Source organism: Terrabacter sp. Ter38 (genome assembly GCF_024519435.1).
Lineage (GTDB): Bacteria > Actinomycetota > Actinomycetes > Actinomycetales > Dermatophilaceae > Terrabacter.
The window spans coordinates 1-113256 of record NZ_JALJRZ010000011.1 but is presented as its reverse complement, the minus strand read 5'-3'; the positions used below and the strand labels follow the sequence as shown (position 1 = coordinate 113256).

The window sequence follows — 113256 nt, the reverse complement described above, 5'->3', positions numbered from 1 at the left end:
ACGAACGAACCGTCGCAGGCCGTGTGCCGCCGCCTCGGGCTCGACGACCTCGGGGTCATGGAGAAGTGGTACGCGGGGGAGTCGCGCGTCTACCGGACCACCCCGGAGCGCTGGGCCAACCGCGCCTAGGTATGCCGTGGGCCCGTTCAGCCGCCGACGTGCACCTGCGGGCGACGGTCGGCGTCGGGCTCGGCGCGGCGGATGATCTCGTGCGTCAGCGGCGGGATGTCGCCCTCGCCGGCGAGCAGGAAGCGCAGCACGTTCTGCCCCGGCGCCTTCTCGCTCCACTCGAAGTAGATGTGCGGCGGCTTGCTGACGCGGTCGCGGACGTCGAGCAGGACCGCAGCGAGGACGTTGGGCACCGAGGGGCCCGTCGCGCGCAGGATGTAGTGGCCGCCGACGACGGCCGACCCCACGTGCACGGTCGTCGCGAAGTCGCTCGCGTCGCTGATCGCCACCTCGAGGAAGATCGCGCCCTGCCGGGCGTTGAGGTGGTTGTGCATGCGCACGTCGAGGGACTTCGCGCGGTACTCGTCGCGATCGCCGGCGTTGATCTTGTTGGCGATGAACCGCAACGGCTGTGGACCGAGCGCGGCGTCGTCGAGGATCGCCCGCGCGCTGTCGTCGTAGACGACTCGCTGCACGCGCAGCTCGGTCGAGCGCACGATGCGCGACCAGACGCTGATGACGACGATGAGGGCGATGAAGATCAGGGCGATGACGAGGCCCTCGGGGCGCTCCGCGATCGTGATCGTGATCGTGTAGACGAAGATCGCGCTGACGACGGCGAAGAAGGCGGCCGCGGCGCGGTGGCCGCGCCGCAGCTCGGTGAGGAAGACGGCGATCGCGGCGGACGTCATGAGCGCGAGCACGCCGGTGGCATACGCCCCCGCCTGCTCGTCGACGTTGGCGCCGAAGGCGAGCGTCACGACGGCGGCGATGAACGACAGGACGAGCACGAGCGGCCGCGTCGACCGGGCCCAGTCCGGCGCCATGCCGTAGCGGGGCAGGTAGCGCGGGACGATGTTGAGCAGACCCGCCATGGCGGAGGCGCCGGCGAACCACAGGATGCCGATCGTCGAGATGTCGTAGATCGTGCCGAAGCCCTCTCCGAGCAGGTCGTGGGCGAGGTAGGCCAGGGCGCGACCGTTGGCGCCCCCTCCCGGCTGGAACGCGTCGGCCGGGATGAGGAGGGTGGTGACGAGCGAGGAGCCGATGAGCAGGACGCTCATGATGAGGGCGGCGGTCGTCAGCAGCTTGCGGGCGTTGCGGATGCGGCCCTCGGGCTTCTCCGGCGTGTCCGTCGGGTCGCCCTTGACGAGCGGCATGACGACGACCCCCGTCTCGAAGCCGGAGAGCCCGAGCGCCAGGGCCGGGAAGACGAGCAGGGATGCGCCGATGATCCCGAATGGCGCGGAGTGGGCCGAGGTCATCGCCGTGATCCAGTCGCTGAACGCCGTCGGGTGGTCGCCGATCTCGACGGCGCCGCGCACGAGGACGACGAAGCTCAGGCCGAGGTAGGCCACGACGAGGACGACGGCGATCCCGATGGCCTCCTTGAAGCCCTTGAGGAAGATGCCGGCGAGGAACACGAGCAGCGTCAGCGTCACCCCGACCTGGCGGCCGGTCAGGGTCGACTTGAGGTACGGGTTCTCGATGAGGTGCGCGCTCGCGTCGGCGGCGGAGAGGGTGATCGTGATGATGAATCCGGTCGCGACGAAGCCGAGGAGAGCGAGCACGAGGATCTTGCTCGGCCAGTAGGACAGGAGGCGCTCGAGCATCGAGAGGCTCCCGTCGCCGTGCGGGCTCTCCGCCGCGACACGGCGGTACATCGGGAGGGCTCCGAAGAGCGTGATGAGCACGAGGACGAGCGTCGCCACGGGAGACAGCGCGCCCGCGGCAAGGGCTGCGATGCCCGGCTGGTAGCCCAGCGTCGAGAAGTAGTCGACACCCGTCAGGCACATGACGCGCCACCACGGCTGCACGTGGTGCTGGGCCGTGGCCTCGTTCTCGCGTTCGTAGTAGCCGCCCGGGTCGGCCTCCTCGGCGTCGAGGAACCACCGCATGAGGGGTGTGCGCTCCGCGCGCTGTGTGATCACGGCGGCGAAGTCTAGGGGTCGGCGCTGGGAGCGCCCTACCGAGGCGACCGAGGCGACCGAGGCGACCGGTGCGACCGGTGCGACCGGGACCGACGCGCCCGACGCGACCGGGACCGACGCGACCGGGACTGGTAGGCGAGCGAGAGGACGACGAGCCCGAGCGCCCAAAGCGCGTGGACGCCGTTGACGACGAGCAGCACGACGACGGACGCGTGGGCGACGAGCGCGGTCCACCAGCCCCGGGTGCCGCGGGGCAGCAGGCGCAGGGCGGAGGCCGTGCCGAGCACGTAGACGAGCGTGAAGCAGCCCGTCGTGAGCAGCATGAGCGGGGTGAGGCCGAGGTCGAGCAGGACGGCGAGGACGAGCGAGAGCATCGAGCCGGCCGTGACGAGGGCGATGCTGCGGCGTGGAACCTCCCCGGTCTCGCCGCCCTGCGCCAGCCATCGCGGCAGCGCACCCTCGCGGGCCAGCGCCGCGCCCAGCCGCGAGGCGCCGGCGTAGTAGGCGTTCATCGCCCCGACCGTGAGCAGCACCGCCACGACGGCGGTCACGACGCGGGCCTGCTCGCCGAGGGCGATCGCCATGAGGTCCGAGAGCGGCGCCAGGCTGTGGCCCGTCGCAGGGCCCAGCACGAGGACGCTCGTCGTCGCGAGCCCGAGGTACAGCACCCCGACGACCGCGACGGCGATCCCCGTGGCACGCGGCACGTCGCGGCGCGGGTCGCGGTAGTCACCGGCCAGCGAGGCGACGGCCTCCCACCCGGCGAAGCCCCAGACGAGCACGGCTGCCGCCGTGCCGGTGGCGGCCCACCCGTTCGGCGCGAAGGGCGTCAGGGACGCCGTGCTCGCGTGCGGCAGGGCGACGGCCATCGTCGCGGTCATGAGCAGGGCGAGCACGGTCGCGAGGCCGAGCTGCACGCGGCCGGAGAAGCGCAGCCCGGCGAGGTTCATCAGGCCGGTGCCGAGGATCAGGGCGGCGGCCACGACGACGGTCGTCGTGCGTCCCCCGCCCACGACGTCTGCGACGTAGCCGCCGGCCATCATCGAGGCGGGCGGGGCCCCGACGGGGACGGCGAAGTAGAAGCACCACCCGACCGCGCCCGCCGCGCGATCCCCGAAAGCGCGACGGACGTACGTCGACACGCCACCGCCGTCCGGGTGCCGGGCGCCCAGCGCGGCGAACGTGCTCGCGAGCGGCACCGACAGGAGCACGAGTGCCGCCCACGCGAGCAGCGACGCCGGACCGGCCACCTCGGCGGCGAGGGCGGGCAGGGTGATGACGCCCGTGCCGAGCACGGCGCCCACCGAGAGGGCCGCGCCCTGCGCGACGGTGAGCGTGCTCCCGGTCGTGGTCGGGGTGGCCCGGGTCATGCGTGCGGTCGTCGCCATGGCTCCAGACTTCCGCCGAAGTGGACCGGTCAGAAGTGCCACTTCTTGCCAGATGGTTTGAGCCAATCCACACTGTCGAGATGGACCTGCACGTCTCCCTCGCCGGCTCGGGCGACCTCACCGCCCAGATCTACGCCCAGCTGCGCGCCGCCGTGCTCGACGGCCGCCTGGCCGGGGGTGACCGCGTGCCCGCCTCCCGCGACCTCGCGACGAGCCTCAGCGTCTCGCGAGGCACGGTCACGGCGGCCTACGACCGGCTCCTCGCCGAGGAGCTGCTCGAGACCCGTCGCGGTGCCGGGACCTTCGTCGCGAGCGGGTGCGTGCCTCCCGGGGGCGAGGCCGGGCGTCGCGCTCGCGCCGGGGCCGTCGTGCCGACGGCCCTGTGGGCGACCATCGCGGAGGCGGCGCCGGGCCCGGGTGGGGCGGTCCACGACTTCTCGGTCGGGGTGCCCGACGACTCGCTCTTCCCCCTCGCGACGTGGCGCCGGCTCGTCAGCGGCACACTGCGCCGGGGCCGCCTGGCCGCCGGCACCTACGACGACCCGGGCGCGAACCGCGGTGGGAGCCGTCTCGAGGGCGAGATCGCGAGGTATGCCGGGGTGTCCCGGTCCGTCGTGGCCTCCGGCGCCGACGTGGTGACCACGGCCGGCGCGCAGCAGGCGCTCGACCTCGTCGCGCGGGTGCTCGTCGAGCCCGGTGACACCGTCGCCGTCGAGGACCCCGGCTACACCGCCGCGGCACACCTCTTCGCGACGCACCGTGCCGTCGTCCGCGGGGTGCCCGTCGACGGCGAGGGGATCGTCGTGGACGCCCTGCCCGACGCGGCCCGCCTCGTCTACGTGACCCCGTCGCACCAGCACCCAACCGGCGTGGCCATGTCCCGGGCGCGCCGGGTCGCCCTGCTGGAGTGGGCGGTCCGGCACGAGGCGGTCATCGTGGAGGACGACTACGACAGCGAGTTCCGGTTCGCCGACCGTCCGCTCGAGCCGCTCCAGAGCCTCGACCGCGACGGGCGCGTGGTCTACGTCGGGTCGTTCTCCAAGTCGCTGCTGCCGGGTCTCCGGGTCGGCTACGCCATCGCCCCCGCCACGCTCACGCCGGCCCTGCGCGAGGCCAAGCGCGTCACCGTCTGGGACGGCGACGCCGTGACCCACGGCGCGCTCGCCGACTTCCTCTCCGAGGGGCACCACGCGGCCCACGTCAAACGCGCGACGAAGGTCTACCGCGCGCGACGGGATGCGCTGCTCGAGGCGCTCGACAGCACCGAGGGCCTCGGCGAGTGGCTCGAGGTCATCCCGTCGGCGGCGGGCCTGCACGTGTGTGCCCTGCTGCGCGACCCGGACCTCGACGACGTCGCGATCGCCGAGCAGGCGCTGGCCGCAGGCGTCTTCGTCGAACCCCTGTCGGTGCGACACCTGGAGCAGCGGGCGCGCCACGGGCTCGCCTTCGGCGTCGGCGGCATACCCCTGACGGGCATCGGCCCGGCACTCACCGTGCTGCGGGGCGTCCTCAGCTCGAGCCGGCCGGGACGCCCCGACGGCGGATGATCGCGAACTGCGTCGCGAGCGGGATGATCCCGAGGATCAGCACCATCGGCACGGCGAAGCCGAGGCGCAGGTTGTCCGACCCGACGGCGCCGGTCAGCACGGCGCCGAGCAGGGCGCCGACGTAGTTGAACTGGTTGAAGCGGGCGACGACCTGGTCGGTCTTGTCGATGCGTTCGCCGGCAGTGTCGGCATCGCCCCCTGCGATGGCGCCGGCGGCGGAGAAGCTGAGCGGCGCGATGGTCGCGACGGCGCCACCGAGGACCGTGAAGCCGACGACGGCCACGACCCAGGTCGGCGCGAAGACGATGACCGCGAGCGACAGGGAGGCGACGACGCCGCTGATGCGGAGCAGCCAGACCGCTCCATGGCGGTCGACGAGGCCGTCCCCGACAGTGCGGGCGAGGAGCGTCGCGACGAGGTAGGGGAGCGTGGCGAGCGCGGTGAGCCCCGTCGGCGCGTCGAGCGTGCCGTCGAGGTAGACCGGTCCCCACGTCGTGGCGGCGGTGTCGACCATGTAGAAGAGCACCATCGCGACCCCGAGGAGGGCGATCCGCCGCCACGGCACGTCGAGGGTCGCGTCGGTCTCGGCGGGGCGGTCGCGACGGACGTAGGGCGCGGCCAGGGCTGCGACGGGGAGGACGAGCAGCGGCAGCAGGGCCGGGCCGAGGTCGACGCCCGACGTCGCCAGGGTGACGAGGGTCCCGAGGATGCCGCCGGCGGTCCAGAAGGCGTGGAAGGAGGGCAGGATGGGGCGGCGGTAGAGGTGCTCGACGGTGACGGCCTGCATGTTCGACGACGCGTCGACGAGCCCGAGGGCGAGCCCGTAGGCCGCGAGGCCCGCGACGAAGACCCCGAAGGCCGGCGCGACGAGCAGCACCGCGAAGCCGACCGTCGCGACGACGAGCCCCACGCGAACGACCATGGCGCTCGACGAGCGGGCCGAGACGACCTCGGCGATGACCGAGCCGACGCCCGCGAGCAGCACGACCATGAGGAGGAGGCCGCTGACGGCGAGCTCGTCGAGCGACCACTTCTCCTGCACCTGCGGCAGGCGGGTCGTCAGCGAGATGAAGAGCAGGCCCTGGACGAAGAAGGCGGTGCCGGCGGCGAGGCGTGCCCGCAGCAGGGGGGAGGACTCGGCCCGAAGTGTCACGGTGGGTCACACTGTCGGTCGCCGGACCCGCCGTCAAGACGCATGCCGTGGTTCCGCGCGTCAGCAGCAGGCGTCGCCGCGCCAGTTCGAGCGTCCCTCGCGCACCGCGACAGCGGCGATGACGAGCGCGGCGACGGCATCGAGCCACCACCAGCCGAGGAGAGCATCGGCGAGCAGGCCGACGAGGAGCACGGCCGAGAGGTAGGTGCAGAGCAGCGTCTGGGTGCCGTCGGCGACGACCGCCCCCGACCCGAGCTCGCGGCCGGTGCGTCGCTGCCACCGCGAGAGCAGGGGCATGACGACGAGAGACAGGGCGGCGAGCGCGATGCCGACGACCGAGGTGTCGGGCTGCTCGCGGGTCACGACGGCGCGCACCGACTCGACGGTGACGTAGGCCGCCAGGGCGAAGAAGGAGACGGCGATGAGGCGACGGGCCAGGTGCTCGCGCTCCTCCGGCACGGGGTGGCCGAACTGCCAGAGGATGACGAGCCCGCTCATCACCTCGACCGTGGAGTCGAGCCCGAAGCCGACGAGCGCGGCGGAGCCGGCGATGCGACCGGAGCCGATCGCGACGACGGCCTCGACGACGTTGTACGCGACCGACGCGCCGGCCAGCAGCCGGGCCCGGCGCACGAGCGCCGCCCGCCGCGAGGGCGGAAGGAGTGAGAAGACGGGAAGGGGTGATGTGCTCACCAGTCGGCCCCACGGCACTCGGACCGGTCGGTCGTCTCGACCTGGAGGGTCGCGTGCGCGACGTGGAAGCGGTCGCGCAGCATGGCGCTCGCGGCCTCGAGCACCTCCGGCGCCGCGTCGGCACGGGTCGTCACGAGGTGCGCGGTCGCGACGTCCATGCCGGACGTCAGCGTCCAGACGTGGAGGTCGTGCACCTCGGTGACTCCCGGCACCTCGCCGAGGGCCGACAGCAGGTCGGTGGGCTCGAGCCCCGTGGGGGCGTGCTGGCCGAGGACCGCCACGACCTCGCGCCCGAGGCCGACGGCGCGCACGGCGACGAAGACGGCGATGGCGAGCGCGACGACGGTGTCCCACCACGCGCTCCCGGTCGCCCCGACGAGGATCGCGGCCGCGATGACGCCCACCGAGCCGACGGTGTCGGCGACGACCTCGAGGTAGGCGCCTCGGACGTTGAGGCTCTCCCCGGCGCCACCGCGCAGCAGGAGGAGGGCGACGACGTTGACGAGGAGACCGATCGCACCGACGACGAGCATGGTGCCCGAGGCGATCTCGGGGCTCGAGCCGATGCGCCTGAGCGCCTCGACGGCGATGTAGACGGAGACGCCGAGCATGAGCAGCACGGCGAGGCCGGACGCGAACACCTCGGCACGGTAGGAGCCGAACGTGCGTCGCCCGGTCGTGTCGGTGCGCGTCGCGATGCGCGTGGCGACGAGTGCGGCGCCCAGGGTCACGACGTCGGCGGCCATGTGGCCCGCGTCAGAGAGGAGGGCGAGGGAGCCGGACGCGAGGCCGGCCGCGAGCTCGACGCAGAAGAAGGCCGCGACGAGGCCGAAGGCGACGGCGAGCCGCCACCGGTGGCGTCCACCGGCGTGGACCGCAGCGGCGCCCTGCGGCGGCCCGTGTCCGTGCCCGTGGCTCACCGGTGGCGCTCGCCGTCGTGCAGGGCGTGCTCACGCGTGACGTCGAGGAGCAGGCGGACGTGGGCGTCGGAGAGCCGGTAGTAGATGTTGCGGCCCTCGCGCCGACCCGTGACGACCGCCGAGGCGCGCAGCAGCCTCAGGGCCTGCGAGACCGTGGTCTCGGCGGTGCCGGTCGCGGCCGCGAGGTCGCAGACGCAGAGCTCGCCGGCCTCGAGGAGTGCGTAGAGCAGCCGGGCCCTGGTCGGGTCGCCGAGCAGCTTGAAGACGCTCGTGACGCGCGTGAGCTCCTCGACGCCCGGCGCGTTGTCGGTGGCCAGGGCGACCTTCTCGGGGTGCACGCACGGTGCGGCGCAGCCGTCGAGGCCGGTGACGGTGCTCATGTCGTCCCTCTCATCTGTTCGGATGATCAGATGTCACTGTCGTGGCACGTGCCCTCCGCCGTCAACCTGGCGGCAGACTGTCCGACATGCTGAGACTGACGGTCACCGTCCCGAGCGAGCTGACCGAGCAGGTCACCGCGGTGCTTGCCGACTCGAGCGCCGTGAGCACGCTGTCCGTCCTGCGCGGCGCGGCCGTACGCCCGGCGGGCGACGTCGTGCACGCCGACGTCGCCCGGGAGGGGGCCAACGTCATCGTCGACCGGCTTCGGGATCTCGGGGTCCACCAGGGTGGGACCCTCCAGATCGAGCCGGTCACGACATGGGTCTCGCGCGCCGGCTTCGAGGCCGACGAGGAGACGCCCGGGAGCAGCGCCGACGCCGTCGTCTGGGCCCAGGTCGCCCAGCGTTCCTACGACGACAGCGAGCTGAACTGGACCTTCCTGTCCTTCATGTCGCTCGCCACCCTCATCGCCGGCATCGCGATCGTCCTCGACTCGCAGATCCTCGTCATCGGGGCGATGGTGCTCGGTCCCGAGTTCGGGGCGATCGCCGCCCTCGGCGTAGCGCTCGTGCGACGACGGCCGCTCCTGCTCGCGGTCGCCGCCCGCGCGCTCGTCGTCGGCTTCGTCGTGGCCATCGCCGTCACGTGCCTCGCCGGTCTCGCCGGTCGGGCCCTCGGCTGGATCACCCTCGACGACATCTCCGGCGACCGGCCGGCCACCGACTTCATCTACTCGCCCGACAAGTGGTCGTTCATCGTCGCCGTCCTCGCCGCTGCCGCCGGCGTGCTGTCCCTGACGTCGGCCAAGCTCGGCGGTCTCAGTGGCGTGTTCATCTCGGTGACGACAATCCCGGCGGCCGGCAACGTCGCGCTCGGGCTGGCCTTCGGGGCGTGGGACGAGGTGCGCGGCAGCGGCCTCCAGCTCGTCGTCAACATCGTCGGCATGGCGCTCGCCGGCTGGCTCACCCTCGCGCTCCAGGACGCCGTGTGGTCACGGGTGCCGGCACCGCGGTCGCACTCGAGGCTGAGCCGCCGGATCCATGCGGAGCCCCCACCGCCCCGCTAGCGTCGAGCCCGTGATGACGCCGTGATGACGCCGCCCGCGGACTTCTCCACCGACCTGATCGCCGCGGCCCTGCGCGAGATGTGGGCCCTGGATGTCCGTGAGATCACCTATGCGCCAGTCGGTTTCGGCAGCCACCACTGGAGGGTCGACGCGCTCGACAACAGCCGCTGGTTCGTCACGCTCGACGACTACGCCGGCGCCGGAGCCGACCTCGAGCGCGGCGCCGCCCTCACCTCGGCGTTCCGCACCGCCCGGGCCCTCGCCGACTCCGGGCTGGACTTCGTCGTCGCTCCCGTCCCGGCGCGCGACGGGGCGGTCCCCTTCGAGCTGAGCCGGCACCGCTGGGTGTCGATGACCCCGTGGCTCGACGCGCCGCGCCTGCCGTCGCCCTCCGAGCAGACGTCGGCCGACCGGCTCGCCGTGACCGAGGTGCTCGCGCGGCTGCACGCGGCCACCCCGCGTGCCGTCGGCGTCGCCGGTACCGACGACCTGGCGCTGCCCGAGCGGGCGCTCCTCGACCAGGCCCTGACGGCCGACCTGCCGCCCGGCGCCGGCCCCTACGGAGCCCCCGCCCGGGACGCCCTGGCCGAGCACGCGGAGGCAGTGCGGCACGCCCTCCTCGACTGGGACGAGCGGGCCGTCCGGGACCACGCCGAGCGCGACTCCTGGGTCATCACCCACGGAGAGCCGCACTGGCGCAACGTCCTGTCCGACGCCGACGGTCTCCACGTCGTCGACTGGGACACCGCCCTGCTCGCGCCCGCGGCCCGCGACCTCTGGCACGTCGCGGGCGCCGAGGGTGTCCTCGCCGACGAGGTGCTCACCGACTACGCCGCGCTGACCGGTCGAGCCCTCACGACCGACCATCTCCGCGCTCAGGCGCTGCGGTGGGACCTCACCGAGGTCGCGCTCTATGCCGCCTGGTTCGCTCGACCCCATCCGGACGACGCCGACGGCGAGATCGCCTGGCTCGGCTTCACGGAGTCGTTGTCGTCGGTCGCGGCGCGGCCGTCGGCAGCGTGAACGTCGTCGTCAGCGCGCCGTTGACGAGCGAGAGCAGGATGCCGGTCTCCTGACGGATGACCGCATATCTGCTCTGGGCCACCGGCGAGCCTGCCGTCGCCTCGCCGGAGGCGGCGCGGGCGAAGAGTCCGAGCGACGCCAGCCGGCCGTAGTAGCTGGGCGCGTCCAGCCCCGGCGGCGGTCCGTTCGCACCGAGCCGTTCGAGGTGCTGGGCCATGAGGTCGAGCTGGAGCGCCGCGGCGTTGCCGGACAACGGCATCCGGTCGAGCAGCCGCACGTCGACGACGAGGTTCGAGTAGTCAGCCAGCGCAGCGGGCCGGTTGAAGACGGTGCTCGTCGTCAGGCTCGGTCGCGGGAGCGCCGTGACGGTGACCGTCGGCGTGGCCACGACCGTCGCCGTCGTCACGACCGTCGTCGTCGCGGTGACGGTCCTCGTGTCGATCTCCGTCACCGTCACCGTCTCGGTCGGCACCGGCGTGCCCGTGGAGCCGGCCACCTGGCTGAGGTCGATCTCGGGCTTGCCGGACGAGCAGCCTGCGAGCACGAGCGCAGCCGACAGCGCCAGCGTTGCGGCGACCGTGCCTCGGCGCACCCTCGCCTCCCGTGCTCGACGTGGACCGTGGGTCGATTGTCTTCGCTGGGCCGCCGCCGTGGGACCGAATGCGCGAATCGTCCGGTCAGGTGCGCGCCGCCGCGAGCTGCGGGCGGGTGAGGAAGAGCGCGCCGTCGAGCCGGGCCCCGCGCAGGTCGGCGTCGCGCAGGTCGGCACCGAGCAGGTCGGCCCACCGCAGGTCGGCGTCGCGCAGGTCGGCCGCGATGAGCAGCGCGCCCCGGAGGTCGGCCGTGCGCAGGTCACGGCCGCGGAGGTCGGCGGCGACGAGGTCGGCCCCGGCCCGCAGCCGCCGGGGAGGAGTGCGTATGCCGTCACGCCGCCTCCGCCGCGCGCGTGCCGTCGCGCTGGCGGCACGTAGCAGGCCCCCGACCCGGGAGCGCACGGCGACGAGGTCAACGGCGAGCAGCCGGTCCGGAGATCCGGCCGTCGACGTCCTGACCTCCTCGGCGGACGCGACGAGTCCGGTCCGCGTCGTCTCGTCCGGCTCGAGCGCGAGGGCGTCACGCAGGTGGGCGAGCATCTCGTGCAGCTGGCGCATGACGGGCAGGACGGCATACATCGTCGCGGCGGTCTCCGGGGCCTCGCGCCACGAGACGCCGCCGAAGGTGACCTGCGAGACCTGCTGGCCGGCGCCGAAGCAGTCGAAGGTCACGCAGCCGCGCCACCCGCCCTCGAGGAGCCGGTCGTGGATGCCGCACCGGTGATCGGCGAGGAGGTTGCGGCAGGGCTCGCCGGCGGCCTTGTCGACGGGGAAGTCGGCCGACCGCGCGAAGGGGAGGGCGACGCAGCACAGGCCGAAGCACCGCGAGCAGTCGGCCTCGAGCGCCGGCGTCCCCGGGGAGGGGGTGCTCACGGCAGCTCCACCGTGTCGAGCGTGACCGTCACCGCGGACACGGGAAAGGAGGCGTGCCCCTGGAACTGGAGCCACGTCGTGCGCCAATGCTGGATCTCGTCGGCGGTGAACGGCGTCGGTGCGAAGCCCGGTGCGAGCACGTGCAGATCGCTCATCCCGCCAGTATCACGGGCCTCGGGCACCCCGTCACCGTCGAGGGGGAGGACGGTCGCGGACCGGTGGGACGCGCCGTCAGAGCAGCGAGCTGGGGTCGTCCGGGATGTCGGCGGCATACGACTGGAGCAGCTGGAGCGGCACGATCTCGAGCGCGCGCTCGTGCGTGGCGGCGAGGAAGACCGGCGCCGCGGCTCCGTCCTGGTGGGCCTCGAGCCAGCGGCTCGCGACGACGCACCACCGGTCGCCCGGCGTCAGGCCCGGGAAGCGCCACTCCGGACGAGGCGTCACGAGGTCGTTGCCGACGCTGCGCTGGTGCTCGAGGAACTCGGTCGTGACGACGACGCAGACGGTGTGGCTGCCCCGGTCCTCGGGGCCCGTCGTGCAGTAGCCGTCGCGGTAGAAGCCGGTCACCGGGTCGGTGCCGCACGCCTCGAGCTCGCCACCGAGCACGTTCCGTTCCCGCGCTGCCATGACCCAAACCTAGTGGCGCCCTGCTCGCTAGGCTGGCCCCATGCTGGGAGTGAAGGACTACGAGCAGGACTACATCGACGCCTGCCGGTCGCGGGTCGAGACCCAGGTCGTGATGTTCCACGAGGTGGCGCAGGCCGCGCGCGACCACGGTGACGCCGACGTCTCCCACCTCGAGGGCGCGCTCGAGTCGCTCGAGTACGAGTACTTCAACAACATGCTCATCGTCCTCGACGGCTACTTCGTCCACCGCCTGCGCGGCGTCGAGGGCGAGGACGGCAACGCGCTCAACGAGGTGCGGGTGCTCGTGCGCTCGCTCATGGAGAACGGCGGCACCCTGATGGCCGACCCGCAGATCCGGCTCGACCCGGCGCGCAGCGTCCTCGGCCTGCAGGTCGGTGCCCCCATCACGCTGACTCTCCAGAAGTACCGCCGGATCTCCGACGCCTTCCTCCGTGAGATCGAGAACAAGTTCTCGCGCGACGACTGACCGGGACCCACCGCCCGCCCGTCCGACATGCCCGCAGATCGAAGGAGATCCGCCGTGCCCCGCGCTCCGATGTCCGCCGAGGTGCGACGTGATGCCATGGGTGTCCCGCACCTGCGCGCCGGCGACGTGATGGAGCTGGCCCGCCTCCAGGGACGCATCACCGGCCTCGACCGCGCGTGGCAGATCGAGCACCACCGCTGGCGGATGGAAGGACGGACGGCCGAGTACGTCGGCGCCCACGGTCTCGCCTGGGACCGGTTCTCCCGGCAGGTGCTGCTCGAACCGACGGTGCGCCGCTGCTTCGAGCGGCTCGACCGCGAGACGCGGACGTGGCTGACGGCATACGTGGACGGCGTCAACGAGACCCTGGCCGAGGGACTCGCGGGCACGCCCGAGGTCGCGCTCCTCGGGCTCCAGTCGTATGCCGCCGCGCCGCGCCCGTGGGAGGCGTGGACGCCGCTCGGCATCTTCTGGGGCATCCACCTGCTCTTCGGGACCTTCCCGGCCAAGCTCTTCAACGCGCACGTCGCCGACCGGCTCGGCGCCGAGGCCCTCGCGCTGTTCAATGCCGAGGGGGTCGAGCGGGCCGAGGCCTCGGGGAGCAACGCGTGGGTGATCGGCGGAGCGCGAACGGCGAGCGGACTGCCCCTCGTCGCCGGTGACCCGCACCGCACGATCGAGCTGCCCGGCTGCTACCAGCAGGTCGGCCTCGCTTGTCCCGAGTTCGACGTCGTCGGCTTCACCTTCCCGGGGGTGCCCGGCGTGCAGCACTTCGCCCACACGGGCACCGTCGCGTGGGGCATCACGAACGCGATGGCCGACTACCAGGACCTGACGCTCGAGTCACTCGGTCACGTCGGTCACGGCCCCGACGGCTCGCCGCTGCTCAAGGCGCGCGGCATCGACGGGTGGGAGCCGGTGCGCGCCTCGAGCGAGACGCTGAGGGTGCGCGGCGAGGCCGCCGTGGAGGTCCCGGTCGTCGTCACGTCGCGCGGGCCGATCGTCACCGGCCTCGAGGCGGAGATCGAGCGGCTCGTCGGCGAGCCCGAGGCACCGCCGCAGTGGACCGACGAGAGCGTCCAGCCGCGCCGCGCCCACCCGGCTGCGCACAGCCTGCGCACGCCGGCCCACGTCGAGGAGGACCTCGGCTTCGGCGCCCTTCTGCCCCTGCTCCGGGCGCGGACGGTCGCCGACGTCGAGGAGGCCCTGTCGCGCTGGGTCGAGCCGGTCAACAGCGCGCTCGTCGCCGACGACACGGGTCGAGTCCGTCACCTCGTCGTGGGTCGCGTGCCCGAGCGCGACGAGATCGGGGCGGTGCTGCCCGTCCCGGCGTGGGACCCCCGGCACGTGTGGCACGGCTACCGGCGCGGGAGGGGCAGCGACGTCCCCGACGTCATGGTCAGCGCCAACGACCGGGCCAGTGGCGGCGGGCTCGGGGTGGAGTACGCCACCCCCTTCCGGGCCGGCCGGATCCGCGAGCTCGTCGAGTCGAGGGAGCGGTTGACCGTGGACGACTGCGCGGTGATCCACGTCGACACGCGCAACGGACAGGCCGATGTCATGCGCGAGCTCGTCAGGGCCGCCCAGGTCTCGGGGGCCGCCGGCGACGTGCGGGCCGAGCTGCTCGCCTGGGACGGCCGCAGCGACACCGGCAGCCGCGGTGCCGCGCTCTTCGCCGCCTGGCGCACGGCGCTCGTGCGGTGGTTCTCCGAGCACCCGGCCCTCTCGGCCCTGCACGAGCCGAGCGGCCACTCCCGCATCTTCGCGGCGTGGACCGACATCGTGACGCAGATCGGGGTGGGTTGGCACTCGATGGCACACCTCGGTCCGGCTCATGGCATCGACGTGGGCGAGGGTGTACGCGTGGCGCTCGAACACGTCGCGGCGCACCGTGACTCGCTGACGACGTGGGGCGAGCGGCACTGGCTCGACCCGGTCCACGCGCTCGACGCGACCGGGCGTGCGCCCCACGTCCCGCGCGACCCCGTCGGGGGCGACAAGGGCTGCGTCCTCGCGGCGGCGAGCGCGCCCGGGGTGACGGACCGCTGCTACGGCGGGCCGGTGGCGCGCTACGTCTGGGACCTCGCCGACCGTGACGCGAGCCGCTGGGTCGTGCCCTTCGGGGCGAGTGGAGACCCCCGCGACCCGCACTTCGCCGACCAGACGCCGGCGTGGCTGGCCGGCGGGCTGCACCCGGTTCGTCCGACGACGGGAACTGGGTAAAGGAGAACTTTGCCCGTCTTTTACTATTTGCGGTACAAATCGTGACTTTACGACGTACTGTTCTCGCGTAGCGCCCCGAACGGGCCCCGCACACTGCAGGAGTAGTGAGTCTGGTGACGACGAGCATGACGCCCACGCACGGGGATCCGTTGCGCCACGGCTCGCGGCCGCTCTCCGACGGTGACCACGAGCGCTGGCTGCCCGACCCGTCCTGGCCCGTGCCGCCGCGAGGGTGGCAGCTGTGGGCCGCCGCCGGCTCGACCGCCCGTCCGGGACGAGCAGGAAATGTCGACTCCGGCCCGATCGGGGACGGGTCTGACTCCCACTCGAGGCCCTTGATCGACGAGACTGTCGACGTGAAGTCCGAAATGCCCTCTGTGGCCGTGCTCGAGGACGCCTCGTTCACGCTGCCGGCCCGCCCGAGCGCCCGCGTCGACCACCAGCGCGTCGACCTGCTCGCCGACCGTCCGGAGCGACGGGTCCCCGAGGGCACGGTCGCGGGCTTCGCGGTCCTCGGTGCCCTCGTCCTCTTCAGCTGCCTCGTCGGCGGCCTGACCGGCGGCCTCATCGTCATCGGCGTCTCGACCCTGCTCGCGGCGAGCGCTGCCCTCGTGCGGGGGCACCTGTCGCTGTCGCGGGTCGGTGGACAGCGCGGCGCAGGGCTGCTCCTCGGGGCGGCCGTCACCGCCCTCATCCTCGGCTCGGTCGCGACGCACGACCGTCGTCCCGGTCTCGAGGTCCTGCCCAGCGCGCCCGTGCCGGTCAGCTCCGACCGCGTCACCGACACCCACACGGCGTATGCCGCCGCCCCCCCGGCACCGTCAGCGACGTCGGTCGCGACCACGACGCCGACCCCGCGAGCCATCCGCTCGACCGAGGCCGCCGCTGCGGCGGCCCGCCCGACGCCTACCGCGCCTGCCCTGCCCACCGAGGCGGCCGAGTCGGACGAGCCGGTCGTCCCGGTCGCCGACGTCACCCCCGCCGCTACGCCGCGGGCCGACGCCTCGGCGCCGGCGTCGGGCTCGACGACCGGTGGTCAGGCCCTGACCCTCAAGCCCGACGCGCTGAGCCCGTCGGCGGTCGCGCCCGTCGGTGGCCCGGGCCCGAAGGGCGCCACGGACGACAAGGGCGGCAAGGGCAGCAAGGGCGACAAGGGCAGCAACGGCGACAAGGGCAGCAAGGGCAGCAAGGGCGGCAAGGGCGGCAAGGGCGGCAAGGGCGGCAAGGCCCCGAAGGGCTCGAAGGATCTCAAGACGTCGAAGGCGCCCAAGGACGCGACGGCGAAGGCCGCGAAGAACGCGGGCGCGAAGAACAACGGCTCCAAGAGCAACGGCTCCAAGAGCAACGGCTCCAAGAGCAACGGCTCCAAGAGCAGCGGCTCCAAGAGCAACGGCACGAAGAGCAACGGCACGAAGAGCAACGGCGGCACGGACAAGAACCGCAAGGACCAGAGCGGCACGACGAAGGCCGGCTCGCGGCCCAAGCTCTCCCAGGCCGGCATCGGCGGGTCGGGGGCAGGGGCGACGTCGGTCACCGGCTTCTCCACGATCCCCGCGGCGCGTGCCGGCGCGGTCTCCCCCCGGGGCGCCGCGGCCCTTCCGGTCCGCTGACCCGTCGTCGTGGGGGCGTGCCCCAGGGGGTATGCCGTTGCGCCACGGTCCCTGGACCCGATCCAGGTGCTCTCGAGCGCCCCGGACGTGTGCGACAGTGACCTCGTGGGGAACTCAATGACCCGGGCCACGATCATCTGGTTCGTCGGCGCCGCGGTCGTGGGGGCGATCGCCGGCGGCCTGCACCTGCTCCGTTCCTCGATCGGTGGCGCGCACACCGGACTGCCACTCGCCGTGTCGGCCTTCGCCCTGACCGCCCTCGCGGCCGTCATGCTCTTCCATGGCGTCATGCTCGCCGCGCGTGAGCAGGACGCCGCTGCCGGACCCGCGCCCCGCTTCGTGGACGAGCCGCAGGACGAGCTCGCGAGCACGCACGGCGGGTCGGCCGGCGCCGTGCCCGACGCCCTCGACCCGGACCAGGCGTCGTCCGACGGGCCGGCGGTCTACACCTTCCGCGGTGGCAAGCCGGTGGGCGACCGCTCCCACCGTCCGGAGCGGCGCGACCGCTCGCCGCGCAGCTGACCGCGCCGTCACCCCCTCCGGGCACAATGGCGTGATGAGCGCAGGCCCCACCCACTGGGTGCTGCACGTCGACCTCGACCAGTTCATCGCAGCGGTCGAGGTGTTGCGCCGCCCCGAGCTCGCCGGGCGGCCGGTCATCGTCGGGGGTCGCGGCGACCCCACCGAGCGGGCCGTCGTGTCCACGGCGAGCTACGAGGCCCGTGAGTTCGGTGTCGGGTCCGGCATGCCGCTGCGCCTCGCCGCACGCAAGGTGCCCGATGCGGTGATCCTGCCCGTCGACGCCCCGGCCTACACCGAGGCGTCCGAGCACGTCATGGACACCCTGCGTGGCCTCGGAGCGGTCGTCGAGGTGCTCGGCTGGGACGAGGCCTTCATCGGCGTCGACACGGACGACCCCGAGGCCCTCGCCGAGCGGGTGCGCGCCGCGGTGCTCGACGCGACGCAGCTGCACTGCTCGGTCGGGATCGGCGACAACAAGGTGCGGGCCAAGATCGCCACGGGCTTCGGCAAGCCGCGCGGCGTCTTCCGCCTCACCCGCGACACGTGGTTCGAGGTCATGGGCGACCGGCCGACCATCGACCTCTGGGGTGTCGGGTCCAAGGTGTCCAAGCGCCTCGCCGGCCACGACATCCACACGGTGCGCGAGCTCGCCGACGCCGACGAGGCCGTTCTCGTCGGCGAGTTCGGTCCGCGGATGGGCGTCTGGTACTCCCAGCTCGGCCGCGGCATCGGGTCGGCTGTCGTCGACGACTCCCCGTGGATCGCCCGCGGTCACAGTCGTGAGACCACCTACCAGCGCAACCTCACGACCCCTGACGAGGTGCGCGACGCCGTGGGTGAGCTCGCCTCCCAGGTCTTCGACGACACCGTCAGGGAGGGGCGCCCGGTCTTCCGGGTCACCCTCAAGGTGCGCTACGCCCCCTTCTTCACCCAGACGAGAGCGCGCAAGCTGGCCGCCCCGACGAGCGAGCGCGCCGACGTCGTCGACGCGGCCGTCGCCCTCGCCGGGACGCTCGACCCCGACCGCGAGGTGCGGCTGCTCGGGGTCCGGGCCGAGATGGTGATGCCCGAGGGCGGCGACCCGGTCGAGCGCACGCCGGTGCGCGGTCGGCTCTGAGTCGGTCGCTCTCATCTTCGTCGCCTACGGTCGTCCGCATGCCTTCTCGAGATGACCGCGCGGTGGACGTCCGGCGGCGGTTCGGCGGCGAGCCGGCCACCGGAGTCCTGTCGACGGTCGCGGTCGTCGTGGTCGTCGTCGCACTGCTCTTCGTCGTGCGTGACGCCGCCTACCGTGCGACGGCCTCCGGTGCGGTGGCCCTGCCGTCGGTCGTGGGTGGCGTCTTCGAGGTGGTCGGCGAGCTCGGGCTCGTCGTCCTCGCCGGCGTCGCCGTGGCGCTGACGTGGCGGGCCCGCTCACGAGGGCTGGAGCACCTCGCGGTCGCGGTGGTGGCCGCGGTGTCGACGGTGGCGGCCTACGTCCTGAGCGAGGTCGTCAAGGGGTTCGTGCGCGAGGAGCGGCCGTGCCGTGCGCTCTCGGTGCGGACTGTCGCGTCCTGCCCAGCGGCCGGCGACTGGTCGTGGCCGAGCAACCACGCGACGATCGCCGGCGCCCTCGCCACCGCCGTGGTGGTCCTCGCCCCGGTGTGGTGGAGGTTCGTCGTCCTGCTCGCCCTGGCGGTCGGGGCCTCGCGCGTGCTCACCGGCGCCCACTACTGGCACGACGTCGTCGCCGGCCTCGCGGTCGGGGTGCTCGTCGTGTGGTTCGGCACCTGGGCCCTGGCGCCGGTGGCGCACCGTCTTCTCGTGCGATCGGTCGGGTCGGGGCCGTCGGGGTGGCGTCGCGTCCTCGGCCAGTCCTACGTCCCGAGGTATGCCGCCGGCGACCCGGCCGATGCTGGCGTCGAATCGACCGGCGGGTCGGATCGTCCCGCCGTGCAGGACCCCGACGAGGACTGAGTGCTCGGGCACCGCCCGGCGATGCGGAGCGATTCCTCGAGCACCGCGGCGTGCGTGGGGGAGCGGCCTCTCGGCTCTCTGGGTCAGAGCGCTGCGGCCACCGACCGGCCGGCGGTACGGCCGCTGAAGAGGCAGCCGCCGAGGAAGGTGCCCTCGAGGGAGTTGTAGCCGTGCATGCCCCCGCCGCCGAAGCCGCTCACCTCGCCCGCGGCATACACCCCTGCCAGCGGCTCTCCTCCGGCGCGGAGGACCCGGCCCGCGAGGTCGGTCTCGAGGCCGCCGAGCGTCTTGCGGGTCAGGATGTTGAGGCGCACCGCGATGAGCGGACCCGCCTTCGGGTCGAGCAGCTTGTGCGGAGTCGCGACGCGGATGAGCTTGTCCCCGCGGTAGTTCCGCGCCCCGCGGATCGCGGTGACCTGGGCGTCCTTGGTGAAGTCGTTGTCCATCTCGTTGTCACGCGCGACGATCGTGCGCCGGAGTGACTCGACGTCGATGAGGTCGTCGCCGGTGAGGGCGTTCATGCCGCGGACGAGCTCGTCGAGGGTGTCGGCCACGACGAAGTCCTCGCCGTGCCGCTTGAACGCCTCGACGGGGGCGGCCGCACCCTTGCGGGCTCGCCCCAGGACCTGCTTGACGTCCTTGCCCGTGAGATCGGGGTTCTGCTCCGATCCGGAGAGGGCGAACTCCTTCTCGATGATGCGCTGGGTCAGCACGAACCATGAGTAGTCGTGCCCGCTGCGCATGATGTGGCCCAGGGTCCCGAGGGTGTCGAAGCCGGGGAAGTAGGGGGCCGGGAAGCGTCGTCCGCGCGCGTCGAGCCAGAGGGACGAGGGCCCGGGCAGGATGCGGATGCCGTGGTTGTCCCACACGGGGTCCCAGTTGCGCAGGCCCTCGGTGTAGTGCCACATCCGATCGGGGTTGATGACGTGGCCGCCGGCCGTCTGCGTGATGCCGAGCATCCGGCCGTCGACGTGCGCGGGGACGCCCGCCACCATCCGGGCCGGCGGCGAGCCGAGCCGCTCGGGCCAGGCGCGGCGCACGAGGTCGTGGTCGCCGCCGATGCCGCCGCTCGTCACGATGACCGCCTGCGCCGTGATCTCGAAGTCGCCGACCTCCTCCCGGCTGCTCGGCCGCCCCCGGTCGACCCCGGCGGGCGCGAGGAGGCGACCGCGTACACCGGTGACCGTGCCCGCGGTCTCGACGAGCTCGTCGACGCGGTGCCGGAAGGCGAAGGTGACCCGGCCGCTCGCGACCGCCGCCCGGACCCGTCGCTCGAAGGGCTCGACGAGACCCGGGCCGGTGCCCCACGTGATGTGGAAGCGCGGCACCGAGTTGCCGTGGCCGTCGGCCCGGCCGTCACCGCGCTCGGCCCAGCCGACGACGGGGAAGAGTCGGTGGCCCTGCTCGTGGAGCCACGAGCGCTTCTCGCCGGCCGCGAAGTGGAGGTACGCCTCGGCCCACTTGCGCGGCCAGAAGTCCTCGTCACGGTCGAACTGGGCCGAGCCCATCCAGTCCTGGGTCGCGAGCTCGAGGCTGTCCTTGATCCCCATCCGCCGCTGCTCCGGGCTGTCGACGAGGAAGAGCCCGCCGAAGCTCCAGAAGGCCTGGCCGCCGAGCGACTGCTCGCCCTCCTGGTCGACGAGCACGACCCGCTTGCCGCGCTCCGCGAGCTCGGCGGTGGCGACGAGCCCGGCCAGGCCGGCTCCCACGACGACGACGTCGGCATCCATGGGTCAGATCATGTCATCACCCGCGTCACTGGCCGGTGGCGCCGTCGATGCACTCACGGAGCAGGTCCGCGTGACCGCAGTGGCGGGCGTACTCCTCGACGAGGTGGACGAGGACCTCGCGCAGGTTGATCGGGTTCGTCGGGTCGAGGCTGACGAGGTCGAGCGACTCCGCCGCGGCCACGAAGTCGTCACCGTTGGACGTCTCCTCGCGCCACCGAGCCCAGGCCTCCGCGACGACGGCGTCCTCGCCGACGGCACCGGTGAAGTCGGCGTCGCGGTCGTCGGCCCGGCGATAGAGGTGGGGCGTGTCCTCCCCGGCCATGACGCGCCGCCACCACGTCTGCTCGACCTGGGCGAGGTGGCGCACGAGTCCGAGCAGCGACATCGTCGACGGCGGCACCGAGCGTCTCGCGAGCTGCTCGGCCGTCAGGCCGGAGCACTTCAGCTCCAGCGTGAGGCGGTAGTTCGCGAGGTAGTCGAGCAGGGTCGTGCGCTCGTCCCCGAGGAGGGCCTCCTGCGTCCTCGGGTCGTCCTCGGGGTCGACCCACATGTCGGGATACGTCTGTCCGGCCATGCCGCCCATCGTGGTGCCCACGGACGGCGCGCGCCAACCGATATCGGGAGGGCGGCATACGCTGTCGGCGAATCTGCCCGCGGCAGAGCGGGACTCCGACAAGAGGGCGGGCGGGCCACGCTGGGAGCATGACCGAACCACTCACGCCCTCGCCGCTGGACGACCAGCTGTCGATGCAGCTGCTCCACCAGCGGATCATCGTCCTCGGGGCCGAGGTCGACGACCCGATCGCCAACCGGATCGCGGCCCAGCTGCTCCTGCTCTCGGCGCGGGACCCGCGCGCCGACATCAGCCTCTACGTCAACAGCCCCGGCGGGTCCGTCACCGCGGGGCTGGCCATCTACGACACGATGCGGCTCATCCCCAACGACGTCTCCACTCTCGCAGTCGGATTCGCGGCCTCGATGGGCCAGTTCATCCTCGGCGCGGGCACACCCGGCAAGCGCTTCGCACTGCCCAACTCGCGGATCATGATGCACCAGCCGTCCGCCGGCATCCAGGGGACGGCCGCCGACGTCGAGGTCCAGGCCGCGAACCTGCTGGCCGTCAAGCGCCGGGTCAACGAGCTGCAGGCCGAGCACACGGGCCAGACCGTCGAGCAGATCACCCGCGACAGCGAGCGCGACCGCTGGTTCAGCGCCGAGGAGGCGGCGGCGTACGGCATCGTCGACCACGTCGTCAGCTCCCTCGCGGACGTCCGCCCCGGCGGCACCGAGCGGAAGGTGGGACTCCGATGAGCAGCTACACGATCCCGTACGTCGTCGAGAGCACGCCGGCGGGGGAGCGCAGCTTCGACATCTACAGCCGGCTGCTCCAGGAGCGGATCATCTTCGTGGGCACCGAGATCGACGACGGTGTCGCCAACGTCGTCATGGCCCAGCTGCTCCACCTCTCCTACGTCGCTCCCGACAGGGAGGTGTCGCTCTACGTCAACAGCCCGGGCGGCTCGTTCACGGCACTCATGGCCGTCTACGACACGATGCAGCTCGTGCAGTCCCCGGTCGCCACGTACTGCCTCGGACAGGCAGCCTCCGCCGCCGCGGTGCTCCTCGCGGCGGGGGAGCCGGGGCGCCGCTTCGCCCTGCGTCACTCGAGGGTCCTGCTGCACCAGCCGTCTGCGGGCGGTCAGGGGACGGTGAGCGACCTCGCCCTGCAGGCCGACGAGCTCCTCCGGGTGCGCGCGCAGGTCGAGGAGGTGCTGAGCCACCACACCGGCCGGTCGGTCGACCAGCTCCGCCTCGACACCGACCGGGACAAGGTGCTGACGGCACAGCAGGCCGTGGAGTTCGGCATCGTCGACCACGTCATCGAGCGAGCCACCGAGGTGGTGCCCGTCGTGGGGTGAGGTGAACCGGGCGATTCCATGGACAGGCCACCGACCTAGTGCAAGAGTGCGAGGTGCACGGTCGAGCGACCCGGCGCCGAGGGCCCTCAGCAGATGCATCCATCTCGCCCGCCCCCGGCCCGACCCGACCCGACCCGCTCACAGAAGGGTCATGCCCCGGACGGGCTCCACTTCCTCGAAGGGGAGCTCATGGCTGGTTCACGAAAATCGCGCCTTCTCCGCATCAGTTCCGTCTCCGTCCCGGTCCTCGCCCTCGCCGCCTTCGGGCTGCCGGCGACCCAGGCCGAGGCCCAGTCCGACACGCGCTCCAGCGCCCACCTCGTCGGCACGTCCACCGCATCCACCGGCGCGTTCACGCCGTCGGGCGGCAACGACGTGACCGACGAGGAGTTCGTGGGCGAGCCCGACGACGCCGACGCGAGCGGTCCCCCGGCCTTCCACGGCCAGATCACCGACCGCACCCTGTCGAGCGGGCACGGCGGCGGTGCCAAGATCTCGACGGGGAACGGTCCCAAGGCGAAGTCGAACCCGCAGCTGGGTTCATCCTTCGAGGGCCTGAACCTCTTCCAGCAGAGGTACGCCCGCGGCGGCAACCAGTTCACCGTCGAGCCCCCCGACCAGGCCCTCTGCGTCGGCAACGGCTACGTCCTCGAGGCCGTCAACGACGTGCTCAACGTCTACGACAAGAAGGGCGCCTCGGCCCTGCCGGACAACACCGCCACCAACGTCGTGTCCGGCTTCCCGACCGACGTCGGCCACGCCGTCGACCTCAACTCCTTCTACGGCTACGGCCCGGCGATCAACCGGGCGACCGGCGTGCGCGCCCAGAGCATCACCGACCCGGTGTGCCTCTTCGACGCCACGACGCAGCGCTTCTTCGTCGCTGTGCTGACCCTCGAGAGCCAGCCGAACGGCGTACTGACGCAGGTGAACCACCTCGACATCGCCGTCAGCCAGACGGCCAACCCGACCGGGTCGTGGAACATCTACAAGATCGACGTCACCAACGACGGCACCAACACCGGTGGCGTGAACGCCGGGCCGTTCCTCGGCGACTATCCGCACATCGGGGCGGACGCCAACGGGCTCTACCTGACGACCAACGCCTACCCGTGGAACCACAACGGCTTCGCCGGGGCCCAGATCTACGCCCTGCCCAAGGCGCAGCTCGCCGCGGGGACCGCAGACGTGAACGTCGTGCACCTCGACACGTCGGGCACCGTCAACCTGCCGAGCGACGCCGGCAACACGCAGCCCGGCTTCACCGTCTGGCCGGCCCAGTCGCCCGGTACGGGCTCGTTCGAGACCGCGGCCAACGGCACGGAGTACTTCATGAGCTCCACCGCCGCCGACGAGGCGACCCACCCGGTCGCCGGCACGGGCGGCAACTACGTGTCGAGCACCGTCGTGGTGTGGGCGCTGACGAACACGGCGTCGCTCAACTCAGCGAGTCCGGCCGTGTTGCTCAGCAACCAGGTGGTGCCCACGGAGACGTACGCGCTACCGCCCAAGGCGAAGCAGCCGGGCGCCGGGACGACCCCGACGACCGCTACGCCGCAAGGCCACTGCATCAACGACACGTCGACCCCCACCGTCGCCGGTGTGGGCTGCTGGCGGCTCCTCCTAGGCGCCGAGCCGGCACACGACGAGGTCATCTCGCGGCCGGACTCCAACGACACCCGCATGCAACAGGTGTCGTACGCCAACGGCAAGCTCTGGGGCGCTCTCGACACCGCGCTCAACCCCGGTGGTGGCGCCCAGCAGGCCGGCATCGCGTGGTTCGTGGCCAAGCCGTCTGTCTCCAGCCGCGGCGTGTCGGCCAAGCTGGCGCTGCAGGGCTACCTCGGCAGGGCCGGGGCGGACCTGACCTACCCGGCCATCGGCGTGACGCCGAGCGGTCGTGGCGTCATGGCGTTCAGCTACACCGACTCCACGACGTTCCCCAGCGCTGCCTATGCCGGGATCGACGCCCTCGCGGGCACCGGACCGATCTCGATCGCCGCGCAGGGCAAGGCGACTGACGACGGCTTCACCAGCTACAAGGCGCAGGTGGGCAACCCGCCACGCACCCGTTGGGGCGACTACAGCGCAGCAGCCGTCGACGGTGGCTCGGTGTGGATCGCCAGCGAGTACGTCGCGAGCGCCTGCGACTACACCACGTGGGGTGGGCGCTTCTTCGGGGCCACCACCGGTGACAACAAGCTCGGCACGTGTGCACCCTCGCCGGGGGCGGCAGGGTCGCGGACCTCGCTGGGCAACTGGTCGACGAGGGTCAGCCAGGTCACGCCGTAGTGGCATGAGGGGGAAGGGTGGCGGCGGCGCCGGGAAGGCGTCGCCGCCACCTCCATGTCCGGGCAACGTCGACGGCGGCGGTAGTGGCCTGCGGTGGGGAGTGCTCCCCATGCAGTCGGCGCGCGCCGGCAGCGCGCCTCGTCCAGTCTCGAGATGCAGGAACAGGCAACTCACGAAAGGGACATCGCATGCGCAGGAACCGACTGACCCATGTCATCGCCGCCGCAGCACTCGTACTCGGTGGGCTCGGCGTCGCCACCGCGACCGTCACCGCCTCGGCACCGACCGCCCGTGCCGACGAGTGCTACTCGTGGCCCCGCGCCCTCAGCTCCGGAACCTCCGGCAGCGACGTCACTCAGCTGCAGATCCGCGTCGCCGGCTGGGTGCCGCGCGGCCAGGTCATGGGCATCGACGGCTCCTTCGGGGCACAGACCAAGACCGCGGTGGCCAACTTCCAGAAGGCATACGGTCTCACCGCCGACGGCATCGCCGGCCCGGCGACCTTCTCGAAGATCTACGCACTCCAGGACCCGGACTGCTCGCCGCTCCACTTCACCTACGCCGAGGCCAGCTACAACTGCGGCCGGGGCTTCACGGGCACGGCGGCCACCAAGGAGAACATGAAGCGGGCCCTGTGGCGGGCCGAGGCGCTGCGCCACCAGCTCGGTGACCACCCGCTCAAGGTCACGTCGGGCTACCGCGACTCGACGTGCAACGCGTCCGTCGGTGGGGCGAGCAACAGCGTGCACCTGAGTGGCGGCGCCCTCGACCTCGTCCCGGGCGACAGCGCGACCTCGATCTGCAGCATCGCCAAGCAGGCCCGCTACGCCGGCTTCGGCGGCATCTTCGGACCCGGCTACCCGGCGCACGAGGACCACGCCCACGTCGACATCCGGACGAGCATCGCCTGGGACGCCGACGCGTGCGCGGGCTGGTGACGGTGAGCACCGCTCGCAGGGGGCTCGCGTCACTGCTCGCCGCTGCAGCGGTCGCCGTGCTCGGCGTCGTCGCGGCGCCGAGCGCCCTGGCCGCCTCGAACGACGAGATCGCCTTCGACTACTTCGTGGCAAAGGGCCTGACCGAACGCCAGTCCGCCGGCGTCGTCGGCAACCTCGTCCAGGAGTCGGGAAGCCCGGTCAACCCCTACGCCGACCAGCCGGGTGGCCCCGGCATGGGCATCGCCCAGTGGAGCGAGGGTGGGCGCTGGGACACCGACTCCCGCGACAACGTGGTCTGGTACGCCGGCCTCAGCGGGCGCTACCGCTACGCGCTCGCGGCCCAGCTCGACTTCACGTGGTACGAGCTGTCGACGTTCTCCTCCTACGGTCTCGCAGACCTCAGGTCGTCGACGTCGGTGAGCACGGCGACGACCGTCTTCATGCGGAAGTTCGAGCGGTGCGGCACGTGCGCGACGACCCAGCGCATCGCGTACGCCAACGACGTGCTGTCGAAGTACGGCAGCGGTGGTACGGGCGGCAGCACGACGGAGACGAAACTGCCGGTGTTGCGCAGCGGCAGCAGCGGGGCGGCCGTGCGCACGCTGCAGTACCTGCTCAGGGCGTCGGGCCGCAGCGTCTCCGCCGACGGGTCCTTCGGCCCCGCAACGGATTCCGCCGTGCGCAGCTACCAGTCTGCCCACGGGCTGTCCGTCGACGGCGTCGTCGGCAACACCACGTGGTACTCGCTGCTGCCCGTGCTGCGCCAGGGTGCGAGCGGCGAGGCCGTCAAGGGTCTGCAGCGCGAGCTCGTCGACGCCGGCTACGCGTTGACCGTGGACGGGTCGTTCGGCCCGGCGACGTCCTCGGCGGTGCGTGCCTACCAGACCAGGACCGGTCTGGTCGTCGACGGGGTCGTCGGCACCAACACGTGGGGCAGCCTCATCGACTGATCCGGCTCCCGTCGCCGACAGGCCCGGTGCCGCTCACGCGACGAGCAGCACCGGGCCCGTCGCTGCGTCCGAGGGGGTCGCGATGCTCGAGCCGACGCGCGAGGTGAGGTCGAGGACGCGACCACCGGTGCCCTCGGAGGTGAGGTCGCGCAGCTCGCGGTGGGCGGCGCCCACGAGACCGGTGATGCTGGAGCCCAGGGCGACGCAGACCGCCTCGAGCACCTCGGACGACGGCTCCTTGAGCCCCCGCTCCACCTCGGAGAGGTAGGCGACCGAGATGCCGGCGCGCGCGGCGACCTCGGCGAGGGTGCGTCCTTGGCGGCTGCGCAGGCCGCGCAGGAGGCGCCCGTAGACCTCGCGCAGCAGCGGCGTCCGGAGGGTGGTCTGGGGGCGCGGGGCGAGCTGGGTCATGACGGTCTCCGATCTCGGTACGTCCGTCCAGCGTCGCACGCGGGCGCCCGGATCGTGCTGACTGCGCAGACCCACGGCGTACGCCGTGGGCGAACTCCCCAAACATGTTGACGGCGTTTACTTCGTCGATGAGTCTTGTCGGTGGTGACGCCTAAAGTCGTCGCACGCCGCAACTCACACCTCGTCCCACAGGCACGACTCACCCGGGGAGCCCGCACATGACCATCACCACCGACGCGCGCGCCGTGCGCGACCGGTCCACAGGTCCGGCCATCGAGGCCGAGCACCTCGTCAAACGCTTCGGCGACATGACCGCCGTCGACGACGTCAGCTTCTCCGTGCCCCAGGGCACGGTCCTCGGTCTGCTCGGCCCCAACGGTGCCGGCAAGACCACCACCGTCCGCATGATGACGACCCTGAGCCGCCCGACGAGCGGCTCGGCCCGCGTCGCCGGCCACGACGTTGCCCGCGAACCCGAGCTGGTCCGCCGCAGCATGGGTCTCACCGGCCAGGCCGCCACGGTCGACGAGCTGCTCACCGGTCGCGAGAACCTCCGGATGATGGGCTCGCTCTACGGACTGCCGGGGGGTGAGGTGCGCAGTCTGTCCTCCGAGCTGCTCGAGCGCTTCTCGCTCACCGACGCCGGCAACAAGGTGGTCAAGGACTACAGCGGAGGCATGCGGCGCCGGCTCGACCTCGCAGTCAGCCTCATCGCCACGCCGCCCGTCCTCTTCCTCGACGAGCCGACCACGGGTCTCGACCCGCGCAGCCGCGTCGAGCTGTGGGACGTGCTGCGTGGCCTGGTGCGCGACGGCACGACGCTGCTCCTCACGACGCAGTACCTCGAGGAGGCCGACCAGCTGGCCGACCGCATCGTCGTGATCGACCACGGCCGCATCATCGCCCAGGGCACGCCGCTCGAGCTCAAGGACCAGTCGGGCAAGGCCGCCATCGTCCTGACCGTGTCGCACGCCGACCAGCTCGAGCCGGCCCGCGCTCTGCTCGCCGCCCACGTCCCCGAGGTCCACGTCGACGTGGCGGCCCGTCAGCTGACCGCCCCGGCAGACGGGCTGTCCGACATGACGCGCGTCGCGACGGTGTTCGAACGCAGCGAGATCGTCCTCGACGACCTGGGCCTGCAACGGCCCAGCCTCGACGACGTCTTCCTCAGCCTCACCGGCCACCGTGCCGAGCCGCCCTCCGGCGACGGCACACAGTCGTCCACCGAGACCAGCACGCAGATCGAGGAGCAGCGATGACCGACTCCGCCGTCAAGGACGCCACGCGGGTGGACCACGTCGAGCCCCACGACTTCCAGCCGCCGGGCTTCGTCCGCCAGGTCACGACGATGGTGTGGCGCAGCCTGAAGCACATCAAGCGTCAGCCCGAGATGCTCACCGACGTCACGATCCAGCCGGTCATGTTCGTGCTGCTCTTCGCCTTCGTCTTCGGAGGCTCGATCGTCATTCCCGGCTTCAACTACCGGGAGTGGCTGATGCCCGGGATCATGGCCCAGACCATGGCCTTCTCGGCGTTCATCGTGGCGATCGGCCTCAACATGGACCTCGGCAAGGGCATCATCGACCGGTTCCGCTCGCTCCCCATCTCGAGGGGCTCGGTCCTCGTCGGACGCAGCATCTACAGCATCATCCACTCGAGCATCGGCATCTTCGTCATGTCGCTCACGGGTCTCGCGATCGGCTGGCGCATCCACAACGGGGTCGGCCAGGCCCTGCTCGCCTTCGCGCTGCTGCTGCTCTTCGGTTTCGCCATGATCTGGGTCGGCATCCTCGTCGGCTCGTCGATGCGCTCGCCCGAGGCCGTCAACGGCCTGATGTTCACGACGATCTTCCCGATCACGTTCCTGGCCAACACCTTCGCCCCGACGGTGGGCATGGCCGGGTGGTTGCGGACCATCGCGGAATGGAACCCGATCAGCTCCCTGGTCCAGGCGATGCGTGAGCTCTGGGGCAACGGGCCCGAGGCGCTGCCCGACGCCGCCCCGCCGCTGCACCATCCGGTCCTGACGACGGTGATCTGGTCGGTCGCGATCACCGCCGTCGTCGCCCCGCTCGCGGTGCGCGCCTTCATCCGCCGCACGACCGACTGAGGGCAGGAGCGGCCTACCGCCAGTACCGCCGTCAGCTCAGCCGGCGGGCATGCAGCGGATGACGGTGACGTCGCCCTCGAGGCGCACGTCCCCGGCTCCGTACGGCAGGAGCAGCACGTCGCCCCGCTCCACCTCGGTGGTGCGGGGCGCGTCCGTTCCCGTCGTCAGGCGGCCACGGCCGTCGACCACCACGACGACGGCGAACGCCGCGTCGCCGTCGGCCGGGGCGTCCGGCGTCGCCTTCAGCACCTCGGCCCGGAAGAACTCCGCCGCCTGATCCGGCAGCGCGTGGCCCGCACCCCTGACGTCGACCCAGCGCCGCCGCAGTGAGGCGAGGCCCTCGGCGGTCAGGGGCCCACGGTCGACGCTCTCGAGGGCGCGCGGGACCGTGAGGCCCAGGAAGGCGTGCGCCTCCTCCAGCCCGAAGCGCCGGTGCTCGAGCATGACCGAGAGGTCGGTCGGCTCCTGCAGCTCGAGGACGAACACGCCCTCACCGATCGCATGGGGCTGGCCTCCGGGCACGAGCAGGGCATCGCCCGGCGACACCTCGATCCGGTTGAGCGCGGCGAGGAGACGATCGTCCTGGGCGTCCACGAGCTCGGCCAGCTCGTCAGGAGTCAGCTCCTCGCGGAAGCCCAGCCAGACGCACGCGCCCGGCTCTGCGTCGAGGACGATCCAGGCCTCCGTCTTGCCGTGGTCGCAGTCGAGGTGGGCCGCGGCGAAGGCACGGTCGGGGTGGGAGTGGACGGGCAGGCGCTCTCCGGCGTCGAGCAGCTTCGTCAGCAGCCCCGGCTCGATGCCGTGGCGGGTGACGTGCTCGTTACCCAGCCAGTGGTCGGGGTCGGCGGCGAGGGCGTCGGGCAGGGGCGTCCCGTCGGCGAGCACCGTGACCCCGTCTCCGCCCTCGGCGAAGAGGCGCGTCGTCGACGCGAGCCAGTCCTCGGGACGGTGGCCGTCGAAGGCGCCCGGCACCTCGAGGCCTCGGAAGGCGAGGATGCGCTCGCCGCCCCGGTAGAACCGGTGGGGCGTGTTGGTCGGCAGGCGCGTCGGGTCGGACACGGCGGTCTGGGACACGGTGCTGGTGCTCCTCGGTTCGGTCATCGGTTCGGGGTCCCGCGGCGGACGCCCGAGGCGCGGACGATGAGCCGCGTCGGCATGACGACGGTCTGGGCCTGCGACTCGTCGCCGAGCAGACGGGCGAAGAGCTGCTGGGCGGCCTTCTGTCCCATGGCCGCCGGGTCCTGGTGCACGACGGTGACCGGGGGGTCGATGAGGGCGGCGAGCTCGAAGTCGTCGTAGCCGACGAGCGACAAGGGCAGCCGCAGCTCGCGCAGGGCGAGCAGGGCGGCGAGGGTGATGCGGTTGTTGCCGGTGATGACCGCGGTGATCGGCTCCGGTCCGGTCGTCCACTGGCTCAGCGACTCGTGCACGGACGCCGGACTGTGTGGACCCATCGAGACGCGTGGGGTCGTGGGCAGTCCGAGGCTCTGCTGCGTCGCGACGAAGGCGTCGCGGCGCTGCCGCGCCGTCCAGAACGCCGGGTCGTCGCCGTAGAAGGCGATGTTGCGGTGGCCGTGCGCGACGAGGTGCTCGACAGCGCTGCGGATGCCGCCGTGGTTGTCACTGAGGATCGTGTCGCGCGGGGTGCCCCGGACGGGACGATCCATGTAGACGATCGGGGTGTGGCTCGCCTCGAGCACGGCGTCCGAGGACGCGCTCTCGTCGGCCGGGACGACGACGATGCCGTCGACGCGGCGGTTCACGAGCGCCTCGATGACGGCGCGCTCACGCGAGGGGGAGCCCTCCGCCGACGCGGTGATGAGCTGGTGTTGCCGGATGCGCGCCTCGCGCTCGACGGCCGCGCCGACCTGCGAGTAGAAGGGGTTGGCGAGGTCCTCGACGACGAGGGCGATCGTGAAGGTGCGGCCCTGCCGCATGAGACGGGCGCCGTCGTGGCGCCGGAAGCCGAGTCGCTCGATGACGGCCCGCACCCGCTCGGCCGTGTCAGGACGCACGCCCGGCTCGTGGTTGACCACGCGCGAGACGGTCTTGACCGAGACGTGCGCCTCGGCGGCGACGTCGGCCATGGTCGGGCGGGCGGCTGTCCGGTGGTCAGACAACGCTGTCATGCCCGCAGTCTCGTCACCGAGCGCTCCGATGGCAACGCCATGGCCTCGTCGAGCGCCATGCCGGTGACGTTCTGTCCGATCCGATGTCCTGACCGGACAAGATCGGTTCGGGCTGTTGACGCCCTTTGTCGGGTGCGGCGAGTCTCGGCCGGGTCGGAGGCCGCTCGGGGTCGCCGGCGCCGACCTCACATTCAGCACGGCTCAACGACGAGCACGGAGGAACCCATGCCCACGAGATCCGGGATCCACAGAGGCGTCATCGCCCTGGCAGTCCTGGCCACGTCGACCGCGGGTGCGGTCGCCGGACCCGCTTCAGCGAACGCAGCCGGCAGCCCTGCCGCGGCGCCGCTGTCAGCACCCACCGCCGTCGCAGGCGCGGGTGACTTCTCGACGTCGTTCGAGGCCGGTCAGCCGCAGCCGGAGCTCTCGACCGTCGAGGTCGGCACCGGCGGCCCGCGCCAACAGAACGTCTCCGGCACGGCGAGCGCGAACGGCAGCCTCCTCGGCTCGGTCGTCGGGGTCACCGCGAGCGCGGAGAACGCCCCGGGGGAGGTCGCGGCGAACCTCGCCGACGCGAACCCGGACAGCAAGTGGCTCGCCTTCGCATCGAGCGGCTGGGTGCGCTACCAGCTCGGGACCCCGGCCAAGGCCGTGCGCTACTCGCTGACGTCGGCCAACGACTCCCCGGAGCGGGACCCCAAGGACTTCACGCTCCAGGGGTCGGCGGACGGCACGACGTGGACCGACCTCGACCGCCGCACGGGCATCGACTTCTCGGGACGCTTCGTCACGCGCACGTTCGACGTCACGACGGCGGGGACGTACGCGTACTACCGGCTCAACGTCACGGCGGTCCACTCCGGCGGCACGGTCCAGCTCGCCGACTGGGACCTCTCCGACGGCAGCACTGGCTCCGGCCCGGCGACGCCGATGAAGACGGTCGTCGGCTCGGGTCCCATCTCGGGCTTCAACATCAAGCCGCTCGTCGGCTGGACCGGCGTCAAGGCGCTGCGCTACTCCGGTGGACACACCGCCGACGGCCGCGGATACGCGTGGAACCGGCTCTTCGACGTCGACCTGCCGGTCACGTCCCGGACCCAGCTGAGCTACAAGATCTTCCCCGACATGATCGCGGGCGATCTCGAGTACCCGTCCACCTATGCCGCCCTCGACGTCCGCTTCACGGACGGCACCTACCTGTCCGACCTCCGCACCGATGACCAGCACGGCGTCGCGGGCAGCCCGAGCGGCCAGGGCCAGGGCAAGATCCTCTACGCCAACCAGTGGAACGCCGTCTCGCTCGACGTCGGCGCGGTCGCCGCGGGCAAGACGATCGACCGCGTCCTCGTCGGTTACGACAACGTCGGAGGCGCGACGAAGGACACGCGGTTCGGTGGCTGGATCGACGACGTCGCGGTCCAGGCCGACCCGGCGGTCATCGACGGCTCGGACCTGACGAACTACGTCGACGTGCGACGCGGCACCAACGCCTCGGGCGGCTTCTCGCGTGGCAACAACCTGCCGATCAGCGCGGTGCCCAACGGCTTCACGTTCTTCACCCCGGTGACGAGCGCCAACTCGCAGTCGTGGGAGTACTACTACCAGTCGCAGAACAACGCGGCGAACCTCCCTGTCCTGCAAGGCCTTGCGGTCTCGCACGAACCGAGCCCGTGGATGGGTGACCGCAACCAGATGTCGGTCATGCCCTCCATCGCGGCAGGCACCCCGACGGGCAGTGCGTCCGGCCGCGGTCTCGCCTTCGACCACGCGACCGAGGTCGCCCACCCGGACTACTACAAGGTGGCCCTCGCCGGCGGCCTGACCGCCGAGACGGCCCCGGCCGACCACGGCGGCGTCTACCGGTTCACCTTCCCCGCCTCGGCGAGCAAGGGCAGCCTCGTCGTCGACACCATCGACGACAACGGCACCTTCACCGTCGACGCGGCCGACGGCACCATGACGGGCTGGGTCGACAACGGCAGCGGCCTGTCCGCCGGTCGCAGCCGGATGTTCGTCTACGGCACCTTCGACCGTCCCGCCTCCGCGGTGGGCACGTCCCCGGGTGGTCACGCGGGCACCCGCTACGCCTCCTTCGACACGAGCACGAACAAGCAGGTCGTCCTCAAGCTCTCGACGTCCTTCATCTCGCTCGCCCAGGCGAAGAAGAACCACGCCCTCGAGCTCGCGGCCCGCGACTTCGACGCGGTGCGTGCCGCGGCCAAGACGGCCTGGAACGCCCGCCTCGGCGTCGTCAACGTCAAGGGCGCCAACGACACCGAGCGGACGACGCTCTACTCGAACCTCTACCGGCTCAACCTCTACCCCAACAGCCAGTTCGAGAACACCGGCACGGCTGCGGCCCCGCGCTACCAGTACGCGAGCCCCGTTGCGGCCAAGAGTGGTTCGGCCACGGCGACAACGACGAACGCCGCCGTCAAGGACGGCAAGGTCTACGTCAACAACGGCTTCTGGGACACCTACCGCACCGTGTGGCCGGCGTACAGCCTGCTCTACCCGGAGGTGGCGGCCGAGATCGCCGACGGCTTCGTGCAGCAGTACCGCGACGGCGGCTGGGTCGCACGGTGGAGCTCGCCGGGCTACGCCGACCTCATGACCGGCACGAGCTCGGACGTGGCCTTCGCCGACGCGTACGCCAAGGGGGTCAAGCTGCCCGACCCGCTCGCGGCGTACGACGCCGCCCTCAAGAACGCGACGGTCCTGCCGACGTCGAGCGCGGTCGGTCGCAAGGGTCTCGACACGTCCACCTTCCTCGGTTACACGAGCACCGACACGGGCGAGAGCGTCTCGTGGGGTCTCGAGGGCCTCGTCAACGACTTCGGCATCGGCACCATGGCGGCCAAGCTCGCCAAGGACCCGGCCACGCCGACGTCGCGCCGCGCGCAGCTCGCCGAGGAGTCCACGTACTTCCTCGAGCGGGCGACGCACTACGGCAACCTCTTCAACCCGAAGGTCGGCTTCTTCCAGGGTCGTGCCTCCGACGGCACCTTCCCGACGAACTTCGACCCGGAGGACTGGGGCGGCGACTACACCGAGACGAACGCCTGGAACTTCGCCTTCCACGCTCCGTTCGACGGCAACGGCCTCGCCAACCTCTACGGCGGCCGGGACGCGCTCGCGAAGAAGCTCGACACCTTCTTCTCGACGCCCGAGACGGCGACGGAGCCCGGCGGCTACGGCGGCGTCATCCACGAGATGCTCGAGGCCCGAGACGTCCGCATGGGCCAGCTCGGCCAGAGCAACCAGGTGAGCCACCACATCGCCTACATGTACGACTGGACCGGTCAGCAGTGGAAGACGGCCGAGAAGGTCCGAGAGATCATGCGTCGCCTCTACGTCGGCGGCGAGATCGGCCAGGGTTACCCCGGCGACGAGGACAACGGCGAGATGTCGGCGTGGTACGTCCTGTCCTCACTCGGCATCTACCCGCTGCAGGTCGGCTCGGCCAACTGGGCCATCGGCTCGCCGAAGTTCGACCAGGTGACGGTCAAGCGCACGCAGGGCGACCTCGTCGTCAACGCGCCCGGCAACTCCGAGCACAACATCTACGTGCAGGGCGTCACCGTCGACGGCAAGAAGCACAAGAGCGTCTCGATCAGCCAGGACGAGCTCACCGGCCCGACCACGGTCGACTTCGCGATGGGCGCCAAGCCGTCCGACTTCGGCGCGCGCGCCCAGGACGCCCCGCCGTCGCTGACGCAGGGCACCGAGGCGCCGACGCCGCTCAAGGACGCGACCGGTCCCGGTCGTGGCGCCGCGACGGCGACCGACCTCGCGTCGGGCGCCGACGCCAAGGCCCTCTTCGACAACACGTCGCGCACCGGGGTGTCCTTCACCTCGGGCACGCCGTCGGTGACCTTCGCCCTCTCGGGCGTCGGCCAGCGGGCCACGTGGTACACCCTCACCTCCGGACCGAAGGCCGGCGACCCGTCGGCCTGGCGTCTCGAGGGGAGCAAGGACGACGGCAAGACGTGGCAGACGCTCGACACGCGCACGGGGCAGGTCTTCCCGTGGCGGGTGCAGACGCGTCCGTTCGAGATCGCGCACGCCGGCACGTTCACGACCTACCGGCTCGTCGTCACGGCGACGGTGGGTGGGGATGCCGCGAACCTGTCCGAGCTCGAGCTGCTCACCGACGGCTCCAAGGCCCAGAACACCGGGCTCAAGGTCGCGGCGGCCGAGCCGTTCGAGGTCGCGGAGGACACCGTCTGGTCGGGCACCGTCGCCACCTTCTCGGGTGGGGTCGGCCAGGGCACCGACCCCTCCGCCACGGCCACGGCGACGATCGCATGGGGTGACGGCACGAGCTCGGCGGGCACCATCGAGCCCGGTGACCTCGGCTCGTACACCGTCCGCGGCACCCACACGTGGGCCAAGCCCGGTCCGTACCAGCCCACGGTCACCGTCACGACGGCGCACGACAGCGGCTCCGCGCTCGGCGCCGTCACCGTGCACCAGGCGTCCACGCCGGCGTATGCCGCCGGCTTCGACTCCGTGTGCTTCGGCAACGTCGGTGACGTCGTCCACTGCGACGGCAAGGACGCGGGCCTGTCCCGTGAGGCCCTGGCTGCCGCGGGCGGTGTGCCCGGCAAGCTGCTCACCGTGCCCGGGACCGACCTGCGCTACTCGATGCCGGGGATCCCGGTCGGCGAGAAGGACAACGCGACGGGTGCTGGTCAGACCCTGCCCGTGACGCTGGCCCCGGGGGCGACGAAGCTGTCGCTCATCGGCACGGGCACGCAGCGCAACCAGGACACGACCGCCACGGTGCGCTTCACGGACGGCTCGACGACGAGCTACCCGGTGCAGTACGGCGACTGGTGCGGCTCGGCCCAGTTCGGCAACACGGTCGCGCTCGAGATGGCCTACCGGCTCAACGGGACGGGAACGGACGGCTGCCGCGCCAAGCTGTTCGCCACGGCTCCGCTCGCGGTGCCCGCCGGCAAGACGGTCGCGTCGGTGACGCTGCCGACGCAGACCGGTGACCCGACGACGGCCGGGCGGATCCACGTCTTCGCCGTCGCCGACAACGGCTCGGCCCTCACCGTCGCTGCCGCCGCCGACGCCACGGCGGCGACCGGCGCCGGCACCGACGTCACGCTCGGCACCGCGTCGGGCGGTGTCCCCGCGGACACCGGCTACACGGCTCGCGTCCAGTGGGGCGACGGCACCGTGACCGAGGACGCGACGGTGACGACGGCGGCCGACGGCACGGCCACCGTCACGGGCGGCCACACGTGGGCCGCCGCCGGCACCTACACGGTGCGGGTCCTCGTCTCTGACTCCCGCTCCGACGTCCTGAGCTCGCTCAGGGTCACGGTCGGCTAGCCCGAGGGGCGCACCGCACAGCAGAGCGGCGCGGGGAACACGCCTCCCCGCGCCGCTCTGCTGCGTCCTCATTCGAGGTTGTGGTCGAAGTCCATCCGGTGGGTGCCGTCGGCGTCCACCGTGAGGCGCACCGAGCCCTCGATGCCGACGAGCTCCTCGGTCCCGCTCCCGGGGACGATGAGGCCGTACTCGTGGGCACGGTCGGTGCCGCTCGTCGAGGCGGCGTGGACGAAGTTGAAGGCACCGCGGCGCCCCGCCACGCTGCCTTCGAAGGACTCCAGGGCGACGTAGGTGCCGACGCCGGAGGTCTGGTCGAAGGCCGACGTGAACTGCGTGACGCTGCGGCCCTCGACGTCACCGGCGTACGTCTTGCGCATCCGCAGGTGCCCGGTGGGCAGGGCCGTCGTCACGTCCGGGACGTAGTCGGTGACGCCGACGTCGGACGTCGTGAAGGTGGAGGTGCTCAGCATGAGCAAGACGCTAGCGACCCGAATGCCCTTGGGGCTAGAACGTTTCCGACGTGTCAGAGCGCGCGCATCCGGTTGTTGCGCGGCAGGTGCTCCACCTCGGCGAGACCGAGCTCCTCGAGCAGGGGCGGCAGGTACATCCCGACGCGCCCGCGGTAGCCCTTGCGCAGGCCGTACCAGCCACCGACCGGGTTGTCCTCCGACCGGCCCCACGCCTCCACGGTCCCCTCCTGGGTCGGCTTCTGCTCGTCGGCCGCCCCGAGCGGGACCCAGCCACCCTGCTTCCGGAGCCAGGCGTGGAGGTCGTCGACGACCCGGGCGTCGTAGGTCAGCCGCGTCGAGCCCACCTGGCAGACGAGCTGCGGCGGCTCGGCCGCGTCGTCGCGGTGCATCGTGTACTCGGAGGTGCCCGGCGGGGTGCGCAGGACCCAGGGGTCGTCGGTGCTTCCGGTCCCGCTCACGGTGTCCTCCTGGCTCTCGACGTCGCCGCCCCACCTTTCTACTCCCGCATCGTCAGGACGGCGTCAAGATCGCGTCAGGATGCAGGCGAAATGGCGAGGTGTCCCTGCCGGCGGGTGTTGCGTGGAGTCATGACCACTGACTGGCTCGCCGAGCACCGCTCCTCGACGCGATGGGGCGCCCTGCTCCTGCCGATCGTCGTGGGTGCCGCCCTCGGCCTGCTCCGCGACGGGATGAACCAGAGCACCGCCGCCATGGTGCTCGTCCTCACGGTCGTCGCGGCCGCCGCCACGGGGGACCGGGTTGCCGGTGTCGCCGCGGCGCTCGCGGCCGCCGGTGCCTTCGACTTCTTCCTCACCGAGCCGTTCTACTCGCTCTCGATCCACCACCGGGACGACCTCGAGCTCGCGCTGGCGCTCGTCGTCGTGGGTCTCGCCGTCACCGAGATCGCGCTCTGGGGCCGTCGCCAGCAGGCCGCCGCCCAGCGCCGGGACGGCTACATCTCCGGCCTGACCCAGCTGCTCGACCTGCCGCCCGACACGACGGAGCAGGCCCGGTCGACGGCCATCGCGACCGCGATCACCACGGTGCTCGGCGCCGACCGGTGCACGTGGGACGCCGGCCGCCCGCGCTGGAACGACGCCGTCATCGGGGCTGACGGCCAGGTGACGACGGGAGGACGACGGCTCCCTGTCGAGCGCGCCGGGCTGCCCACCGACGGCTACACGGCGGTCGTCGTCCGTCGCGGCACCGACGTCGTCGGTCACTTCCGCGTGACCGCGTCGACCCACGTCGTGCGGCCCACCTCGGAGCAGCTGAGGGTGGCCGTGCTCCTCGCGGACCGGATGGCGAACGCACGAGCGCCGCGGCCCGCCACCGAGGAGGGGATGGCGGGACACGGCGCAGGCGTGCGGGCGCGAGGAGCCGGCATCGTCGGCGACCCCTTCGCAACCCCTGAGTAACCTAGGGGCCCGCGCGCGCCCGTGGGGTAAAGGAATGGTCAGGAAATCCTGAGACGCGGCTGGGAACGACGGAATCAGTCGACCTGAGACCTCAGCCAGGCGATATCGGCCGTCTGACCCTCGAGTCCGCCGGGTGTTTCGCACACGACGGGCGCCCCTGCCGCGCGGATGACGCCCGCGAGAGCCTCGCCCGCGATGTGCCCGGAGCCGAAGTTCGTGTGCCGGTCGGCGCCCGAGTCGAACTCGTCGCGCGAGTCGTTGGCGTGGACGAGGTCGATGCGTCCGGTGATGGCGCGCACCTCGTCGACGACGGTGCCGAGGTCGTTGCCGCCGGCATGGGCGTGGCACGTGTCGAGGCAGAAGCCGACCTGGTCGCTCCCGGACGCCGAGCCGATGGCGTCCCAGAGGCGGGCGATGGCCTCGAGCCGGCGGGCCATGGCGTTGTCGCCGCCCGCGGTGTTCTCGATGAGCAGCGGCACCGGCAGGTCGAGGACGTCGACGCACTTGCGCCAGTTGTCGAAGCCGGTGGCGGTGTCCTCGTCGGCGCCGAGATGGCCACCGTGCACGATGACGCCCTTGGCGCCGATCTCGGCCGCGGCGGTCAGGTGCTGCTGGAGCAGCTTGCGGCCGGGGATGCGGATGCGGTTGTTGAGGCTCGCGACGTTGATCGGGTACGGCGCATGGACGTAGAGGTCGATGCCCGCGTCCTCGGCGTCGGCCTTGAGCGCTGCCGCGCCACCCGCATACCGGATCACGGGGCCCTTGTAGCTCTGCGGGTCGCCGAGGAAGAGCTGCGAGAGCGACGCCCCGCGCGCCTTCGCCTCCGCGATGGGGTCCTCCTGGTCGACGTGCGCACCGATGTGTAGGGCCATGTCGCCAGCGTAGGCCGCCCGGCCGACACCGATGTCCCGTGGCGGTGTCGAGACGGCGTGGGCCCGTTCGACGTGAGGGCATGACGACGACTTCGCAGCCCCAGACCCTGTCCACCTCGCGGCCGACCCGCCGGCAGTGGGTCGCCCTCGGCGTCCTGGCCCTGACGGCCCTGCTCCTCTCGCTCGACGTCAGCGTCCTCTACCTCGCGCTGCCCGAGCTGTCCGCCGACCTCGGCGCCAGCACGACCGAGCAGCTGTGGATCCTCGACATCTACTCCTTCGTCCTCGCCGGCTTCCTCGTGACGATGGGCGCGGTCGGTGACCGCATCGGCCGCAAGCGCCTCCTGCTCATCGGCGCGGTGGCCTTCGGCGTCGCGAGCGCGGCCGCCGCCTTTGCCTCGAGTCCCGGTCAGCTGATCTTCTGGCGCGCGCTGCTCGGCATCGCGGGCGCCACGCTCATGCCGTCGACGATGGGCCTGATCCGGACGATCTTCACCGACGAGAAGGCGATGATGACGGCGATCGGTGTCTGGTACTCGTGCTTCATGGGTGGCATGGCCGTCGGCCCGCTCGTCGGCGGCGTCCTGCTCCAGCACTTCTGGTGGGGCTCGGCGTTCCTGCTCGGCGTCCCGTTCATGGTGCTGCTCGTCGTCGTCGGCCGCCGCGTGCTGCCGGAGTCCGACCGGCACGCCGGTGCCCCGGTCGACGTGGCCTCCTCGGTCCTGTCGCTGGCCGCGATCCTGCCGGTCATCTACGGCTTCAAGGAGATGGCCCGCGGCGGTGACACGACGACGGCCCTCCTGACGATGTCGGCCGGCGCCGCTCTCGGCCTCGTCTTCGTCCGCCGTCAGCGGCGCATCGCCAACCCGCTCGTCGACCTCACGCTCTTCCGCAGCCGTGGCTTCTCGGCAGCGCTCGCGGTGATGCTCGTGGGCGGTGTGGTCATGGCGGGTGTGTCGTTCCTCTGCTCGCAGTGGCTGCAGCTCGTCGCGGGCCTCGACCCTATGGGCGCGGGCGTGTGGATGCTCCCGGCCAACATCGCCCTGCTCGTCGGTGCGTCCTCGTCGGCGCGGATCGCCCAGCGGCTCGGCACGGCGCGCACCATGGCCACCGGCCTGCTCGTCTGCGCCGCCGGACTCGCGCTCTACACCCAGGTCGGGCCGGCCCAGGGCCTCGGCCTGCTCGTCCTCGGGATGTGCCTGACCTCCTTCGGGATCATGCTCCCGTCCACCCTGACGATGGGCGTCATGATGCAGTCAGCCCCGCCGGAGCGGGCCGGGTCGGTCGCCTCGATGTCCGAGACGTCGGGTGAGTTCGGGATCGCCGTCGGCATCGCCGGGCTGGGATCGCTCGCGACGTTCGTCTACCGCGACCAGCTGGCGCCGTATGCCGCCACGCACGTCGGCAGCGCCACCACCACCGCGCTCGACTCCCTCGCCGGCGCGGTCCGGACCGCGACGACCCTGCCGGCCGATGCCGCGCACGAGCTCGTCACCGCGGCCCAGGACGCCTTCACGTCCAGCCTCGCCGTCGTGGCCTGCGTGGGCGCCGCACTCTTCGTGGCCTGCGCGGTCATCGCCCTGCGGGTGCTGCGCTCGCGCTGACAGCCCGTTGCATAACCTCGCCTTATGTCGTGCATAATGCTTGGATGAGTTCCTCGCGCTTCCCCGCCGTCGTCGACGAGATCACGGTCCGGCTCATCGCCGCCGTCGTGCTCGTGATCGGCGTCGTCGCCCTCGCGACCCAGCAGTGGTGGCTCTATGCCGTCCTCGCTGTGGACTTCAGCCTGCGGGCCGCGCTCGGACCCCGGGTCAGTCCGATCGCCCGGCTCGTGCAGCGGTGGATCCGACCCGCCGTCCCAGCGGCGAAGCGACCGACAGCAGGGCCGCCGAAGCGGTTCGCGGCGGCCATCGGCGCGGTCATGACGGTCGCCGCGACCGCGCTCTGGATCATCTCTCTCGTCACCGGGTCCACCGGCGTCATCGTCGCCGTCGTCGTCATCGGCGCCGTCATGGTGCTCTTCCCGGCGCTCGAGTCGATCCTCGGCATCTGCGTCGGCTGCATCCTCTTCTCGGGCCTCATGCGCCTCGGCGTCATCCCCGAGGAGGTCTGCCTCGAGTGCGCCGACATCACGAAGCGTCGCGCGCGCCTCGTCGCCGAGCGTGCAGGCCAGCCGACGGCCTGACCGTCAGCCGGCGGCGGCCCGGAGCCTGTCGAGCAGCGGCCCGGCAGCCTCGTCGAGGAAGCGCGCCTGCGCGTCCCCACCGATCTGGACCAGCGCGATGTCGGTGAAGCCCGCCTCCCAGTAGGGGCGCACGGCCTCGACGATCGCGTCCAGGTCGGGACCGCACGGGATCGAGTCGGCGACGTCCTCAGGGCGCACGAACTGCGTGGCCCCGGCGAAGCCGGCGGGGGTGGGCAGGTCGGCGTTGACCGACCAGCCGCCGCCGAACCAGCGGAACTGGTCGTAGGCCCGGGCCACCGCCGCGTCGCGGTCGGGGTCCCAGCTGATCGGGATCTGGCCGATGGCGCGGGCGCCGGAGCCGATGCGCTCGGCGCCGTCGGTGCGGTTCCACGACGCGACGAGCTCGGCCTCCGGCTGCACCGCGATCATGTGGTCGGCGAGCGGAGCGAGCCGCTCGATCGACGCGTCGCCGCTGACGGCCACGGCCACGGGGACCAGGATGTCCGGCAGGTCCCAGATGCGCGCCGAGTCGACGTCGAAGTACTCGCCGTGGTGGGTCACGAGCTCGCCCGAGTGCAGCTCGCGGATGATCTCGATGGCCTCGACGAGCATCTCCTGTCGGGTCACGACGCCGGGCCAGCCCTCGCCGACGACGTGCTCGTTGAGGCTCTCGCCGCTGCCGAGGCCCAGGGTGAAGCGGCCGTCGGAGAGCAGCTGCATCGTCGCCGACTTCTGGGCGACGACGGCGGGGTGGTAGCGCATCGTCGGACACGTCACGTAGGTCATGAGCTCGAGTCGCTCGGTGGCCTGCGCCACGGCGCCGAGCACCGACCACGCGTACGGAGCGTGCCCCTGCTCCGTGAGCCACGGGGAGTAGTGGTCGCTCGAGACGGCGAGGTCGAAGCCGACCTCCTCGGCGCGCACGGCCCAGCGGACGAGGTCCTTGGGGCCGCTCTGCTCGGTCATCAGGGTGTATCCGAAGTTCGTCACGCCGAAGACCTACCCATTTCTCGGGAACTGCCTGTACAGGGTCTGTCCACAGTTGTGGACGAGGCTGTGGATCGTGGCGGTCCCGTCAGGACGGGCGGTGCTTCCCGAGGAAGGTGCGGATCGCCTCGCGCGGCCGGTCGCGCAGCTCGGTGCCGTGCGTGAACGCAGCGACGTCGTAGTCGAGCTCGCCGAGCAGGTGCGCGGTCTGCTGGGTCATGCGGAAGTCGGTGCAGAAGGCCTTGACGGGCCAGCGCAGGCCCATGACGTTGAAGATCGCGTCGCCCGTGATGAGGGTGCGCGACTCCTCGTGGAGGAGCGAGACGTGTCCGGGGGAGTGACCGGGTGTGTGCACGACCCGGAGGCCGCCGGCGATGGGGAGCACCTCACCGTCGGTCATCTCGCGCTCGACGGTGAGCGGCTCGAAGTCTCGGCCGGGCCGCGAGAAACGGTCGAAGAGGCGGCCGAGCAGGAAGCGGCGGTCGCGCGGCGGCGAGGACCCTTCGACGGCGTAGGCCGCGTCGTCGTGGTGGATCGTGAAGCCGCGTCCCGTCTCGCGTGCCACGTGCGCCGCCCCGCCCGCGTGGTCGGGGTGGGCGTGCGTCAGCAGCAGCCGGGTCACGTCGGCCGGGGCCGCGCCGATCGCGCCCAGGGCTGCCATGACCTTGGGCCCCGAGCTCGACAGACCCATGTCGACGAGGGTCACCTGGCCGTCGTCGTCGCGCAGGATGAAACCGTTGACGAAGTCGCGCACGAGCGGGATGCGCCAGACGTTCGGCGCGAGCGGAACCACGAGCTCCTTGGACATGTGCCGACCCTAACCGCGACGGGTGCCCGGCGCTCGCGCTGTCGAAGGTCCGGTGAGACGTGACGGTCAGGCGGGTAGGAGCCGAGGGTGGCGGTCGACGCCACCCAGAGCAAAAGGAGGGCCAGATGGCCAAGCGAGTCGCATTCCTCGTCGCGGGCGAGGGCATCGAGCAGGTCGAGCTGACCGAGCCGTGGAAGGCGGTCACCGACGCCGGGCACGAGGCGGTCGTCGTCAGCCCCGAGGCCGGCGAGGTGCAGATGTTCAACCACCTCGACAAGGGGGACACCAAGCCCGTCGACGTCACGGTCGCCGACGCCACGGCCGAGGACTTCGACGCTCTCGTGCTGCCCGGTGGCGTCGCCAACCCGGACAACCTGCGCACGCACGCCGACGCCGTGGCGCTCGTGCGTGACTTCGTCGCGTCCGGCCGGCCCGTGGCCGCGATCTGCCACGCTCCGTGGACCCTCATCGAGGCCGACGTCGTCAAGGGCCGCCGCCTCACGTCGTGGCCGAGCCTGCAGACCGACATCCGCAACGCAGGGGGAGAGTGGACGGACGAGTCGCTCGTCGTCGACGGCAACCTCATCACGAGCCGCAACCCCGATGACCTTCCCGACTTCTGTGGCGCCGTCGTCGAGGCGCTCGAGCACGGCTCGGCAGCCGCCACGGCGGCACCCTCCGCGTGAGGCCTCAGCCGAACCCGTGCCGGGCCAGCGGGTGGAGCAGCTCGCGTTCCTCGTAGGCGAGGTGTGACAGGAGCGTGTCGGTGAGCAGGTCGAGGGCGCGCTGGATCTCGTCCAGCGCGTCCTGGCCGGCCCGGCCGTAGGACTCGGTCCCGACGAGCCCGACGAGGGCGTCGTCGACCTGCTCGAGGACGTCGGCGATGACGTGGTGCTCCTCCTCGAGGCGGTCGATGACCGGGCCCAGGTCGGGCTCTGCCCTGCGCAGGTGCACGAAGATGCTGCGGTCCTCGAGGGTGTGGTGCCCGGTGACGAGGCGGCAGTACGTCTCGCAGTAGGCGCCGAGCGTCCAGTTGTTCTGCCGCATCGCCATCGTGTTGATGATCGACCGCGCGGCCCCGGTAGACATCGCGCCGCGGCGCACCTGGCCGACGATGTCGCGCAGCTGGGCCAGCTCGCCGCGCAGGTGGTCGTGCACGTCGACGAGGTGCTGCGGGACGGCCTGCTCGGCGGCGGAGTAGGCCGCGTGCTCGGGCTGGGCGGTCACGGGACGGTCGTCCTCCTGCCAGGGGAGTGTCGGGCTGAGTCGGACCCCGTCGTCCGGTGTCGCACGGACGGCGAGTGGGGCGCCGTCGGCCGGGGCCGCCGAGGTCGGCAGGCTGGCTGGGGGCGCCGCACCGACGTCATCGGCCCCGCGGGCGCGGCGGGCGCGTTCAGCGTCGACGAGGTCACGCACGGCTGGGGCGACCTCTGCGGCATACCTCCTCACGACGTCCGGGTCGTCGGTGCCGAGGACGAACGTGCTCATCCCGTCGGTCAGGGCGACCGTGGCCAGCTGCTCGGCCCAGTCGTCGGCCGTGCCCCGGAGGAAGCCTCCGCCCGTGCCGAACGAGCCGAAGACGTTGTACATCCGGCGGATCGCCTGCGGGCCGCGACCGGCCCGGTCGGCGGCCTCGTCGATGACGGCGTTCATCCCCGGGAGGGCCTCGGGGTCGGCGTGGCCCAGGCTCGGCAGCCATCCGTCGGCGAGGCGGGCCGTGACCCGCAGCATGCGCGGCTTGTAGGCGCCGAGCCAGATCTCGACGGGGTGCACCGGGAAGGGGCCGGCGTGCATCCCCGTCACCGAGTAGTGCTCGCCAGGAACGGTGACCGACCGCGCGCCCGGCTGGTCGGGGTCCTGGCCCCAGACGCGGCGGATGATCCGGATCGCCTCGACGAGAGCGTCGACGGCCTCCCCGGGTGTGCGGCGCTCGCCGCCGGCCGCGACGATCGCGTCCCAGAAGGCACCGGTGCCGAGACCGAGCTCGGCACGGCCGCCGCTGATGAGGTCGAGGGTCGCGATGTGCTTGGCGAGCCCGACCGGAGGCCGGAGCGGCAGGTTGGCGACGTTGGCCGCGACCCGGATCGAGCTCGTGCGCGCTGCGACGGCCGTGAGCAGGGTGGACGTGTCGAGGTGCTTGGCGTTGTAGGGGTGGTCCTGCACCATGAAGACGTCGAGGCCCACGACGTCGGCGAGCTGCGCCAGCTCGAGCGTCTCGTGCACCCGGGACGCCTCAGGGCTCGCGAACACCCCGAACTGGAGGTCGTGCAGGTAGTCCATGCGGTCAGGGTGGCATACGCTCCGGGCCATGAACGGGGACGACGCCGCCGTCGAGGCGCTGCAGGCGCTGATCCGCATCCCGACGGTCTCCGACTGGGACCCGGCGCGCGAGGACCGAGCCGTGTTCGAGGCGCTCCTCGCCGAGCTGCGCGAGCGCTTCCCGCGGCTGCACGCCGAGTGCGAGGTCGACCGGATCTGCGGCGACGCTCTGCTCGTGCGCTGGCCGGGCCGTACGCGGGAGCCGCCCGTCGTGCTCATGGCGCACCTCGACGTCGTCCCCGTCGACGACGCGTCGGTATGGACGCACCCGCCGTTCGCGGCGGAGCTTGCCGACGGGCACGTCTGGGGGCGTGGGGCGCTCGACTGCAAGGGGTCGCTCGTCGCGACGTGCCAGGCGGTCGAGGACCTGATCGCCGAGGGTGTCACGCCGGGCCGGGACGTGTGGCTCTCGTTCGGCTGCAACGAGGAGGTGTCGGGGCGCGCCGCCAAGGACGCCGTCGCGATCCTGCGCGAGCGAGGTGTCGAGCCGTGGTTCGTCATCGACGAGGGCGGCGCCGTCGTGCAGGGCGCCCTCCCGGGGGTCGACGCACCCATGGCCGTCATCGGCGTCTCCGAGAAGGGCACGGTCGACGTCGACCTCACCGCGCGGGGCGACGGCGGCCATGCCTCCGCGCCGCGCCGGATGGGCGCGACGAGCCGGCTCGCCCGCGCGATCCTGCGACTCGAGCGGAAGCCCTTCCCGAGCCACCTTCCCGACGCCACCGTCGACATGCTCGAGCGCGCGGGCGCCCATGCGCGTATGCCGTATGCCGCGGTCTTCGGTCGTGCGCGCCTGCTGCGGCCCGTGCTCTCCCGGGTCCTCCCGCGGCTGGGGCACGAGACCGCGGCGCTGACCCGGACGACCGTCGCCGTGACCCAGCTCTCCGGGTCGCCGGGCGCCAACGTCATCGCCGCGACCGCGCGCGCCCACGTCAACATGCGGGTCATGGTGGGAGAGACGGTCGACGGCGCCATCGAGCGGATCCGCCGCACGGTCAAGGACCCCCACGTCGAGGTGACGCTGGTCAGCGGTGACGAGCCCAGCCCGGTGTCGCCGACGGACGACACGGCATACGCCCTCCTCGAGTCGACGGTGGGGGAGGTGTTCCCCGGGACGGTCGTGGTGCCGTACGTCATGCTCGCGGCCACGGACTCACGTCACTTCCACCGCGTCTGGCCGCGGGTCTACCGCTTCACGCCGTTCCGGATGACCGAGGCGCAGCGCTCCTCGATCCACGGCGTCGACGAGCGCATCGGCGTCGCTGACCTTCTTGACGGCGTCGCGTGGTACCGCCGCCTGATCGAACAGCTCTAGTCGAGTCAGCCTGAGAGAGAACGAGATCCGCATGTCAGACAGCACGGCCGTCTCCGACGCCGCCCGGGCCGTGGCCCGCAGCCCGATCACCAAGGTCGTCGGTTTCCTCATATGCGTCGAGCTCGCGAGCGGCGTGCTGCAGGGCTACTACACCCCGATCTTCACCGACATCGCGCGGCACCTGTCGATCAAGGACGCCGACGTCAACTGGTTCGAGGCCGCCCAGCTCATCGTGTCGGCGCTCGTCGTGCCGCTCCTCGCGCGGCTCGGAGACCTCATCGGGCACCGCAAGGTATTGCTGCTCTCGACGGTCGTCACGGCGGTGGCCTCGTGGGGCGTCGCCTTCGCGCCGACCTTCGGGCTCTTTCTCGTGGCGTGGGCGATCCAGGGGTTCTACGTCGTGTGGCTCCCGATGGAGGTCGCGATCATCCACCGCCGCACCGGCGGCTCCGAGCGGCGCGTGCGCGGCGCTGCGGGACTGCTCGTGGCCGGGCTCGAGCTCGGGGTCATCGCCGGCGCCCTGACGAGCGGTGCGCTCGCCGAGTCCCTCGGCATGACCGCCCTGCTCGCGCTGCCGGCCGTCATCGTGACCCTGGCGCTCGTCGCGATCTGGTTCGGTGTCGAGGAGTCTCCCGTGCTCGCCCACGGCACCGTCGACTGGCGTGGCTTCTGGCTCATCACCCTTGCGCTCGGCCTCGTCATGGGTGGCCTCGTGATGTTGCGCGTCCTCGGGACGGGAAGCCCGTGGCCGTGGGTGCTCGTCCTGCTCGGCGTTGCCGCCTTCGTGCCGTTCGCGCGGGTCGAGCTCGCCCATCCGGAGCCGCTGGTCGACCTGCGCATCCTCGGGGCGCGTGGCCAGTGGCCCGTCCAGGCGACGGCGTTCCTCTTCGGCGTCTCGGTGCTGGGCGCCCAGATCCCGCTGTCGACCTTCGCCCGCACCGACCCGGCCGTCACCGGCTACGGTCTCGGGGCCTCGGCGGGCACGGTGTCGATCATCATCGGCGGCTACGTCCTGTCGCTCGCGGTCGGGGCCCTGCTGCTCCACCTGCTCGCGCACCGGACGGGGACGCGGGTGGCCATGGTCGTGGCGGCGGTCCTCGTCGCCGTCGGCTACCTGCTCTTCCTGCCCTTCCACGACACCCTCGCCCAGACGATGACGAACATGGTCATCGCCGGCCTCGGGTCCGGGGCTCTCGTCGCGGGCCTGCCGACAGCGGCCGCCGCGCAGGCGCCGCCGACCCACACGGGCCTGTCGACGGGAATGACGAACACGACGAAGACCATCGGAGGCGCGTTCGCCTCGAGCGTCTTCGCCATCGCGCTCGCCTCGACGGGCACGGTGGACGCGGAGGCGACGGCTCACGCGTCCCTCTCGGGCTACCTCGCGGTATGGACGATCTGCGGGGTCACGGCCCTCGTCGCCGCCGTCTTCCTCGCGGTCGTGCGACCGGTCAGCGACCGGTCCGCTGTCGCTGTGCCCGGCTGAGCACGTCGCCGGCCACCTGGGTGACGGGCGCGCCACGCTGCTCCGCCTCGGTGATGAGCAGCTCATAGGCCGTCGCCATGTCGATCCCCTCCAGGTGTGCGAGGGCCCCCTTGGCCTGCTCGATGACGACGCGCCCGAGGAGGGCCTCGCGCAGGGATTCGGTGATCCGGCGCTGGTCGACCGACTGGCTCTGCAGGATGACGATCGTCGACATGTCGGTGAACGCCTGGGCCATCTCGCGCTGTGCGTCGTCGAGCGCGGCATCGCTGCGGGTGAAGACGTTGAGGGCGCCGAGGGCGCGGCCGTGCCACACGAGGGGGAAGGCGTGCACCGCGGCGAAGCCGGCCCGCACGATCGCCTCACCGGCGATCGGCCAGCGCAGCTGGATGACGCTCGCACCGAGGGCGACGACCGGGGCGGCGGACCGATGGCACTCGACGCACGGGCCCTCGTCCTGACCCACCTGCAGGGCCTCGAGCTCGGCCACGCCGTGCGACGTCGACACGAGCAGCTCGAGGGAGTCGTCCGGCGCCTGGACGATGAGACCTATGGCGTCGACGCCGAGCGAGGACGAGCCGTCGCGCAGCAGGCGGGTCAGCAGGTCGGTGACGTCGTGGCTGTCGACCATGGCGGCCGTGGCCTCGGCGAGGACCTGGCTGGTCGATTTCGGGTTCATGCGGGGTCCTTCGTCGTCGGGCCCGTGTCGGTGAAGTCGAGAGTACGGTCGAGCACGAGCGCTGCGATCGCCTCTACGGTCGTGCCCTGCGTGTAGGCGTGGGCCCGGATGACCGCCATGGCGTCCACCGGTTGGATCCCCAGCTGCGCGACGACCATCCCGACGGCCTGGTGCACCTGCTGGCGCACGACCCACGGTCCGACGTCGTCGGTGAGAAGTGCGTTGTGGCCGAGCAGGGCGGCACCTAGGGCGTCGGCGAGGAACTGGGCGACGACAGGGTCCCCCGCCACGGCCTCGGCCGACTCGTCGTAGACCATGACGACGCCGAGGGCGCGGTCGTCGGGCCGCATCGGTGCGGCGCAGACCCAGAGCTCTCCGAGCTCCTGACGCGCCGTCGACGAGAAGTGCTCCCAGGGTGTGGGCTCTCGCAGGTCGGCGGTCACGACGCGTCGCGAGGTGAAGGCGTCCCAGCCGGGCCCCTCGCCGAGCACCTCCTGGAGACCGTCGAGGCGGGCGACGGTCGGGTCGGTCGCGCAGAGGGTCAGCCGGTCGGGCTGGTGGTAGCCCAGCGTGATGGCCGCTCCGGCGCCACCGAAGACGTCGACGAAGGCGTTGCACAGGCGGGCGGGGAGAGGGAGCCGGTCGACGTCGCGCGCGATGCCGCGTGTCAGGGCCGCGAGCATGGCCGCCCGGTGGTGCGGGTCAGGGCCGACGTAGTCATCCGTCATCGGAGACCGACCTTGCCGCGCCGGACTCCGTGGCGTGCCCTGGCGTGTCACGCACGGTGAGGCGCTCCTCTGAGGGGATGTGGTCAGGCTGCTGCGCGACCACCCCTGAACTCTACGCCCGGCGCCGGTGCCCGGATCGCACCCGAAGCGAGGCCACGGCGACCTGCGTGGTGGTGTCATGGAGGCATGGACATGCCGAAGCACAGTGATGAGTCCAAGGCGCGGTTCCGGGGTCTCGTGTCCGACGCGCCGGGTGTCGAGGTCAAGCCGATGTTCGGCAGCCTCGGGGCCTTCGTCAACGGCAACATGTTCGCCGGCCTGTTCGGCGAGGATGTCGGCGTCAAGCTCGATCCGGCCGGGCTCGAGGAGCTGGGGGCGCTGCCGGGCAGCGGACCGTTCGGTCCGGCCGGGCGTCCCATGGGTGGTTACCTCTCGCTGCCGTCTGACCTCGACGACGCTGCCCTGACTGCCTGGGTCGACCGGGCCCGCGACCACGTCGCGACGCTCCCTCCCAAGGTCAAGAAGCCGAAGAAGTAGCCGTCGTGGTCCCCAGCGACGCCAGCCACTCGAGCGACGCCGGCGACGCCGGCGACGCCGAGTCGGCCACTCGCTCCGAGCTGCGCGCGCTCCTCGACGACGCCCCCGGGGTCGAGCTGCGCCCGATGTTCGGGACGCTCGCCGCCCTCGTCGACGGGCACGTCTTCGCCGTCGCGCTCGACGACGTCATCGGCGTGAAGCTCGATCCGGATGCTCTGGCCGAGCTCGAGACCCTGCCGGGCTCCGAGATCCTGACGATGGGCGCGCGCCGGATGAAGGCGTATCGCAGCCTTCCGGCTCAGATGTCCACCGCGGAGCGCCGGGTCTGGCTCACGCGGGCGCGTGACCATGTCGCAACCCTGCACTCCTGACCTGCGTTCCTGGCGCGGCGCGGCACCCTCAGAAGGGTGGCGGGTCGTGTGCGCCAAGATGACGATGGCCTGAATCGCCTTGCGCCTGTGGGGGATCAGATGACGTGGTGGGACCGCCCCGTCCTGCCGGTGGGTCTGCACCGTCGCGCCAGTTCTTGGGGTGGGTCGTGTAGCTGCGGCCGGTGAGGGTGGTCCAGGCGAGGCCGTCGTCGGGGGTCGGGGTGGAGGTCCAGATGCCGTCGGTCTTGAGGTTGTGGTGGAGGCGGTGCTTGGCGTGGAGGTTGCCGACGCTGGTGGGCCCGGTGGGCCAGGGGGTCTCGTGGTCGAGGTCGCAGCGGGTGGCGGGGACCTGACAGTCGGGTCCGCGGCAGACGCCGTCGACCGCTTGGACGTGTTCGACCATGGCGCGCGTCGGGCGGTAGCTGCGGGTCGGGCGGGACAGGGCCCGGCCGGTGGGCAGGTCGACGGGCAGGGTGGCCCAGACGGATCCGGGGCGGGTGATGATCTCGCGGGCGTGGGTGGCGGTGACCCAGCCGTGGCCGGGGAGCTCGCAGGCGGTGTCGGCCTCGCCGGTGGCGACCTCGAACGGGACGACGATCCAGGCCAGCGCCGCCGCGTCACCGGGTTCGGAGGTGCCACGGTTCAGGAGGGCGTCGGTGGCCAGGTCGGCGCGGAGCTGCTCGAGGCTCCGGGCATCGCCCGCGCCGCGCAGCCCTCGCGCGGTGGTGTCGAGGCGGTCCATGACGGCGGCGATGCTGGCGGCGTCGGTGGTCACGGTCAGCCAGCCCATCCCGTCGTCGGTGAGCCGGCCGAACACCCCGCGCCGGGACCGGGCGTGCGCGTGCCGCTCGGCAGCGCCGCGCGTGGCCACGGACGCGACGGACCGACGGAGCCGGGCGGTGAAGGTGCGCTGCGCGACGGGCTGCCCGTCGCGGGTCGGGGCGAGCACGGCCCGCGCGACGGCGGTCACGTCCGCCTCCGGCAGCGCCGTGGTGTCGGAGGCGACCTGCAGCACCCGGTGCAGCGAGGTCTCGCCCCGGGCCAGCGCGGCCACCATGACCCGGTGCCGGCGCGGCGCGGTGGCGACCGCGACCCGGCGGGCGACCTCCCCGACGCCGACACCGGTGGCGAGGGCGATCTCCTCGGTGACGACCCGCTCGGGCGAGACCCGCGCGGACACCCGGGCCGCCGCGCCGGCGGGCAGCGCGTCGACCTGCTGGGCCTCGATCATGGCCAGCGCGCCGTACGCGGCGAGCAGGTCGGCCTCCAGGCGCGCCTTGGCGACCTCGAGCGCCTGGATCTGCGCCAGCACCCGCTCCCCAGCCCGCGCCAACCCCTCGAGGGCTGTCGCCGCTCTCGCGCGACCGTGCCCTTGCCCTTGTCCTTCAGACAGCCGGGCAAGGACAGGGTCGAGCGCGTGAGCCAGTTGCTCCGGGTCGGCGGACCACTCCATGCGCAGCACCGGCCAGCGACCACCGGAGCGCGCGCCGTGGCGCTCTGGCGGCGACAGGGTGTACGGCACGGGAGGCTCCTGGGTCGAGGTTTGTGATACCTCAAGTAGAACACCTGTTCGAACGAGACGCAAGAGATGACTCCTACCTGTGGACAACGAATTCCGTTCGCCCGCAGCGGAACTGGACGACACGCCAGCCGCTTCGACGACTCGGGTCGTCCTCGTCGGCGTCCGCGCATAGGGTCTCGGCATGGCGCGCAGGAGGCTCACGGTGACCGGCACCCCGGTCGGGGACGTCGACATCGCAGTGGTCACGCCGCTCGGCACGCGCCGAGCCGACGTGCTCCCGCTGCTCGTGGCCCACGACGGGCCGGAGTACTCCCGCCGTGCCCACCTCCTCTCGGTCCTGCGCGCCGCCACGGAGGCCGGGCGTGTCCCGCCGACCCGCGTCGTCCTGCTCGAGCCGGGGCCGCGCAACGAGCGGTATGCCGCCAACCCGCTCTGGGCCGAGGCGCTCACCCAACACGTGCTCCCGACGGTCGGGACGGCATACGCCATCGACGGGAGGCCGAGCCTCATGGGCGCGAGCCTGGGAGCGCTCGCCTCGCTCCAGGCCGAGTGGTTGCACCCGGGGACGTTCGGAGCGCTCTTCCTGCAGTCGGGGTCCTTCTTCCGCAAGCGGGTCGACGACGAGGAGGAGTTCGAGTTCTGGGACCGGGTCACGACCTTCGTGACCAACGTCAGGCGGGTCCGGCGGCGGCGCACCGACGCGCGCATCGTCATGACGTGCGGCACGGCGGAGGGCAACCTGACGAACAACCGCCAGATGGCGCAGACCCTCGCCGCGAGCGGTCAGGACGTGTCGTTCACCGAGCTGCCGGGCCGCCACGACTGGCAGTCGTGGGAAGCGGCGTTCGACCCGTACCTGCTCGACGTGCTCGCCCACCCGGACACCCGCTGACCGGCGACAGATGCCGCGGTTCCTGCAAGGATCGCAGTCGATGACCCGACCCCCGACGGTAGGAGCAGCACGATGACCGACACCGCACAGCAGGACCCGTCCGCCGCATCGAGCACCTCGTCGACGAGGACGCACCTCGTGGGTCTCCTGCTCGGCGCCGAGGAGGACTGGCCCACCGCCTTCGAGGCGTTGCTCGCGCTCGTCGGACCCATCACGACCGACGACGGCGTCACCCACGAGCTGACGAGCGAGCGCCTCACCATCGAGCCGTTCGACCTGCGCCAGTCGGTGCGTACCGAGCTCGTCATCGACCGCCTCGCCTACTGGTACTACCACCCGCGCGAGTGGCTCAAGAAGGCCGCGCTCATGGACGACACCTACCTGCTCAACAGCCCCTTCACCTTCCAGTCCATGGAGAAGCACAGCGCCTACGTCGCCCTGATGCGGTTGGGGCTCAAGGTCCCCGAGACGTGGCTCGTCCCGTACAAGAACCCCGTCGACAACGTCCGGTGGGCCTACACCAGCGCCAAGTACAACCGACCCTTCGACCTCAAGTCGATCGCCAACGAGCTCGGCTACCCCCTGTACATGAAGCCCTTCGACGGCGGCGGCTGGCGCGGTGTCTCCCGGATCAACGACGAGAAGGACCTCGTCAAGGCCTACGACGAGTCCGGCGAGATGCTCATGCACCTGCAGTCGACGATCGAGTACGACCACTTCGCCCGGGCCCTGTCGATCGGTCCCGAGACGATGGTCATGGACTTCCGGCCCGAGCAACCGATGCACAACCGGTATGCCGTGAGCTACGACTTCCTGTCACCGTCGGCCGGCAAGCAGACCGCGGCCATCAGCCGCATCGTCAACGCGATGTTCGGCTGGGAGTTCAACTCGTGCGAGATGCTCGTCAAGGGTGACGACGTCTACCCCATCGACTACGCCAACGCCTGCCCCGACGTCGCCGTCACGTCGCTGCACTACTACTTCCCGTGGGCCATCAAGGCGCTCGTGCGGTGGTCGACCTTCTGCGTCATCACCGGTCGACGCGGCCCGATGGACCTCGAGATGCGCCGTTACTTCGACGTCGCCGACCGAGACGACCTCACCGACGAGGAGAAGCTCGACGAGTTCCTCGCGATCGCCGAGGAGTACTTCGACACGGCCGCCTACTGGGCGTGGTGCGACCAGCACCTGCCGCACCTCGACGCCGCGGTGCTCGAGTGGGTGCAGTCCGACGTCTTCACCCACCTGCTCCGGTCGACGGTCGTCACGACCTACCCGGCGCACGAGCGCGACCGGTTCATGGCCCACTTCGGCGGCCTCATCGGCCTGTGGGTCACGGACGAGAAGGCGCGGCTCGGGGTCTCCTAGCCGAGTGAGCCGCCGATGCCCGCGACGAGGTTGATCGTCGCGGCGATGACGATGGTGCCGTAGAGGTAGGCGAGCATCGTGTGCCCGAGCACGACCCGGCGCACGTCGGAGGTCTTGAGGTCGGTGTCCGAGACCTGGTAGGCCATGCCGAGGTTGAAGGAGAAGTAGGCGAAGTCGGAGAACGTCGGGTCCTCGTCCTGGTTGAAGTCGATGGGCGGCGTGGGGCTGGCGTAGTAGACGCGGGCGTAGCGCAGGAGATAGACGGTGTGGACGCAGAGCCAGCCGACCGCGACCGCGCCGACCCCGACGAGGGCATCCAGGACCTGCGCGGTTCCCTTCGCCTGACCTCCGACGAGGAGGATGCCGACGCCCGCCAGACTGGCGAGGCCCACGGTGATGACGACCACGTCGTACCACGCCGCATCGCCGTCGCGACCCTCGACCCGCGCCCGCGTGGAGGGGGCGTCGTGTCCGAGGACGTGCACGAGCAGTGGCACCGCGAAGGCGAGGCCGCCGGCCACGAAACCGGTGAGGGCGTGGGTCAGCAGCTCGCCGGCCGCACCGAGCGGTACGAACAGGCCGACCAGGACCCCGACGAGCACGGCGACGGCGAGGCGTCGGCGGATGGTGGGCACCTTCGGAGGCTACCGCCGCGCGCGCCCACGAGGCTGGACGCCGGCTGGTGATGCGCTGGTGGTCGGCTGGGTGCCGGGTCGGGGTATGTCACGCATCGGCCCCGCTCGACGGCCGCCCCCTCACGCCCCGAGCCCTAGGATCCCCACCATGTCCGACACGCCCAGCGCTCGTCGCCGCCTCACCGTCGTCTACAACCCGGTCAAGGTCGACGACCTCGTCGCAACGCAGGAGCTCGTGGCCAAGGCCGCGGCCCGCCACGGCTGGGAGGACCCGTCGTGGATCGAGACGACAGAGCAGGAGACCGGCGAGAAGCAGGGCCGCGAAGCGGTGCGTGCCGGCTCCGACGTCGTCGCCTCGCTCGGCGGTGACGGCACCGTCCGCGCGGTCGCCTCCGCGCTCGTCGGGTCCGATGTCGCCCTCGGTCTGCTCCCCGGCGGCACGGGCAACCTCCTCGCGCGCAACCTCGGCCTGCCCGTCGACTCCCTCGAGGACGCCGTCGAGGCGATGCTCGGTGGCACCGACCGCCGGATCGACGTGGGCCTCATGCGTGTCGCCGACCAGCCGATCGAGCCGCGCGAGAGCCACGGCACGCACGACGGCGGGTCGCAGGTCGACGACGAAGAGGAGGTCTTCCTCGTCATGGCCGGCCTCGGCCTCGACGGCCAGGTCATGGCCGGCACCAACGAGAAGGTCAAGGCCGCCGTCGGCTGGGTGGCCTACGTCTTCAGCGGACTGCGCCAGGTCTTCAGCCGCGGCTTCCGCGTCGACGTCGCCTCGAAGGGCGGCTCCGGCGTGACGGGAGAGAGTGGCGACCACGAGCGCGACGACGACGAGCACAGCGGGTCGGTGAGCCGGCACGCGCGCACCGTCGTCGTCGGCAACTGCGGCACCCTCCAGGGCGGCATCGAGCTGATGCCCGAGGCGAAGGTGGACGACGGCATCCTCGACGCCGTCGTCGTCGCGCCCAAGGGTGCCCTCGGCTGGATCTCCGTCATCTCCGACGTCGTGACCCGGCACCGCGCCGGTCACGGCCGGCTCGACCGCTTCCGCGGCCGCGAGTTCACCGTGACCGCGGGCCGACCCGTCGAGGCGGAGATCGACGGCGACCCGATCGGCGAGCACGTCTCCCTGGGCATCCGCATCCTCCCCGACTCCCTGGTGGTCCGAGTTGGCTGAGCGACGTCCTGACGGCCGGCGACCCGCGGGTCGCGGCCGCCGCCTGCTCAGGGCCGTGGGGTTCGGCCTCGCCTTCGCCGTCCCCGTCACGGCTCTCGCGTTCGTCGTGCGCGAGAAGTTCCGCCCTGTCGTCGAGCTCGACGAGCGGCTCATCGTCGCGGCGACCGACATCACCCGTGACAACCCGTGGCTCAAGACCGTCCTGCTCGTGTGGCAGGAGGTCACCCAGCCGATGCGGGTCTACATCGTCGCGTCGGTCGTGTGCCTCGTCGTGTGGCGCCGCCACCGTGAGCTCGCGACCAGGTGTCTCTGGGCCTTCCTCACGATGATGGTCGCCTGGAACCTCCAGCTCGTCCTCAAGGAGGTCGTCCGGCGGGCCCGCCCCGTCGTCACCGACCCCATCTCGCACGCCCCGGGCTACAGCTTCCCCTCGGGCCACGTGGCCAACGCCGCGGCCATCGCGACGGTCATGACCCTCCTGCTCTGGCCGCTGCTGACGCCCGTCGCCCGCCGCTGGCTGGTGGCCGGGATGACGGCATACGTCGTCCTGACGGCCCTCGACCGCGTCTTCCTCGGCGTGCACTACCCCTCAGACGTCCTGGCCGGGATCCTCTTCGGTGTCGGCCTGGGCACGGCGTCCTACGTCGGCTACCTCGGGTGGAACCCCCAGAGTCCGGACGAGTCCCCTCCGCCGGAGGGGGACGTCGGGCCCGAGTCATCGAAAGGCAGCACGTGAACCACACCTTCGTCCACCGTTACGAGATCGACTCCTCCCGACCGACCGTGGGGTCGGCCCTGCGCGACATCGCGCTACGGGTGCTCGCGCCCGCCGTCGTCCTCTTCGGTCTCATCGTCGGGCTCGGCTTCCTCATCGTCGGCCCCCTCAAGGACCTCCCGTGGGAGAACGACCTGAGCAAGTCCGTCGCCGCGGGCCGCACCGCGACGATGAACTCGATCACGGCGGTCTGGTCGCACATCGGCAACACCGAGATCGTCATCGGCGTCTGCGTCATCGTCGTGGCCATCGTGTGGTGGCGTACCAAGCAGTGGTGGTATGCCATCATCCCGGCCATCGCGATCGCCGCCCAGGCGAGCGTCTTCGTCGCCGCGACGACCCTCACCGATCGCAAGCGTCCGACGGTCGAGCACCTCGACCCGGCGCCCCCGACGTCGAGCTACCCCAGCGGCCACATGGGTGCCGCGACGGCGCTCTACCTGACCTTCGCCCTCATGGCCCAGCGCATCGAGACGGTGTGGCTGCGCCGCGTCGTGACCGTGGTCTGCGCGATCGTGCCGCTCCTCGTCGGCTACGCCAGGCTCTACCGGGGCATGCACCACCTCGTCGACATCCTCGTCGGGCTGGTCAACGGCATCGTGTGCGCACTGCTCGCGTGGAACTACCTGCGCCGTCGGACGACCGGCGACCGTGCGACCTCGGCCGTCCGCGAGGCCGTCTCGCGCTGACGCTCGGCTCCGGCACGACAACGGCGATGGCCGGGAACCCGATCCAGGCTCCCGGCCATCGCCGTTGTCGTGCCCGCGGCGCACTATCCGGGGGACACCTGCGACCGGTGCATCCGCCACCCGAGGATGAGGATCACGCCCCGGCGAGGCGTCGTCTGCGGGTCGACGACGGGTCGTTGGGCGCGCCGGGTCCGGCGACCGAGGTCGGCGGTGCGCTGGCGGGCGATGGCCTCGTTCAGGTACGTCGTGTTCATGGTGTCCTCCTGCACTCGTGATGCGTGAACACACAGAGGAGCAGGAGGCGCCGGTGATGCACCCGCCACGGAAACGGCCCCGAGTGCCCGGAAATGTCCGGGCCCTCGGGGCCGTGTCGTTCTGGCATCGGCGCCGCCGGCGCCGACGACGGGCTCAGACGTCGGCGTGGCGAGCGCGTCCGAAGGAGTAGACCCCGAAGGCGATGAGGCCGAGCGCGACGAGGGTGAGCAGCACCGGGCCGCCCGGGGCTCCGAGCAGGTTGCGCAGCGCACCGTCGAGGCCGCGGGCCTCGCTGGGCTTGTGCCGCACGGCAGCGAGGACGAAGAGGCCTCCGACGATGGCCAGGGCGATGCCCTTGGCGATGTAGCCGATGCGCCCGGCCTTGACGATCCACTCGCCCGGGTGGGTCTCGAGGTCCTGGAGGAACTTCTTCTTCCAGCCCTTGACGACGTGGTAGACGCCGACCCCGATGACGACGACGCCGAGGAGGGCGACGAGCCACTGACCCGCGGGCTGCTTCATGAGCGTCGCGGTGAAGTCCGTGGTCTGGCTCTTGCTCGAGGAGCCGCTGCCGCTCGCGAACCTGAACGCAGTCCACGCCAGGGCGAGGTAGACGACGGCCTTGCCGGCGGCCTTGAGGCGGTCACTGGTCTCCCAGCCTCCGGAGATCGCCTCCGTGACCTGCCACAGCGCGAGGCCCAGCCAGGCGATGACGGCGACCCAGAGCAGGACGAGCCCGAACCCGTTGTCGGCCATCGAGCCCAGGGCGCCGGACTGGTCGGCGCTCGTGCCCTTCGAGCCGAAGGCGAGTCGCAGGGCGATCGCGCCGATGATGATGTGGAGCACGCCGTTGACGGCGTAGCCGATGCGTGCTGCCGTCTCGAGCGCCGGGTGGTCACCCGCGCGCCGTGATGCGGCCTTGACGTCTGTGGAGTCCATGCACGTGATCCTGTCGGTTGAGGGGTCCCCGATGGGCCACTGGGGAACATACCCACGTGGGGCAGGGAAGTGGCACGTCGGACGCGGCCTTCTCGGGCCGAGGCGTCAGACGAGGCGCAGGTGACGGCGGCGGCCGCGGTGACGCGCCGTGCGACGGCCCGCCGTGGGCGTGGTCGCCGGCTCCGGCTCCGGGTGCCGGATCCGGGCCAGCTCTGCCCGGCGTTCGAGGTCGGCCTCGCGCTGGGCGACGAGGGCGCTGACGATGTGCGGAGAGAGCATGGTGGTGATCCTTCGAGGTCGGGGTCGTCCTGACCTCTCCACCGTCGGGCTGAGGCCCACCCGGCCACATCGGAAGGATGGCGTATGCCCTCCGCCCCGGTGCCTCAGATCCGTGGCCTCGCGCTCGACCGCGCTCGACCGCGCTCGACCGCGCTCAGGCTCGCTCAGGCGAGGTCGAGCACGCGGCGGATCTCGGGCCACGCACGCTCGCCGAGCTCGCGGTCGGCCGCCTCCGTGCCGCCCCGGGCCATCCGCCGGCCGCCGTCGGGGACGGGCTCACCCGGCAGGACGACGCGGTGCCCGGCCCCGGGGTGGGTCACGAGCGTCGTGGGCAGGTCGAGGGCGCGACGGCGGGCCTGCACGGCCTCGGCGAAGGTCACGGACGGCCAGACCTGGTCGTCACCGCCCGCCACGAGCAGCACGTCGCCGAAGAAGCGCTCGACGGGGATGGTCGCGGCCACGACCCGGTCGGCCGCGGCGCGCAGGCTCTGGGTGTAGACGGGGGTGAAGGCCGGAGGGTCGCCGGCCGGCGCGGCGGTGTCGTCGTAGGGCACGAACGGGAGCGGTTCACCGGCCCGTGACCACGACGAGTGCTGCGGGCGCAGCTCGCCGTCCGGTCCGGCACCGACGTTGGCCCACACGACGTGGCTCGGCGCGAGCGCGACGACGGCGTCGACGGCCGGGTCGTCGGCGGCATACGCGAGGAAGGCCTCCGCCGTCTTCGAGACGCCCATGAGCACGACGCGGTCACAGCGCTCGCCGAGCGAGGCGACGGCGGGTGCGAAGGCCTCGAGGGGGTACTCCCAGATGCCGGCCGGCTGCCCCTCGCCGCCGAACCAGCGGTACGTCAGGGCGGCGGTGACGCCGGCTCCGGCGAGCAGCTGCGCCCGGTCGCGCTCGACGCGGCCGCTCGATCCCGACAGCACGAGCACACCCGTGCCGTTGCCGCCGTCGACGGGTGCGACGAGGACGCCGTCGTGGTCGGTGGGGTGTTCGCGGACCGTCACGGTCAACCGCCGAGGCGCTCGAAGGCCGTCACCGTGAGGACGGCAGCGCCGGCCTCGTCGCTCGCCGCGAGGTCGACGACGGCCGTGATGCCCCAGTCCAAGTTGTCGTCGGGGTCGACGACGACCTGGCGCAGCCGCCACTCGGCGGGGGTCCGCTCGACCTGGAGGAGCGCGGGCGAGCGCGCACCCTGGTCGGTCGCGATGGCGTCGTGGTCGTCGTAGTAGGCGCCGAGCGCGTCGTTCCACGCCTGCGCGTCCATGAGGACCTTCTGTGGCGGCTCCGTCAGCTCGGCGACGCGCGCCTCGAGGTCGCCGAGCGCCTCCCACTCGTCGCGGGAGGCGAGCTCGACCCGGTGGAACATCGCGTTGCGGATCATCACGGTGAACGCCCGCACGTTGGCCGTGATCGGCCGTGCAGGCGGGGCGATGTCGGTCTGGGCGAGCACGGCCTCGGTCGGGTTGACGAGGTCCTCCCACTCGTCGAGCAGGCTCGAGTCGGTCTGGCGCACGAGCTCACCGAGCCACTCGATGATGTCCTCGAGCTCCTCGGTGCGGTTGCCCTCGGGGATGGTGTGGCGCAACGTGCGGTAGGCGTCAGTGAGATAGCGCAGGACGAGCCCCTCGGAGCGGGACAGGCCGTAGTAGGAGACGAACTCGTTGAACGTCATGCCGCGTTCGTACATCTCGCGGACGACGGACTTCGGCGAGAGGGCGTCCTGCGAGATCCACGGGTGGCTCTGGCGGTAGGCCGTGAGGGTCACCTCGAGCAGCTCTGCGAGGGGCTTGGGCCAGGTGACCTCCTCGAGCCGCTCCATCCGCTCCTCGTACTCGACGCCGTCGAGCTTCATCGCCGCGACGGCCTCGCCACGCGCCTTGAACTCCTGGGCCCACAGCACCTGCCGCGGGTCCTCGAGGATCGCCTCGATGACCGAGACGAGGTCCTTGGCGTACGTGTCGCTCTCGGGATCGAGGGTGTCCATGACGGCGAGCGCGAAGGGCGCGAGCGGCTGGTTGAGGGCGAAGTCGCGCTGCAGGTCGATCGTCAGGGCGTGCCGACGGCCGGAGTCCTCGGCCGAGGCCAGTCGCTCGACGACGCCGGACGTGATGAGCTCCTTGGCGAGCACGAGCGCGTGCCGCTGGAGTCGACGCTGGTCCTTGGGCTCGTGGTGGTTGTCGGAGAGCAGCCGGGCGGTGTGGGCGACTGGGTTGCCCTCCCGAGCAAGGATGTTGACGAGCATCGAGTGCGAGACCTTCATCCGCGGCTGCAGTGGCTCGGGCTCGGCGACGATGAGCCGCTCGAACGTCTCCTCGGACCAGTTGACGAAGCCGTCGGGCGCCTTCTTGCGCTGGATCTTCTTCTGCTTCTTGGGGTCGTCACCGGCCTTCTCGACGGCGCGGAGGTTCTCGACGACGTGGTCGGGGGCCTGGGCGACGACCCAGCCGCGGGCGTCGAAGCCGGCGCGGCCGGCTCGCCCGACGATCTGGTGGAACTCCCGGGCCTTGAGCAGGCGCTGCTTCGTACCGTCGAACTTCGTCAGCCCGGTGAGCAGGACCGTGCGGATCGGCACGTTGATGCCGACGCCGAGGGTGTCGGTGCCGCAGATGACCTTGAGCAGGCCGTCCTGGGCGAGCTGTTCGACGAGGCGACGGTACTTCGGCAGCATGCCCGCGTGGTGCACCCCGATGCCGTGCCGGACGAGGCGGGAGAGGGTGCGTCCGAAGCCCGCCCCGAACCGGAAGCCACCGATGCGCTCGGCGATCGCCTCGCGCTCCTCGCGCGTCGTGATCTTGACGGCCATGAGGCTCTGGGCGCGCTCGAGGGCGGCCGCCTGCGTGAAGTGGACGACGTAGACGGGCGCGCGGTCCTTCTCGAGGAGCTCCTCGATGGTCTCGTGGAGGGGGGTGACGGCATACGAGAACTCGAGAGGGACGGGACGCTCGGTGCCGCCGATGACGGCCGTGGAGCGGCCGGTGCGCCGGGTCAGGTCGTCCGTGAACATCGTGACGTCGCCGAGCGTGGCCGACATGAGGACGAACTGCGCCTGAGGCAGCTCGATGATCGGCACCTGCCACGCCCACCCGCGGTCGGGCTCGGAGTAGAAGTGGAACTCATCCATGACGACGAGACCGACGTCAGCCGAGCTGCCCTCTCGCAGAGCGAGGTTCGCGAGGATCTCGGCGGTGCAGCAGATGATCGGGGCATCGGCGTTGACCGACGCGTCGCCGGTGATCATGCCGACGTTGTCGGCACCGAACTGCTCGCAGAGCGCGAAGAACTTCTCGGAGACGAGGGCCTTGATGGGTGCCGTGTAGAAGGAGACGCGGTCGTCGGCGAGGGCGGTGAGGTGGGCGGCCGTCGCGACGAGCGACTTCCCCGAACCGGTCGGCGTCGACAGGATGAGGTTGCTTCCGCTGAGGATCTCGAGGAACGCCTCCTCCTGGTGCGGGTAGAGGGTCAGGCCCCGCTCGGTGGTCCACTCGGTGAAGACCTCGTAGAGGCCGTCGGGATCAGGGTCCCGCGGGATGCGCTCGCTGAGGTTCTTCGTCACCACGTGAGTATGCCGCCCGGCAGGGCGGTGCTCCCAACCGCCGGTCAGGCGGGTGGAGACGCCGGAGACCGCGCGCGCCGTCTCGCGACCCGCCGAAGTGGGTACTGCAGGGGTGACGGCTCGCGGGCAGACGTGTTGTCATGGTGCGGTCGCCACGTCCAGAGAGGTGCAGCGGTGGATCCCAAGAAGACGTTGTTGTCCTGGCCGGTCGTCCGGCAGATGCGTTCCGGCGACTTTCTCGGCCGTGGGCCGTCGGTGACCTCCGCCCACACCCGGGAGCTCTCCCCCCGAACCGCGACGGCCGACAAGGTCGTCCAGAGCGTGTGCCCCTACTGCGCCGTCGGTTGCGGCCAGCGCGTATTCGTCAAGGACGGCCGCGTCGTCCAGATCGAGGGAGACCCGGACTCGCCCGTGTCGCGAGGACGTCTGTGCCCCAAAGGATCAGCGAGCGAGCAGCTCGTGAACAACCCTGGCCGCCAGCGCAAGGCGCTCTACCGTCGCCCCGGCGGCACGGACTGGGAGCCGATCGAGCTGTCGACCGCCGTCGAGATGGTCGCGCAGCGTTTCGTCGAGTCGCGGCGTCGCACCTGGCAGGACCACGACGAGCACGGGCGCCCGCTGCGGCGCACCATGGGGATCGCCTCGTTGGGCGGAGCGACGCTCGACAACGAGGAGAACTACCTCATCAAGAAGCTCTTCACCGCCGCAGGCGCCATCCAGATCGAGAACCAAGCTCGTATTTGACACAGCTCCACGGTCCCCAGTCTGGGGTCCTCGTTCGGGCGCGGCGGCGCCACGCAGTACGTGCAGGACCTGTCCAACGCCGACTGCATCGTCATCCAGGGATCGAACATGGCCGAGTGCCACCCGGTCGCCTACCAGTGGGTGACCGAGGCTCGGCTCAAGGGTGCCCGGGTCATCCACGTCGACCCGCGGTTCACGCGCACGTCGGCGACGGCTGACAAGCACATCCCGATCCGCGCCGGCAGCGACGTCGTGCTGCTCGGCGCCCTCATCAAGTTCATCCTCGACAACGAGCTCTACTTCAAGGAGTACGTCGTCGCGTACACCAACGCCGCGACGCTCGTGAGCGAGGAGTACCAGGACACCGAGGACCTCGACGGGCTCTTCTCCGGCTATGACGACGCGAAGGGCAGCTACTCCCAGGAGACCTGGGCCTACGCCAGCCGCGACGGCGAGGACGACGAGACGCCGGGCACCATCGGCGGTCCCGCGGCCGGCCACGAGCACGGTCACACCAAGTCGGAGCGCGCTGCCGGTGACGAGCACGGGTCCGGTGGGCCGGCGCTCGAGCACGCCCGGGTGCTGCGCGACGAGACGCTGCAGGACCCGCGGACGGTCTTCCAGATCCTCAGGCGGCACTACGCCCGCTACACCCCGGAGATGGTGGCCGACACCTGCGGCATCAGCGTCGACGACTTCCACTACCTCGCGCGCTCGGTGACCGAGAACAGCGGCCGCGAGCGCACCACGGCGTTCGTGTATGCCGTCGGCTGGACCCAGCACACGCTCGGCGCCCAGTTCATCCGCACCGCCGCCATCGTGCAGCTGCTGCTCGGCAACATGGGCCGACCGGGTGGCGGCATCATGGCCCTCCGTGGTCACGCGAGCATCCAGGGCTCGACCGACATCCCCACGCTCTACAACATCCTCCCCGGCTACCTCGCGATGCCGGTGGCGGGGCTGCACGACACGTGGGACGACTACCTCGGCGCCATCGGCAACAAGGAGCAGAAGGGCTTCTGGGCCAACGCCGACACGTATGCCGTGAGCCTGCTCAAGGCGTGGTGGGGCAAGGCGGCGACTGCCGAGAACGACTGGTGCTTCGACTACCTGCCGCGGCTGAGCGGGGCGCACGGCACCTACCAGACGACGATGGCGATGCTCGACGACGAGGTCGAGGGCTACTTCCTGCTCGGCCAGAACCCGGCCGTCGGCTCGGCGCACGGCCGACTGCAGCGCCAGGCCATGTCGCACCTCAAGTGGCTCGTCGTGCGCGACTTCAACATGATCGAGTCCGCCACGTTCTGGAAGGACGGGCCCGAGATCGCGTCAGGCGAGCTCACGACGGAGGACATCGAGACCGAGGTGTTCTTCCTGCCCGCGGCGGCGCACACCGAGAAGAGCGGGTCGTTCACCCAGACGCAGCGGATGCTGCAGTGGCACCACCAGGCCGTCCAGCCGCCGGGTGACTGTCAGAGTGAGCTGCAGTTCTTCTTCGAGCTCGGCCGCCGCGTCCGCGAGCTGCTGGCCGACTCGACGGACGAGCGGGACCGTCCCCTGCTCGACCTGACCTGGGACTACCCCACCGACGACCACGGTGACCCGGACGCCGAGGCGGTGCTCGCCGAGATCAACGGTCGACACCTGACGGGCGACAAGTCGGGCCGGCCTCTCTCGGCCTACACCGAGATGAAGGCCGATGGCTCGACCGACGGCGGCTGCTGGATCTACACCGGCGTCTACGCGGACGGCGTCAACCATGCCGCCGACCGTAGACCCGGGCAGGAGCAGGACCTCACCGCCCTCGACTGGGGATGGGCGTGGCCGGCGAACCGGCGGATCCTCTACAACCGCGCGTCGGCCGACCCCGAGGGCAACCCGTGGAGCGAGCGCAAGCGCTACATCTGGTGGGACGCCGAGCAGGGCACGTGGACCGGTCACGACGTGCCGGACTTCGTCCCGGACAAGGCTCCGTCCTACCGTCCGGAGCCGGGGACAGGCGGTCCGGCGGGCCTCGCCGGTGACGACCCGTTCGTCATGCAGGCCGACGGCAAGGGCTGGCTCTTCGCGCCCAAGGGCATGCTCGACGGGCCGCTGCCGACCCACTACGAGCCGCAGGAGTCCCCGGTCCGCAACCCGCTCTACACCCAGCAGTCGAACCCGGCGCGCAAGGTGTTCCCGCGCAAGGACAACCTGTGGAGCCCGTCTGGCGGCGCGCCGGGATCCGACGTCTACCCGTACGTCTTCACGACCTACCGCCTCACCGAGCACCACACGGCCGGCGGGATGAGCCGGTGGCTGCCGTACCTCTCCGAGCTCCAGCCGGAGTTCTTCTGCGAGGTCTCGCCCGAGCTGGCGGCCGAGCGGGGTCTCGAGAACGGCGGGTGGGCGACCATCGTCTCGGCCCGGGCGGCCATCGAGGCCCGCGTCATGGTGACCGAGCGCATGACCCCGCTGACCATCACGGGCCGCACCATCCACCAGGTAGGGCTGCCCTATCACTGGGGCGTCGGGACCAACGCGGTCGTGAGCGGCGATGCCGCCAACGACCTGCTCGGGGTCGCGCTCGACCCCAACGTGCAGATCCAGGAGAGCAAGGCCGGCTCGTGCGACATCGTGCCCGGCCGCCGCCCCGCGGGCGAGGAGCTGCTGCGCCTCGTCGCCGAGTACCAGTCTCGCTCGGGCGCGACCGTCATGACGAGCAACGAGCTGCGCACCGGGCACCCGGAGTCCACACCCGACACGAGAGGAGGCTGACCGATGGGCTTCTGGCGCAACCAGCTCTCCGGACCGACCGACCCGGCGGCCGACGCCGCGTGGGACACGCACGAGCCACGCAAGGGCTTCTTCACCGACACCTCGATCTGCATCGGGTGCAAGGCGTGCGAGGTGGCCTGCAAGGAGTGGAACGGCATCCCCGAGGACGGCCTCGACCTGCTGAACCAGTCCTACGACAACACCGGAGCCCTCGGGGCCAGCACGTGGCGCCACGTCGCCTTCGTCGAGCAGACGAGCGACCGCATCGAGCAGGCCCGTGAGTCGGGGCGCAAGCTCGTCTCCCTCGGCATGCCGTCGGTGCGCTCACACGACGAGACCGCCCTCGCCGGTGGCGGGGCCGCGGCGACCGCGACGCTCACGCCGCCGGGGGAGCTGCTCCCCGGCGCGGCGGCCGGCCCCGGCCCGACGGACACCCCGGTGCCGGACGTGCGGTGGCTCATGGCCTCCGACGTCTGCAAGCACTGCACCCACGCCGCCTGCCTCGACGTGTGCCCGACCGGCGCGCTCTTCCGCACCGAGTTCGGGACCGTCGTCGTGCAGGACGACGTCTGCAACGGCTGCGGCTACTGCGTGGCAGCGTGCCCCTTCGGGGTCATCGAACGCCGGAGCGGTCACGAGGGGCATGAGAAGGGGCCGCAGTCCCACGGGATCAGCATCAAGGGATCCGGGGGCCCGGGAGGCACGGGAGGCACCGGGGCAACGGGCAATGCGGGCGGTGGCTCGCACCAGAACCCTTCGTCGCACGCCGAGACCAATGGCGAGGTCAAGAACGTCGGCATCGCCCAGAAGTGCACCCTCTGCTACGACCGACTCGGCGCCGGCCAGACTCCCGCCTGTGCCCAGGCGTGTCCGACGACGTCCATCAAGTTCGGCGACCTCGACGAGATGCGGGCGACGGCCCGGGCCCGCGTCGCGCAGCTGCACGAGCTCGGCTACAGCGAGGCGCGCCTCTACGGCGTCGACGAGAACGACGGTGTCGGCGGCACCGGCTCGACCTTCCTGCTCCTCGACGAGCCCGAGGTCTACGGCCTGCCACCGGACCCACGGGTGACCACCGCCGACCTGCCCGACATGTTCCGCAAGGCCGGCTACGCGGGGCTGACGATGCTCGCGATGGCGGCGGCCTCCTTCGTCGGGAGGCGAAAGTGACGACCAACCCGTTCGACGCAGATCGGCCGCCCGAGCGCACTCGCCGCCGCCGCGACGCTTCCTCGAAGGACGGCGGTCGTCGCGGCCGCGACGAGTCGCTCATGGTCCCGGACGTCAGCTTCGACAGCTACTACGGGCGGCACGTCGTCAAGCCCGCGCCGTGGGAGAAGGAGGTGGCGGCCTACCTCTTCCTCGGTGGCGTCGCCGCCGGATCCGCACTGCTGGGGGCTGGTGGGGCCGCCCGCGGATACCCCACGCTGCGACGGGCCGGGCGTATCGGAGCCGTCGTGGGTGCTGCCCTCGGCGGTGCGGCGCTGGCCAAGGACCTGGGCAAGCCGAGCCGCGCCCTCAACATGATGCGGACCGTCAAGCTCACCTCACCGATGTCGGTCGGATCCTGGATCCTCACCGCCTTCGGCACGTTCGCCGGCGCGGCGCTCGCCTCCGAGGTGGGTCGCCCGATGCTCGAGAGGCGGGCTGCCGCCAAGGGGTCCGGTGTCGTGGCCCTGGCTTCCAAGGCGCTGGAGCTCGCGGACCGCCCGGCCACCGTGGGGTCCGCGTTCTTCGCGCCGCCGCTCGCCGCCTACACGGCGGTGCTGCTCGCCGACACGGCGACCCCGACCTGGCACGAGTCCTACCGTGAGCTGCCGTTCGTCTTCGTGAGCTCGGCCAACCTCGCGGCCTCCGGTCTCGCTCTGATCACCGTCCCGACGCGAGAGAACGGCCCGGCGCGCAAGCTGGCCGCCGTCAGCGCGGTCGCCGAGCTCGTGGCTTTCGAGCGCATGCAGGACCAGCTCGGGCCGACCCTGTCGGAACCGCTGCGCACCGGGAAGGCCGGCCGCCTGCTCAGGGCGAGCCGGGCCCTGACGGTCGGGGGGGCCCTGGGTGCCGTCGCGCTCGGGGGCAACCGGGTGGGCGCCGCCCTGAGCGGGGCCGCACTCATGGCGGCCTCGGTGTGCACCCGCTTCGGCGTCTTCGAGGCCGGCATGGTCTCGGCGATCGACCCGAAGTACACCGTCGAGCCCCAGCGTGAGCGGCTCGAGAAGCGCCGGGCCGCCGGCGTCGTCGACGACTCCATCACCACGGCGCGCTGATGCGCCGGACCATCATGACGAGAAGGGGAGCCTCATGAGCACCAGTGCGGTTCGCAACGACAGCACCGCCTCACCGGGCGGCAACCGGTGGCTCATCCTCGTGGCGGGAGTGCTCGTGCAGCTCGCCATCGGCGCCGTCTACGCCTGGAGCGTCTTCGCCAAGGCCATCCAGAGCCCGGACGCCTTCGGCTGGTCCAAGGCGCAGGCCTCCGTCCCGTTCGAGGTCGCCATCGGGATGATCTTCGTCGGCAGCTACATCGGCGGCCGGATCCAGGACCGCCGCGGCCCGCGCACGGTCGCCCTCACCGGCGGCATCATCTACAGCCTCGGCGTCATCCTCGCCTCGTTCGCCGGCAAGGACCAGTTCTGGCTGCTCATCCTCGGCTACGGCATCCTCGGCGGGTTCGGACTCGGCATGGCCTACATCGTCCCGATCGCCATGCTGCAGAAGTGGTTTCCCGACAAGCCCGGTCTCATCACCGGCATCGCGGTGGCCGGCTTCGGCTTCGGTGCCGTCATCACCGCGCCCTTGGGACAGCGACTCATCGCCGGTGACCCGTCACTGCCCACCAAGGCGTTCCTCCCCCTGGGCATCGGCTACCTCGTCGCGGTCGTCGTCGGTGCGAGCCTGTTCCGCAACCCACCGGAGGGCTACCTGCCGCCCGGTATGGCTGCGCCGGCCGCGGCTCACGGGGCCGGGACGCGGACGAAGGACCCGGTGCCCGAGGCGGACTTCACGGCGGACGAGGCCCTGCACACCAAGCAGTGGTATCTCCTGACCGCGATCCTCACCCTCAGCGTGACGGCGGGCATCTCGCTCATCTCGGTCGCCGCGGGCAGCGCGAGCGACGTCGCCGGCTACTCCGCCGCTGCCGCGGCCAGCCTCGTCGGCGTGCTCGGCCTCTTCAACGGTGGCGGTCGCATCCTCTGGGGCTGGCTCTCGGACCGCATCGGCAAGATGCCGGCCTTCATGGGGATCCTCGGGATCCAGGGCGTGTGCCTGCTGCTCATCCCGCACGTCGCGTCGCCGGCGCTCTTCGCCTTCCTCGCCGCGCTCGTCTACCTCTGCTACGGCGGCGCGTTCGGCACGATGCCGTCGACGGCGGGGCGCTTCTTCGGAGTGCGCAACGCCGGTGCGATCTACGGCCTGATGCTCATCGGCTGGAGCATCGGTGGCATCGTCGGTCCGCTGCTCATCTCCTCGCTCATCGGTGAGCAGAAGGCCTACACGCTCGGCTTCACCGTCGTCGGCATCATCGCGCTCGTCGGCATGGCGCTGCCGCTGCTGACGAAGAGGCCCGCGCCCCGGACCGCGAGCTCGGCCGTCGGGGCACCGGACAGCACCACGTCCCGCCGCTGACCACGGTGGTCACTCACGCACGTCGGCCGGGTCGTGCGACAGGGGCAACCCTGCCGCCAGCCAGGCCTCGACCCCGCCGACCACGTCGGTGGACCTGACGAGCCCGACCTCCTGCAGGGACGCGGCGGCGAACGAGCTGCTGTAGCCCTGTCGGCAGATCACGATGATCCGGAGGTCATCGTGTGCCTCGGGGATCCGGGCCGGGCTCGTGGGGTCGAGACGCCACTCGAGCACCGTGCGGTCGATGACGAGCGCACCCGGCAGCTCGCCCTGTCGAGTGCGCTGCGACGGGGTGCGGGTGTCGACGAGCAGGGCACCTGCACGGGTCTCGTCCCACGCCTGCTCGGGCGACACTCGGTCGAGACCCGAGCGCGCCCGGGCGAGGAGGTCGTCGACCCGACTCATCGGACCTGCATCACGTGCTCGCCGCGCGGCACGAGCTCACCGATGACGGTCCCGCCGGGCACCTCGCCGGCGACGAGCAGGCCTCCGCTCGTCTGCGCGTCGGCAAGCAGCAGCAGCTCGTCGTGGTCGACCGAGGCCGCGAGGTGCGGGCGCACCCAGTCGAGGTTGCGCTGGCTGCCACCGGGCACGAAGCCCGCCGCCAGCGACGCCCGCGCCCCGTCGAGGTAGGGCACCGCGGACGCGTCGACGACGGCGGTCACCCCGGACGCGCGGGCCATCTTGTAGAGGTGGCCGAGCAGCCCGAAGCCCGTGACGTCGGTGGCCGCGCGGATGTTGCGCTCCAGGGCGTGCCTGCTCGCGACGTCGTTGAGCGCGACCATGGACGCGACGGCCTCAGGGAAGACCTCACCCGTCGCCTTGTGCCGGTTGTTGAGCACGCCGACACCGAGGGGCTTGGTCAGGCTGAGCGGCAGACCCGCGATAGCGGCGTCGTTGCGCAGCAAGCGATCCGGGTCGGCGACACCCGTCACGGCCATGCCGTACTTCGGCTCGGGGTCGTCGATGCTGTGGCCGCCGGCCACCGGACAGCCGGCAAGGCGCGCGACGTCGAGCCCGCCGCGCAGGACCTCCGCGGCCAGCTCGGGGGGCAGGACGTCCCGTGGCCAGCCGAGGAGGTTCACGGCGAGCACGGGTCGGCCGCCCATCGCGTAGATGTCGGACAGGGCGTTCGCCGCGGCGATGCGACCCCAGTCGTAGGCGTCGTCGACGACCGGGGTGAAGAAGTCGGCCGTCGCGAGCACCGCCAGGCCGTCGGCCACCAGCACGGCGGCTGCGTCGTCGCCGTCGTCGAGGCCGACGAGCAGGTCGGCCCCGGCGATCCCGGTGAGGCCGCGCACCATGTCCTCGAGCTCGCCGGGCGGGATCTTGCACGCACAGCCGCCGCCGTGCGCGTACTGGGTCAGTCGCACCGTGTCCACGCCTGCAGTCTTACCCCACTCCGGGCGTATGCCGTCCGGCCGCCCCGGAGCCCGGGGACCGGTCGACGCCGCCCGGCCCACTGGTCCCTGGCGGGCGGGCGATGGGTACGGTGGGCCGTGGAGGTGTCTGGGCACCTGGTGGTCCCCCCGGTCTTCAACACCGGTGAGACCGAGCATCTCGGTCTGGCGGGTTCGATTCCCGTCCACCTCCGCCAAGTGTGCGTGAGAGAGGACGTCGGTGTGGCGCAGTCAGATCCGCGGCGGACGGTACCGCGCACCGACGTCCTGATGGCCCACCCCGACCTCGTCGCCGCCGTGGCGCGACACGGCGCGGCGACGGTCAAGACGGCGGTCCGCTCGGCGCAGTCGCGGGCCCGCAGCGGCGAGATCGCCGCGGGCGACGTGGTCGCCGCGGCGCGAGAGGCCCTCCCGACCAGGAGCACGACCCTCCGGCCGCTCCTCAACGCCACCGGTGTCGTCGTGCACACCAACATCGGACGGGCGCCGCTGTCCGACGCCGCCGTGGACGCGGTCGTGGCGGCCGCGGCCTACGTCGACGTCGAGTACGACATCGCCACAGGAGCGCGGGCCCGCCGCGGGCGCGGGACCCTCGAGGCGCTCCGGTCGGCCGTGCCGGCTGCGGGCGACGCGCTCGTCGTCAACAACGGCGCGGCAGCGCTCGTCCTGGCCACGACCGCCCTTGCCGCGGGCCAGGACGTGCTGGTCAGCCGCGGCGAGATGGTCGAGATCGGGGACGGCTTCCGGCTGCCCGACCTCGTCGCCTCGACCGGCGCGCGCCTGCGCGAGGTCGGCACGACGAACCGCACCCGGCTCTCGGACTACGCCGCCGCCCTCGGTCCGGACACCGGGTGCATCCTCAAGGTGCACCCGAGCAACTTCCGCGTCGACGGCTTCACGAGCGCCGCGTCCGTGCGGGAGCTCGCGACGCTGGGCGCCCCCGTCGTGGTCGACATCGGCAGCGGGCTGCTGCGGCCCGACCCGATGCTCCCCGACGAGCCCGACGCGACCACGGCGCTCGCTGACGGCGCGACCGTCGTCACGGCGAGCGGCGACAAGCTGCTCGGCGGCCCGCAGGCGGGTCTCGTCCTCGGCGAGGCCGCCACGGTCGAGCGGCTGCGACGCCACCCGCTGGCTCGTGCAGTACGGGTCGACAAGCTGACCCTGGCCGCCCTCGAGGCGACCCTGCGCGGCCCGGCGCCGCCGGTCGCCGACTACCTCCACGTGGACCTCGACCGCTTGCGCTCGCGCACCGAGCGACTCGCCGCGGCAACGGGGGGCGAGGTCGTCCCGGTCGAGGGGCGCGTCGGTGGCGGCGGGGCCCCGGGCCTGCCGCTGCCCGGCTGGGCCGTCGCACTGCCGGAGGACTGCGCCAAGCGCCTGAGGCGCGGCGAGACCGCAGTCGTGGCCCGCGTCGAGCGGGGCCGCTGCCTCGTCGACCTGCGCTGCGTGCCGCCGGAGCGGGACGCCGACGTCGAGCGAGCCGTCCTCGCCGCCCGGGACGTCGACCACCCGAGCGGCGCCTGACGGTGCACGTCATCGCGACGGCCGGACACGTCGACCACGGCAAGTCCACGCTCGTGCGCGCGCTCACCGGGATCGAGCCCGATCGGTGGGCCGAGGAGCGTCGGCGCGGCATGACGATCGACCTCGGGTACGCGTGGACGACCCTCGCCTCGGGCGCCGACGTCGCCTTCGTCGACGTGCCGGGCCACCAGCGCTTCATCGGCAACATGCTCGCCGGCCTGGGGCCGGCGCCCGCCGTCGTCCTCGTCGTGGCTGCCGACGAGGGGTGGCGTCCCCAGTCGGCCGAGCACCTCGCGGCCGTCGACGCGCTCGGCATCTCCCGCGGGCTCGTCGTCGTCACCCGCAGCGACCTCGCCGACCCGGGCCCGGCCGTCGCCGAGGCGCTCGCGCAGGTCGCGCGCACCAGCCTCGCCGGCAGCACGGCGCTCGCGGTGTCGGCCCGCACCGGCCAGGGGCTCGACGCCCTGCGCGCCGCCCTCGACGACCTCGTCGCGTCGCTTCCGGCACCCGACCGGGACGCCCGCATGCGCCTGTGGGTCGACCGGTCGTTCTCGGTCCGCGGCAGCGGCACCGTCGTGACGGGCACCCTGGGCGCCGGGACCATCCGGGTCGGCGACGAGCTCGTCGTCCACCGCACCGACGGCACGTCACAGTCCGTCGGCGTCCGCGGGCTGCAGAGCCTCGGCCGTGCCCGTGACGAGGTGTCGGCCGTGGCGCGCGTGGCAGTCAACCTGCGCGGCATCGGCGTCGACGACGTGGCGCGGGGTGACGTCCTGCTGACGCCCCGCGCCTGGCACGTCACGACGACGCTCGACGCCCGTGTCGTCCGTGCCGTCGATCCCGTTGCCGTGGGTGCCGGTGCGGGTGTGCCCGAGCCGGACCCGCTCCCGTCGCACGTCATGCTCCATGTCGGGACGCTCGCCGTGGAGGCGAGGGTGCGCCCCCTCGGTGCGGGCGCGGTGCGTCTCGCCCTCCCGGCCGCGCTGCCCGTGGTCGCGGGCGACCGCATCCTGCTGCGCGATCCCGGCTCACGCCGGGTCGTGGGTGCTGTGGTCGTGGACGCAGACCCACCCGTGCTCGACCGACGTGGCTCAGCCGCCCGGCGGGCCGAGGTGGTCCGCAGCCTCGACGGTGCGCCCGACCTCGCCCGTGAGGTCGCGCGCCGCGGATGGATGCGTGGGTCCGAGGCCGAGGCGCTCGGGATCGTGGTGCCGCCCGGTGACCGACCCGGCGCGACCGTCGCGAGGCGGGGCGTGTGGCTCGTCGACGACGAGGCCTGGCAGGCGGCGTCGGTCCGCCTGCGGGCGGCCGTCCAGGCGCGGGCCGACGCTGCCCCGATCGACCCCGTGCTCGCCCTCGAGGCGGCCCGAGCCGTAGCGGGCGTGCCGGACCGTGCGCTCGTGAGCGACCTCGCCGCCACCGCCGGGCTCGACATCCGTGACGGTCGGGTCGGGCTGCCCGGACGCTCGGCCGTCCTGTCCAGCGGGGCCGAGGCCGGGCTGAGCAGGATCGAGGCGCGCTTGCGGCAGAAGCCGTTCACAGCGCCGGAGCAGCACGAGCTCGACGCCGCCGGGCTCGGGGCACGCGAGCTCGCCGCCGCCGAGGGCATCGGACGCATCCTGCGGCTGCCCGGTGACGTGGTCCTGCTCCCGAACGCGCCGGCCCTCGCGATGCGCGAGCTCGCGGCCCTGCCACAGCCCTTCACGACGAGCGACGCCCGTCAGGCCCTGGACAGCACGCGTCGCATCGTCATCCCGCTGCTCGAGCACCTCGACCGTCGGGGGTGGACGCGCCGCCTCGACGGATCGCACCGGCAGGTCGCCCGCTGAGCCGACACGGCACGATCGACGAAGACGACGACGCCCAGTCGTCACCGTCGATCGTCCCGTGGGGCCTCGGGAGCGTGCCCGTCGGCGGGACCATCCCGCCGGATCCCTCGCCCGGGCCCGAGAGGGCCGAGGAGGCGAGGAGCGAAGGCCGCGATGGTCAGGCCCGTCGCATCGGACCGGGCGGACGGAGCCGGTCGGGCACGACGAGGAGGACGACGGCGCCGACGATGGCACCGAGCACCGTCTCGAGGAGGCGGTCGCGCAGCAGCGGACCCGCTGGGGCGGCGTGGACGAGCTGGCCCATCATCAGGGCGAGCGGGGTGATGAAGAGGAGCGCCACGGCGTAGTTGCGCCCGACGACGAGCTCGGTGAGCACCTGGAGCACGACGATGACGAGCACCGCCCAGACGCCCTGCGGGGACCACGCGAGGATCGGCGCCGCCACGGCGAGACCGAGGACCGTGCCGACGACGCGGTGCACGCCACGGGTCAGGCGGGACGTGAGGTCCGGTCCCGACAGGACGGTCACGGCGGCGACCATGGCCCAGTAAGGGTGCTGCCACCCGAGCCCGGTCGCGACGGCGCCCGAGACGGACAGCGCGACGACGTGCCGCATGAGGTGCGCTCGCGCGCCGGGAGCCTCGAGCGCGTCGCGGAAGCGGGGCGCCGGCAGTTGCGGCCGACGCCACGCATCGCGGTCGGTCAGCACCCCGACGTGGGAGACGAGCAGCGACACGAGGACGCTGGAGGCGGCCACCGCGGCCGCGACCGGGACGGTCGTCGGACCGGCCGGGACCATCGCGCAGACGGCGAAGGCGAAGACGAGGAAGAGCGGCCCCGGCGGGTGCCACCGGTAGGCGTCGGAGGTGAGCGAACCGGCGGCCGCGAGCAGCGCGCCCAGCACGACGACGAGCCAGCGGGACTCCGGTGCCAGGGACACGACGACGCCGAGCGTCACTGCAAGGGTGAGGAACCCGCCGGCGACAACCTGCATCCCGGCCCGCTCGGGACGGGAGTGGTTGCGGCCGTAGAGCGACGTGAAGGCACCGAACGCGGCATAGGGCGTCCACTCGACGCGACCGACGCACGAGCACGAGGAGGGGGACGAGCACCGAGAGCCCGGCGCGGAGTGCGACACGGTGGGCGCCGCCGTGCGGTCCCCACCGCAGCAGCCCCGGCCAGGCCGGTCGGGGTGGGGGCTGGTTCATCGCTCTCCACTCTAGAGCTCGCCCGGATCCGGGTAGGACTACCCATCGACGCGGCACACCCGGAGCGCGCAGAATCGCGCTGACCGGGCAGGCCGTCCGGTCTCCGGGCGAACAGGGGACACCACATGAAGAAGTCAGCAGTCGTCGCTGCCCTCGCAGCCGCGGCGGTCGCCGCGACGGGAGCGCTCATGACCGCGCCCGCCCTGGCCGTCACGACCGGCGCGAGCGCCCGCAACGTCATCGCCAAGGACTTCCCGGACCCGGGCTTCGCGAAGTTCACGACGCGCGCCCAGGGCACGAAGTACTACCTGTATGCGACGGGTGGCGGCTTCCGGGTCGCTCGCTCGGCCTCGCCCGGCTCGGGCTTCTCGGTCGTCGGCACCTCGATGAACGCCCGCCCGGCCTGGACCTTCGAGTCGACCGACAGCTCTCCCGCGCAGCTGTGGGCACCGCACGTCTTCCAGACCGCGACGTCGCCCGGCTCCGAGCGTTTCACGATGTACTTCGCCGCCCGCCGCGAGGCCCCCGGCACGGCGAACCACAACAAGCACTGCATCGGCGCGGCCCGCTCGTCGTCGCCGACCGGCCCTTTCAGCCCGGTCTCGACGCCCCTCGTCTGCCCGCCCGCCGGCTACTCCGAGGCCATCGACCCGGTCGAGTACCGCACCCGCTACGGCAACCGCTACCTCGTCTACAAGATCGGCAACTACAGCCCGCGCCGCTTCCAGATCATGGCCGTCCGCGTCGACAACTCGACCGGCACGACCCTGGCCGGCTCGCCGAAGGTCGTCCTCAGTGCGAGCCGCATCGGATCGGCCGTCGCCGAGGCGCCCGACGTCTACCGCGACTCCGCCGGCAAGGTGCACCTCTTCGTGTCGCGCAACGGCTACAAGGACTGCAACTACGCCACCCAGGTCTGGTCGGGCAACGACCTGTTCGCCCTCGGCAACCCGCGCTGGGTCGGCGGCATGGGCATCTCGACGACCGACCGCTTCTGCGGCCCCGGCGGTGCCGAGGTGATCAACGACGGCGGCGTGCTCCGTGTCGCCTTCCACGTGCGCAAGACCGCCAGCCCGCTCGTCCGGCCCGCCTGGACCGGCGTCCTGAAGTGGAGCGGCGGCAACCCGTACCTCTCCTGAGGCGGGTCTGGTGGTGGTGTCGGTGGGGGATGGCAGGCTGGGCCCGATGGCGAAGGGCAAGCGAGCCGACGTGCTCGACCGATTCTCTCCGGCGACCGCCGAGTGGTTCCGGAGCAGCTTCAGCGCGCCCACGACGGCCCAGGCCGGCGCGTGGGACGCGATCAGCTCGGGCCACCACACGGTCGTCGTCGCACCCACCGGCTCGGGCAAGACGCTCTCGGCCTTCCTCTGGGCCATCGACCGGATGGCGAGCGACCCGGTGCCCGAGGAGAAGCTCGAGCGGTGCCGGGTGCTCTACGTCTCGCCCATGAAGGCCCTCGCCGTCGACGTCGAGCGCAACCTGCGCGCCCCGCTCGTCGGCATCGGCCACGCCGCGACCCGGCTCGAGCTGGCGCCGCCCGACATCACCGTGAGCGTCCGCTCGGGCGACACCCCGGCCAACGAGCGCCGGGCCTTCGCCCGCACGCCCACGGACATCCTCATCACGACGCCCGAGTCGCTGTTCCTCATGCTCACGTCCTCGGTGCGAGAGGCGCTCAAGGGCGTCGAGACCGTCATCATCGACGAGGTCCACGCCGTCGCGGGCACCAAGCGTGGCGCCCACCTCGCCCTCAGCCTCGAGCGCCTCGACGCCCTCCTGCCCACCCCGGCCCAGCGGGTCGGTCTGTCGGCGACGGTGCGACCCGTCGAGGAGGTCGCGCGCTACCTGGCAGGCGGTCGCCCGGTCGAGATCGTGCAGCCCCCGTCGACGAAGCAGTGGGACCTCGAGGTCGTCGTGCCCGTCCCCGACATGGGCGAGCTGGGCAGCGCGCCCGCCGAGATCTCGCCCGGCGTGCCCGACCTCTCGGGTCCGGCCGCCGGCCAAGCGCCGCAGGCGAGCATCTGGCCGCACGTCGAGGAGCGCATCGTCGACCTCATCGCCGAGCACCGCTCGACGATCGTCTTCTCCAACTCGCGCCGGCTCGCCGAACGGCTCACCTCTCGCCTCAACGAGATCTGGGAGGAGCGCCTCGCCGAGCAGGAGGACCTCCCGGTCCCCAGCCTCGCTGCCCTCTCGACGCGGCCGCCCGCTCAGGTCATGGCCCAGGCGGGGGTCTCTCGCGGGGCGCCGGCGGTGCTCGCCCGTGCCCACCACGGGTCGGTGAGCAAGGAGCACCGGGCCACCATCGAGGAGGACCTCAAGGCCGGGCGCCTCCCTGCCGTCGTCGCGACGAGCAGCCTCGAGCTCGGCATCGACATGGGCGCCGTCGACCTCGTCATCCAGGTCGAGAGCCCGCCGTCGGTGGCGAGCGGACTCCAGCGCGTGGGCCGAGCGGGCCACCAGGTGGGCGCCGTCAGCCAGGGCGTCATGTTCCCGAAGTTCCGCGCAGACCTCGTGCAGACCGCGGTCGTCGTCGAGCGCATGCGCGTCGGCGCCATCGAGTCGCTGCGGATCCCGGCCAACCCCGTCGACGTGCTGGCCCAGCACGTCGTGGCCATGTGTGCCATGGACGACTGGACCGTCGCGGACGTCGAAGCGCTCGTGCACCGGGCCGCGAGCTTCGCCGCGCTCCCGCGCTCGGTCCTCGAGGCGACGCTCGACATGCTCGCCGGGCGCTACCCGTCCGACGAGTTCGCCGAGCTGCGCCCGCGCATCGTCTGGGACCGCGTCACCGACACGCTCTCCGGCCGCCGTGGCGCCCAGCGGCTCGCCGTCACGAGCGGCGGCACCATCCCCGACCGGGGGTTGTATGCCGTGTTCCTCGCCTCCGGGGAGGGGCCCGGTCGCCGGGTCGGGGAGCTCGACGAGGAGATGGTCTACGAGTCGCGCGTCGGCGACGTCTTCACCCTCGGCACGTCGACGTGGCGCATCGAGGACATCACCCACGACCGCGTCCTCGTCACGCCGGCGCCGGGACAGGCGGGCAAGCTGCCCTTCTGGAAGGGCGACCAGCAGGGCCGCCCGGCCGAGCTGGGGCGCGCCCTCGGCGGTTTCGTCCGCGAGATCGTGGGCCTGACGCCCGAGCGGGCCCGCGCGCGGGTCACCGCCGCCGGTCTCGACGAGTGGGCCGCCGACAACCTCATCGGCTACCTCACCGAGCAGAAGGAGGCGACGCGGCACGTCCCCGACGACCGCACCATCGTCGTCGAGCGCTTCCGTGACGAGATCGGCGACTGGCGTGTCGCAGTGCTCTCACCCTTCGGCGGGCAGGTCCACGCACCGTGGGCGCTCTGCGTCGCGGCGCGCATGCGCGAGCGCTTCGGCATCGACGTCCAGGCCATGCACGGCGACGACGGCATCGTCTTCCGCCTGCCCGACCTCGAGTTCGACGACGGCGCTGCCGTCGGTCAGCAGCTCGTCGAGCTCGTCACCCTCGAGCCCGAGGAGGTGAGCGAGCTCGTCACGCAGGAGATCGGGGGATCAGCCCTGTTCGCAGCGCGGTTCAGGGAGTGCGCGGCGCGGGCGCTCCTGCTGCCCCGCCGTCGCCCCGACAAGCGCCAGCCGCTCTGGCAGCAGCGGCAGCGCGCCGCGCAGCTGCTCGAGGTGGCGAGCCAGTACCCCAGCTTCCCGATCGTCCTCGAGGCCGTGCGCGAGTGCGTCCAGGACGTCTTCGACGTGCCGGGTCTCGTCGAGCTCATGGGCGACATCCGCTCGCGCGCGGTGAGGGTCGTCGACGTCGAGTCGAGCCAGCCGAGTCCCTTCGCCAAGTCGCTCGTCTTCGGCTACGTCGCGCAGTACCTCTACGAGGGCGACTCGCCGCTGGCCGAGCGCCGGGCCGCGGCGCTGGCCCTCGACCCGTCCCTCCTGTCCGAGCTGCTCGGCCAGGGTGAGGCGCTCGCGCTGCGCGACCTGCTCGACCCCGAGGCGGTCGCCCGCACCGAGGCCGAGCTCCAGCGGCTGACGCCCGAGCGGGGCGCCCGCGACGGCGAGGACGTCGCCGACCTGCTCCGGGTGCTCGGCCCGCTGTCGGTGCGGGACATCGTCGCCCGTGCGGCCGAGGGCTTCGAGCCGTCGGCCGTCGAGACGGCCCTCGCCGAGCTCGAGGCAGCCCGCCGGGTCATCGCCGTGCGCGTCGGTGGCGACCACCGCTGGGCCGCCATCGAGGACGCCGCGCGGCTGCGCGACGCCCTCGGCACCGCGCTGCCGGTCGGCGTGCCGCAGGCCTTCCTCGACCCGGTGCCCGACCCGCTCGCCGACCTCGTCGCGCGCTTCGCCCGCACCCACGGGCCCTTCGCCGTCCAGACCGTCGCGGCGTGGTGGGGCATCGGTCCTGCGGTCGTCCACGACGCGCTGCGCCGTCTCGTCTCGGCCGGTCGGGTGGTCGAGGGCGAGCTGCTCCCCACCGAGAACGGCGGTGGGCACGGTCCCGAGTTCTGCGACGCCGAGGTGCTGCGGCTGCTCCGGCGCCGCTCGCTCGCCGCGCTGCGCCACGAGGTCGAGCCGGTCGCCCAGCCCGATCTGGCACGCTTCCTCCCGCAGTGGCAGGGCGTCGGGGGCGGCCTGCGTGGCCGGGAGGGTCTGCTCCGAGCCGTCGAGCAGCTGACCGGCGCCGTCGTGCCGGCGAGCGCCGTCGAGTCACTGGTGCTTCCGGCCCGCGTCGCCGACTACCGCCCGGCGCTCCTCGACGAGGTGATGAGCTCGGGCGAGGTCGTCTGGCGCGGCCACGGGTCTCTGCCCGGCGACGACGGCTGGGTCAGCCTCCACCTCGCCGACGCCGCCCACCTGACGCTGACCCCACCCGAGGTCGTCGACCTCACCGACGACGAGCAGGCCGTCCTCGAGGCGCTCGAGGGCGGCGGCGCGTACTTCTTCCGGGCACTCTCGACGCGCGTGGGCCTCGGCGACACCGAGCTCAACGACGCGCTGTGGTCGCTGCTGTGGTCGGGGCGCCTCACCAACGACACCATCGCGCCGCTGCGTGCCCTCCTCGCCGGGGGGCGCACCGCCCACAAGCGCGCGACGTCCGGACCCAGATCGACGAGGTATGCCGGCCGGCGCGGCTCGCTGGGCCGCTTCGGCTCCCTGCGCGGTCCCCTCGCCGGCACGAGCCCGTCCAGGGTCGAGGCCGCCGAGGAGGCGGCGTCGGGCAAGGCGCTGACGGCGGGGCGCGCGGCCGGGTCCGGACCGTCGACCGGCGTCGGTCGCTGGACGTCGCTGCCGCCCGCCGAGTCCGACCCGACGGTGCGGGCCGTCACCAACGCCGAGCTGCTCCTCGACCGCTACGGCGTCCTGACGCGCGGGTCGGTCGTCACCGAGGACGTCCCCGGCGGCTTCGCGGCCGTCTACCGCGTGCTCGCCGCGGCCGAGGAGGCCGGCAAGGTGCGGCGCGGCTACTTCGTCGAGGGCCTCGGCGCCTCGCAGTTCGCCTCGACGGGAGCCGTCGACCGGCTCCGGTCGATGTCGCGACTCCCAGGTGGTGACGACGGGGGCCGACGGGCCGACGCCGCCGACGGTGACGAGTGGCTGACGCCCTCGTCCTCTGCCTCGCCCGGCCGAGGCGGCTCCCGCGGCCGTGAACGCTCCGGGCCCCCGGCCCTCGTGCTCGCGGCCAGCGACCCCGCCAACCCCTACGGTGCCGCCATCGGATGGCCCGAGCGTGGGCTGACCGACGCTGCCGACGAGCCAGCGCAGTCCCCGAAGGCGTCCCGCCGCACGGGGCACCAGCCCGGTCGCAAGGCGGGAGCGCTCGTCGTCCTCGTCGACGGCGAGCTCGTCCTCTACGTCGAGCGCGGCGGCAAGACGATGCTCTGCTGGTCCGACGACCCCGAGCGCCTCCAGGCCGCTGCAGACGCGCTCGCGCTCGCCGTCCGCGAGGGAGCCCTCGGTCGACTCACCGTCGAGAAGGCCGACGGCGCCTCGGTGCTGGGTTCGGACCACCCGCTCGTGCAGGCCCTGTCGCAGGCCGGATTCCACATGACGCCGCGGGGCCTGCGCCTGCGCCGTTAGCCGAACGGGTCGACGTCGGTCATCGTCACGGCGCTCGGCGCCGTGGGCCGCCACGCGAGGGACTCCTGAGTGCCGAGGCGTGCTCGCAGAGCCCGCTGGGCGGCATACCACCCGATGAGCTCGGAGAGCTCGTCCGCCCGGAGCCAGACGACCGCACGCCCAGCGCAGCTCGACCGCTGTCGGAGTCAGGGAGACTCCACCCGGCGAGGCGCGACCCAGGACGAAGGGCGCCAGCCCGGCGCAGGAGGCGAGGGTGACGAAGCCGAAGACCACGGCTGCCCAGGGCGGGGTGCGCACCACCATGAAGACGCACCGCGCCGTCACGAGGACCGCATGGGCCAGCGGCGTCGCGAACGACCCGCGCGAGCGGAGGACGGCGGTCGACAGTGCGCCGGACGGGGCCGACGCGAGGACCAGCCGTGCCCGGGCGCCGCACGCTCCACGACCAGCGGGAGACCGCCTCGACGACCCACGCGGCCGCGCCGCACGTGGCCATCGCGCAACCAGAGCGGTTCCGCGCGTGTCACGACGAGGAGCGCCACGCACCCACCCGCGAGTCGGCGAGGACGGCGAGCTCGACGAGGAAGAGCAGCACGTACGTGCCGGCGCGCCACCGGTCGAGCATCCGCCGGATGAAGGCCGGACCGTTGCGGGCGGCACCGGGTGAGCCGGCCACGGCGTCCCGGGCGCTCGACCCCCGCCCGTGGATCACGACGACGACCTCGAACCGGTCGGCCGGGAGGGTCTGGGCTGCCAGCGCACCGAGGCACGCGGACACCCGGTCGCAGGAGCCGTGGGCGGACACCACGACGGAGAGGTCACGCACCCGGCGAAGGTAGTCGCGGGATGTGAATAGGCTGGATGGGCGCGCGACCGCGCAGGTGAACGACCGGTGATCAGGAGGTGGCGTGCCCGAGGGAGACACCGTGTGGCGCACCGCCACCCGCCTCGACCAGGCCCTCTCCGGCCGCGAGATCGTCGAGTCCGACCTGCGCTGGCCGGGGGAGATCGCCACGGCAGACCTCACGGGCCGCACGACGCTCGAGGTCGTCAGCCGCGGCAAGCACGTGCTGCACCGGGTCGAGGGTGGTCTCACGCTCCACTCGCACCTGCGGATGGAGGGCCAGTGGCGCGTCGAGGCGACGCCCGGACTGCCCGCCCGGTGGCGGCGCAACCCGCAGCTGCGCGCCCTCGTCGCGGCGCCGGACTGGACCGCTCTCGGGCTGCGTCTGGGCATGCTCGACCTCGTGCCGACCGCCCGCGAGGGTGACCTCGTCGGACACCTCGGGCCCGACGTGCTCGGCCCGGACTGGGACCTGGAGCTCGCCGTCGACCACGTCTCGGGGGCCCGGGTACCGATCGGTCAGGCGCTGCTCGACCAGCGCAACCTCGCCGGCATCGGCACGATGTGGTGCGCCGAGACGCTCTTCCTCGAGCGGGTGCCCCCGTGGAGCCTCGCCGACGAGCTGGGCCGCGAGACCGTCGAGCGGGTCGTGTCGCGCGCCCACCGCCTCATCGACAACGGCCGTCGTCACGCGGTCCAGTCGAGCACCGGCAGCCAGCGCCTCGACGAGGCCCACTACGTCCACGCCCGCAGCGGCCGGCCCTGCCGACGCTGCGGCGCGACGGTCCGCGTCGCGATGATCGGCGAGCCCACCCGCGAGCGCACGATGTTCTACTGCCCCGGCTGCCAGGGCGGCCTGGGACCGACCGACGACGGCCGGCCCCAGGCACCCCTCGGCTCTAACCGGGGAGCAGCCCGGTCGCGACGCTCGTACTGAAAGGGCTGCGGCTGTCGGTGGGCGGTCCTACCGTGAAGGATCCGCTTCACCCCGAGAGGAGCACGGCCATGGCATCCCGCCTCAACCCCTACATCAGCTTCAAGGACGACGCCCGAGCGGCGATGGAGTTCTACAGGTCTGTCTTCGGCGGCGAGCTGACGGTGTCGACGTTCGGCGAGTTCGGTGAGAACGGTCCCAGCGCCGACAACGTCATGCACGCACTGCTCGAGACGCCGAGCGGCTACACGATCATGGCGTCCGACACCCCCGAGCAGATGCCCTACCAGCCGGGCACCAACATCTCGGTGAGCCTGAGCGGCGACGACAGCGACGAGCTGCACGGCTACTGGGACAAGCTCGCCGACGGTGGCTCCGTCATGATGCCCCTCGAGAAGCAGGCGTGGGGCGACGAGTTCGGCATGCTGACCGACCGGTTCGGCATCGGCTGGATGGTCAACATCGGCAGCGGGCAGACCGACGAGGCACCGACGGGGTGACCTCGGACGGGTCCGGTCGGGAGCTCAGTCCCGGCCGGGGCCGCCGTAGTGGCGCGCCAGCTGACGGGTGAGCTCGTCCGGACCGATGAGACTCGAGTGCGTGCCCGCGGTGCCGCACGCCCACGCGCCCGCCACGGTCCCGGCCCGTGCCGCCGCGCGGGCGTCGCCGCCGGCCAGCCACGCGTGCAGGAACGCCGAGACGTACGCGTCGCCCGCGCCGTTCGAGTCCACGGCCGGGCGGCCCTCGATGTCGACGGCGGACACGGCGAAGGACCCGCCCTCGCGCACCGTCACCCGGCTGCCGCGGGCGCCGTCCATGACGACGACGAGCCGCGCCCGTCCGCGGTCGAGCACGTCGGAGACGACGTCGTCCTCCACGCCGTCGAGGCGCGAGCCCGACACGAAGACGAGGTCGGCGGCATACGCGAACGGCCGGTGGTGCGGGTTGCGCCCGTCCCAGTCGTGCAGGTCGGTCGAGGTCGTGGTCCCCGCGGCCGTGGCGTCCTCGAGGGCGCCGACGGTCCACGGCATGATCGAGGCGTGCACGTGCCGCGCCCCCTCGAGGGGGCCGCGCCAGAGCGCCGGGTCGGGTGCGAGGTCGTAGGGGTGGCGCGGGTCGTAGAAGGACATGCGGCGGCCGGTCGCGTCGACGAGGTTCACCGCCCGACGGGTGCCGCTCTCGTGGACGACGTGGTCGAAGGCGAGCCCCTCGTCCGCGAACCGGTGCAGGAGCATCCGGCCCTCGTGGTCGTCGCCGATGACGTCGACGAGACGCGTGGCGAGGCCGAGGCGGTGGCAGCCGAGCGCGACGCCGCTGCCCGTGTGGCCCACGACGGTGTCGATCGGAGGGACGACGTGCGAGTCGGCGAAGGGGACCGGCAGGGCGTCGACGCGCACGATGGTGTCGACGCCGGCACCGCCGACGACGAGGACGTCAGTCATCACGGCCTCATTGTGCACGGCCGGGTGCGGTCAGGGACGCGTGACGCTGAGCAGACCGAGGCACATCTCGTCGGTCGTGCCCTCGCCCCAGACGACGTAGCGCTCGGGCAGCCCCTGGAGGTCGGGCAGCTTGTCGCGCCAGGCCTGGTCGTGGGTGCAGCTGACCCGGATCGAGTCACCGGGGCGGATCGCCGTCGCCGGGATCGGGACGGAGCCCTGGTTGTCGAAGTCCCAGACCTTGATGTCGAGCAGGGTCTTCGCGCGCGCCGTGCCGGGGTTGAGGTCGATGCGCAGCGACGAGCCGAGCAGGTGCATGTGCCCGGCCACGGCGCGGATCGTCGCAGCCTGCTCGACGCTGCGCGTGCACGACTGGGTGGCGCCGGGGGTCGGGATGAGCGTGCCGTCGCAGACGAGCAGCAGGCCGTTGACGATGCGTGACGACATCGGCCCGAAGCGCTCGGTGACGTCGGCGACCGCCGCGTTCCGGTCGCACAGCGGACCGGACTTGCCTGCGCGACAAGGCAGCTCGACCGGCGCGGGGTAGAGCATCGTCTCGAGCGGCTTGAGCTTCGGCAACGCGGACAGGCGCAGCTGGACGGACGTGCGGTCGGGCGTCACGCCGTGCCGGAGGTTGTAGTGGACCTGCATGACGAGGAGGGAGCCGTGCTGCATGGGGATGCCGACGTCGGCCGGCAGGACGTTCGCGCGGCCGCCCGGGGCCCACGCGCCGACCCACGGGGCGTCGTCGAGGCTCGCGCCGCGCGACCCGAGGCCGGCGCCGCCGAAGCAGGTCCAGCCGGTGCCGCCCGACTCGGCGTCCTTCGCTCGGGCGGCCGCTGCAGCCGACGGCGGAACGCGGAAGAGGATGACGTGGTGCACTTCCTGCGGCTGGCCCGGCGCGATGTCGAAGCCGGTCACGAACTCGTCGCGCGTGACCTTGGGGTCGAGGACGAAGCACCGGTAGTCGTCGGTGCCGGTCGTCGGCGCCTTCGGCGTGTAGGACACCGGTGACGTCACGGTCCGCATCGACTCGCCGGCCCGCAGCGCCGTCGGCTTGGCCGGGCTGACGGGCTTCGCGGCGTGGCCGGTGGCAGCCGTCGTCGGGTGCTCGGTGACACCCGCCGAGTGCCCGGTCGCGTGCCCCTCGAGCCGGGCCTGGGCGGTCGGGTTCGGAGTGCCACAGCCCGCCACGAGCAGGGCGATCGCCGCGACGGCCGCCGCGACCGCCGGGGTCGCGCGCATCGCGGGCCGGCCGCGTCGAGTCCTCATCCCGTCAGTCTAGGAACGTCACCGCGGCGCGGGGCTGTTGTCGAGCCTTTGCCCGGGTCAGGGCTGCTCGGGCGCCCGGCTCACGGGGATCCGGCGCACGTCCGGCGCACTCAGCCGCTCGGCGTTTGCCTCGGAGTCGGCGAGCTCCTTCTGCGACTCGAGCTCCGCCTCGACCCGGGCGATGTAGGCGGACACCTCGGCCTCGCTCCGCTCGGCGTCCCAGCCGAGGACGGGGGCCACGATCTCGGCCACGGCCCGAGCACTGTCGGCGCCACGGCTCGAGGTCTCGATGGAGATGCGCGTGCGGCGGGCCAGCACGTCGTCGAGGTGCAGCGCGCCCTCGTGCGTGGCGGCATACAGCGCCTCGACCCGGAGGTATTCCTCCGCGCCGGGGAGCGGGTCGTAGAGGGAGCGGTCGTCCTCGGCGAGGGCGAAGAGCTCGTGGACGAGCGAGCCGTAGCGCTCGAGCAGGTGGGTGATGCGCCAGACCGGGAGGTCCTGGTGGCGCGCGAGCCGGTCGATCTGGTTGACGAGCGCGACGTAGCCCTCGGCGCCCGAGAGCGGGATGAACTCGGTGACGCTGTCGGAGACGTCGCCACCGATGTCCTCACGGGCGGCGTCGACGGCGTCGGCGGCCATGACGCGGTAGGTCGTGTACTTGCCGCCGGCGATGGAGATGAGGCCGGGCTGCGGGCGGGCCACGGCGTGCTCCCGCGAGAGCTGGCTCGTGTCCTCGCTCTCGCCGGAGAGCAGGGGGCGCAGTCCGGCGTAGACGCCCTGGATGTCCTCGTGGGTCAGCGGCACCTTCAGCACGGTGTTGATGTGCTCGAGGATGTAGTCGATGTCGGCCCGGGTCGCGGCGGGGTGGGCGAGGTCGAGCTCCCAGTCGGTGTCGGTGGTGCCGATGATCCAGTGGGTGCCCCACGGGATGACGAAGAGGACCGACTTCTCGGTGCGCAGGATGAGGCCGGTCTCGGAGTTGATCCGGTCGCGGGCGACGACGATGTGCACGCCCTTGCTCGCGCGCACGTGGAAGCGCCCGCGGCCTCCCGCCATCGTCTGGATGTCGTCGGTCCACACGCCGGTGCAGTTGATGACGACGGAGGCCCGGACCTCGGTGCGCTCGCCCGTCTCGACGTCCTCGACGAGGGCGCCGACGACCCGCTCGCCCGCTCGCAGCAGCTCGACGACGCGGGCCGAGGCGACGACGGTGGCGCCGTAGGCGGCGGCGGTGCGGACCGTCGTCAGCGTGTGGCGGGCGTCGTCGGCCTGGGCGTCGTAGTAGAGCAGCCCTCCGGTGAGGGCGTCGCGCTTGAGAGCCGGGGCGAGCTTGAGCGCTCCGGTGCGGGTCAGCTGCTTGTGGCGTGGGACCGAGCGCGCGCCGCCCATCGAGTCGTAGAGGGTCAGGCCCGCGGTGACGTAGGGACGCTCCCAGCCGCGGCTGGTCAGCGGGTAGAGGAACGAGACCGGCTTGACGAGGTGGGGCGCGATGCGGCTCAGCATGAGCTCGCGTTCCTTGAGCGCCTCGCGGACGAGGTCGAAGTTCATCTGCTCGAGGTAGCGCAGGCCGCCGTGGAAGAGCTTGGACGACCGCGACGACGTGCCGGAGGCGAAGTCGCGCTGCTCGACGAGGGCGGTGGACAGGCCGCGGGTGGCCGCGTCGAGGGCCACCCCGCCGCCGGTCACGCCTCCACCGACGACGAGCACGTCGAACTGCTTGGTGGCGAGGCGCTTCCACGCCCGTGCCCGGTAGTCCGTGTCCAGCCGCACTGGGCTCGTCATCGGTTCCCCTTCACGTCGCTGGTGAGACAGACACTCTAACGAGCGAGCATCACGGGACGCGGAGCCGTCCGACCTCCCTGCGCACGCGTCTCGTGGGCGACACTGTGGGGGTGAGGTTCATGTGGGTCATCTGCCTGTTCGCCGGTCACCGGTGGCTCCGTGAGAGCCGCGACGGGGAGACGATCATCGTCTGCGGGCGGTGTGACGCGATCAGCAGGGTGGCGGAGGCACGCGAGCGCCACCGCCTCCGCCAGCTCGGACGTGGCCACGGCGAGATGTAGGCGCGCGGCGGTACGGTCTGGTCATGCCGACGGAGCAGCGCAGCCATGTCGTGTCGATCGACCAGGGGACGACGAGCACCCGGGCCATGGTCTTCGACCGCAGCGGTCGCGTCGTGGCCGTCGACCAGATGGAGCACCGGCAGATCTTCCCGCGGGCCGGGTGGGTCGAGCACGACGCGATGGAGATCTGGCAGAACACCCGCGTCGTCGTCGGAGGCGCACTCGGCAAGGCGAACCTCAACGCCACCCACATCGCTGCGGTCGGCATCACGAACCAGCGCGAGACCACCGTCGTGTGGGAGCGGGCCACCGGCCGGCCGATCCACAACGCCATCGTCTGGCAGGACACCCGCACCCAGGCGATCTGCGACGAGCTGGCCCGCGACGGCGGCGTCGAGCGCTTCAAAGAGGTGACCGGGCTGCCGCTCGCGACGTACTTCGCCGGGCCCAAGGCCCGCTGGATCCTCGACCACGTCGACGGCGCCCGTGAGCGCGCCGAGGCGGGGGAGCTGCTCTTCGGCACCATCGACACCTGGCTGCTCTGGAACCTCACGGGCGGCGCCGACGACGATGGCGTGCACGTCACCGACGTCACGAACGCCTCGCGCACCCTCCTGATGGACCTGCGCACCCTCGACTGGGACGCCTCGGCCGCGAAGGCGATCGGGGTCCCCCTGGCGATGCTCCCCGAGATCCGATCGTCGTCCGAGGTCTACGGCACGTGCAAGCCGGGCATCCTCATCGACGTCCCGGTGGCGGGCATCCTCGGCGACCAGCAGGCGGCGACCTTCGGCCAGGCCTGTCTCGACGTCGGCTCGGCCAAGAACACCTACGGCACCGGCAACTTCATGCTCCTCAACACGGGTGAGGAGATCGTCGCCTCGAAGAACGGGCTGCTGACGACGGTCTGCTACCGGCTCGGAGACGACAGGCCGGTCTACGCACTCGAGGGCTCCATCGCCGTCACGGGGTCGCTCGTGCAGTGGCTGCGTGACAACCTCGGCCTCATCACGGACGCCAAGGAGATCGAGACGCTGGCCGCGAGCGTCGACGACAACGGGGGCGCCTACTTCGTCCCGGCCTTCTCCGGCCTCTTCGCCCCCCACTGGCGTCCCGACGCCCGCGGTGCGCTCGTCGGTCTGACCCGCTTCGTCAACAAGGGTCACATCGCCCGAGCAGCGTTGGAGGCCACGGCGTTCCAGACGCGCGAGGTGCTCGAGGCGATGAACGCCGACTCGGGAGTGCCGCTCACCGAGCTGCGGGTCGACGGCGGCATGGTCGTCAACGAGACGCTCATGCAGTTCCAGGCCGACCTGCTCGGCGTCGACGTCGTGCGACCCGTCGTGGCCGAGACCACCGCTCTCGGCGCCGCGTATGCCGCCGGGCTGGCCGTCGGCTACTGGCAGAGCACCGACGAGATCCGTGAGAACTGGGGCGAGGACCGCCGGTGGACCCCCGCGATGGAGGAGCCCGAGAGGGAGCGCCTCTTCCGCACGTGGAAGAAGGCCGTCGAGCGCACCCTCGACTGGGTCGACGCCGACACTCCGTGACGCCTCAGTCCTCGCCCTCGAGGTGGAGGAGGACCTTGCGCAGCAGGCCGTTGAGGGCGACGAGGTCCCTGGCGGTCAGGCCCGAGAAGGCCTCCTGCTCACGAGCCATGCCGGCCTCGATCCCCCTCTCCCACAGCGCCCGTCCCGACGGCGTCGGTCGGATGAGGATGCGGCGCCGGTCGATGGGGTCGACCTCCCGCGTCACGTGTCCGCGCTGCACGAGCCGGTCGGTGCGTGACGTCATCGCGGCGCGGGTCACGCCGCACGCGTCGGCGAGCTGTGCGGGGGTCGCCTCCTCGGGGAACGGCTGGACCATCAGTGCGTGGAGCGTGTGGTAGTCCTCGATGGTGTCGTCCGTCCCGGCGTAGCTCGCGTGGTCGGCGGCCTTGAGCCGCTTGGTGATCGCCTGCATGCGCGTGACGGCGCCCTCGACCTCGGGGTCCATGTCCTCGAGGAGGCCGCTCCAGCGTGCGACGTGCCGGTCGACCGAGTCCTGCCGTGCTCTCGCCATGGCGCCAGTCTCGCAGAGGTGCAGCGCGCCGTACATCGGTTCCTGACTATTCGTTGACAGATAGTCAGACATCTAACTAATCTCGCACCATGACCCTGCGCGACCTGTTCGAGCTCCGCGACGTCCGACTCCTGCTCGCCGGCCAGGCACTCTCGTGGGTGGGTGACGCCTTCAACCCCATCGCCCTGTCCGTGGCCGTCGTCCTGGGTGGCGGCGGAGCGGGCGAGCTCGGTGTCGTCCTCGCGAGCGCCGTGGTGGCCCGCCTCCTGTGCACCCTCGTCGGCGGCGTCTGGGCCGACCGCGTCACGCCGCACCGGATCATGGTCGGGGCCGACCTCACGCGCGCCGGCTCCGTCGCGGGCATGGCCCTCGCCTTCGCGCTCGGCGACCCGCCGGTCGCCGTGCTCGCGGGTCTGGCCGCGGTCACGGCGGGTGCGGGCGCGTTCTTCTACCCCGCCTTCGTCTCGCTGCGGCCCCTCATCGTCCCGGCGTCGGCCCTGCAGACCGCCAACGGCGCGATCAGCTTCCTCCAGTCGAGCGCCCAGGTGGCCGGCCCGGTCGTCGCCGGGCTCGTCGTCGCCCGGTTCGGCCCGGTCGCCGGCTTCACGGTCAATGCGCTGACGTTCGCCTGGTCGGCGGTCTGCGTCGCGCGGCTCCGGGCTCGCGCCGACCACCTCGCCGAGCGCACCGGCATGCTGACCGAGATCCGCGAGGGCCTCGCCGAGATCCGCAGCCGGGACTGGCTCTGGTCGAGCCTCCTCGCGGCGGCGATGTTCCACGTCGCGAGTGGGGTCTTCATCGTCCTCGTCGAGGTGACGGCCGTGCGCGACCTCGGCGGCGCCCACGCCCTCGGCCTCCTCACGGCGGCGCTCGGCGTGGGCGGCCTCGTCGGAGGGCTCGTCGGGATCCGGCTCCAGCCGCGCCGGATGCTCCTCGGGGCCTTCGCCGCCCTCGGGCTCTATCCGCTCTTCCCGCTCGGGTTCGCCTGGCCCGGCGGGCTCGTAGCGATCATGGCACTCGCCCTCGTCGGCCAGGCCGGACTGCTCTACTTCGACGTCGGGTGGCAGACCGCCGTGCAGCAGGGCGTGCCCCACGACCGGCTGGCCCGCGTCGTCTCGTGGGACGTGCTCATCTCGTTCGTCGCGCTGCCTCTCGGCAACGTCCTCGCCGGCCCGCTCAGCGCGCACGTCGAAACGCCCGACCTCATGGTCGGCATCGCCGTCTGGATGCTCGTGGCCGGCTGCTGGCCGCTGCTGGTGCGCAGCGTCCGCGGCTTCACCCGTGCGTCAGCCCAGGGCGGCGATGGCGGCGTCGTAGTCGGGCTCCTGCCCGATGGACGGGACGACCTCGGTGTGCGCGACGGTGCCGTCGGCGTCGATGACGACGACCGCACGGGCGAGGAGTCCGGCGAAGCCTCCGTTCTCCATCCGCACGCCGTAGTCGTAGCCGAAGCTGGAGCGGAACGACGACGCCGCGACGACGTTCTCGATGCCCTCGGCGCCGCAGAAGCGCTTCAGCGCGAACGGTAGGTCGGCGGACACGCAGACGACCGCCGCGTTGTCGAGGCCGGCGGCGAGCTCGTTGAAGCGGCGCACGCTCGCCGCGCAGACGCCGGTGTCGACGCTCGGGAAGATGTTGAGGACCACGCGGCTGCCGTGGGGCAGCGTCACGTCGTCGCGCAGGTTCGTGCCGGTCAGGGTGTACGCCGGGGCGGGCGCGCCCACGGCCGGCAGGTCGCCGACGGTGTGGACGGTGGTGTCTCCGAGGGAGGTGGTGGCCATGGACGTATCTAACACGGACGGCCTGGGTCTACCGTCGCCGCATGCCCACGGGGCGACCCGTAGGTTGGTGGCATGACGGAGTCGCCGCTCACCCCCGAGCAGCAGGGGCAGATCGTGGCGGTCGCGATGGACATGGCGCGCGACGGTCGCACGGCCGACCTCGTCGAGTTTCTCGACCACGGCTTCCCGCTCGACCAGCAGGACCCCGCTGGCAACACGCTCGTCATGCTCGCCGCCTACCACGGTCACCTCGACACGGTCACGACGCTGGTGGCCCGCGGCGCCGACGTCGACCGCCGCAACGACCGCGACCAGTCCCCGGTCGCCGGGGCGATGTTCAAGGGGGAGGACGAGGTCGTCAGGGTCCTCGTCGCGGCGGGCGCCGACCTCGACGCCGGCTCGCCGACCGCGCGAGCCACGGCCGCGCTGTTCGGGCAGCAGCACCTCATCGACGGAGAGGACCGACCGTGACCGACCCGCAGGACACCGGGGCGCGCTCGCGCTTCGTCATCAACCTCGTCGGCGTCATCGGCATCGTCTTCGGGGTGCTCCCGATCGTGCGCTACCTGCTCGACCTGTCGCTCTTCGAGTTCACCGTCGCGCCGTACGAGTGGCTCCAGCTCGAGGGCGCCGCGCGGTTCATCCCGCCCGCCATGGTCCTCGTCGTGTGCATCGTCCTGGCCTACGTCCTCGAGCAGCGTCTCTCCCGCGACTGACCCCGGCCCAACCCTCGACGGTCGGTGACCGTTCAACGACGAGCCCGTGATGTGATGTCGTCATGTCGGTCCGGGCCTCCCTCCTCGCCGCGCTCGTCCTCGGGTCGAGCCTGGCGATCGCGCCCGCGCCGACCGCCCGAGCCGACGCGGTCGCCCCCGAGGTCACGACGGTGCCGGTCGGCGCCGAGCCCGACGGCACGGCCGTGCGCCTCGACGTCTCCGTGTGGCCGCAAGCGAGCGGCAAGCACCCGGTCGTCCTGCTCGCCCACGGCTTCGGCGGCACCAAGGACTCGGTGACGAGCCAGGCGAACGACCTGCACGACCGCGGCTACGTCGTCATCGCGTGGAGCGCCCGCGGACACGGCGCGTCCGGGGGTCGCATCCACCTCAACGACCCGGCCTACGAGATCGCTGACGCGAGAACGCTGCTCGACCTCGCGGCCAAGCGCGCCGACGTCGAGCTCGACGGTCCCGGCGACCCGCGCGCCGGGGTCATGGGTGCGTCCTACGGTGGTGCCCTCGGCCTCATGCTGGCCGGCTCCGACCGACGGGTCGACGGCGTCGTCTCGGCCATCACGTGGAACGACCTCGCCGACGCCTTCTTCCCGCAGTCCGCCGTGACGAAGCCGGCGACCACCGCGGCCGGGCGATCGCCGATCGCCGTCGCCGGACCCTTCAAGCAGGTCTGGGCGACGAACTTCTTCCTCTCGGCGCTCCGTGGAGGCCAGGGTGCGGGCACTGGCGCCGGCGCCGCCGACTGCGGCCGCTTCGACCCGACGATCTGCCGCCTCTTCGTCCAGGCCTCCGAGACCGGCACCGCTTCACCACAGCTGACGACGCTGCTGCGCGCCCACAGCCCCAAGCCGACGATGAACGCCGTCACCGCGCCGACCTTCCTCGTCCAGGGGGTCGGCGACTCGCTCTTCGGGCTCGACCAGGCCGACGCCAACGCGTCGGCGCTCGCCGCCTCCGGCACGCCGTATGCCGTCCGCTGGAGCGACGGCGGCCACGACGCCCCGAGCACGCACGAGGCGGAGGAGGTCGAGGCCTCCTACACGTGGCTCGACCACTACGTCCGCGACAAGGGCGCGCGCGGATCGGCCCTGCCCACAGCGGCCTTCACCTACGGCACCCCCGCCGGCCGGGCGGGTCAGCCGACGACGCTCCACACCCTGACGGCGTACCCGGGTCTGTCCGGCGCGGCGCTCCGGACGCGCGAGCTGCCCCTGACGACGACCTCCGGGACGCTGCTGCACCCGCCCGGCGGGCAGCCCGCCTCCCTCATCGCCGTGCCCGGCCTCGCCGCGTTGGGCGTCAGCCTCTCGACCTACCAGATCGCGGCGCTGCCCGGTCAGTCGACGGCCCTCGACACCCTGCCCGTCGCCGAGGCCGCGACCGTGGTCGGGTCGCCCACGATGCGGCTCACCGTCACGTCCGACGCTCCCGACGTCACGCTCTTCGCCTCGGTGTGGCGCGTCACCGGTGGCTCGGTGACGCTGACCAACCCGCTCGTCGCGCCGGTGCGCCTGACCGTGACGCCGGGCGCGCCCACCCCCGTGACGATCTCGCTCCCGGCCGCGACCTACGACCTGCCGGCCGGCACCCGATGGCGCGTCCTGCTGACGAGCACCGAGTCGACGTACTCCAACTCGCGGACCCCGAGCGGCATCCGCATCTCGGGGGCCTCGGCCCTCACCCTCCCGGTCGCGACCGGCGCCGCAGTCGACGGCGCCGTGGCCGGCGGCGTCGACACGGAGACCCTCTTCGCCGCCGGCGCTCTCGCGGTCCTGCTCCTCGTGGCGCTCGTGGGCTGGTACGTGCGCCGTCGCCGCCGGATGCACCGCCCCCCGCGGCCTGACCTCGCCGACGTCCCGCTCGTCATCGAGGGACTCGTCAAGACGTACGCCGACGGCCACCGTGCCGTCGACGACGTGTCGTGGCGGGCCGAGAAGGGTCAGGTCGTCGGGCTGCTCGGCCCCAACGGCGCCGGCAAGACGACGACGATGCGCATGGTCATGGGGCTCATCTCCTCGGACGCCGGAAGCGTCCACGTGCTCGGCGAGCCCGTCTCCGCCGGCTCGCGGGTGCTCGCCCGGGTCGGTGCGCTCATCGAGGGTCCCGGCTTCCTGCCGCACCTCACCGGGCGCCAGAACCTCGAGGCCTACTGGTCCGCCACGGGCCGCGATCCCGAGGACGCCCACATCGCCGAGGCGCTCGACGTCGCGGCCCTCGGCGGCGCCGTCGACCGGCCGGTCAAGTCCTACAGCCACGGCATGAAGCAGCGGCTCGGCATCGCCCAGGCCATGCTGGGACTGCCCGAGCTGCTCATCCTCGACGAGCCGACCAACGGCCTCGACCCGCCCCAGATCGCGGCGATGCGCCCGATCCTGCGCCGCTACGCCGAGACCGGGCGCACCGTCGTGGTGTCGAGCCACCTGCTCGCCGAGGTCGAGATGACGTGCACCCACGTCGTCGTCATGCACGCCGGCCGAGTCATCACGCAGGGCCCCGTCGCCGAGCTCGTCGACAGCGACGACACGACGATCCTCGACCTGCCCGAGCACGTCGACCACGACGTCGTCAGTGCCGGCGTGCACGCGCTCGAGGCCGCTGGCGGCGTCACCGAGGTGCGCGTCGACACCCCCACGAGGATCGTCGTCGTGGCCGACCGCGGTCGGGCCGAGGTCGTCGCGGCCGCCGTGTCGGCGGGGCTGCCCGTCGTCGGCGTCAGCAGCCGTCGCCACCTCGAGGAGGTGTTCCTCGGCGTCATCTCGTCGGCATCCGCACCGGGTGCGGCCGGCGAGCCCGGAGACGAGGGCGCGTCCCTCGTCGAACGACTGAGGCAGGTGAGGGCGCGATGAGCGAGACCCACGCAGAGGGGCCGGACGTGAGCCCCGGGGACGCGCTGCTCGACGTCATCGAGCCGGCCCCGGCAGCAGGGGGCGGCGAGATCCACCAGGTGCGCGACCCGCTCTCGTGGCGATCCGAGCTGCGCCGGCAGTGGGGCCGGCGACGCACGATCTGGGCCTTCGGGCTGCTCCTCGCGCTGCCGCTCGTCCTCGTCGGGTCGTTCGCCTTCGGCCAGCGGTCGAGCAACAGCCGCGGCGGTGCGTCGACCCGGATCTTCGACCTCGCCCAGAGCGGGGCCGCCAACTTCAGCCTCGTGCTCGTCTTCCTCGCCTCGGAGCTGCTCCTCGTGCTCCTCGCCGCCCTCTTCTGCGGCGACGCCGTGCCGTCCGAGGCGTCGTGGTCGTCGTTGCGCTACCTGCTCATCGCGCCGGTGCAGCGGGCTCGCCTGCTCACGAGCAAGCTCGCGATCGGGATCGCCTCCACCCTCGTCGCGACGGTCCTGCTGCCGGCGTGGGGCCTGCTCGTCGGCGGCGTCGCCTACGGCTGGGACCCGCTGACCAACCCGCTCGGCGAGAACCTGTCGTGGGGCCAGTTCCTGCCCCGCCTGGCCCTCGCGATGGCCTACATCTTCGTGACGCTGCTGCCCATCGCCGCCATCGCCTTCTGGCTCGGGACGCGCTCCGACGCCCCGCTCGCGGCGGTCGGTGGCGCCGTGCTCGTCAGCATCCTGCTCAACATCCTCGACCAGCTCGACGCGCTCGACCCCTACCGCAACGCCTTCCCCGGCCACTACTCGCGGGCCTGGCAGGACGCCCTCGCCGTGTCACCGGACTACACCGACATGGTGCACGGCGCCCTCTGGGCGCTCGTGTGGGCGGTCGCCTTCACGATGCTCGCCTACCGCCGCTTCCGCCGCGCCGACATCCTCAGCTGAGCGTCAGAAGCGCGCGGCCTCGGGGATGATCCGCTCGCCGATGAGCTCGAGCACGTCGGTCTTCGAGCCGTCACCGACGCCGAGCTGCACGTGCGTCACACCCAGACCGGCGAGGTCCCGCAGGTGCTCGAGCGTGGCGTCGACGTTCGCGCCGTCTGGGCCCGGGTCGACCGGTCCCATGACGGTCTTCTCGATCTCGTCGTAGTCGCGGCCGAGAGCCTCGCAGTGACCGCGGAGCACCTCGAGCTTGTGGGCGAGGTCGGGACTGTCGAAGAGGTTGCAGGCCTGGGCGTACTGCGCCACCATCCGCAGCGTCTTCTTCTCGCCACCGCCCCCGATGAGGATCGGCGGGTGCGGGCGCTGCACCGACTGCGGGGAGTTGAGCGTGCTGCCGAGGCGGTAGTGCTTGCCGGCATACGGCTCGACGCTCTCGCCCCACATCTGGAGGCAGATCTGCAGCGTCTCCTCGAGGCGCTCGAAGCGCTCGGCGGTGGCGGGGAACGGCAGGCCGAGTCCGACGCACTCCTCCTCGTTCCACGCCGCGCCGATGCCGAGCATGGCGCGACCCTTCGACAGCACGTCGAGGGTCGTCACCTCCTTGGCGAGCAGCCCCGGTTCACGGTAGACGGCGGCCGTGACCCAGGCGAGCAGCTGCACCTTCTCGGTGACCGCGGCGAGGAAGCCGAGGGCCGTGTAGGCCTCGAGCATCTCGTGCTCCTTGGGCCCGATCACGCCGATCTGCCAGACGTGGTCCATGACGGAGAGCTTGGTGAAGCCGACGTCCTCCGCGGTCCGCGCCGTGCGGACGAGGTCGTCGACGAAGGTGGAGGAGCCACCGCTCCACGTGAAGTTGGCGAGGTGCAGTCCGAGATGCATCCTCCGACACTACGTCCGCTCGCCGGGATCGGCGTGGGGACAGCGACGCGATCTCGTGCGCATGGCGCCAGGCGCAGCCGGGCGTGAGGGCTCGGGCAGACTGGCCGGGTGACCCCCGACCCGAGCCGCACGACCCGACCGCTCCAGCCATCCCGGCGCTCGCAGGTGCCCCCGTTCGAGGTCATGGACGTGCTCGACCGCGTGGCCGTGCTCCGGGCCGCGGGCCGCGACGTCGTGTCCCTCTGTGCCGGTGAGCCGTCGGGGGGTGCGCCGAGCCTGGTCTCGGAGGCCGCCGCACGGATCCACGGCTCGGGGCGTGCCCTGACCTACACCTCGGCGCTGGGCATCCGTGAGCTGCGGTCCGAGATCGCCGCGCACTACGGGCGGTGGTACGGCCTCGACGTCGACCCCGCCCGCGTCGCGATCACGACGGGCTCGTCGGGCGGCTTCCTCCTCGCCTTCCTCGCCGCCTTCGAGGCGGGGGACCGGGTCGCCCTGGCGCGGCCCGGCTACCCGGCCTACCGCAACATCCTCACCGCCCTCGGGTGCGAGGTCGTCGAGATCGACTGCGGCTCCGAGACCCGCTACCAGCCGACGCCCGAGCTGCTCGACGCCGCGCAGGCCGACGGCGCGCTCGCGGGACTCATCGTCGCCTCGCCCGCCAACCCGACCGGCACGATGGTCGACCGCGCCGAGCTCACGGCGATCACCGACTGGTGCGCCAGCCACGGCGTGCGCCTCGTCAGCGACGAGATCTACCACGGCGTCACGTATCCGGACCCCGGCGCCGCCGACCCCCGCGGCGTCTGCGCCTGGGAGACCGACGACACGTCGCTCGTCATCTCCTCCTTCAGCAAGTACTGGGGGATGACGGGCTGGCGCCTGGGCTGGATGCTGCTCCCCGACGACCTCGTGCGCCCGGTCGACGCGCTGGCCGGCAACGTCGCGCTCTGCCCCCCTGCACCGGCGCAGTATGCCGCCGTGTCGGCGTTCGCAGAGGAGTCCTACCGCGAGTGCGACGACGCGGTCGCCGAGTTCGCCCGGACGCGGAAGCTGTTGCTGGACAACGACTCCCGGCTCGGCTGGGGTGAGTCAGCGCCCCCGGACGGCGCGTTCTACTACTGGGCCGACCTCGGGCCGCAGCGGGGCCGGTGGGGCGGCTCGGCGGCATACGCCAGCGCCCTGCTCGAGGAGGTCGGCGTCGCGATCACGCCCGGCGGCGACTTCGACGACCGGGCGGGCGGCCAGTCGGTGCGGCTCAGCTTCGCGGCGGGCGCGACCGCGGTCGGCGAGGCGATCGAGCGGATCGAGGCGTTCAACGCGCGCTGAGCGACTAGCGTCGGCTCATGGGGTGGTTCACCGACGCAGTGGCGTGGGTCCGCTCGCGGACCGGGGCTGCGCCGCGACCGGAGCCCCCGGCGCCCGGCCAACCGGCGCCTGGCCAACCGGCGACGGTCGACGCGCTCGTCGAGCGGATGCACGAGATCGACCGCGCGCTGCCCGGGAGCGACGGTGTGGCGGCCTTCAACCGGATGTACCTCCGCGTCACCGAGCTCGTCCGTGACCGGCTCGTCGAGGGGTGGTTCGGCAACCCGGCCTTCGTGACGCGGCTCGACCTCGTCTTCGCCGGGCTCTACCTCGACGCGGTCGGCGCGGGTTCGCCGGACCCGTCCTGGCAGCCGCTCTTCACGTGCCGGCTCGAGCCGGGCCGGGTGCCGATCCAGTTCGCGCTCGCCGGGATGAACGCCCACATCAACCACGACCTGCCGCTGGCCGTCGTCACGACGTGTCGCCAGCTCGGCCTGACGCCGGACAGCCCCGGGGTCGAGGCCGACTACCACCGGGTCAACGACCTGCTCGCCGCCGTCCAGGAGGACGTGCGCCGATCCTTCCTCGACGGCATCGTCCTCGCCGTCGACGAGCAGTACGCCGGCCCGGTCGCCAACCTCGTCAGCGGGTGGAGCATCGCGCGCGCCCGCGACGCCGCGTGGACGAACGCCCGCGTGCTGTGGTCGCTCGAGGGTGTCGAGCCGTTGCGCACCGACTTCCTCGCGACCCTCTCCCGCAGCGTCGGGATGGCCGGGCGCTACCTGCTGACGCCGGTCGCCGACCTCGCCCCCTGAGGGAGCGAGGCCGGAGAGGTCAGGCGGCGACGGGCGCCGCGCCCGGCTCGAGCGACGGCTCGGCGACGGCTCGGCGGGCGGCCACCCGACGCTCCTCGACCCGGCGGTCCCGGAGGGCGCCCCGCAGGCGCCAGGCGCCGTAGACGGCGCCGACGCTGATGACGAGGTGCAGGCCGAGGAAGCCGTTCGCGAGCCCCATCCCGAGCAGGGCGCCCGCGACGAGCGGCCCGACGGCCGAGAAGGTCGTCTGGATCGCCGTGAAGGTGCCGAGCGTCGTGCCGACGAGGCCGCGGGGAGCGAGGCTCGCGGTGAGCGGGTTGAGGACGGGGGCGTACATCGTCTCGCCGACGGCGAAGATGCCGAAGGTCGTGACGAAGAGGGCCGAGGCGACCTCCGGGGTCAGCTGGGCGACCGAGAGGACGACCCACGACACGGTCCAGATGGCGCCGACGACCATGAGCAGGCTGGCCGCGTTGCGCCGCGCGGTGACGCGCACGACGACGACCTGCAGGGCCACGATGACGACGCAGTTGACGGCAGCCGCGAGACCGATGGCGGACTCGTCCACGTCGAGGACCGTGAGGGCGTACGCCGGCAGGCCGGACTCGAACTGCGCGTAGAAGCCGAGGGCCAGCGCCACCGCGACGACCGCGGTCCAGCGCAGGGCGGGCACGCCGAAGATGCGGCGCAGGGCTTCCATCGTGCCGAGCTGCGCCTCGGCCTCGCCGGCGGCGAGGTCGGGGGCGACCTCCTTCGGCGCGCCGACGCCGGCGACGTGGATGAGGACGGCCGAGATCGCGAAGCCCGCCCCGGCCGCGATGAACGCGAACGTCATGCCGTCGGTGCGCGAGAGGTCGACGAACTGACCGGCGACGAACGCGCCCACGGCCATGCCGATGGCCTCGGCCGTGAACTTGTAGGCGAAGACCTTGCGGCGGTCGTCGCTCCCGGCCCAGCGCAGCACGAGCACCGACGCGGCGGGGCCGGCCGCGGTCAGGCCGAAGCCGAACACGAACATGCCGACGAGAAAGGCAGGGGCCGACCCTGCCCAGACGAGGCTGCCGACGCCGACGGCGGCGAGCAGCTTGGCCACGACGGCGACGGTGACCGGGTTGTAGCGGTCGCTGAGGCGCCCGGCGAAGGGTGCGGCGACGAGCGCGCCGACGGAGAAGAGCGTGCTGGCCAGGGCGGCGGCGAGCGCTCCCCAGCCGCGGGTGTTGGCCGCATACGCGTACTGGTAGGGCAGCACGGTGCCCCATCCGAGCATGCCGATGGACGACGCGAGGATGAGCAGCTTGGTGCGCATGGGTTTCACACCCTTTCTGGGACGGGGAGGCGGACTTCGGGAGTCAACGTAGCTTCGGTATCGAATATTTCGTCATCGAAGTTCGACTTCGAAACAGTAGCACCAGCCCACCCGGGTGCGACAATGCCTTTCCATGGCAGCGAAGCGACGACAGACCGCCCAGCAGGAGCACGCCGCGGACGTCGCGACCTACGTGGCCGCCGGCGGCGAGGAGTCCGTGCAGCGCGTCATCACCGCGGTGTTCTCCGTGACGAAGAAGCTCGACCAGTGGTACGTCCGGCAGTTCGCCGACCTCGACCTGACCCAGGGCGAGTGGTCGGTGCTCGCCTCCCTGGCCCGCGCGGGCGACACGTGCCTCACCCCGAGCCAGCTCGCCGACCTCTCCAACGTCGCCCCCTCGTCGATGACGCACCGTCTCGACAAGATGGCCGGCCGCGGCCTGCTCCAGCGCCGCCCCGACGAGTCCAACCGCACCCGCACCCTCGTCTCCCTGACGAAGGACGGGTGGGCCCTGTTCAGCGCCGCGGTCCGCGAGTCCAACGTCGTCGAGAGCGACACCCTGCGCGGACTGTCCGACTCGGAGCGGCACGAGCTGGCCCGGCTCCTCGAGATCGTCATCGCGGGCCTCGACGACATCGACGCGTAGCCCGGCCGGCGTGGCGGGCGTAGCGTCGCCCGCATGAACGCCAACGGGCAGCCGGTCGCCCTCGTCACCGGAACCTCCTCGGGCATGGGCCTGCACACCGCCGTCGAGCTGGCCCGTCGCGGCCTCGCCGTCGTCGCGACGATGCGCGACACGAGCCGGTCCGCGGCGCTGACCGCTGCCGCGACCGAGGCGGGCGTCGAGCTCGACGTGCGGGCCCTCGACGTCACCGACCACGAGGCCGCCCGGGCCTGCGTCGACGGGGTCCTCGCCGACCACGGCCGCCTCGACGTCCTCGTCAACAACGCCGGGCGAGGTGCCGTCGCCACCGCCGAGCAGCTGAGCCTCGACGAGATCCGCGACCAGCTCGAGGTCAACTACCTCGGGCCCGTCGCCCTGACCAAGCTCGTCCTGCCCCACATGCGGGCGTCCGGGTCCGGCACAGTGCTCACCGTGACGAGCGTCGGTGGCGCTGTCGGGCAGCCGTTCGCCGACGCCTACTGCGGCGCGAAGTTCGCCGTCGAGGGCTTCATGCAGTCGCTCGCCGTCGTCATGCTCGCCCACGGCGTGCACGTCTCGGTCATCGAGCCCGCGGCCGTCGCGAGCGACTTCGTCGGCAACGTGGCCCGTCCCGAGGGCGATCCCGCCGACCCGTATGCCGCCCAGCTCGACGCGTACCTCGCGCGGTCCGCGGGCGCCTTCGCCAACGCGCAGTCCTCCCGGGACGCCGCGGTCGCCATCGCCGACGCAGCGACGTCGGCCGAGCACCGCTTCCGCTGGCAGACCTCGGAGGGCGCGACCGCCTTCGTCGGGATGTCGCTCGCCGACACCGACGGTGGCCGGGTGCTCGGCGTGACCCGGTCCTGGATCGAGTGAGCTCCTCGTTAGAGTCGGCCCCGTGAGCTACCGCAGGCCCGTCCCGACGATCGGCGACCCGTCGTCGGCCGCCGAGCGGGCCCAGGCGCCCGACGCGTGGGCGCTGCGCGACGACCTCGCCTCGCTCGAGCGGGTCGTCGGCGCTCGCCGCGACATCCGCCGCTTCCGACCCGACCCCGTGCCCGAGGACGTGCTCACCGCGGTGCTCACGGCCGGTCACCGGGGTCCGTCGGTCGGGCACAGCCAGCCGTGGCGCTTCGTCGTCGTCACCGAGGCTGCGACCCGTGACGCCGCCGCACTCATGGCCGACCGGTGCCGCCTGCGCCAGGCCGCCGGGATGGCGGAGGAGTCGGCGCGCGGCCTGCTCGACCTGCGCCTCGAGGGCATCCGCGAGGCGCCCGTCGGCGTCGTCGTCGCGTGCGACCGCCGCACCCCCGCCGCCGGGGTGCTCGGTCGGGCCACCTTCCCCGACGCCGACCTCTGGTCCTGCGCCGCGGCCATCGAGAACATCTGGCTGACGGCCCGGGCCCACGGCCTCGGTCTCGGCTGGGTCACCCTCTTCGAGCCGGCCGAGCTCGCCGACCTGCTCGGCCTGCCCGACGGCGTCGAGACCCTCGGCTGGCTCTGCCTCGGCTGGCCCGACGAGCGGCCGCCCGAGCCCGGCCTCGAGCGGGCCGGCTGGAGCAGGCGCCTCCCGCTCGAGCAGGTCGTCATGCGCGAACGCTGGACCGAGCGCGACGCCCCGCCCTCCCACCTGCGTGCGCCGGAGCCGGCCGACGTCGTGGCCGCCCGCGACCGCTCCGACGACCTCCTCGCGGTGCCGGGCTCGCTCGGGGTCCTCGACACCGTCCTCGACCGCGTCACCGCGCTCGCGGCCGTGGACGGTCGGGGCACCCTCGTCGTCGCCGCCGCCGATCATGCCGTGACGGCATACGACATCTCGGCCTTCGACCCCACGGTCACTGCCGACGTCGCCCGCGCGACCCGAGAGGGCACGTCGATGGGGGCCGTGGCGGCTCGCGCTGCGGGTCTCGACGTCGAGCTCATCGACGCCGGGATCGGCTGCAGCAGAGGAGATCTCGTCACCTCCGACGCGCTCGACGAGACGGCGTATGCCGCCTTGCTCGGTCTCGGTCGCGACCGCGGCCGTGCGCTCGCGGGCTCCGGACCCGTGGCGCTCGGCGAGGTCGGGGTCGGCAACACGACCGTGGCGGCCGCCCTCGCCGCAGCCCTGCTCGGCGTGCCGGCCGACGACGTCGTCGGCCGCGGGTCCTCCGCCGACGCCGCGATGCTCGACCGAAAGCGCGACGTCGTGACGCAGGCGCTCGCCCGGGTCGGGAACGTCGGCCCGGACGAGGCCGTCCGTCGCCTCGGCGGGGGAGAGCTCGCCGTCCTCACGGGGATCGTGCTCGGGGTGGCCGAGTCCGGAGGGATCGTGGTGCTCGACGGGCTGGCGACGTCGGTGTGTGCGCTCGCCGCCGTGCGCGTCGAGCCGGCGGTCGCGGCGCACCTCGTCGCCGGCCAGCGGTCACGTGAGAAGGCCCACGCCCTCGTGCTCCGCGAGCTGGGTCTCGAGCCCCTCCTCGACCTGCGGATCCGTGCGGGCGAGGGCGTCGGTGCGGCCCTCGCGACCGGCCTCGTCAAGGACGCCCTGGCCCTGCGGACGGGCGTCGCGCGCACCTCCACGGTTTGAGTCGGACGGCGGGACCCCTCTAGTTTTGTGTGGTTGTCCAACCATCGAACTGCCCTCACGAGGGGCTGGGAGACTCGTATGACCACACAGACCCAGGACCGACCACCGACTCCCGAGTCGGGCGCCAGCGCCGACGACCGGGCCTTCCTCGGGCACCCCAAGGGACTGTCGACCCTCTTCTTCGTCGAGCTGTGGGAGCGCTTCTCCTACTACGGGATGCGCGCCATCCTGCTCTACTTCCTCATCGACACCGTGGCCAACGGCGGCCTCGGCATCGACGAGACCACCGGCACCGCCGTCGTCGCGATCTACGGCGCGTCCGTCTACCTCCTGTCGATCATCGGCGGCTTCACCGCCGACCGGCTCTTCGGCGCCCGCCGCTCGACGCTCTACGGCGCCGTCGTCATCATGGCCGGCCACGTCTGCCTGGCCATCCCGGCCGCGGCGACCGCCTGGCTCGGCATCGCGCTCGTGGCCCTCGGCACCGGCCTGCTCAAGCCCAACGTCTCCGCCATGGTGGGCACGCTCTACAAGCCCGAGGACGCACGTCGCGACGGCGGCTTCTCGATCTTCTACATGTCGATCAACATCGGCTCGTTCTTCTCGCCGCTCGTCGTCGGGTGGCTGCGTGAGCACTACGGCTACCACGTCGGCTTCTCGGCTGCAGCGGTCGGCATGGCCATCGCCATCGCTTGGTTCGTCCTCGGTCGCAAGGCCCTCGGCCCCGCCGTCGACGACGTGCCCAACCCGCTCTCGCCCGAGGAGCGCGGCCGCGTGTCGGCCCTCGCCGTCGGCGCCGTCGTCGCCTTCGCGGTCATCGTCGTGCTCGCCGGCCTGTGGCGCGACACTGTTCTCGACCAGGTCATCGACGCGATCTCGATCGTCGCCGTGCTGACGCCCATCGGGTACTTCACGATGATGTTCCGCAGCCCCAAGGTCGAGCGCGAGGAGAAGTCGCACCTCGCCGCCTACCTCCCGCTGTGGATCGGCGCGATGCTCTTCTGGATGATCTTCGAGCAGGCCGCCGGCAAGATGGCGATCTTCGCCGCCGACAACACCGTCAAGGAGACGGCGGGCATCACCATCAACCCCGAGTGGTTCCAGTCAATCAACCCGCTCGCCATCGTCCTGCTCGCGCCGGTCTTCGGCTGGATCTGGACCAAGCGCGCCGGACGCTTCCCGTCGACCCCGATGAAGTTCGTCCTCGGTGTCACGATCATCGGCCTGTCGGCCCTCGCCATGTCGTGGGCCTTCGCGACGTTCCAGGGCAACACGGCGCCCGTCTACATCCTCGGTGGCATCTTCGTCATGCAGACCGTCGCCGAGCTCTGCCTCTCGCCCGTGGGGCTCTCGGCCACGACCCGTCTCGCGCCGCGCGCCTTCGCGAGCCAGGCCATGGCGCTCTGGTTCCTCGGCAGCGCCGCGGGCCAGGCCATCGCCGCGCAGCTCATCCAGGCGATGGGCGGCCTCAGCGACGCGGTGTACTACCTCGTCAACGGCGTCATCACCCTCGTCGTCGCCGGCGTGCTCCTCGCGCTCGTGCCGTGGATCCGTCGCAAGATGTCGACGGCCGAGCTGCACGCCACCGACCGCGTCGCCAGCACCGACCGCACCGACCGCACCGACCGCACCGACCGCACCGACCGCACCGACAGCGTCTCGGCGCACTGACGTGATCGTCAGCCTCGACGGCGTCACCCCGGTGGTCCACGAGACCGCCTGGGTGGCGCGGAGCGCCGACATCGTCGGGGCCGTCGACCTCCGTGCGGGTTCGAGCGTCTGGTACACCGCCGTGCTCCGTGCGGACGTCGACCCGATCGTGCTCGGCGAGGGCAGCAACCTGCAGGACGGTGTCGTCGTGCACACCGATGCGGGACACCCGACGAGCATCGGCGCCGGCGTGTCGGTCGGCCACCGTGCCGTCCTCCACGGCTGCACCGTCGAGGACGACTGCCTCGTCGGGATGGGTGCCATCGTGCTCAACGGAGCACGCATCGGCGCCGGCAGCCTCATCGCCGCCGGAGCCGTCGTGCCCGAGGGTGCCGTCATCCCGCCCCGGTCGCTCGTCGCCGGCGTGCCGGGGAAGATCCGCCGCGAGATCGACGAGCCGGGGCTTGCGCGCATCCGCGCCAACGCCGAGGTCTACGTGGAGCTCGCCCGCCGCCACCGCGCAGCCACCGACGCCTGAGCAGCGCACGCGCAGCGGCCGGCCACCCGGCATACCCTCCGCTGGTTCGAGGTGATGTCGGGAGCGATGTCGGTGCCGGGATCACCTCGAACGGCGGTTCAGCGGAGGAGCAGGACCGCGGCGACGACGCCCGCGACGACGACGAGCACGCGGAAGAGCGTCGGTGGCAGGCGGCGTCCGACGCGCGCACCCACGTAGCCGCCGACGACCGAGCCGGCCGCGAGCAGGCCGATGGCCTGCCAGTCGAGGTCCGCGACGGCGACGAAGATCAGCCCGGCGACGACGTTGCCGGCGAAGATCGCGAGGGTCTTGAGGCCGTTGACGACCCGCAGGTCGATGTCGAGCCCCAGCCCGAGGACGGCGACCATCATGACGCCCGACCCGGCGCCGAAGTAGCCGCCGTAGACGCCGGTCAACAGGGCGAAGAAGGTCGTCACCGGCCCCATCCGGGTGCGTGGTCCGACGTCCTCACCGCTGCGCGACCGGACCCAACGGGCGACCCGCGGCTGCACGCCGACGAGCAGGCAGGTGAAGAGGATGAGCCACGGCGCGACGGCCTCGAAGACGCTGGACGGCAGGGCCAGCAGCAGCACCGCGCCGCCGACGGCACCCAGCGCGCACGTGACGACGACGGTCCACGTGATGCGCGGGTGCTCGCGCAGCTCGGCCCGGTAGCCGAACGACCCGCTGACGCCCGCGGGCACGAGGCCGACGGTGTTGGAGGCGTTGGCCACGACGGGTGGCAGCCCGACGGCGAGCAGGACGGGGAAGCTGAGCAGCGAGGCCACCCCGACGGTCGAGGTGAGGATGCCGGCGCCGAGACCTGCGCCGAGGACGGCGAGCATCTCGAGGGGCGTCACGACTCGTCTCGCAGCACCGCCACGTCACTGACCATGACGACGTGGGCGTGCATCGCCGCGGCGGCCGCCTCCGGGTCGCCGGAGCGGATGGCGTCGGCGATGGCGCGGTGCCCGACGAGCGAGTCGGCGGGGCGGCCAGGCTGGCTCAGCGACTCGATGCGGGTCTCGCGGACGAGGTCCCGGATCTCGTCCATGAGTCTGGCGAGCAGCAGCGAGTGGGCGGCCGCGGTCACGGCGCCGTGGAAGCGCTCGTCGCCCTCGACCCCCCGCCCCCCGGCCTCGACGGCGCGGGACATCTCCGCGATGGCCTCGTCGATGCGGGCGAGGTCGTCGGACGTGCGTCGGGCCGCGGCGAGGGCGGCGATCTTCGTCTCGAGGGCGTCGCGGGTGTCGATGATCTCGGGCAGCCGGTGGGCGTGCGCGCGGATGGCCTCGACGATCCGCCGCGGGCCGGGGGCGTCCGACAGGACCGTGCCGTCGCCGTGCCGGACCGTCACGACACCGATGACCTCGAGCGCGACGAGGGCCTGGCTGAGCGTGGCGCGGCTGACGCCGAGGCGCTGGGCGAGCTCGCGCTCGGGAGGCAGCCGGTCACCCGTCGTGAGACCGTTCGCCTCGATCCATGCGGTGATCTGCTCGGCCACCTGCTCGTAGAGCCGCGTGCGCGTGAGGCGGGACATGCCCGATGTCGACATGGGGTCAATCTATTGACAGTCGGCCCATTGACCTATTGGCTAGGCCACTGAGCCAGCCATGAGCCTCGTCACAAGGGCGTGGAACCAGGCGCGCCAACGGCGCCCTGATGCTGGCCAACCGGCCGACAGCATCAGCGAACCGGTGTACTACAAGCAGATCCTCACCTACAGCGTCATCGTGGTCGTCGCCGGCCCGTTGCTCGTGTGGGCCGCCCTGATCCTCCCCGGATGGTGACCGAATGACCGCTCATGGACCCCTCTCCGACATCGTCGTCGTCGACCTCTCGCGTGCCCTCGCTGGACCGCACGCGACGATGATGCTGGCCGACCAGGGCGCGCGCGTCATCAAGGTCGAGGCCCCCGGCCGCGGGGACGACACCCGCGGCTGGGGGCCGCCCTTCGTCGGCGAGGAGGGCGCGCGCGAGTCGACGTACTTCCTGTCGGCCAACCGCAACAAGGAGTCGATCACCCTCGATCTCAAGGACGAGGCGGACCGCGACGTGCTGCTCGCGCTCGTCGACCGGGCCGACGTGCTCGTCGAGAACTTCCGCACTGGTGTGCTCGAGCGCCTCGGACTCGGCATCGACTCGCTCATGGAGCGAAACCCCCGGCTCGTCGTGCTGTCGATCACCGGTTTCGGCCACGACGGGCCCGAGGGTGGCCGCGCCGGCTACGACCAGATCGCCCAGGGCGAGGCCGGCGTCATGTCGCTGACGGGCTCCGGCCCCGACGACCCCCAGCGAGTCGGCGTGCCGATCGCCGACCTGTTGTCCGGGATGTACGGCGCCTACGGCGTTGCCGCCGCCCTCAACGAGCGGCACCGCACCGGCAAGGGCTCCGTCGTGCGCACCTCGCTGCTCGCGGCGGTCGTCGGCGTGCACGCGTTCCAGGGCACACGCTGGACGGTGGCCGGAGAGGTCGGCAGGTCGGCCGGGAACCACCACCCGTCGATCAGCCCGTACGGCCTCTTCCACTGCCGCGATGGCTTCGTCCAGATCGCCGTCGGCAGCGAGGGCCTCTGGCAGCGGCTGTGCGCGGCGTTCGGCCTCGACCCGGCCGCCGACGGGCTGGCGACGAACGCCGAGCGCGTCGCCGAGCGCGAGCGGGTCATCGAGGTCGTGGAGTCGGCCTTCGCCGACTGGGACGCCGAGCCGCTGCTCGCCCGGCTCGCCGAGGTCGGGGTGCCCGCGGGCAAGGTGCGCAGCCTCGACGAGGTGTACGCGTGGGACCAGACCGCGAGCCAGGGTCTGCTCGTCGAGGTCGAGCACCCGACCCTCGGGCCGCTGACCCTGCCGGGTCCGCCACTGCGGTTCTTCGACGGCGACGGCACGGAGGTGACGCGCCGCGACCACGACGCGCCGCCGACGCTCGACGAGGACGGCGCGGCCATCCGCGCCTGGCTGAAGGAGGAGTGATGGCACGCCGACCGTGGACCGCGCACGAGCTGCTCGACCTCGTGCTCGACTCCGGCTCCTTCGAGTCGTGGGACGAGCCGATCGACATCAGCGCACGCGCATGCAGGCGGGGACCCCGGCGTTCATCGAGATGGTCGAGATCTCGCGGGCGCTCATGGCGCACCGCGCCGCCCGGCTGCCCTACCTCGTGCACCTGCGTCACCCGACGACCGGTGGGGTGTACGCGTCGTGGGGTTCCCTCGGGCACGTGACCGTCGCCGAGCCCGGGGCGCTCGTCGGTTTCCTCGGGCCGAAGGTCTACGAGGCGCTCAACGGGGTACCCTTCCCCGCCGGCGTGCAGACCGCGGAAAACCTCGCCGCCAAGGGAGTGCTCGACGCCGTCGTGGCCGCCGAGGACCTGCCGATGCTCGTCGACGGGCGCTGGGCGTCCTCGTCGACGGCCCGACCCTGCCGCGTCTCGACCACCGTGTCGGCGAGCCGAGTCGGCACCTGTCGGCCTGGGAGTCCATCGAGGTCACGCGGCGTCCGGACCGCGCCGGCGTTCGTGAGCTGCTGCGCTACGGCGCGACCGGCACCTTGCGGCTGCGTGGCACCGACGAGGGTGAGCGGGACTCCACGATGCTCGTCGCGCTGACCCGCCTCGACGGCCAGCCCTGCGTCCTCGTCGGCCAGGACCGCGCGCGTCAGTCGCCGACGGCGCCGCCGGGGCCGGGCGCACTGCGTGAGGCGCGACGGGCCATGCGCCTCGCGGAGGAGCTGGGTATGCCGCTGGTCACCGTCATCGACACCCCCGGCGCCGAGCTGTCGGCACACGCCGAGGAGGGCGCGATCGCGGGTGAGATCGCCCGGTGCATCGCGACCCTGACGACGATGACCGTGCCGACCGTGTCGTTCGTCCTCGGGCAAGGCTGTGGCGGAGGGGCTCTCGCGCTGCTGCCGGCCCGCGAGGTCATCGCCGCCGAGCACGCGTGGCTCTCGCCGCTCCCGCCCGAAGGTGCGAGCGCCATCGTCCACGGCGACGTGTCGCATGCCGCGGAGATGGCCGAGCTGCAGCAGGTGGGCGTCCTCGATCTCGCCGTGCGGGGGATCGTCAGCCGCATCGTGCCCGAGCCCGCCGACGACACCGCCGCAGCGCTGGCGCTCGCGGTCGTCGCCGAGTGCGCGGCCGCGCTGCGTCGCCAGACCCATGGCGAGGCGCACGCCCTCGCGAGCTAGGGCACGCGGAGCGAAGTCGGCGAGAGGAACGAGCGAAGGGGGCTCTCGTCGCCGAGGTCGGGCCACCGTCGGGCGACGCCGGCCAGCAGGTCGGCGACCTGGACGCGCACGTCGTCGCGGGAGTCGACCGTGACGAGCCCGGCGAGCGGCGAGACGCCGTGGCCGGTCTCGCCGTCGGCGCCGCCGTCGTCGGTGCCGTCCGACAGGGCGTGCTGGAGCCGGCGGAGCCGGTCGGCGGTCAGCGCGCTCTGCTCGTCGTGGACCACGAGCACCTGCTGTCGACCCTCGCTCCACGTGAGCACGGTCTCGGCGAGGGCCGTCAGCAGGGGCTCGAGCGGTGGCGGGATCGTGCGGTCGTCGTGGACGAGGCGCGTCACGACGCCGCGGACCCTGGTCCGGGTCAGTGCCGCGAGGACGTCCCGGGCCTCGGGGTCCGCCCCGAGTGCGAGGCCGTCCCTGGCCTGGAAGAAGGTCTCGAGGACCCGGCGGTCGACGTGGTGCCGGCGCTTGGTGCGGACGAGGTCGACGAAGGCGGCGAGGAAGGCCAGCCACTCCGGTGCGCGTGACCGGCCGCACCGATGGAGCGCGATGGCGGCGGGTCGTTGGTGCGCCGTCAGGCGGGTGCCGGCCGCCCACGAGGGCTCAGAGAGGAAGAGGTCGACGACGCGGGTCGCGAGGAAGTACTCCTTGTCCACGACCTCGACATGGGCACGGCCCTCGAGGCGCGACAGCAGCCACCCCAGGGCCTCGTCCGCGTGCCGGCCCCGGAGCAGCTGTCCGGACTTGAGCTCGTCGAGGGACCAGCGTGAGTCGCTCCTGAGCGCCTCGACGAGCTCGGTCGCCTCGGCGAGGCTGAGGTCGGTGCTGGCGTGCGTGAAGACCGGGGTGGCGGGGTCGAGCAGGTTGCTGCCCGAGAAGCCCGACTCGTCGCAGGCGATCTCGACGCCGGCGCCGCCGACATCGCCTGAGGGCGGCAGCCCGCCCTGCAGGGGAGGTCTCGATGCGCCGGCCACGCGGCCCATGCTCGTCCGGATGGCCCGGCCGCACCAGCGAAATAGAACCGGGGCCCGGCCGGACGCGGCTCGGCTCGGCTCGCCTACGGTGGGAGGGCCAGTCCGATCGGCCGGGCCTCCAGGCGGCCCGGGACACGTCGCCCCCACCGGCGGAGACCGGTGACCGGGGGAGACCAGGACAGACCAGGACAGACCAGGGGGTGCAGGTGCGCGGCGACAGGGAGCGACAAAGGTCAGCCGGCGCCGGGCTCGACCTCTACGCGGCGGGTGCCGATCTCACCCAGCTCGTGAGCTGCCACGTCGTCGAGCTGCTGGCCGGCCGTCCGGCGCCGGGCTTCCGCCGGCTCGGCGTGGGCATCGACCAGATCGACAAGGGGCTCACGGCCCTCGAGCCCGCCGCGCAGCGCAGCGTCTGGACGATGCACCCGATCCTCAGCTACGACCCCGCGAACGAGATGACGCTGCTCGACGACCACACCCGACGCCGAGGCGTCGACATGCGGTGCATCACGACCGAACGCAGCCTGAACCTCTACCCACTGCTCACCTCGGAGATCCCGCACGTCCACTTCGGCCCGGCCCGCTCGCAGTTCATCCTCGTCGACGAGTCGGTCGCCGTCGTCGGTGGGCCGCACAGCGAGGAGGGCTACCCGACAGCGTGGCTCACGACCCGGACCGACGTGCTCACGCTCGTCCGCGCCATCTGGGACCTGACCTGGCAGCTGTCGCGCCCCGGAGTCCCCGACGGCCGGAAGCCGCCCTTCACCGCCCGCCAGTGCGAGGTGGCCCGGAGGCTCGTCCTCGGAGCCAAGGACTCGGCGATCGCCCGCGACCTCGACGTGTCGCTGCGGACCGTCGCCGCCGACGTCTCGGTGCTCATGCACATGCTCGGTGCCGTGTCCCGGGCCGAGACGGCGCACCTGCTCGCGGGTGGGAGCCATCGTCTCGACGCCGCCCGGCTGCGACCGAAGGCCGAGTAGCCCAGCGGCAGGCGCGGGAGGCAATCAGGTCGGGGTGAAGTCGACGAGGTGCGGGTGCAGGGTGCCACCGGAGGGCGCG

Annotated in this window: 102 protein-coding genes, 1 tRNA gene and 2 pseudogenes (1 of these 105 only partly in view); 61 read left to right on the top strand and 44 right to left on the bottom strand. The window is 72.3% G+C overall.

The annotated features are described in order from the left end of the window. Window positions 1-129 carry the final stretch of a GNAT family N-acetyltransferase gene (locus NR112_RS19435; protein ID WP_256795938.1) on the top strand. Its footprint begins 405 nt before the window's first position, so 129 of the gene's 534 nt are visible here — the last part of the coding sequence; its start codon lies off the left edge, out of view; its stop codon occupies window positions 127-129. A 17-nt stretch (window positions 130-146) separates the two neighbouring features. Here NR112_RS19435 and NR112_RS19430 read toward each other — a convergent pair whose 3' ends face one another. Beyond that, window positions 147-2066, bottom strand: coding sequence for an amino acid transporter (locus tag NR112_RS19430; protein WP_374513236.1), 1920 nt, complete (start codon window positions 2064-2066; stop codon window positions 147-149). A gap of 68 nt (window positions 2067-2134) precedes the next feature. Beyond that, window positions 2135-3487 (bottom strand): APC family permease, encoded by a 1353-nt coding sequence (locus NR112_RS19425; protein WP_256795936.1) that lies wholly within the window; start codon window positions 3485-3487, stop codon window positions 2135-2137. Window positions 3488-3567: 80 nt separating this feature from the next. Here NR112_RS19425 and NR112_RS19420 point away from each other — a divergent pair, with 80 nt between their 5' ends. Continuing rightward, window positions 3568-5034, top strand: a complete 1467-nt coding sequence (locus NR112_RS19420) for a PLP-dependent aminotransferase family protein (RefSeq protein WP_256795935.1) — start codon at window positions 3568-3570, stop codon at window positions 5032-5034. On the opposite strand, the gene NR112_RS19415 is transcribed toward NR112_RS19420, so the two are convergent. Genes NR112_RS19415 through NR112_RS19400 form a run of 4 tightly spaced genes read right to left on the bottom strand, consistent with a single transcriptional unit; the run spans window position 4997 to window position 8180 of the window. Next, window positions 4997-6187 carry an MFS transporter gene (locus NR112_RS19415; protein ID WP_256795934.1) on the bottom strand — a complete coding sequence of 397 codons (1191 nt, stop codon included), beginning with the start codon at window positions 6185-6187 and terminating at the stop codon, window positions 4997-4999. The genes NR112_RS19420 and NR112_RS19415 overlap by 38 nt on opposite strands. A gap of 60 nt (window positions 6188-6247) precedes the next feature. Next, window positions 6248-6880, bottom strand: coding sequence for a cation diffusion facilitator family transporter (locus tag NR112_RS19410; protein WP_256795933.1), 633 nt, complete (start codon window positions 6878-6880; stop codon window positions 6248-6250). Further along, complete coding sequence (locus tag NR112_RS19405) at window positions 6877-7800, bottom strand: cation diffusion facilitator family transporter (protein WP_256795932.1); 924 nt, start codon at window positions 7798-7800, stop codon at window positions 6877-6879. The genes NR112_RS19410 and NR112_RS19405 overlap by 4 nt, the downstream gene beginning before the upstream one ends. Then, on the bottom strand, window positions 7797-8180 hold the full coding sequence (locus NR112_RS19400) for a helix-turn-helix transcriptional regulator (protein WP_256795931.1): 384 nt from the start codon (window positions 8178-8180) through the stop codon (window positions 7797-7799). The genes NR112_RS19405 and NR112_RS19400 overlap by 4 nt, the downstream gene beginning before the upstream one ends. 86 nt (window positions 8181-8266) lie before the next feature. On the opposite strand from NR112_RS19400, the gene NR112_RS19395 reads away from it, so the two are divergent. Together NR112_RS19395 and NR112_RS19390 are read left to right on the top strand one after the other, a co-directional pair. Further along, window positions 8267-9247, top strand: coding sequence for a DUF389 domain-containing protein (locus tag NR112_RS19395; protein ID WP_256795930.1), 981 nt, complete (start codon window positions 8267-8269; stop codon window positions 9245-9247). A gap of 24 nt (window positions 9248-9271) precedes the next feature. Continuing rightward, on the top strand, window positions 9272-10270 hold the full coding sequence (locus NR112_RS19390) for a phosphotransferase (RefSeq protein ID WP_256795929.1): 999 nt from the start codon (window positions 9272-9274) through the stop codon (window positions 10268-10270). On the opposite strand, the gene NR112_RS19385 is transcribed toward NR112_RS19390, so the two are convergent. From NR112_RS19385 to NR112_RS19370, 4 genes are all read right to left on the bottom strand, one after another. Beyond that, entirely contained in the window at window positions 10224-10862 is a 639-nt protein-coding gene (locus NR112_RS19385; protein WP_256795928.1) for a hypothetical protein, read from the bottom strand. The genes NR112_RS19390 and NR112_RS19385 overlap by 47 nt on opposite strands. An 85-nt stretch (window positions 10863-10947) precedes the next feature. Continuing rightward, entirely contained in the window at window positions 10948-11736 is a 789-nt protein-coding gene (locus NR112_RS19380; RefSeq protein ID WP_256795927.1) for a pentapeptide repeat-containing protein, read from the bottom strand. After that, window positions 11733-11891, bottom strand: coding sequence for a hypothetical protein (locus tag NR112_RS19375; protein WP_256795926.1), 159 nt, complete (start codon window positions 11889-11891; stop codon window positions 11733-11735). Before NR112_RS19375 ends, NR112_RS19380 begins: the two co-directional genes overlap by 4 nt. A gap of 76 nt (window positions 11892-11967) precedes the next feature. Further along, window positions 11968-12363, bottom strand: a complete 396-nt coding sequence (locus NR112_RS19370; protein WP_056778865.1) for a DUF2237 family protein — start codon at window positions 12361-12363, stop codon at window positions 11968-11970. A gap of 40 nt (window positions 12364-12403) precedes the next feature. On the opposite strand from NR112_RS19370, the gene NR112_RS19365 reads away from it, so the two are divergent. From NR112_RS19365 to NR112_RS19340, 6 genes are all read left to right on the top strand, one after another. After that, on the top strand, window positions 12404-12850 hold the full coding sequence (locus NR112_RS19365; RefSeq protein ID WP_256795925.1) for a hypothetical protein: 447 nt from the start codon (window positions 12404-12406) through the stop codon (window positions 12848-12850). Window positions 12851-12904: 54 nt separating this feature from the next. Then, window positions 12905-15073 carry a penicillin acylase family protein gene (locus NR112_RS19360; RefSeq protein WP_256795924.1) on the top strand — a complete coding sequence of 723 codons (2169 nt, stop codon included), beginning with the start codon at window positions 12905-12907 and terminating at the stop codon, window positions 15071-15073. A 356-nt stretch (window positions 15074-15429) separates the two neighbouring features. Continuing rightward, window positions 15430-16683, top strand: coding sequence for a hypothetical protein (locus NR112_RS19355; RefSeq protein WP_256795923.1), 1254 nt, complete (start codon window positions 15430-15432; stop codon window positions 16681-16683). A gap of 105 nt (window positions 16684-16788) precedes the next feature. Beyond that, window positions 16789-17205, top strand: a complete 417-nt coding sequence (locus NR112_RS19350) for a hypothetical protein (RefSeq protein ID WP_256795922.1) — start codon at window positions 16789-16791, stop codon at window positions 17203-17205. 34 nt (window positions 17206-17239) lie between these two features. Then, the gene (locus tag NR112_RS19345; protein WP_256795921.1) at window positions 17240-18322 is read left to right on the top strand and encodes a DNA polymerase IV; all 1083 of its coding nucleotides are present in this window, start codon (window positions 17240-17242) and stop codon (window positions 18320-18322) included. Between the two features lie 38 nt (window positions 18323-18360). Next, entirely contained in the window at window positions 18361-19161 is an 801-nt protein-coding gene (locus NR112_RS19340; protein ID WP_256795920.1) for a phosphatase PAP2 family protein, read from the top strand. Window positions 19162-19244: 83 nt separating this feature from the next. Here the strand turns inward: NR112_RS19340 and NR112_RS19335 are convergent, their stop codons facing one another. Then, window positions 19245-20891, bottom strand: a complete 1647-nt coding sequence (locus tag NR112_RS19335; protein ID WP_256795919.1) for an FAD-binding dehydrogenase — start codon at window positions 20889-20891, stop codon at window positions 19245-19247. A gap of 25 nt (window positions 20892-20916) precedes the next feature. Continuing rightward, on the bottom strand, window positions 20917-21465 hold the full coding sequence (locus NR112_RS19330; protein ID WP_256795918.1) for a DinB family protein: 549 nt from the start codon (window positions 21463-21465) through the stop codon (window positions 20917-20919). Between the two features lie 128 nt (window positions 21466-21593). Here NR112_RS19330 and NR112_RS19325 point away from each other — a divergent pair, with 128 nt between their 5' ends. The 5 genes from NR112_RS19325 to NR112_RS19305 all read left to right on the top strand — a co-directional run bounded on the left by NR112_RS19325 (window position 21594) and on the right by NR112_RS19305 (window position 26990). Next, a complete protein-coding gene (locus NR112_RS19325; protein WP_256795917.1) occupies window positions 21594-22202 on the top strand; it encodes an ATP-dependent Clp protease proteolytic subunit in 609 nt (202 codons plus the stop codon). Further along, on the top strand, window positions 22199-22810 hold the full coding sequence (locus NR112_RS19320) for a ClpP family protease (protein ID WP_256795916.1): 612 nt from the start codon (window positions 22199-22201) through the stop codon (window positions 22808-22810). The genes NR112_RS19325 and NR112_RS19320 overlap by 4 nt, the downstream gene beginning before the upstream one ends. A gap of 189 nt (window positions 22811-22999) precedes the next feature. Continuing rightward, window positions 23000-25102 carry a hypothetical protein gene (locus NR112_RS19315; protein WP_256795915.1) on the top strand — a complete coding sequence of 701 codons (2103 nt, stop codon included), beginning with the start codon at window positions 23000-23002 and terminating at the stop codon, window positions 25100-25102. A gap of 188 nt (window positions 25103-25290) precedes the next feature. Further along, complete coding sequence (locus NR112_RS19310) at window positions 25291-26040, top strand: D-Ala-D-Ala carboxypeptidase family metallohydrolase (RefSeq protein ID WP_256795914.1); 750 nt, start codon at window positions 25291-25293, stop codon at window positions 26038-26040. Window positions 26041-26042: 2 nt separating this feature from the next. Then, window positions 26043-26990 (top strand): phage tail tip lysozyme, encoded by a 948-nt coding sequence (locus NR112_RS19305; protein ID WP_256795913.1) that lies wholly within the window; start codon window positions 26043-26045, stop codon window positions 26988-26990. Window positions 26991-27023: 33 nt separating this feature from the next. On the opposite strand, the gene NR112_RS22715 is transcribed toward NR112_RS19305, so the two are convergent. After that, the gene (locus tag NR112_RS22715; RefSeq protein ID WP_306217456.1) at window positions 27024-27401 is read right to left on the bottom strand and encodes a helix-turn-helix domain-containing protein; all 378 of its coding nucleotides are present in this window, start codon (window positions 27399-27401) and stop codon (window positions 27024-27026) included. 218 nt (window positions 27402-27619) lie between these two features. Here NR112_RS22715 and NR112_RS19295 point away from each other — a divergent pair, with 218 nt between their 5' ends. Together NR112_RS19295 and NR112_RS19290 are read left to right on the top strand one after the other, a co-directional pair. Then, the gene (locus NR112_RS19295) at window positions 27620-28660 is read left to right on the top strand and encodes an ATP-binding cassette domain-containing protein (protein ID WP_256795912.1); all 1041 of its coding nucleotides are present in this window, start codon (window positions 27620-27622) and stop codon (window positions 28658-28660) included. Next, window positions 28657-29511, top strand: coding sequence for an ABC transporter permease (locus NR112_RS19290; protein WP_256795911.1), 855 nt, complete (start codon window positions 28657-28659; stop codon window positions 29509-29511). Before NR112_RS19295 ends, NR112_RS19290 begins: the two co-directional genes overlap by 4 nt. 36 nt (window positions 29512-29547) lie before the next feature. On the opposite strand, the gene NR112_RS19285 is transcribed toward NR112_RS19290, so the two are convergent. Then, window positions 29548-30585 carry a class I mannose-6-phosphate isomerase gene (locus NR112_RS19285; RefSeq protein WP_256795910.1) on the bottom strand — a complete coding sequence of 346 codons (1038 nt, stop codon included), beginning with the start codon at window positions 30583-30585 and terminating at the stop codon, window positions 29548-29550. 23 nt (window positions 30586-30608) lie between these two features. Beyond that, window positions 30609-31640 carry a LacI family DNA-binding transcriptional regulator gene (locus NR112_RS19280; RefSeq protein ID WP_256795909.1) on the bottom strand — a complete coding sequence of 344 codons (1032 nt, stop codon included), beginning with the start codon at window positions 31638-31640 and terminating at the stop codon, window positions 30609-30611. A 225-nt stretch (window positions 31641-31865) separates the two neighbouring features. Between NR112_RS19280 and NR112_RS19275 the strand changes: the two genes are divergently transcribed. Then, entirely contained in the window at window positions 31866-36986 is a 5121-nt protein-coding gene (locus NR112_RS19275; RefSeq protein ID WP_256795908.1) for a GH92 family glycosyl hydrolase, read from the top strand. A 68-nt stretch (window positions 36987-37054) separates the two neighbouring features. Here the strand turns inward: NR112_RS19275 and NR112_RS19270 are convergent, their stop codons facing one another. Continuing rightward, a complete protein-coding gene (locus tag NR112_RS19270) occupies window positions 37055-37456 on the bottom strand; it encodes a DUF3224 domain-containing protein (protein ID WP_256795907.1) in 402 nt (133 codons plus the stop codon). Between the two features lie 53 nt (window positions 37457-37509). Further along, on the bottom strand, window positions 37510-37914 hold the full coding sequence (locus tag NR112_RS19265; protein WP_256795906.1) for a DUF6855 family protein: 405 nt from the start codon (window positions 37912-37914) through the stop codon (window positions 37510-37512). Window positions 37915-38043: 129 nt separating this feature from the next. On the opposite strand from NR112_RS19265, the gene NR112_RS19260 reads away from it, so the two are divergent. Beyond that, entirely contained in the window at window positions 38044-38874 is an 831-nt protein-coding gene (locus tag NR112_RS19260; protein ID WP_256795905.1) for a DUF4118 domain-containing protein, read from the top strand. Window positions 38875-38948: 74 nt separating this feature from the next. Here the strand turns inward: NR112_RS19260 and NR112_RS19255 are convergent, their stop codons facing one another. Next, a complete protein-coding gene (locus NR112_RS19255; protein WP_256795904.1) occupies window positions 38949-39746 on the bottom strand; it encodes a deoxyribonuclease IV in 798 nt (265 codons plus the stop codon). Window positions 39747-39826: 80 nt separating this feature from the next. On the opposite strand from NR112_RS19255, the gene NR112_RS19250 reads away from it, so the two are divergent. Next, window positions 39827-41350, top strand: a complete 1524-nt coding sequence (locus tag NR112_RS19250; RefSeq protein WP_256795903.1) for an MFS transporter — start codon at window positions 39827-39829, stop codon at window positions 41348-41350. 44 nt (window positions 41351-41394) lie between these two features. Then, entirely contained in the window at window positions 41395-41931 is a 537-nt protein-coding gene (locus NR112_RS19245) for a DUF4395 domain-containing protein (RefSeq protein ID WP_256795902.1), read from the top strand. A 3-nt stretch (window positions 41932-41934) separates the two neighbouring features. Here the strand turns inward: NR112_RS19245 and NR112_RS19240 are convergent, their stop codons facing one another. Further along, on the bottom strand, window positions 41935-42921 hold the full coding sequence (locus NR112_RS19240; RefSeq protein ID WP_256795901.1) for an LLM class F420-dependent oxidoreductase: 987 nt from the start codon (window positions 42919-42921) through the stop codon (window positions 41935-41937). Between the two features lie 85 nt (window positions 42922-43006). Further along, complete coding sequence (locus NR112_RS19235; RefSeq protein WP_256795900.1) at window positions 43007-43726, bottom strand: MBL fold metallo-hydrolase; 720 nt, start codon at window positions 43724-43726, stop codon at window positions 43007-43009. Between the two features lie 125 nt (window positions 43727-43851). Between NR112_RS19235 and NR112_RS19230 the strand changes: the two genes are divergently transcribed. Continuing rightward, window positions 43852-44412 (top strand): type 1 glutamine amidotransferase domain-containing protein, encoded by a 561-nt coding sequence (locus NR112_RS19230; protein WP_256795899.1) that lies wholly within the window; start codon window positions 43852-43854, stop codon window positions 44410-44412. Window positions 44413-44416: 4 nt separating this feature from the next. On the opposite strand, the gene NR112_RS19225 is transcribed toward NR112_RS19230, so the two are convergent. Further along, window positions 44417-46006 (bottom strand): LLM class flavin-dependent oxidoreductase, encoded by a 1590-nt coding sequence (locus tag NR112_RS19225; protein WP_256795898.1) that lies wholly within the window; start codon window positions 46004-46006, stop codon window positions 44417-44419. A gap of 28 nt (window positions 46007-46034) precedes the next feature. Between NR112_RS19225 and NR112_RS19220 the strand changes: the two genes are divergently transcribed. Together NR112_RS19220 and NR112_RS19215 are read left to right on the top strand one after the other, a co-directional pair. Next, entirely contained in the window at window positions 46035-47360 is a 1326-nt protein-coding gene (locus NR112_RS19220; RefSeq protein ID WP_256795897.1) for a M20/M25/M40 family metallo-hydrolase, read from the top strand. Window positions 47361-47391: 31 nt separating this feature from the next. Then, window positions 47392-48846, top strand: a complete 1455-nt coding sequence (locus NR112_RS19215; RefSeq protein WP_256795896.1) for an MFS transporter — start codon at window positions 47392-47394, stop codon at window positions 48844-48846. Here NR112_RS19215 and NR112_RS19210 read toward each other — a convergent pair. After that, window positions 48812-49522 carry a GAF and ANTAR domain-containing protein gene (locus tag NR112_RS19210; protein WP_256795895.1) on the bottom strand — a complete coding sequence of 237 codons (711 nt, stop codon included), beginning with the start codon at window positions 49520-49522 and terminating at the stop codon, window positions 48812-48814. The genes NR112_RS19215 and NR112_RS19210 overlap by 35 nt on opposite strands. Then, window positions 49519-50250, bottom strand: a complete 732-nt coding sequence (locus NR112_RS19205) for a GAF domain-containing protein (RefSeq protein WP_256795894.1) — start codon at window positions 50248-50250, stop codon at window positions 49519-49521. The genes NR112_RS19210 and NR112_RS19205 overlap by 4 nt, the downstream gene beginning before the upstream one ends. Before the next feature lie 186 nt (window positions 50251-50436). Between NR112_RS19205 and NR112_RS19200 the strand changes: the two genes are divergently transcribed. Further along, window positions 50437-50787 (top strand): TfoX/Sxy family protein, encoded by a 351-nt coding sequence (locus tag NR112_RS19200; RefSeq protein ID WP_256795893.1) that lies wholly within the window; start codon window positions 50437-50439, stop codon window positions 50785-50787. Window positions 50788-50792: 5 nt separating this feature from the next. Continuing rightward, window positions 50793-51158: a TfoX/Sxy family protein gene (locus tag NR112_RS19195; protein WP_256795892.1), complete on the top strand. Its 366-nt coding sequence runs from the start codon at window positions 50793-50795 to the stop codon at window positions 51156-51158. 28 nt (window positions 51159-51186) lie between these two features. Here NR112_RS19195 and NR112_RS19190 read toward each other — a convergent pair whose 3' ends face one another. Continuing rightward, window positions 51187-52680 (bottom strand): HNH endonuclease signature motif containing protein, encoded by a 1494-nt coding sequence (locus NR112_RS19190; protein WP_256795891.1) that lies wholly within the window; start codon window positions 52678-52680, stop codon window positions 51187-51189. A 181-nt stretch (window positions 52681-52861) separates the two neighbouring features. Here NR112_RS19190 and NR112_RS19185 point away from each other — a divergent pair, with 181 nt between their 5' ends. Next, window positions 52862-53572: an esterase family protein gene (locus NR112_RS19185; RefSeq protein WP_256795890.1), complete on the top strand. Its 711-nt coding sequence runs from the start codon at window positions 52862-52864 to the stop codon at window positions 53570-53572. 72 nt (window positions 53573-53644) lie between these two features. Beyond that, window positions 53645-54940, top strand: a complete 1296-nt coding sequence (locus NR112_RS19180; protein WP_256795889.1) for a RimK family alpha-L-glutamate ligase — start codon at window positions 53645-53647, stop codon at window positions 54938-54940. Here NR112_RS19180 and NR112_RS19175 read toward each other — a convergent pair. Beyond that, window positions 54937-55575 (bottom strand): DUF1345 domain-containing protein, encoded by a 639-nt coding sequence (locus tag NR112_RS19175; protein ID WP_256795888.1) that lies wholly within the window; start codon window positions 55573-55575, stop codon window positions 54937-54939. The genes NR112_RS19180 and NR112_RS19175 overlap by 4 nt on opposite strands. A gap of 148 nt (window positions 55576-55723) precedes the next feature. Here NR112_RS19175 and NR112_RS19170 point away from each other — a divergent pair, with 148 nt between their 5' ends. From NR112_RS19170 to NR112_RS19160, 3 genes are read left to right on the top strand one after another with little or no spacing between them, the layout of a single operon-like run. Continuing rightward, on the top strand, window positions 55724-56752 hold the full coding sequence (locus tag NR112_RS19170) for a diacylglycerol kinase family protein (RefSeq protein WP_256795887.1): 1029 nt from the start codon (window positions 55724-55726) through the stop codon (window positions 56750-56752). 55 nt (window positions 56753-56807) lie between these two features. Continuing rightward, window positions 56808-57488 carry a phosphatase PAP2 family protein gene (locus NR112_RS19165; protein WP_256795886.1) on the top strand — a complete coding sequence of 227 codons (681 nt, stop codon included), beginning with the start codon at window positions 56808-56810 and terminating at the stop codon, window positions 57486-57488. Further along, window positions 57485-58216, top strand: a complete 732-nt coding sequence (locus tag NR112_RS19160; protein ID WP_256795885.1) for a phosphatase PAP2 family protein — start codon at window positions 57485-57487, stop codon at window positions 58214-58216. The genes NR112_RS19165 and NR112_RS19160 overlap by 4 nt, the downstream gene beginning before the upstream one ends. Before the next feature lie 83 nt (window positions 58217-58299). Here NR112_RS19160 and NR112_RS19155 read toward each other — a convergent pair whose 3' ends face one another. The 5 genes from NR112_RS19155 to NR112_RS19135 all read right to left on the bottom strand — a co-directional run bounded on the left by NR112_RS19155 (window position 58300) and on the right by NR112_RS19135 (window position 63248). Beyond that, entirely contained in the window at window positions 58300-58470 is a 171-nt protein-coding gene (locus NR112_RS19155) for a hypothetical protein (RefSeq protein ID WP_256795884.1), read from the bottom strand. A 154-nt stretch (window positions 58471-58624) separates the two neighbouring features. Continuing rightward, window positions 58625-59410, bottom strand: a complete 786-nt coding sequence (locus NR112_RS19150; RefSeq protein ID WP_256795883.1) for a DUF1206 domain-containing protein — start codon at window positions 59408-59410, stop codon at window positions 58625-58627. Window positions 59411-59515: 105 nt separating this feature from the next. Beyond that, window positions 59516-59689, bottom strand: coding sequence for a hypothetical protein (locus NR112_RS19145; protein ID WP_256795882.1), 174 nt, complete (start codon window positions 59687-59689; stop codon window positions 59516-59518). 164 nt (window positions 59690-59853) lie between these two features. Continuing rightward, window positions 59854-60696 (bottom strand): acyl-CoA thioester hydrolase/BAAT C-terminal domain-containing protein, encoded by an 843-nt coding sequence (locus NR112_RS19140; RefSeq protein WP_256795881.1) that lies wholly within the window; start codon window positions 60694-60696, stop codon window positions 59854-59856. Between the two features lie 2 nt (window positions 60697-60698). Beyond that, a complete protein-coding gene (locus tag NR112_RS19135; protein WP_256795880.1) occupies window positions 60699-63248 on the bottom strand; it encodes a DEAD/DEAH box helicase in 2550 nt (849 codons plus the stop codon). A 216-nt stretch (window positions 63249-63464) separates the two neighbouring features. On the opposite strand from NR112_RS19135, the gene fdh reads away from it, so the two are divergent. Genes fdh through NR112_RS19115 form a run of 4 tightly spaced genes read left to right on the top strand, consistent with a single transcriptional unit; the run spans window position 63465 to window position 70370 of the window. Then, window positions 63465-66746 (top strand): formate dehydrogenase, encoded by a 3282-nt coding sequence (gene fdh / locus NR112_RS19130; protein WP_256795976.1) that lies wholly within the window; start codon window positions 63465-63467, stop codon window positions 66744-66746. 3 nt (window positions 66747-66749) lie between these two features. Continuing rightward, window positions 66750-67916, top strand: coding sequence for a 4Fe-4S dicluster domain-containing protein (locus NR112_RS19125; RefSeq protein WP_256795879.1), 1167 nt, complete (start codon window positions 66750-66752; stop codon window positions 67914-67916). Further along, complete coding sequence (nrfD, locus tag NR112_RS19120; protein WP_256795878.1) at window positions 67913-69010, top strand: NrfD/PsrC family molybdoenzyme membrane anchor subunit; 1098 nt, start codon at window positions 67913-67915, stop codon at window positions 69008-69010. Before NR112_RS19125 ends, nrfD begins: the two co-directional genes overlap by 4 nt. A 34-nt stretch (window positions 69011-69044) precedes the next feature. Then, a complete protein-coding gene (locus NR112_RS19115; RefSeq protein WP_256795877.1) occupies window positions 69045-70370 on the top strand; it encodes an OFA family MFS transporter in 1326 nt (441 codons plus the stop codon). A gap of 9 nt (window positions 70371-70379) precedes the next feature. Here NR112_RS19115 and NR112_RS19110 read toward each other — a convergent pair whose 3' ends face one another. Next, window positions 70380-70775 carry a rhodanese-like domain-containing protein gene (locus NR112_RS19110; protein ID WP_256795876.1) on the bottom strand — a complete coding sequence of 132 codons (396 nt, stop codon included), beginning with the start codon at window positions 70773-70775 and terminating at the stop codon, window positions 70380-70382. Next, window positions 70772-71752, bottom strand: coding sequence for a selenide, water dikinase SelD (gene selD / locus NR112_RS19105; protein ID WP_256795875.1), 981 nt, complete (start codon window positions 71750-71752; stop codon window positions 70772-70774). The genes NR112_RS19110 and selD overlap by 4 nt, the downstream gene beginning before the upstream one ends. Window positions 71753-71871: 119 nt before the next feature. On the opposite strand from selD, the gene NR112_RS19100 reads away from it, so the two are divergent. From NR112_RS19100 to selB, 3 genes are all read left to right on the top strand, one after another. Next, window positions 71872-71967, top strand: a tRNA-Sec gene (locus NR112_RS19100). Between the two features lie 25 nt (window positions 71968-71992). Beyond that, the gene (gene selA, locus NR112_RS19095) at window positions 71993-73297 is read left to right on the top strand and encodes an L-seryl-tRNA(Sec) selenium transferase (protein WP_256795874.1); all 1305 of its coding nucleotides are present in this window, start codon (window positions 71993-71995) and stop codon (window positions 73295-73297) included. Between the two features lie 2 nt (window positions 73298-73299). Continuing rightward, window positions 73300-75126 (top strand): selenocysteine-specific translation elongation factor, encoded by a 1827-nt coding sequence (gene selB / locus NR112_RS19090; protein ID WP_256795873.1) that lies wholly within the window; start codon window positions 73300-73302, stop codon window positions 75124-75126. Window positions 75127-75283: 157 nt separating this feature from the next. On the opposite strand, the gene NR112_RS23030 is transcribed toward selB, so the two are convergent. Then, window positions 75284-76264, bottom strand: coding sequence for an FUSC family protein (locus NR112_RS23030; RefSeq protein WP_256795872.1), 981 nt, complete (start codon window positions 76262-76264; stop codon window positions 75284-75286). A 195-nt stretch (window positions 76265-76459) separates the two neighbouring features. Here NR112_RS23030 and NR112_RS19080 point away from each other — a divergent pair, with 195 nt between their 5' ends. Together NR112_RS19080 and NR112_RS19075 are read left to right on the top strand one after the other, a co-directional pair. Next, a complete protein-coding gene (locus tag NR112_RS19080; RefSeq protein WP_256795871.1) occupies window positions 76460-77473 on the top strand; it encodes a glycoside hydrolase family 43 protein in 1014 nt (337 codons plus the stop codon). Window positions 77474-77519: 46 nt separating this feature from the next. After that, window positions 77520-82400 carry an ATP-dependent helicase gene (locus NR112_RS19075; protein ID WP_256795870.1) on the top strand — a complete coding sequence of 1627 codons (4881 nt, stop codon included), beginning with the start codon at window positions 77520-77522 and terminating at the stop codon, window positions 82398-82400. A gap of 523 nt (window positions 82401-82923) precedes the next feature. On the opposite strand, the gene NR112_RS19070 is transcribed toward NR112_RS19075, so the two are convergent. After that, complete coding sequence (locus NR112_RS19070) at window positions 82924-83226, bottom strand: hypothetical protein (protein ID WP_256795869.1); 303 nt, start codon at window positions 83224-83226, stop codon at window positions 82924-82926. Window positions 83227-83308: 82 nt separating this feature from the next. Between NR112_RS19070 and NR112_RS19065 the strand changes: the two genes are divergently transcribed. Next, window positions 83309-84181 carry a DNA-formamidopyrimidine glycosylase family protein gene (locus NR112_RS19065; protein ID WP_256795868.1) on the top strand — a complete coding sequence of 291 codons (873 nt, stop codon included), beginning with the start codon at window positions 83309-83311 and terminating at the stop codon, window positions 84179-84181. A 68-nt stretch (window positions 84182-84249) separates the two neighbouring features. Further along, a complete protein-coding gene (locus tag NR112_RS19060; RefSeq protein ID WP_256795867.1) occupies window positions 84250-84678 on the top strand; it encodes a VOC family protein in 429 nt (142 codons plus the stop codon). 24 nt (window positions 84679-84702) lie between these two features. Here NR112_RS19060 and NR112_RS19055 read toward each other — a convergent pair whose 3' ends face one another. From NR112_RS19055 to NR112_RS19045, 3 genes are read right to left on the bottom strand one after another with little or no spacing between them, the layout of a single operon-like run. After that, the gene (locus NR112_RS19055) at window positions 84703-85620 is read right to left on the bottom strand and encodes a carbohydrate kinase family protein (RefSeq protein WP_256795975.1); all 918 of its coding nucleotides are present in this window, start codon (window positions 85618-85620) and stop codon (window positions 84703-84705) included. Between the two features lie 30 nt (window positions 85621-85650). Continuing rightward, window positions 85651-86889, bottom strand: coding sequence for a hypothetical protein (locus tag NR112_RS19050; RefSeq protein ID WP_256795866.1), 1239 nt, complete (start codon window positions 86887-86889; stop codon window positions 85651-85653). Between the two features lie 57 nt (window positions 86890-86946). Further along, window positions 86947-88671, bottom strand: a complete 1725-nt coding sequence (locus NR112_RS19045; protein WP_256795865.1) for a glycerol-3-phosphate dehydrogenase/oxidase — start codon at window positions 88669-88671, stop codon at window positions 86947-86949. A gap of 110 nt (window positions 88672-88781) precedes the next feature. On the opposite strand from NR112_RS19045, the gene NR112_RS19040 reads away from it, so the two are divergent. Together NR112_RS19040 and glpK are read left to right on the top strand one after the other, a co-directional pair. Beyond that, entirely contained in the window at window positions 88782-88952 is a 171-nt protein-coding gene (locus NR112_RS19040) for a hypothetical protein (RefSeq protein ID WP_256795864.1), read from the top strand. A 23-nt stretch (window positions 88953-88975) separates the two neighbouring features. Beyond that, complete coding sequence (glpK, locus tag NR112_RS19035; RefSeq protein WP_256795863.1) at window positions 88976-90502, top strand: glycerol kinase GlpK; 1527 nt, start codon at window positions 88976-88978, stop codon at window positions 90500-90502. 4 nt (window positions 90503-90506) lie between these two features. On the opposite strand, the gene NR112_RS19030 is transcribed toward glpK, so the two are convergent. Beyond that, a complete protein-coding gene (locus tag NR112_RS19030) occupies window positions 90507-91013 on the bottom strand; it encodes a MarR family winged helix-turn-helix transcriptional regulator (protein WP_256795862.1) in 507 nt (168 codons plus the stop codon). 89 nt (window positions 91014-91102) lie between these two features. Between NR112_RS19030 and NR112_RS19025 the strand changes: the two are divergent. Further along, window positions 91103-92248: pseudogene (locus tag NR112_RS19025) on the top strand (MFS transporter); the annotation flags it as partial. Window positions 92249-92299: 51 nt separating this feature from the next. Here NR112_RS19025 and tpx read toward each other — a convergent pair. Beyond that, window positions 92300-92794: a thiol peroxidase gene (gene tpx, locus NR112_RS19020; protein ID WP_256795861.1), complete on the bottom strand. Its 495-nt coding sequence runs from the start codon at window positions 92792-92794 to the stop codon at window positions 92300-92302. A 72-nt stretch (window positions 92795-92866) separates the two neighbouring features. Here tpx and NR112_RS19015 point away from each other — a divergent pair, with 72 nt between their 5' ends. The 4 genes from NR112_RS19015 (at window position 92867) to NR112_RS19000 (ending at window position 97294) form a co-directional block, all read left to right on the top strand. Beyond that, window positions 92867-93265 (top strand): ankyrin repeat domain-containing protein, encoded by a 399-nt coding sequence (locus NR112_RS19015; protein ID WP_256795860.1) that lies wholly within the window; start codon window positions 92867-92869, stop codon window positions 93263-93265. Further along, window positions 93262-93510 carry a hypothetical protein gene (locus NR112_RS19010; RefSeq protein ID WP_256795859.1) on the top strand — a complete coding sequence of 83 codons (249 nt, stop codon included), beginning with the start codon at window positions 93262-93264 and terminating at the stop codon, window positions 93508-93510. Before NR112_RS19015 ends, NR112_RS19010 begins: the two co-directional genes overlap by 4 nt. 62 nt (window positions 93511-93572) lie before the next feature. Next, window positions 93573-96371 carry an alpha/beta fold hydrolase gene (locus NR112_RS19005; RefSeq protein ID WP_256795858.1) on the top strand — a complete coding sequence of 933 codons (2799 nt, stop codon included), beginning with the start codon at window positions 93573-93575 and terminating at the stop codon, window positions 96369-96371. Next, the gene (locus NR112_RS19000; RefSeq protein ID WP_256795857.1) at window positions 96368-97294 is read left to right on the top strand and encodes an ABC transporter permease; all 927 of its coding nucleotides are present in this window, start codon (window positions 96368-96370) and stop codon (window positions 97292-97294) included. The genes NR112_RS19005 and NR112_RS19000 overlap by 4 nt, the downstream gene beginning before the upstream one ends. 3 nt (window positions 97295-97297) lie before the next feature. Here the strand turns inward: NR112_RS19000 and NR112_RS18995 are convergent, their stop codons facing one another. Then, on the bottom strand, window positions 97298-98170 hold the full coding sequence (locus NR112_RS18995) for an LLM class F420-dependent oxidoreductase (RefSeq protein WP_256795856.1): 873 nt from the start codon (window positions 98168-98170) through the stop codon (window positions 97298-97300). A 108-nt stretch (window positions 98171-98278) separates the two neighbouring features. Between NR112_RS18995 and NR112_RS18990 the strand changes: the two genes are divergently transcribed. After that, complete coding sequence (locus NR112_RS18990) at window positions 98279-99499, top strand: aminotransferase class I/II-fold pyridoxal phosphate-dependent enzyme (protein ID WP_256795855.1); 1221 nt, start codon at window positions 98279-98281, stop codon at window positions 99497-99499. 17 nt (window positions 99500-99516) lie between these two features. Then, window positions 99517-100293 (top strand): DUF5995 family protein, encoded by a 777-nt coding sequence (locus NR112_RS18985; protein WP_256795854.1) that lies wholly within the window; start codon window positions 99517-99519, stop codon window positions 100291-100293. Window positions 100294-100312: 19 nt separating this feature from the next. Here the strand turns inward: NR112_RS18985 and NR112_RS18980 are convergent, their stop codons facing one another. After that, window positions 100313-101599 carry an MFS transporter gene (locus NR112_RS18980; RefSeq protein ID WP_256795853.1) on the bottom strand — a complete coding sequence of 429 codons (1287 nt, stop codon included), beginning with the start codon at window positions 101597-101599 and terminating at the stop codon, window positions 100313-100315. A gap of 133 nt (window positions 101600-101732) precedes the next feature. Between NR112_RS18980 and NR112_RS18975 the strand changes: the two genes are divergently transcribed. From NR112_RS18975 to NR112_RS18955, 5 genes are all read left to right on the top strand, one after another. Continuing rightward, window positions 101733-102245 (top strand): MarR family winged helix-turn-helix transcriptional regulator, encoded by a 513-nt coding sequence (locus NR112_RS18975; protein ID WP_020142038.1) that lies wholly within the window; start codon window positions 101733-101735, stop codon window positions 102243-102245. Window positions 102246-102278: 33 nt separating this feature from the next. Next, window positions 102279-103118, top strand: coding sequence for an SDR family NAD(P)-dependent oxidoreductase (locus NR112_RS18970; protein WP_256795852.1), 840 nt, complete (start codon window positions 102279-102281; stop codon window positions 103116-103118). Between the two features lie 22 nt (window positions 103119-103140). Next, complete coding sequence (bluB, locus tag NR112_RS18965) at window positions 103141-104811, top strand: 5,6-dimethylbenzimidazole synthase (protein ID WP_256795851.1); 1671 nt, start codon at window positions 103141-103143, stop codon at window positions 104809-104811. Between the two features lie 78 nt (window positions 104812-104889). After that, window positions 104890-106482 carry a peptide MFS transporter gene (locus NR112_RS18960; protein WP_256795850.1) on the top strand — a complete coding sequence of 531 codons (1593 nt, stop codon included), beginning with the start codon at window positions 104890-104892 and terminating at the stop codon, window positions 106480-106482. A 1-nt stretch (window position 106483) separates the two neighbouring features. After that, window positions 106484-106999, top strand: a complete 516-nt coding sequence (locus tag NR112_RS18955; RefSeq protein ID WP_256795849.1) for a gamma carbonic anhydrase family protein — start codon at window positions 106484-106486, stop codon at window positions 106997-106999. A gap of 98 nt (window positions 107000-107097) precedes the next feature. On the opposite strand, the gene NR112_RS18950 is transcribed toward NR112_RS18955, so the two are convergent. Both NR112_RS18950 and NR112_RS18945 read right to left on the bottom strand, forming a co-directional pair. Beyond that, window positions 107098-107859: a sulfite exporter TauE/SafE family protein gene (locus NR112_RS18950; RefSeq protein WP_256795848.1), complete on the bottom strand. Its 762-nt coding sequence runs from the start codon at window positions 107857-107859 to the stop codon at window positions 107098-107100. After that, entirely contained in the window at window positions 107856-108554 is a 699-nt protein-coding gene (locus NR112_RS18945) for a FadR/GntR family transcriptional regulator (RefSeq protein ID WP_256795847.1), read from the bottom strand. The genes NR112_RS18950 and NR112_RS18945 overlap by 4 nt, the downstream gene beginning before the upstream one ends. A 58-nt stretch (window positions 108555-108612) precedes the next feature. On the opposite strand from NR112_RS18945, the gene NR112_RS18940 reads away from it, so the two are divergent. From NR112_RS18940 to NR112_RS18930, 4 genes and pseudogenes are all read left to right on the top strand, one after another. Then, window positions 108613-108789, top strand: coding sequence for a hypothetical protein (locus NR112_RS18940; RefSeq protein ID WP_256795846.1), 177 nt, complete (start codon window positions 108613-108615; stop codon window positions 108787-108789). Window positions 108790-108793: 4 nt separating this feature from the next. Beyond that, the gene (locus NR112_RS18935; RefSeq protein ID WP_256795845.1) at window positions 108794-109969 is read left to right on the top strand and encodes a CaiB/BaiF CoA-transferase family protein; all 1176 of its coding nucleotides are present in this window, start codon (window positions 108794-108796) and stop codon (window positions 109967-109969) included. Between the two features lie 100 nt (window positions 109970-110069). Further along, window positions 110070-110234, top strand: a pseudogene (locus tag NR112_RS22705) (acetyl-CoA carboxyl transferase); the annotation flags it as partial. Then, window positions 110198-111184: a carboxyl transferase domain-containing protein gene (locus NR112_RS18930; protein WP_308337488.1), complete on the top strand. Its 987-nt coding sequence runs from the start codon at window positions 110198-110200 to the stop codon at window positions 111182-111184. The pseudogene NR112_RS22705 and the gene NR112_RS18930, both read left to right, overlap by 37 nt. Here NR112_RS18930 and NR112_RS18925 read toward each other — a convergent pair. Continuing rightward, a complete protein-coding gene (locus tag NR112_RS18925) occupies window positions 111181-112206 on the bottom strand; it encodes a DUF3800 domain-containing protein (RefSeq protein WP_256795844.1) in 1026 nt (341 codons plus the stop codon). The genes NR112_RS18930 and NR112_RS18925 overlap by 4 nt on opposite strands. A 197-nt stretch (window positions 112207-112403) precedes the next feature. Between NR112_RS18925 and NR112_RS18920 the strand changes: the two genes are divergently transcribed. Next, window positions 112404-113177 carry a LuxR C-terminal-related transcriptional regulator gene (locus NR112_RS18920; RefSeq protein ID WP_256795843.1) on the top strand — a complete coding sequence of 258 codons (774 nt, stop codon included), beginning with the start codon at window positions 112404-112406 and terminating at the stop codon, window positions 113175-113177. The last annotated feature ends 79 nt before the right edge of the window (window positions 113178-113256 follow it).

Bases quoted from the DNA above. Each gene is read 5' to 3' on its own strand.
- NR112_RS19295 (WP_256795912.1), top strand. From the start codon at position 27,620: ATGACCATCACCACCGACGCGCGCGCCGTGCGCGACCGGTCCACAGGT.
- tpx (WP_256795861.1), bottom strand. From the start codon at position 92,794: ATGGCCACCACCTCCCTCGGAGACACCACCGTCCACACCGTCGGCGAC.
- NR112_RS19075 (WP_256795870.1), top strand. From the start codon at position 77,520: ATGGCGAAGGGCAAGCGAGCCGACGTGCTCGACCGATTCTCTCCGGCG.
- NR112_RS18935 (WP_256795845.1), top strand. From the start codon at position 108,794: ATGACCGCTCATGGACCCCTCTCCGACATCGTCGTCGTCGACCTCTCG.
- NR112_RS19030 (WP_256795862.1), bottom strand. From the start codon at position 91,013: ATGGCGAGAGCACGGCAGGACTCGGTCGACCGGCACGTCGCACGCTGG.
- NR112_RS19225 (WP_256795898.1), bottom strand. From the start codon at position 46,006: ATGGACTACCTGCACGACCTCCAGTTCGGGGTGTTCGCGAGCCCTGAG.
- NR112_RS19275 (WP_256795908.1), top strand. From the start codon at position 31,866: ATGCCCACGAGATCCGGGATCCACAGAGGCGTCATCGCCCTGGCAGTC.
- NR112_RS19310 (WP_256795914.1), top strand. From the start codon at position 25,291: ATGCGCAGGAACCGACTGACCCATGTCATCGCCGCCGCAGCACTCGTA.
- NR112_RS19345 (WP_256795921.1), top strand. From the start codon at position 17,240: ATGAGCGCAGGCCCCACCCACTGGGTGCTGCACGTCGACCTCGACCAG.
- NR112_RS19080 (WP_256795871.1), top strand. From the start codon at position 76,460: ATGAAGAAGTCAGCAGTCGTCGCTGCCCTCGCAGCCGCGGCGGTCGCC.
- NR112_RS19335 (WP_256795919.1), bottom strand. From the start codon at position 20,891: ATGGATGCCGACGTCGTCGTCGTGGGAGCCGGCCTGGCCGGGCTCGTC.
- NR112_RS19390 (WP_256795929.1), top strand. From the start codon at position 9,272: ATGACGCCGCCCGCGGACTTCTCCACCGACCTGATCGCCGCGGCCCTG.
- NR112_RS19255 (WP_256795904.1), bottom strand. From the start codon at position 39,746: ATGGCCCTACACATCGGTGCGCACGTCGACCAGGAGGACCCCATCGCG.
- NR112_RS19200 (WP_256795893.1), top strand. From the start codon at position 50,437: ATGGACATGCCGAAGCACAGTGATGAGTCCAAGGCGCGGTTCCGGGGT.
- NR112_RS22715 (WP_306217456.1), bottom strand. From the start codon at position 27,401: ATGACCCAGCTCGCCCCGCGCCCCCAGACCACCCTCCGGACGCCGCTG.
- NR112_RS18945 (WP_256795847.1), bottom strand. From the start codon at position 108,554: ATGTCGACATCGGGCATGTCCCGCCTCACGCGCACGCGGCTCTACGAG.
- NR112_RS19000 (WP_256795857.1), top strand. From the start codon at position 96,368: ATGAGCGAGACCCACGCAGAGGGGCCGGACGTGAGCCCCGGGGACGCG.
- NR112_RS18940 (WP_256795846.1), top strand. From the start codon at position 108,613: ATGAGCCTCGTCACAAGGGCGTGGAACCAGGCGCGCCAACGGCGCCCT.
- NR112_RS19230 (WP_256795899.1), top strand. From the start codon at position 43,852: ATGGCCAAGCGAGTCGCATTCCTCGTCGCGGGCGAGGGCATCGAGCAG.
- NR112_RS19015 (WP_256795860.1), top strand. From the start codon at position 92,867: ATGACGGAGTCGCCGCTCACCCCCGAGCAGCAGGGGCAGATCGTGGCG.
- NR112_RS19280 (WP_256795909.1), bottom strand. From the start codon at position 31,640: ATGACAGCGTTGTCTGACCACCGGACAGCCGCCCGCCCGACCATGGCC.
- NR112_RS19185 (WP_256795890.1), top strand. From the start codon at position 52,862: ATGGCGCGCAGGAGGCTCACGGTGACCGGCACCCCGGTCGGGGACGTC.
- NR112_RS19260 (WP_256795905.1), top strand. From the start codon at position 38,044: ATGACCACTGACTGGCTCGCCGAGCACCGCTCCTCGACGCGATGGGGC.
- NR112_RS19005 (WP_256795858.1), top strand. From the start codon at position 93,573: ATGTCGGTCCGGGCCTCCCTCCTCGCCGCGCTCGTCCTCGGGTCGAGC.
- NR112_RS19270 (WP_256795907.1), bottom strand. From the start codon at position 37,456: ATGCTGAGCACCTCCACCTTCACGACGTCCGACGTCGGCGTCACCGAC.
- NR112_RS19055 (WP_256795975.1), bottom strand. From the start codon at position 85,620: ATGACTGACGTCCTCGTCGTCGGCGGTGCCGGCGTCGACACCATCGTG.
- NR112_RS19430 (WP_374513236.1), bottom strand. From the start codon at position 2,066: ATGCGGTGGTTCCTCGACGCCGAGGAGGCCGACCCGGGCGGCTACTAC.
- NR112_RS18975 (WP_020142038.1), top strand. From the start codon at position 101,733: ATGGCAGCGAAGCGACGACAGACCGCCCAGCAGGAGCACGCCGCGGAC.
- NR112_RS18970 (WP_256795852.1), top strand. From the start codon at position 102,279: ATGAACGCCAACGGGCAGCCGGTCGCCCTCGTCACCGGAACCTCCTCG.
- NR112_RS19420 (WP_256795935.1), top strand. From the start codon at position 3,568: ATGGACCTGCACGTCTCCCTCGCCGGCTCGGGCGACCTCACCGCCCAG.
- NR112_RS19215 (WP_256795896.1), top strand. From the start codon at position 47,392: ATGTCAGACAGCACGGCCGTCTCCGACGCCGCCCGGGCCGTGGCCCGC.
- NR112_RS19045 (WP_256795865.1), bottom strand. From the start codon at position 88,671: ATGACGAGCCCAGTGCGGCTGGACACGGACTACCGGGCACGGGCGTGG.
- NR112_RS19400 (WP_256795931.1), bottom strand. From the start codon at position 8,180: ATGAGCACCGTCACCGGCCTCGACGGCTGCGCCGCACCGTGCGTGCAC.
- NR112_RS19340 (WP_256795920.1), top strand. From the start codon at position 18,361: ATGCCTTCTCGAGATGACCGCGCGGTGGACGTCCGGCGGCGGTTCGGC.
- NR112_RS19060 (WP_256795867.1), top strand. From the start codon at position 84,250: ATGGCATCCCGCCTCAACCCCTACATCAGCTTCAAGGACGACGCCCGA.
- NR112_RS19205 (WP_256795894.1), bottom strand. From the start codon at position 50,250: ATGACGGATGACTACGTCGGCCCTGACCCGCACCACCGGGCGGCCATG.
- NR112_RS19050 (WP_256795866.1), bottom strand. From the start codon at position 86,889: ATGAGGACTCGACGCGGCCGGCCCGCGATGCGCGCGACCCCGGCGGTC.
- NR112_RS19220 (WP_256795897.1), top strand. From the start codon at position 46,035: ATGAACGGGGACGACGCCGCCGTCGAGGCGCTGCAGGCGCTGATCCGC.
- NR112_RS19145 (WP_256795882.1), bottom strand. From the start codon at position 59,689: ATGCTCTCTCCGCACATCGTCAGCGCCCTCGTCGCCCAGCGCGAGGCC.
- NR112_RS18985 (WP_256795854.1), top strand. From the start codon at position 99,517: ATGGGGTGGTTCACCGACGCAGTGGCGTGGGTCCGCTCGCGGACCGGG.
- NR112_RS19110 (WP_256795876.1), bottom strand. From the start codon at position 70,775: ATGAGTCGGGTCGACGACCTCCTCGCCCGGGCGCGCTCGGGTCTCGAC.
- NR112_RS19315 (WP_256795915.1), top strand. From the start codon at position 23,000: ATGGCTGGTTCACGAAAATCGCGCCTTCTCCGCATCAGTTCCGTCTCC.
- NR112_RS18995 (WP_256795856.1), bottom strand. From the start codon at position 98,170: ATGCATCTCGGACTGCACCTCGCCAACTTCACGTGGAGCGGTGGCTCC.
- NR112_RS19325 (WP_256795917.1), top strand. From the start codon at position 21,594: ATGACCGAACCACTCACGCCCTCGCCGCTGGACGACCAGCTGTCGATG.
- NR112_RS19290 (WP_256795911.1), top strand. From the start codon at position 28,657: ATGACCGACTCCGCCGTCAAGGACGCCACGCGGGTGGACCACGTCGAG.
- NR112_RS18980 (WP_256795853.1), bottom strand. From the start codon at position 101,599: ATGCGCACCAAGCTGCTCATCCTCGCGTCGTCCATCGGCATGCTCGGA.
- glpK (WP_256795863.1), top strand. From the start codon at position 88,976: ATGCCGACGGAGCAGCGCAGCCATGTCGTGTCGATCGACCAGGGGACG.
- NR112_RS19115 (WP_256795877.1), top strand. From the start codon at position 69,045: ATGAGCACCAGTGCGGTTCGCAACGACAGCACCGCCTCACCGGGCGGC.
- NR112_RS19425 (WP_256795936.1), bottom strand. From the start codon at position 3,487: ATGGCGACGACCGCACGCATGACCCGGGCCACCCCGACCACGACCGGG.
- NR112_RS18925 (WP_256795844.1), bottom strand. From the start codon at position 112,206: ATGGGCCGCGTGGCCGGCGCATCGAGACCTCCCCTGCAGGGCGGGCTG.
- NR112_RS19395 (WP_256795930.1), top strand. From the start codon at position 8,267: ATGCTGAGACTGACGGTCACCGTCCCGAGCGAGCTGACCGAGCAGGTC.
- NR112_RS19180 (WP_256795889.1), top strand. From the start codon at position 53,645: ATGACCGACACCGCACAGCAGGACCCGTCCGCCGCATCGAGCACCTCG.
- NR112_RS19250 (WP_256795903.1), top strand. From the start codon at position 39,827: ATGACGACGACTTCGCAGCCCCAGACCCTGTCCACCTCGCGGCCGACC.
- NR112_RS19375 (WP_256795926.1), bottom strand. From the start codon at position 11,891: ATGAGCGATCTGCACGTGCTCGCACCGGGCTTCGCACCGACGCCGTTC.
- NR112_RS19170 (WP_256795887.1), top strand. From the start codon at position 55,724: ATGTCCGACACGCCCAGCGCTCGTCGCCGCCTCACCGTCGTCTACAAC.
- NR112_RS19365 (WP_256795925.1), top strand. From the start codon at position 12,404: ATGCTGGGAGTGAAGGACTACGAGCAGGACTACATCGACGCCTGCCGG.
- NR112_RS19125 (WP_256795879.1), top strand. From the start codon at position 66,750: ATGGGCTTCTGGCGCAACCAGCTCTCCGGACCGACCGACCCGGCGGCC.
- NR112_RS19320 (WP_256795916.1), top strand. From the start codon at position 22,199: ATGAGCAGCTACACGATCCCGTACGTCGTCGAGAGCACGCCGGCGGGG.
- NR112_RS19150 (WP_256795883.1), bottom strand. From the start codon at position 59,410: ATGGACTCCACAGACGTCAAGGCCGCATCACGGCGCGCGGGTGACCAC.
- NR112_RS19155 (WP_256795884.1), bottom strand. From the start codon at position 58,470: ATGAACACGACGTACCTGAACGAGGCCATCGCCCGCCAGCGCACCGCC.
- NR112_RS19245 (WP_256795902.1), top strand. From the start codon at position 41,395: ATGAGTTCCTCGCGCTTCCCCGCCGTCGTCGACGAGATCACGGTCCGG.
- NR112_RS18960 (WP_256795850.1), top strand. From the start codon at position 104,890: ATGACCACACAGACCCAGGACCGACCACCGACTCCCGAGTCGGGCGCC.
- NR112_RS19370 (WP_056778865.1), bottom strand. From the start codon at position 12,363: ATGGCAGCGCGGGAACGGAACGTGCTCGGTGGCGAGCTCGAGGCGTGC.
- NR112_RS19330 (WP_256795918.1), bottom strand. From the start codon at position 21,465: ATGGCCGGACAGACGTATCCCGACATGTGGGTCGACCCCGAGGACGAC.
- NR112_RS19210 (WP_256795895.1), bottom strand. From the start codon at position 49,522: ATGAACCCGAAATCGACCAGCCAGGTCCTCGCCGAGGCCACGGCCGCC.
- NR112_RS19235 (WP_256795900.1), bottom strand. From the start codon at position 43,726: ATGTCCAAGGAGCTCGTGGTTCCGCTCGCGCCGAACGTCTGGCGCATC.